At 25.7% G+C, this 115,343-nt stretch carries 68 protein-coding genes and 2 pseudogenes (2 of these 70 cut by a window edge); 42 read left to right on the forward strand and 28 right to left on the reverse strand.

Annotated features, from left to right (window positions below; genetic code table 4):
- From DA803_RS01515 to DA803_RS06210, 3 genes are all read right to left on the reverse strand, one after another.
- A protein-coding gene (locus DA803_RS01515) for a hypothetical protein (protein ID WP_114190874.1) crosses the window boundary here: on the reverse strand, positions 1-64 show its 5' end (the start). 836 nt of this gene lie to the left of the window's left edge; the window shows 64 of its 900 coding nt (coding positions 1-64); the start codon lies at positions 62-64; its stop codon lies beyond the left edge, outside the window.
- Positions 65-181: 117 nt separating this feature from the next.
- Positions 182-745, reverse strand: a complete 564-nt coding sequence (locus DA803_RS06205) for a hypothetical protein (protein ID WP_145960819.1) — start codon at positions 743-745, stop codon at positions 182-184.
- A gap of 79 nt (positions 746-824) precedes the next feature.
- A complete protein-coding gene (locus DA803_RS06210; RefSeq protein WP_114190876.1) occupies positions 825-1,532 on the reverse strand; it encodes a M48 family metallopeptidase in 708 nt (235 codons plus the stop codon).
- A gap of 134 nt (positions 1,533-1,666) precedes the next feature.
- On the opposite strand from DA803_RS06210, the gene rpsT reads away from it, so the two are divergent.
- The gene (gene rpsT / locus DA803_RS01530; protein WP_114191194.1) at positions 1,667-1,927 is read left to right on the forward strand and encodes a 30S ribosomal protein S20; all 261 of its coding nucleotides are present in this window, start codon (positions 1,667-1,669) and stop codon (positions 1,925-1,927) included.
- A gap of 64 nt (positions 1,928-1,991) precedes the next feature.
- Here the strand turns inward: rpsT and rsmI are convergent, their stop codons facing one another.
- Genes rsmI through dnaX form a run of 6 tightly spaced genes read right to left on the reverse strand, consistent with a single transcriptional unit; the run spans position 1,992 to position 7,055 of the window.
- On the reverse strand, positions 1,992-2,699 hold the full coding sequence (gene rsmI / locus DA803_RS01535; RefSeq protein ID WP_114190877.1) for a 16S rRNA (cytidine(1402)-2'-O)-methyltransferase: 708 nt from the start codon (positions 2,697-2,699) through the stop codon (positions 1,992-1,994).
- Positions 2,689-3,567 carry a DNA polymerase III delta subunit-related protein gene (locus DA803_RS01540; protein ID WP_114190878.1) on the reverse strand — a complete coding sequence of 293 codons (879 nt, stop codon included), beginning with the start codon at positions 3,565-3,567 and terminating at the stop codon, positions 2,689-2,691. The genes rsmI and DA803_RS01540 overlap by 11 nt, the downstream gene beginning before the upstream one ends.
- Positions 3,567-4,211: a dTMP kinase gene (gene tmk, locus DA803_RS01545; protein WP_114190879.1), complete on the reverse strand. Its 645-nt coding sequence runs from the start codon at positions 4,209-4,211 to the stop codon at positions 3,567-3,569. Before tmk ends, DA803_RS01540 begins: the two co-directional genes overlap by 1 nt.
- Before the next feature lie 11 nt (positions 4,212-4,222).
- The gene (locus DA803_RS01550; protein WP_170120259.1) at positions 4,223-4,807 is read right to left on the reverse strand and encodes a toprim domain-containing protein; all 585 of its coding nucleotides are present in this window, start codon (positions 4,805-4,807) and stop codon (positions 4,223-4,225) included.
- A 1-nt stretch (position 4,808) separates the two neighbouring features.
- On the reverse strand, positions 4,809-5,105 hold the full coding sequence (locus DA803_RS01555) for a YbaB/EbfC family nucleoid-associated protein (protein ID WP_114190881.1): 297 nt from the start codon (positions 5,103-5,105) through the stop codon (positions 4,809-4,811).
- Positions 5,106-5,117: 12 nt separating this feature from the next.
- On the reverse strand, positions 5,118-7,055 hold the full coding sequence (dnaX, locus tag DA803_RS01560; protein WP_114190882.1) for a DNA polymerase III subunit gamma/tau: 1,938 nt from the start codon (positions 7,053-7,055) through the stop codon (positions 5,118-5,120).
- Between the two features lie 92 nt (positions 7,056-7,147).
- Here dnaX and DA803_RS06215 point away from each other — a divergent pair, with 92 nt between their 5' ends.
- The gene (locus DA803_RS06215; protein WP_114190883.1) at positions 7,148-7,666 is read left to right on the forward strand and encodes a hypothetical protein; all 519 of its coding nucleotides are present in this window, start codon (positions 7,148-7,150) and stop codon (positions 7,664-7,666) included.
- Positions 7,667-7,669: 3 nt separating this feature from the next.
- Entirely contained in the window at positions 7,670-8,077 is a 408-nt protein-coding gene (locus DA803_RS01570; RefSeq protein ID WP_114190884.1) for a bis(5'-nucleosyl)-tetraphosphatase, read from the forward strand.
- 45 nt (positions 8,078-8,122) lie between these two features.
- Here the strand turns inward: DA803_RS01570 and secA are convergent, their stop codons facing one another.
- The 3 genes from secA to DA803_RS01585 all read right to left on the reverse strand — a co-directional run bounded on the left by secA (position 8,123) and on the right by DA803_RS01585 (position 13,091).
- Complete coding sequence (gene secA, locus DA803_RS01575; RefSeq protein ID WP_114190885.1) at positions 8,123-10,738, reverse strand: preprotein translocase subunit SecA; 2,616 nt, start codon at positions 10,736-10,738, stop codon at positions 8,123-8,125.
- Positions 10,739-10,832: 94 nt separating this feature from the next.
- A complete protein-coding gene (gene tig, locus DA803_RS01580; RefSeq protein ID WP_114190886.1) occupies positions 10,833-12,260 on the reverse strand; it encodes a trigger factor in 1,428 nt (475 codons plus the stop codon).
- A gap of 105 nt (positions 12,261-12,365) precedes the next feature.
- A complete protein-coding gene (locus DA803_RS01585) occupies positions 12,366-13,091 on the reverse strand; it encodes a hypothetical protein (protein WP_114190887.1) in 726 nt (241 codons plus the stop codon).
- A 786-nt stretch (positions 13,092-13,877) separates the two neighbouring features.
- Between DA803_RS01585 and DA803_RS06220 the strand changes: the two genes are divergently transcribed.
- The 5 genes from DA803_RS06220 (at position 13,878) to DA803_RS06235 (ending at position 32,882) form a co-directional block, all read left to right on the forward strand.
- Positions 13,878-15,293, forward strand: coding sequence for a hypothetical protein (locus DA803_RS06220; RefSeq protein ID WP_114190888.1), 1,416 nt, complete (start codon positions 13,878-13,880; stop codon positions 15,291-15,293).
- Positions 15,294-17,882: 2,589 nt separating this feature from the next.
- Positions 17,883-18,044, forward strand: a complete 162-nt coding sequence (locus DA803_RS06225) for a hypothetical protein (protein ID WP_170120260.1) — start codon at positions 17,883-17,885, stop codon at positions 18,042-18,044.
- Between the two features lie 1,133 nt (positions 18,045-19,177).
- Positions 19,178-26,695 carry a BspA family leucine-rich repeat surface protein gene (locus tag DA803_RS06230; protein WP_114190889.1) on the forward strand — a complete coding sequence of 2,506 codons (7,518 nt, stop codon included), beginning with the start codon at positions 19,178-19,180 and terminating at the stop codon, positions 26,693-26,695.
- Positions 26,696-28,625: 1,930 nt separating this feature from the next.
- Positions 28,626-30,518 (forward strand): hypothetical protein, encoded by a 1,893-nt coding sequence (locus DA803_RS01600; protein WP_114190890.1) that lies wholly within the window; start codon positions 28,626-28,628, stop codon positions 30,516-30,518.
- Between the two features lie 300 nt (positions 30,519-30,818).
- Positions 30,819-32,882, forward strand: coding sequence for a lipoprotein 17-related variable surface protein (locus DA803_RS06235; RefSeq protein ID WP_371845395.1), 2,064 nt, complete (start codon positions 30,819-30,821; stop codon positions 32,880-32,882).
- Positions 32,883-32,926: 44 nt separating this feature from the next.
- Here DA803_RS06235 and DA803_RS06240 read toward each other — a convergent pair whose 3' ends face one another.
- The 8 genes and pseudogenes from DA803_RS06240 to DA803_RS06780 all read right to left on the reverse strand — a co-directional run.
- Positions 32,927-33,730 carry a DDE-type integrase/transposase/recombinase gene (locus DA803_RS06240; RefSeq protein WP_145960820.1) on the reverse strand — a complete coding sequence of 268 codons (804 nt, stop codon included), beginning with the start codon at positions 33,728-33,730 and terminating at the stop codon, positions 32,927-32,929.
- A gap of 159 nt (positions 33,731-33,889) precedes the next feature.
- A complete protein-coding gene (locus DA803_RS06245; RefSeq protein WP_277869744.1) occupies positions 33,890-34,015 on the reverse strand; it encodes a hypothetical protein in 126 nt (41 codons plus the stop codon).
- A 292-nt stretch (positions 34,016-34,307) separates the two neighbouring features.
- Positions 34,308-35,774: a variable surface lipoprotein gene (locus tag DA803_RS01615; protein WP_170120251.1), complete on the reverse strand. Its 1,467-nt coding sequence runs from the start codon at positions 35,772-35,774 to the stop codon at positions 34,308-34,310.
- Positions 35,775-36,372: 598 nt separating this feature from the next.
- The gene (locus DA803_RS06250) at positions 36,373-38,025 is read right to left on the reverse strand and encodes a hypothetical protein (RefSeq protein ID WP_277869745.1); all 1,653 of its coding nucleotides are present in this window, start codon (positions 38,023-38,025) and stop codon (positions 36,373-36,375) included.
- Positions 38,026-38,187: 162 nt separating this feature from the next.
- A pseudogene (locus DA803_RS06775) lies at positions 38,188-38,457 on the reverse strand (lipoprotein 17-related variable surface protein); the annotation flags it as partial.
- Positions 38,458-38,595: 138 nt separating this feature from the next.
- Positions 38,596-39,657, reverse strand: a complete 1,062-nt coding sequence (locus DA803_RS03370) for a variable surface lipoprotein (protein ID WP_211305582.1) — start codon at positions 39,655-39,657, stop codon at positions 38,596-38,598.
- 191 nt (positions 39,658-39,848) lie between these two features.
- The gene (locus tag DA803_RS06255) at positions 39,849-40,541 is read right to left on the reverse strand and encodes a hypothetical protein (RefSeq protein WP_277869746.1); all 693 of its coding nucleotides are present in this window, start codon (positions 40,539-40,541) and stop codon (positions 39,849-39,851) included.
- Positions 40,542-40,862: 321 nt separating this feature from the next.
- A pseudogene (locus tag DA803_RS06780) lies at positions 40,863-41,135 on the reverse strand (variable surface lipoprotein); the annotation flags it as partial.
- Positions 41,136-42,184: 1,049 nt separating this feature from the next.
- Between DA803_RS06780 and DA803_RS03375 the strand changes: the two are divergent.
- A complete protein-coding gene (locus DA803_RS03375) occupies positions 42,185-43,900 on the forward strand; it encodes a variable surface lipoprotein (RefSeq protein WP_211305583.1) in 1,716 nt (571 codons plus the stop codon).
- A gap of 121 nt (positions 43,901-44,021) precedes the next feature.
- Positions 44,022-45,335, forward strand: a complete 1,314-nt coding sequence (locus DA803_RS06260; protein ID WP_114190896.1) for a variable surface lipoprotein — start codon at positions 44,022-44,024, stop codon at positions 45,333-45,335.
- Positions 45,336-46,014: 679 nt separating this feature from the next.
- On the opposite strand, the gene DA803_RS03320 is transcribed toward DA803_RS06260, so the two are convergent.
- Entirely contained in the window at positions 46,015-47,052 is a 1,038-nt protein-coding gene (locus tag DA803_RS03320) for a variable surface lipoprotein (RefSeq protein WP_170120261.1), read from the reverse strand.
- A gap of 342 nt (positions 47,053-47,394) precedes the next feature.
- Between DA803_RS03320 and DA803_RS06265 the strand changes: the two genes are divergently transcribed.
- Positions 47,395-49,473 carry an SGNH/GDSL hydrolase family protein gene (locus DA803_RS06265; RefSeq protein WP_170120262.1) on the forward strand — a complete coding sequence of 693 codons (2,079 nt, stop codon included), beginning with the start codon at positions 47,395-47,397 and terminating at the stop codon, positions 49,471-49,473.
- Positions 49,474-49,594: 121 nt separating this feature from the next.
- On the opposite strand, the gene DA803_RS01670 is transcribed toward DA803_RS06265, so the two are convergent.
- On the reverse strand, positions 49,595-52,918 hold the full coding sequence (locus DA803_RS01670) for an SGNH/GDSL hydrolase family protein (RefSeq protein WP_114190900.1): 3,324 nt from the start codon (positions 52,916-52,918) through the stop codon (positions 49,595-49,597).
- 303 nt (positions 52,919-53,221) lie between these two features.
- Between DA803_RS01670 and DA803_RS06270 the strand changes: the two genes are divergently transcribed.
- Both DA803_RS06270 and DA803_RS01680 read left to right on the forward strand, forming a co-directional pair.
- The gene (locus DA803_RS06270; RefSeq protein ID WP_145960821.1) at positions 53,222-54,280 is read left to right on the forward strand and encodes a variable surface lipoprotein; all 1,059 of its coding nucleotides are present in this window, start codon (positions 53,222-53,224) and stop codon (positions 54,278-54,280) included.
- Positions 54,237-54,578 (forward strand): hypothetical protein, encoded by a 342-nt coding sequence (locus DA803_RS01680; RefSeq protein WP_145960822.1) that lies wholly within the window; start codon positions 54,237-54,239, stop codon positions 54,576-54,578. Before DA803_RS06270 ends, DA803_RS01680 begins: the two co-directional genes overlap by 44 nt.
- Positions 54,579-54,694: 116 nt before the next feature.
- On the opposite strand, the gene DA803_RS06275 is transcribed toward DA803_RS01680, so the two are convergent.
- On the reverse strand, positions 54,695-54,826 hold the full coding sequence (locus tag DA803_RS06275) for a hypothetical protein (RefSeq protein ID WP_277869748.1): 132 nt from the start codon (positions 54,824-54,826) through the stop codon (positions 54,695-54,697).
- Here DA803_RS06275 and DA803_RS01685 point away from each other — a divergent pair.
- Both DA803_RS01685 and DA803_RS01690 read left to right on the forward strand, forming a co-directional pair.
- Positions 54,771-55,955: a lipoprotein 17-related variable surface protein gene (locus tag DA803_RS01685; protein WP_371845396.1), complete on the forward strand. Its 1,185-nt coding sequence runs from the start codon at positions 54,771-54,773 to the stop codon at positions 55,953-55,955. The genes DA803_RS06275 and DA803_RS01685 overlap by 56 nt on opposite strands.
- A gap of 203 nt (positions 55,956-56,158) precedes the next feature.
- Entirely contained in the window at positions 56,159-57,448 is a 1,290-nt protein-coding gene (locus DA803_RS01690) for a lipoprotein 17-related variable surface protein (RefSeq protein WP_170120263.1), read from the forward strand.
- Between the two features lie 353 nt (positions 57,449-57,801).
- Here DA803_RS01690 and DA803_RS01695 read toward each other — a convergent pair whose 3' ends face one another.
- Complete coding sequence (locus DA803_RS01695; RefSeq protein ID WP_114190905.1) at positions 57,802-59,427, reverse strand: lipoprotein 17-related variable surface protein; 1,626 nt, start codon at positions 59,425-59,427, stop codon at positions 57,802-57,804.
- Between the two features lie 641 nt (positions 59,428-60,068).
- Here DA803_RS01695 and DA803_RS01700 point away from each other — a divergent pair.
- The 6 genes from DA803_RS01700 to DA803_RS01725 all read left to right on the forward strand — a co-directional run bounded on the left by DA803_RS01700 (position 60,069) and on the right by DA803_RS01725 (position 67,568).
- Positions 60,069-60,284: a hypothetical protein gene (locus DA803_RS01700; protein WP_277869751.1), complete on the forward strand. Its 216-nt coding sequence runs from the start codon at positions 60,069-60,071 to the stop codon at positions 60,282-60,284.
- A gap of 29 nt (positions 60,285-60,313) precedes the next feature.
- Positions 60,314-61,162, forward strand: coding sequence for a hypothetical protein (locus tag DA803_RS01705; protein WP_114190907.1), 849 nt, complete (start codon positions 60,314-60,316; stop codon positions 61,160-61,162).
- 374 nt (positions 61,163-61,536) lie between these two features.
- Entirely contained in the window at positions 61,537-62,943 is a 1,407-nt protein-coding gene (locus DA803_RS01710; protein WP_114190908.1) for a lipoprotein 17-related variable surface protein, read from the forward strand.
- Positions 62,944-62,999: 56 nt separating this feature from the next.
- Positions 63,000-63,977 (forward strand): hypothetical protein, encoded by a 978-nt coding sequence (locus tag DA803_RS01715; protein WP_114190909.1) that lies wholly within the window; start codon positions 63,000-63,002, stop codon positions 63,975-63,977.
- Positions 63,978-64,371: 394 nt separating this feature from the next.
- On the forward strand, positions 64,372-65,682 hold the full coding sequence (locus DA803_RS01720) for an aldehyde dehydrogenase family protein (protein WP_114190910.1): 1,311 nt from the start codon (positions 64,372-64,374) through the stop codon (positions 65,680-65,682).
- A 419-nt stretch (positions 65,683-66,101) separates the two neighbouring features.
- Positions 66,102-67,568, forward strand: a complete 1,467-nt coding sequence (locus tag DA803_RS01725; protein WP_114190911.1) for a variable surface lipoprotein — start codon at positions 66,102-66,104, stop codon at positions 67,566-67,568.
- A 351-nt stretch (positions 67,569-67,919) separates the two neighbouring features.
- Here the strand turns inward: DA803_RS01725 and DA803_RS06280 are convergent, their stop codons facing one another.
- The 4 genes from DA803_RS06280 to DA803_RS01745 all read right to left on the reverse strand — a co-directional run bounded on the left by DA803_RS06280 (position 67,920) and on the right by DA803_RS01745 (position 87,782).
- On the reverse strand, positions 67,920-74,369 hold the full coding sequence (locus tag DA803_RS06280; protein ID WP_114190912.1) for a hypothetical protein: 6,450 nt from the start codon (positions 74,367-74,369) through the stop codon (positions 67,920-67,922).
- A gap of 431 nt (positions 74,370-74,800) precedes the next feature.
- Positions 74,801-81,259 carry a GDSL-type esterase/lipase family protein gene (locus DA803_RS06285; RefSeq protein ID WP_114190913.1) on the reverse strand — a complete coding sequence of 2,153 codons (6,459 nt, stop codon included), beginning with the start codon at positions 81,257-81,259 and terminating at the stop codon, positions 74,801-74,803.
- A gap of 233 nt (positions 81,260-81,492) precedes the next feature.
- Entirely contained in the window at positions 81,493-86,226 is a 4,734-nt protein-coding gene (locus DA803_RS06290; RefSeq protein WP_114190914.1) for an SGNH/GDSL hydrolase family protein, read from the reverse strand.
- Positions 86,227-86,234: 8 nt separating this feature from the next.
- On the reverse strand, positions 86,235-87,782 hold the full coding sequence (locus tag DA803_RS01745; protein WP_114190915.1) for a TrkH family potassium uptake protein: 1,548 nt from the start codon (positions 87,780-87,782) through the stop codon (positions 86,235-86,237).
- Positions 87,783-87,999: 217 nt separating this feature from the next.
- Between DA803_RS01745 and DA803_RS01750 the strand changes: the two genes are divergently transcribed.
- The 21 genes from DA803_RS01750 to DA803_RS01850 all read left to right on the forward strand — a co-directional run.
- Positions 88,000-88,713 (forward strand): potassium channel family protein, encoded by a 714-nt coding sequence (locus tag DA803_RS01750; RefSeq protein WP_114190916.1) that lies wholly within the window; start codon positions 88,000-88,002, stop codon positions 88,711-88,713.
- A 1-nt stretch (position 88,714) separates the two neighbouring features.
- Entirely contained in the window at positions 88,715-90,037 is a 1,323-nt protein-coding gene (locus tag DA803_RS01755; RefSeq protein WP_114190917.1) for a C1 family peptidase, read from the forward strand.
- Positions 90,038-90,164: 127 nt separating this feature from the next.
- Positions 90,165-90,491, forward strand: coding sequence for a 4'-phosphopantetheinyl transferase superfamily protein (locus DA803_RS06295; protein ID WP_114190918.1), 327 nt, complete (start codon positions 90,165-90,167; stop codon positions 90,489-90,491).
- A complete protein-coding gene (locus DA803_RS06300) occupies positions 90,475-91,269 on the forward strand; it encodes a lysophospholipid acyltransferase family protein (RefSeq protein ID WP_114190919.1) in 795 nt (264 codons plus the stop codon). Before DA803_RS06295 ends, DA803_RS06300 begins: the two co-directional genes overlap by 17 nt.
- 13 nt (positions 91,270-91,282) lie before the next feature.
- Positions 91,283-92,098 (forward strand): segregation/condensation protein A, encoded by an 816-nt coding sequence (locus DA803_RS01770; protein ID WP_114190920.1) that lies wholly within the window; start codon positions 91,283-91,285, stop codon positions 92,096-92,098.
- Positions 92,088-92,702, forward strand: coding sequence for an SMC-Scp complex subunit ScpB (gene scpB, locus DA803_RS01775; protein WP_114190921.1), 615 nt, complete (start codon positions 92,088-92,090; stop codon positions 92,700-92,702). The genes DA803_RS01770 and scpB overlap by 11 nt, the downstream gene beginning before the upstream one ends.
- Before the next feature lies 1 nt (position 92,703).
- The gene (locus tag DA803_RS06305) at positions 92,704-93,537 is read left to right on the forward strand and encodes an RluA family pseudouridine synthase (protein ID WP_114190922.1); all 834 of its coding nucleotides are present in this window, start codon (positions 92,704-92,706) and stop codon (positions 93,535-93,537) included.
- A 9-nt stretch (positions 93,538-93,546) separates the two neighbouring features.
- Positions 93,547-93,849, forward strand: coding sequence for an Asp-tRNA(Asn)/Glu-tRNA(Gln) amidotransferase subunit GatC (locus DA803_RS01785; protein ID WP_114190923.1), 303 nt, complete (start codon positions 93,547-93,549; stop codon positions 93,847-93,849).
- Positions 93,839-95,158, forward strand: a complete 1,320-nt coding sequence (locus tag DA803_RS01790) for an amidase family protein (protein WP_114190924.1) — start codon at positions 93,839-93,841, stop codon at positions 95,156-95,158. Before DA803_RS01785 ends, DA803_RS01790 begins: the two co-directional genes overlap by 11 nt.
- Complete coding sequence (gene gatB, locus DA803_RS01795) at positions 95,151-96,563, forward strand: Asp-tRNA(Asn)/Glu-tRNA(Gln) amidotransferase subunit GatB (protein ID WP_114190925.1); 1,413 nt, start codon at positions 95,151-95,153, stop codon at positions 96,561-96,563. Before DA803_RS01790 ends, gatB begins: the two co-directional genes overlap by 8 nt.
- Positions 96,563-97,681 (forward strand): YihY/virulence factor BrkB family protein, encoded by a 1,119-nt coding sequence (locus tag DA803_RS06310; protein ID WP_114190926.1) that lies wholly within the window; start codon positions 96,563-96,565, stop codon positions 97,679-97,681. The genes gatB and DA803_RS06310 overlap by 1 nt, the downstream gene beginning before the upstream one ends.
- Positions 97,682-97,778: 97 nt before the next feature.
- Positions 97,779-98,786 carry an ECF transporter S component gene (locus DA803_RS01805; RefSeq protein ID WP_114190927.1) on the forward strand — a complete coding sequence of 336 codons (1,008 nt, stop codon included), beginning with the start codon at positions 97,779-97,781 and terminating at the stop codon, positions 98,784-98,786.
- Complete coding sequence (locus DA803_RS06315; RefSeq protein ID WP_277869717.1) at positions 98,786-103,654, forward strand: valine--tRNA ligase; 4,869 nt, start codon at positions 98,786-98,788, stop codon at positions 103,652-103,654. The genes DA803_RS01805 and DA803_RS06315 overlap by 1 nt, the downstream gene beginning before the upstream one ends.
- A 90-nt stretch (positions 103,655-103,744) precedes the next feature.
- Positions 103,745-105,661, forward strand: a complete 1,917-nt coding sequence (locus DA803_RS01815) for a DNA gyrase/topoisomerase IV subunit B (RefSeq protein WP_114190928.1) — start codon at positions 103,745-103,747, stop codon at positions 105,659-105,661.
- A gap of 9 nt (positions 105,662-105,670) precedes the next feature.
- Positions 105,671-108,457: a DNA topoisomerase (ATP-hydrolyzing) gene (locus DA803_RS06320; RefSeq protein ID WP_114190929.1), complete on the forward strand. Its 2,787-nt coding sequence runs from the start codon at positions 105,671-105,673 to the stop codon at positions 108,455-108,457.
- Between the two features lie 48 nt (positions 108,458-108,505).
- Positions 108,506-108,628 carry a hypothetical protein gene (locus tag DA803_RS06325; protein WP_277869718.1) on the forward strand — a complete coding sequence of 41 codons (123 nt, stop codon included), beginning with the start codon at positions 108,506-108,508 and terminating at the stop codon, positions 108,626-108,628.
- A gap of 209 nt (positions 108,629-108,837) precedes the next feature.
- Entirely contained in the window at positions 108,838-109,977 is a 1,140-nt protein-coding gene (locus tag DA803_RS01825; RefSeq protein ID WP_114190930.1) for an ABC transporter B family protein, read from the forward strand.
- Between the two features lie 5 nt (positions 109,978-109,982).
- Positions 109,983-111,578 carry an endonuclease gene (locus DA803_RS01830; RefSeq protein ID WP_277869719.1) on the forward strand — a complete coding sequence of 532 codons (1,596 nt, stop codon included), beginning with the start codon at positions 109,983-109,985 and terminating at the stop codon, positions 111,576-111,578.
- Positions 111,579-111,650: 72 nt separating this feature from the next.
- Entirely contained in the window at positions 111,651-112,523 is an 873-nt protein-coding gene (locus tag DA803_RS01835) for a diacylglycerol/lipid kinase family protein (RefSeq protein ID WP_114190931.1), read from the forward strand.
- A 1,216-nt stretch (positions 112,524-113,739) separates the two neighbouring features.
- Positions 113,740-114,576: an MAG0920 family protein gene (locus tag DA803_RS06330; protein WP_114190933.1), complete on the forward strand. Its 837-nt coding sequence runs from the start codon at positions 113,740-113,742 to the stop codon at positions 114,574-114,576.
- 167 nt (positions 114,577-114,743) lie between these two features.
- On the forward strand, positions 114,744-115,343 hold the 5' portion of the coding sequence (locus DA803_RS01850) for a nicotinate phosphoribosyltransferase (protein ID WP_114190934.1). The gene runs 399 nt beyond the window's last position; 600 of the gene's 999 nt are visible here — the first part of the coding sequence; its start codon is at positions 114,744-114,746; its stop codon lies off the right edge, out of view.

The following is a 115,343-nucleotide window of genomic DNA, read 5'->3' on the forward strand; positions in this document are numbered from 1 at the left end:
TATTTTTATCGAAAGCTTCCGAAATGTAATATTTGTCCAATAATTTTTTTTGTTTTTTCTTCATTTTTTCTCCATTAAATTTATATATAGAATAATATTATTTTAACAAAAAAATAGTCAACAAAAAAAATAACATGGTTTTTTGTACTAACATTCATGTTATTTAGTAGTCAATGTTAATTTATTGTTTACATTCGATTAAAAGATTCACAATGTTTTCAATATCTTTTGAATCTAAAATTGCTGGTAAATTTTTAATAATTTTATTCATTTCATAATCAAGATTATCAATAGTTACATAAGACATATAAGGCTTAAGATTCACAATTAATGGTGTTGTTTCTTTATAGAAAACCATAATTCCGATTATTGGGGTATTTGGTGGTAAAATTGCCGCTAGTTTTTCCATATCTTCGCCCAATTCAATTGTAGCATTTGGAAATATATAATCTCTTTTACTGCCTTTAATATGTCATTCACGTTGAAGAGCATCTCCATCAATATGGCCATCTTCAATATAATTGGCTTTAAATAAGACAACCGAACCGGGACTAATTAAAATATTTCCCAATTGAAATTTTTCTTTAGTTTTGAGATTTTTATATAATGAGGGTTTAACTCATTTAGTATTAAAATTTTCGTTTAATGTTTTCAGTATTTCAACGCCGATTTCTTCTTCAAATTTCTGATTTTTTTTCGATTTACTTAAATTACCTTTATGAATAAAAAAACCAATTATAAACATTATTATTACAAATCCAATAAATAAAAATAACCCCAAAATAATTCCGATGATATAAATTCCGTCCATTTTAATCCTACCTTTATGTAAATTTGTGTGCGTTCATTGTTTTTCTAATATGTTTATAATCGGGAAATTCTTTGCTAACAATTTTCCAAAACCGAGCAGAGTGATTTGCCTCAAGAAAATGAGCGATTTCATGCGCTGCCACATATCTAATACACTTTATATTATAGAATATTAAATATTTAGAAACTGAAATTATATTTTTTAATAAATAATTTGTTGCTCAAGCAGATGATTTGGTTGATATTTTTATTTTTGATGACAAACTTCTATTAAGAAATTTCTCTGAATAGTAGTTAGCTCAATAACTAAAAATTTTTTCAAGTTTTTCTGATAAATTATTTCAAATTGTTTTTTTAATGTAGTTTTCATCGTGTTTGGTAATTGGAATAATTTCAATTTCATCATTAAAATATATTTGAAGATAATTATTAATAATTTTAAAATAAGATAACTTTCCAAGATAATAAAAACTTTGATCAGTTCAATTAATGTCAAGCAGTGGTCTAACATCTTGTTTTTTAGTGGATTGAGTTAATTTTAAAATAGCGGTGTTAAGAAAATTATTTAATTGTTCAGTATTTAAATAATGAATTGGTGTAGAGAGAATTAATTTATTATCGCGTAGAGATAAATAAATATTTTTATTATTTGTAAATCTCACATAAATGTTAAATTCCTTATCATTAATTTTATATGCTAAAACATCATCAATTTTTTTCATAATATAATTTTAGTAAAAAATGAAAACTATTTATGATTTAGCTAATTTGTTTGCTTTTGAATAAAAAGAATAAAAAAATGATTTTTTATTATAAAATATTAATTGCTAATTATTATTGCAAGAAAGGCAAACCAATGGCAAATATTAAATCAAAACAAAAAGCAATATTATCTAACGAAAAAGCGCGTGTTCGCAACTCAGCTATCAAATCTTCAGTTAAAACTGCAATTAAAAAGGCAAAATTAGCCGCACAGTCAAAAGATCCTAAGGCAAATGATTTATTTGCTAAAGCACATCATGAAATTGATAAAGCTGTTTCTAAAGGTGTTTTACACCAAAACAATGGTGCTAGAAAAGCAAGCCGTTTAGATGCGTTTATTGCGAAAAATAGATAATTGAAATTTGTATAATTACTAAAAATTAATAAAAGCCCGCTTATGGGCTTTTTTTCATATCTTGCTATTTTTTAGGATATTTATTAATTTTGATATGAGTAGGTTTATTGATTTTAAACACTAAACTATATTCCCCTTTTTGACTATCCAAACGAATTTGTTTAAGGACATCAGCCGGGTTACCTTCATAGGTTTTTTCATAAAGTTTAGTCATCTCCTTAATTAAAAATAACCTAACTTTATCGCCAAAAACTAAATCAAAATCAGCAATCGTTGCTTCAAGTTTATGTGGTGAAACATAACAAACATATGTGCCGAAATCAAGTGATTTTAAATAATTTTGTCTAGCCTGAGTTTTGTCTTTTAAAAAACCAATAAAGCTAAATTCTGAACTAAAATTAGCTTTGATAACAGCATGAATTAAAGCTGTTGGTCCGCCTATGACTTCAACTTCAATATTATTTATTTTGGCTAAATTAATAATCTCAAATCCTGGATCAGAAATACATGGCATCCCTGCATCTGAAATGAGCGAAACTTTTTGATGATCTAAAATCATATTAATAATTTTTGGAGCCAAAGTTTTTTCATTATAGTTGTGATATGAAATTAATTTTTTATTAATAATGTCATAATGTCGTAGTAGCTTTTGACTCACTCTCGTATCTTCACATAAGATAATGTCAGATGCTTTTAAAGTATTCAGCGCCCTTATACTAATATCTTCTAAATTTCCAATTGGAGTGCCAACAATAAAGATTTTATTTGCCATAAATTTTCTCGATTTTAATTAAAAAATTAGATTTTTGTAGAGGGAAATTCACATTAGTTTTTAGGGTTTTATACATAGCTTTTAAACATTCTATGATTTCGTCAATTTTTGAACTGTTATTGATAGTTTTAGCGTCTTTTAAAGATAAAATGGTTAAATTTGTTGTTAAATTATTGCTAATCTTAGCTAAATCTTCGTAAATAAAAATCATAAAAACTAAAAGAAAATTTGCGAGATCTTTATCAAAATGTTTTAATAAAAAATATAGAAATGATTCAGGCTTTGAAAATGATGATATTATAGCTGATTTCAAATTTTTTAGCAATGTATTTAATTTTTCATGATCATCTAAATTATATTTATTCGCATATACTAAAATAAAATCCTTAATTGAATTAATTTTAGTCAAATTAGTTTTAATATTAATAATAAAAGCTCGTGATCTAATTGTTTTTAGCACTTTATTCATTTGATTAGTGGTCATGATTACAATCGTGTGTGTTGGAGGATTTTCTAAAAATTTTAGTAAACTATTAAGACTTTGAGGAGTTCCATTTTCAATATTTTTGATAATTAAAATCTTAAATTTGTGATGGTTTGACAAATTGCTTTTAAATGCTCAAAGCATTGCCTCAGCAATAGCTTCCTTTGTTATTAATTGATTACTTTCATTGACACATAAATATAAATCCTTAAATTTAAGTTCAGAAAATTGATTAAATTTTTCACCATTAATTGTATTGATAAATGAAATAATATATTCATCGAAATCATTGGTAACTAATTGTGAAAATAAATAAACCTGCTGAAGTTTATTTTCTTTGATTGAATTATTAATAATTTTTAAAAATTCATTACTTACAATCATTAGATAATTTTTTGATCCGACAAAACAGCAATAAATCTTTCAAATAATTCATCAATTGAACAATTAGCGTCAATAATGCAATATTTCTTAGCATCCTTACTAACTGTTTTTAAATAAGCTTCACGCAGATTTGTATAATAATTAAGATCAAGATTTTCCAATCTATCCATTGACTTTCCACTTTCTTTTAATCTTTGAATTGAAATTTCCGGTAACAGATCAAAGAAAATTATAAAATCCGGATGTGTATTATCGGTAGCTATTTCATTAATCATTTTTACCTTTGATACTCCAATATTTCCTAATATTCCTTGATAAACATATGATGATGTTCAATAACGATCTGAAATAACATTTTTGCCCGATTCCAATGCTGGTCATATACCTTTTTCTAAGTTAATTCTCCGACTTGTAGCAAAAAGTAAGGCGTCAACCATTGGACTAAATTCATTACCATTTTCTAAAATTAAGTCACGTATTTTTTCAGCTTCTTTTGAAAAACTACTTCCTGGTTCTCTTGTAAAGACAAAATCTTTTTGTTTTTTATTTTTTTTCAAATATTCTTCAAATTTTTTCAGAATAGTTGTTTTTCCAGCTCCATCCATTCCTTCTATAGCTATAAATTTTCCACGATTTGTTTTCATATTTCCTTCTTTTATATTTTAGTTTTATTAATCAAAGATTGTTTTAATGTAACTGGATCAACATATTCAACTTGAACTCCAAGCGGAATTCCCATTGAAAGCTGATATGCGTTATCAAAATTAATTTTATCCTTAAGAATTTTTTTAATAAATTGTGTTGTGAATTGCCCTTCGACTGTAGCAGATAAAGCAATCACAATTTCTGAAACATTTTTAGCAACAATTAATAATTTCTCTAGATTGCGATTAAATTTTTCATTGCTTTTTTTTAAATCATACAACTCTTCAATAACGAAGTATCTTCCTTTATAAATTTCTAATGCTTCAAATTTTTTTAAATCTTCTTGACTTAGAACTACCATCAATTTTTTTTCGCGAAATTTATCATCGCAAATGTCACAAGTATCTTTCTCTGAATATGCATTACAATTTTGACATTTTTTGATTTTACTTTTTAGGCTTTTAATTAATTGATAAATATGCTCTAATTTTTCAATGTCATTTTCCAAGAAATAGCCAATAATTTTTTGAGATTGACGTTTTGTAATTCCGGGAATTGCTTTCAGTAGCAATTCGATCTCTTCTTCAGTTTTCATTTTAGAATGGAAGTCCACCACCAGCGTATTTAGCATTTATTTGTTCATATTCTTCTTCAATTGCATCAATCGCTTCATTAACCGCAATTAAAACTAAATCTTGTAGTAATTCTGGATCTTCTGGGTCGATTAACGCTGGGTTGATTTCTACTTTAGTAATTTTTCTTGTTCCCAACATGGTAATTTTTATTCCTTGTTTTTCAATAACAAATTCTTTTTTAGCAATCAATTGTTCTTCTTTTTCTAATTCGCCTTGAATTCTTTTTGCTTTTTTTAGCATTTCGTTAATATTGTTCATGTTTTCTCCTAATTATTTTTTAATTTTAAATTTTTCACCGAATGTTTCCATAGCTCAATCAATATTTGATGATGTTTCATCATAACGCTTAGATAAATCTTCTAATTCTTTAACCTCACGTCTTTTCAATTCTTCTTTATTGTTAACTCAATAATTTTTAGCTTCTTCAATTTGCTTCTCAGTTATCGCAAATAGGTGAACATAACGGTTAAAAATTTTATATGAAGCCTTAATTAAATTATCATGATAAGCATGTCGATTTAAATCAAAAACCTTATCGTCAAGTGATGAATTAAATAATATAAAATCATTTGATGAAAAAATAATTTTAAAATTGCTCAAAATATCTTTTGCTTGTTTATCATCATCGGAATTTGAGAGCTTAGAATCAATTAAACTATACTCAATTGTATCATTATATGTTAAATTAGCATTCTCATATCCAGGTTTTTTCATTTTACAATATTGCTTAATTAATAAACAGTCAATAATTTGATCCAAACTAATTCTATCAGCTCCCATAATTTCATTATTTTTAACTATATTCTTATTCTCAAAGTTGTCTACATCATAATTATCAGATACAATTGCGTCATTAATTTGAGCATTTTCCAATTCAATTGTTGTATCAGAAAGTAAAATTTCAGCTGTTTTTTCCAAAATATCATCAACATTGACTTCTTCTATTTTTAAGTCATCATAATTTTTTTTATCGTTATAAGTATTGGCAATCGATGATAAATTAAATTTGGAATTTAGTTCTTCTTGTTCTAATGAAGTTTTTTTGATAATTTTTTCAGTAGTTTTTTTTAACTCCTCGCGAAAATAATCAATTGGTTTTTTATCTAAATTAATATTTGATTGTTGAGATTCTGATTTCACCATTTTCATTAAACACAACTCAAATGTTTGTTTAGGAAAATCAGAATATTTTATTTCTTTTAATGAAACTAGAATAATATCGAGAAATTCATAAGCACGACTTATATTACTAATTTTTATTTCATTAATTTTATCTTCACTAAGCTCCTCAACCAAACGCATACTATTAGTCTTTTTATAAAGAATGAAATCCTTTAAGATATCGACAATTTGATTTAAAAGTCGAGAAATATCAATTCCCTGTTCTAATAAAGAATTAGCAAATGTTAACAATTCTTCTAAATTATTAGTAGCCGCCAAATTAATTAATTGAATTACATTGTCAGAATTAGAAATTGCGAATAAATCCTCAACTGCGGCTTTAGTAATTTTTTCATTTGCACAATAAATTGAAATCTGATCAGCTAAACTTAGTGTATCTCTAAAACTACCATTACCAAGTTTACAAATCAATTCAATTGCATCCAAATCAGCAACAATATTCTCTTTATCGAAAATATTTTTAATTTCACTAATTAAAACGTTTAACTCCATTTTTTTAAAGTTAAATCTTTGTACTCTACTTAAAATTGTTAGCGGAATTTTTTGGGGATCAGTTGTTGCCAAAATAAAAATAATATGCTCAGGGGGCTCTTCTAATGTTTTAAGTAGGGCATTAAATGCTCCCTTCGAAAGCATATGCACTTCATCAATAATATAAATTTTATATTTACTATTGGTTGGCATATGTTTAACTTTTTCACGTAGTTCCCGAATATCATCAATTCCTGTATTTGAAGCGGCATCAATTTCAATGATATCCAAATTACGATCAATATTAACAATACATTCCTGACATGGAATTAAAATTTCGTCGTTATGCATACAATTAATAGTATTAGCAAAAACCTTAGCGGTGCTAGTCTTACCATTACCATGTGGGCCACAAAAAAGATAAGCATGGCCAATTTTATGATTTAATATAATATTTTTTAATGTTTTAACAATGTGTTCTTGACCCTTAATTTCGTCAAATTTTTGTGGACGATATTGGCGATATAGGGCTAAATATTTATCGGATAGAGACATCTATAAATCCTTCCTAACTAACTAGTTATATTTTATCAAAACTAAATTTTGGTTTTGTAATTATTAATTATAATAATATAAATAGGATTATTATGAAAGATATTAAGAAAAAAAGACGAATAAAAATGGATTATGGACATTTAAATTACCTCATAGCAACATGAGTTAGTTTATTTTTTGCGCTAATCGCTTTATTAGCAGCTAGTTTATATGGCATAAAATTAAGTCCTGTCAGTTTGATTTTAATTTCGATTACTCAAGTGTTAGTAACATTTTCCACAGTTTATATTGCAGTATGTTTTTTTCCACTTCGAAGAATATTTAACGAAAAGTTACCGAAGAGAATTAAAAAATATCAACTTATTTCCATTTTTGTAATTTTATCTTTAGCAATATTTTTTATTGTTAATGCTTTTCTAGCCAAACCAATATGAAGTAATTATTTTAGTTCTAGTAATGATTTAGAACAACAAAAAATTGCTTTAAGTTATATCAACCTTTTAAAAACTGAAATGATTGTACTAATGAGTGTTTATTCAATTATTGTTTTAATTAATGGAATTATGTTTACAAGTTATTTTACCAGAGCAAAATATTGAGAAAGTGAGTAAAAAATGAGAAAAGAAAAATCTTGCGGAGCAATAATTTTTAAAAAAATAAGCAATGAATTATATGTTCTTCTAATTCAACAAATTGGTGGCCATTGGGGTTTTCCGAAAGGCCATGTCGAAGAGAATGAAAATGAGCATCAAACGGCTATTCGCGAAGTAAAAGAAGAAACCAACTTAGATGTTAAGATAGTAACTAATTTTCGCGCAGTTAACACCTATTCACCACTTGAAGGTGTGATTAAGGATGTAATTTATTTTATTGCCATTCCAATTAACGATGAAATAAAAAAACAAGCCTCTGAAATTAAATTAGCGATGTGATATCCAATCCGAGAAGCCACTAAAAAAATTACTTTTCCGAATGATGCAACAATATTAAAATTAGCTGTTGATTATTTTACTGAAAAATAGCTATTTTAAAAGAAAAAATCTCAAGTGAGAAATTAACTTGAGATTTTATTTTTTGACATCAACTAATTCATGAGCTTCAACAATATGATTTTCAAGATTGTTATCAAGTTTTAACTCTTTTATAATTCGATTTTCTAGTTCAGTAATTCTTTGAACAATCTCTTCTTCTGGAACGCCTTCTCTTTCAAGTTTTTGTCTTTCAGAATCAACTAAATATTTTATAAAATCCTGAACTTGTAGATTAGGTTGTTGTGCAGAAATTTGACCATCAAAACTATTAGGAGCAATAATTCATGGGAAATTAATCTGACTATTTGATGATGGCAAGGCATCATAGTTATTCATTAAGTTAGTAATACATTCTAAAGCAATTCGTTTAGTTAATTGATTGAATTTTTTTGAACCTAATTGAGTATAAATTTGATATGGATTTTTTTGTGAATATTGTACTAAGTTAGTGCTTCTCCGCAATTTGTCCATGGTGTTAATATGATCCTGTCATGCACTATCAAAAACGTTTAGGATAATGTTTCTTTCTGATGATGCTAGTGATGAAATTCCATATTTATCAATAATATTTTGACGTAGAACATCATATTCTTTTTGTCATATCTGAATAATGTGTTGAACTAATTCTTCACGGTCATATTTAACAATTTCATTAGCATCAAATTTATGATTAGTTAAATTCATAAAATTTGAATTAACATAATTTGAAAATCCTTCAAGATCAAGTGTATTATTTTTTTTCATAAAATATGGATTGTTAACTGTTTGTTCGGCAGCCACAGTAATCATTTTTCTTATAATACTTCCAAGATCATCTCGATTTAAAATTAAATCACGTTGTTCATAAATTAAATCACGTTGTTGACGAATAACATCATCGTAATTTAGAACACTTTTCCGACTATCGTAGTTGAAACCTTCAATTTTTTTCTGAGCACGAATAAAAGCTTTTCTTATTCCTTCACCTTCAATTGGATCTTCACCGTATGATTTAAACATTTCTTTTCATTGATCTTGAATTGAAAAACGTAAAATTAATTGGTCATCTAATGATAAAAAGAATTTAGTGTATCCGACATCACCTTGACGGCCAGAACGACCTTTTAGCTGATTATCAATTCTACGTGATTCAGCCTTTTCAGTTCCTAGTACATAAAGTCCACCAACTTCTAAAGCTTCTTTTGATGGTTTAATGTCAGTTCCACGACCAGCCATGTTGGTAGCAATGGTTACTGCTCCTAATTGACCTGCGTTAGATATAATTTCAGCTTCTGAGGCATCTTGCTTGGCGTTCAGAACAGTATGTGGGATGCCTTCTTCTAGTAAATATTCATGTAGTACTTCTGAATCTTCAACTTGCGCTGTACCAATTAAAATTGGTTGTTTTTTCTCATAAACACGTTTAACTTCTTTGACAACAGCTTTTCATTTTGAATGCATATCAACATAAATTTCATCTTTATCATCAAATCTAATAACTGGTTTATTAGTTGGAACTTCATTTACTCGCATATTATAAATATCAATAAATTCTTTTTCTTCAGTTTTTGCCGTTCCGGTCATTCCACTAATTTTTTTAAATAATCTAAAAAAGTTTTGATAAGTAATAGTTGCTAAAGTTTTAGTTTCATTTTCAATTTCAACACGTTCTTTTGCTTGAATGGCTTGTTGTAAACCTTCTGAGTATGATCTTCCTTCCATAATCCGACCAGTGAAAGAATCAACTAATTCAATTTTGTCATTTCTTACAATATATTCCACATCAAGCTTCATAACCTTATGTGCTCTTAGTGCGTTTTGAATACGGTGAACAAGCTCTGAATTTTGAATATCATAAAGATTCTCAAAATTAAAATATTTGTTAGCTTTTTCAATTCCTTCATCAGTTAAATAAACTGATTTAGTTTCTTCATCAATGAAAAAATCATCTTTACTTAAAGTTCTAACGAATAAATCAGCAATATTGTAAAGATTACTTTCATCATTATCACCACCAGAAATAATTAATGGAGTTTTTGCTTCATCAATTAAAATTGAATCAACCTCATCTAAAAGAATAAAATCTAATCCTCGTTGGACTTTTTCTTCTTTAGTCATAACCATATTATCACGAAGATAATCAAAACCAAGCTCTGAGTGAATTGAATAAACAACATCACATGCATAGGCTTGTCTTTTAAGATCTGGTGCCATTTGGGCTTTATTAATTCCGACTGATAATCCGAGAAAATTAAAAACCTGTCCCATTTCTTCGGCATCCCGTTCTGCTAGATATTCATTGACTGTTGAAACAATAACACTATTGCCAGTTAGCGCATTTAAATAAACTGGAGCGATTGAGGTAATAGTTTTACCTTCACCAGTTTTCATTTCAGCAACAGATCCTAAGTCTAGAATTAATCCTCCAATCATTTGAACATCATAAGGGCGTTTACCTAAAATTCTTTTTGTTGCTTCTCTCGAAACAGCAAAAACTTCTGGACGAATATCGTCTGATGTTTCTCCTAATTTTAGGCGCTCTTTAAATTCGATAGTTTTAGCCTTTAACTGTTCATCACTTAGCTTAGAAATTTCTTTTTCTAAATGATTAATTTTTCTTAGTGTTGCTTCTGCAATACGCATTTCTGTGGATTTAAAATTAAATAACTTCATAAATATATATTTTATATGAAATTAATAAATAATGTATATTAATAAGAATTTAAAAAGTTTAATAAAAAACTTAGCAAGCTAAGTTCTTAAAAAATTATTTTTTTGATTGAGAAGATGCTTCTTCAGCTTTAGCTTTTGCAGCGGCTTCAGTATCGGCTTTAGCTTTTGCAACAATTTTTTCAGTTTGTTTTTCGTCGAATGATTGAATTTGTTTTTTGATTTCTTCTAATTTAGCAAAATGTTTTGGATCATTTTTTTTCATTAAGGTTTCAATAACTTGTTCAGTAATAAATTTATTTTCGAAATTTTCAAATCTTAAAATACCTTTAACACTTTCGATACCAATTTTGTAAAGATCAGCAAATTTTTGACATTCAGCAGTGTAAGCTTCTTCAGTAGCTTTAATGCCTTCTGCGCTAGCAATGGCACCAAAAATAAAACTTTTCTTTAGATTTTCAATAGCTGATTCATTAAAGATTTTAAAAATATCATCTTTTGTATTCTTTGTAAATTCTAAATATTCTTTTTCTGAAATACCTTGTTGTTTTAGGTTGTTTAATAAATTATCGTAGTATTTCTTAGATTCAGATTTTAGTAGTGAATCAGAAATAGCAATTTCTGAACTTTCAATTAGTTTTTTAGTAATGTCTTCAACAAATTTTGTTTCTAGATCTGCTATTTTATTTTTATAGGTTTGCATTTCAAGAAATTCTTGATATTCTGGTAAAGTATTTATTCCAGTAATGTTAATTTCTTTTAAAAATTGTTCGTCAATTTTTGGTAAATTTGGTGTTTTAATTCCGTTAATTTTTACCTTGAAAACAACTTTTTTACCAGCTAAATGTTTAACGTGGTAATTTTCAGGGAATGCTAAATCAAGGTCAGCTTGTTCACCTTTTTTTAGTCCTATCATTTTATCTTCAAAACCTGGAATAAATTGTTTTGATCCAATTTTTAACTCGTAGCCATCAGCATCGCCACCATCAAATGGTTCGCCTTCAACAAAACCTTTAAAGTCAAAGTTAACTTCATCACCTAATTTTATTGGTTCTTCACTATCTAACATAACAGTGTATTTTTCAATGATTTTCATTTCGGTTTCAGCAAGTTCTTCTTTTGAAAGTTCTAATGAACCAATTTTTCCACCAAGTTTTGCATAATCACCTAATTTTACTTCAGGGATAATTGGGAAGATAAATTCTACAACAACTTTTGATTCTGTAAATTCTGGAATGTTAAGTTCTTCTCTTCCAACAATTTGATCGGTTGGTTGAATCTCTTTTGCAATGTGCTCAGTGTAAATGTTATCAAGTTTTGATCTTAGTGCTTTTTCTAGCACTTCTCCTAAGCTAATGTGCTTATCAGCTTCACGAGCAGGAACTTTTCCTTTTCTAAATCCTGGAATTTGTACATTTAATCTAAGCTTTTCTCTTGCTTTTTCTATGGCTTCTTGTCATTCTTGACCTTCTAAAACGTATGAAATTCTTAGTTCTGTCTTTTCTTTATTAATTATTCGTGACATAATTCTCCTTAAATAATATCTTGTTATATTATATTTTATTTGCTAAATAAATTACAAAAAAATTGCTTATCAATTATAAGCTCTGCAATTTATTTTTATCTAATTTTATTTGCTAAATATTTGATAAATGGCTTTTTCTTCGTTATTTAACTCATTTTCATCTTTTTCACCATATAAAACATTTACGACATTAATTATTTGCTCATAATCGTGGGTTGTTTTTTTTAGTAAAATATCAACTCAATTTTTGAATAAATAGGCAGAAAAAACTTGTCTAGCAACTTTATTTTTAGCAACGTCTTTATCAAAGGTAGCGAATATTTCGGATTGCATTTTACTAATTCCGGGATTTTCTAGAAATGATCCTAGTTTTTTAGGGTTAATAATTTGACCATTAACTAAATAATCGAAGTCAATTTCTTTATTTTGCAAAAGATCATAAATTAACGTTTGAAACCCGCCACTATCAAAATCACTTTGATTGAAAAAATGCTGAAATTCGGCAGCATGTTTATGAAAATCATCGCGCCCTTTTAACTCGTTGTAATTTAGCATAAAAACATAATCCATTTTCTTATTTTTAAGTGAATTAATTAAACTTAGGGTATCAAGATTAGTTTTCACAATTAAATTATCTTTTTTGATTTGAAAAATAATGTTTTGGCGCAGTGATTCTAAATCTGCAATGTCATCTGATAAAACAGCATTTTTCAAATATTCATCAACTTTGTAAATTGCCTTAATTGGGTCATCTTTTCGAATTAATGTAATTTCTTCTAAAATTTTGTCGAAATCTAAAGCATTATTGTTTTTATTATTATTTGTTTCCATACTAATTATTTTACCTTAATTAAGCAAAATCTAAATTATTCACTAATATCAATAAACTAAATAATAAATTGTAAAATTAATCTAATTAATCTACCATTTTAAGTAAAAGACAAAAGTAAAATTTTAATATTAGATCAAAGTTAATATTGATTAATATGAGAAATTGGGTTTTAAATTAATGAAACTTGTTAAATATAAATAGCTGTAGATATTTGATAAATTAGAAAATTAATTTAGTAATTTTTTTTAATTAGGTATAAATTGGTCATTTAATTAATTAGCTTGTGTTTTTTTTGATTTCTTATTTTAATCGATTTTATTATTGCAACTTACAACGACAAGTGGAGCAGTTATTAAGGATATTAATAAAATTATTAACGATTTAAAATATTTTTGTTTATTTTGCCTCTTATTTTTTGTTTGTTTGAATAAAAATAGCTAATTTAATTTTAATTGCCTTCCAAAATCTTTACAATGACATTTTTATACTATAATCTTAATTATTTTTATAAGTAACATAATAATTACTTAAAATTTTCATCATATTTTGATGACATTTGTGATTTATAATGGAAAAAGTATCGTAAATGCAATTTAGGACTAATAAACTAATTTTATTTAAATTTTAAAATAATTTTTTATTGAAAAATTCAATGAATTAATTCAAACTATGGAACTATATTAGATTTTTAATAAATTTTTCATAATTTCTATTTTTTAAAAAATTTTAAATTTTATAAAATATTGAATGGTAACTATTTTAATACACTAGGAGAAACAAGAAAAATGAAAAAACTGAAAAGAATGATCATATCAATTGGAGCAATTTCTTTAATTTTACCAATGTTACTTGTCACATCTGCTTGTAAAACTGAAGTTAATAGAAATAAAGGTGATAATAATACCACAACCGTAATTGATAATAAGAAAACTGAAAATTCAAATAATAAAAAAAGTAAAAATTTGATGTCTCCAATAAATAAGCTAAAAAATAAAATATTAAATTTAGCTATTACAAAATTTCCATATACAGACATAAAATCTTTCAGATCAGAATTAAAAGAAGCAAATTCCGTTGATAATGTTAATAAAATATGAACCAATTTTTCCCGAAAAATAATTTTGGAAAATGTAAATAAGAGATTATTTGACAGGCCGATTATTTCTCAAAAATTAAAATCTAATAAAAAGTTAGATGATTTTTACAAAGAAATTATGGATTTAAGGGCTAAACGAGAAAAATTAAAAAAAGATAATCAAGGTTTATTATTTTCATATGGAGAAATGCGCCGGAAAATTATTAATAAATATTTTGAATTTAGCAGAATTTCACACCCACCTTTGATCGACACTACTCTACCAAAAATAAAAACCTCATCCAATGCAAATGAAATTTGATTTTGAAATAAATATTTAGCAGAAGATTTTAGTCTAATGATGGATAATTTAATTAACAAAAGAAAGAAATTATTTGAAAAATCCAATAAATTTATTGAAATTTCCAAAGAAAACCTACTAATACTAAAAAATGAAGAAATTAATACTGAAATTATTAACAAAGCACTTAAGAATTTATTATTAATTAAAAATAGTAGCATGGATAAGACTAGTAATATTGTCATCAAAGAAGAAATTATTTATAAATTAAAACGTAATTTAATTGCGCAATTTGAAAATAAAATGCGATTCTATGAAGCGATTAGAAAATTAATTCTAAAAAATGTAGAATTTGAAAAAATTAATCCATTTTTAGCAATGCTTGATTTAGAAACTATATTACAAATTGAAGAAGTGCCAATTTTAAAAATGTTATTTGATAATCATAATTTGATTTTAAAATTAAAGAAAATAGCTGATAAAGTCTCAAATAAATTAAATCACAAATCATTTAAAAAATTAGCTAAAGAAATTAACAAATATTTATCAATAAATAAAATATATCTTCATAATCTAAGAAAATCTCAAATAGATATTAATAACAATCTTAGCATTATCACAAACGATGGCGAAATTAAAAAGTGAATCGATAAGACAAAAAATGACCAATTAGATAAATGGGAGAAAATTTTAAACGAGATTTTAAATCAGTATAAACAAACAGCTAATATAAATACCAATGACAAATTACTTATCGCAATTAGAGAATTTATTACAATTCCTCTTGAAAAAATTGATCATTTTATTCCTTCAATTTTAGAATAAAAAAGACACAATCAAACATGATTGTGTTTTTGAAAACATTTGAATAACTTTATTAATACATAAAGGAGATTAAATGATTATAAATCAACAATAATATAGGATATTTATTTACTTATTTAATAATAATAACAAGTTGAAGCAATTTTATAATTGCTTTTATATGTTTTATAATTCGGTGATTTTTTTATTAATGTTGTAGTTTTTTGCTAATCTTTAGTAATTTAATTTTTTTATGTCCATTCAAAAAATTAAATTTTAACTATTAATTAATGATTTTTAAAATTTATCTAGAATAAAATCATCATCTAAATAGATTTTAATATTTCTTATCATCCATTTCGAAATATTAAAATCTAAATTTACTATTAATAGCTTTTTTAAAATTAATTTGCAAAATATTAACTATAATATTTCCAATTTATAAAACCAGAGAAATAATATGAAATTAAAAAATATAGCAACATTAACATATTTTTTTGAATTTTAGTCTTTTTATGGAACTACCCATCCATTTATATTTCCCGTGATATTAGAATTTTCATTATTTACTGAGATTTTTGTTAGCTATAATTACTTAATTTCTAATTTATTGCTAGATTTCATATTTATTATATGCGATGTTAAAAATAATATGTAGCCTTTTATTTGCTTAAATAATTAATCGCTTGTGACTTTTCTTTCTTACTTTTTTATTTATGCCAGTATTTGCACACTATTCAAAATATATTTACGTATAAGGTTAGAATTCATTAAATTTTTAGTTTAACAAGTTAGTTTTATCATCAATAGTCAAATTAAAATTTAGCATATAATTCTGATATTTAATCTTATTCTAATTAAACATAGTATTATTAGGGTTTTATTTGCTAATTATTTTGTTTACAAAGGTGATGCTAGGTTAAATATTTTATTATTTAATTAACCAAAAGCGGAGACTATTATTAATTCTTAATACAACCTTTTTTTGATAAAGGAATTACCCACTAACAAATTTATAATTCTTGGATTTTTTTCTATTTAATTTATCTACTTAGAGAAGTTAAATTTAAAGTTAAATAAGTTAACCTATTACAATCTATTTCCCTGTATTCATCATGATTTATAAAAATATCGTCACGTAATATTTTTTTAGTTTGCCTTTTATTTTAAATTTTGTTATAACTCATCCATTGTTTTATTTTTTTATAACTTAATTAATTAAAATATAAACTATGACTGATATTTTTATTCTATTTATATATTAGAATAGTCAATACTATTTTTACTTTTATTTCGCATGGTGTACGTTAAATTATGAAATTACAACCATCAAGGGGAAGGTAAATTTATTAGCAAAAAACTTCCTTTTTTTTGCTCAATACCTTCAAAAAAAATTATACCATAATTTGACATTTGATTATTCAACAATATTGAACTGAAAAAACAGTAAAAAATCACTAGATTTTAAGTAAAAATTAATGATTCATTTTAGAAAAAAATTCGGCAAAAAAGCATTATAATACACACGACAAAAATTTGTTATTTTTTATTGAAAAACCAATAAAAATTCAAGGAATTCGCCATTTGATAAAAAAATATTTATTAAACTTATATTTTTTTATCTGTCTTTGAAATTTATTGCTAAATAGCAATGAATTAAACATTTTTATTACAGCTAAAAATACTAGTGAAAAATAGACCATTTTTAGGCAAAAAAACACTCAATTTTGAGTTAAAAAATTTAGTGCTTTTAATCGAAAAAATTGCAAATTATTTTTTTTTTTTTTGCAAAAAAATTTGAATACTCAAATTGTAGATATAAAAATTAAAATATGGTTTTAATTAATAATTGCGTTTCATTAATAATTAAAATGAAGTTTTATATAAAATGAAGATCTCAAAAATTTTATAAAAATTATTTAACTATCTTAATTACTAAATCATAAATTCTATTAATTAAAAATACCATTTATATAGCCTGCGAAAAATAAAAAATTAAAAGATAAAGTACCGCTAAATAATTAATTAAAAAATAATCAAATTTTTAAAAAGTTAACTATTTTAGTTTGATAAAAATTTCTATTTTAATATTTAAAAATAAAATCATAATTAAACAAATAAAATTCTGATTAGCCCTCACTTTTAAAAATAAATTAATTGAATATTATTTGTCATATTAAATTCAAATATAAATAATAGATAAATTAGGATCTATATCATATTATTATTTTCTATAGTAATATGCAATTATACGCTTGTGACTATATTTATAATTATTTATATATTTCATGTGGCAAAAAAATAATCAAAATAACAAAATTAAATTTAAATAAAAATTATTAGATAATACATGAAAAATAGATTAAGATTACTAGATATAATCTCAATTTTGCAAACCGTAATTTTATCTTTTATTCTTATCGCACTAAAAGCATCAAAAGGAACCAATATTGTTAAAACAATGTAAAAATAAAATAAATTAAAATTGAACATTTCTAAAAAATGTAACTAGAGTTCCAACCGATCTATCATTTCAAATACTGTCACCTAAGAAACAATTTCTGAAAAGTGTAAATTTTAATCACAATATCCTAAAATGAAATTTTTCAAATGTTGAAAGCTATAGTAAATTTTATTCAAATTCATAACTTTAAGAATTATCAAAGAAAAATTTTCAGTAAATTAATAATAAATCTTACAATGTTTATTTCTAGGATAAATTTTGAAACTGAAATTGATAAAATTAAGTCAGCTGATAATCCAATAAAATAAAATTAATGAAATTATCAAATTAAATAACAATAATTCAAAAGTTAAATGAAATGCGTTAACTTTTAATTTAGTATTAAATAAAAAATTTGTTGAAATATCAATTCAAGATAAATAAAAATCTTATATCGATAAAATTCAAATTAAATTATTGTTTAAATTAAAAGACATAAAAACAGTATGATAATTTCTTATAAAGTTTAATACTTTAGTAAATAAGAATGTTAATAGCACTAATCATAAGATCGAAATTGATTGAAGTTAATCGGAAATTGCAACATAAAACAACTACTGTATCTAATAATAGTGCTAATTATTTAAAAAAATAACTGAGAATATTTTAGAAGATAATATAATGTTCTTAATTAATAGCAAAAAAATGAAACCATTTGATTAACATATAGTATGAAAAAATCAATAAATTTATTGAAAAATGTTATTTAGAACTTAGTTTTATTAAAATTGATTTAATTTATCAAAGACTAGTAAAAAATAATTAAATAAAAATAAAAGAAAACCATGACTAAAAAATTTTCGATAACTAATATTAATGAATTAGAATTTGATAATAATATAGCAATAATAAAAATAATAAATTTTTTATTAATTATGATCACAGTTAAAGTTATTATGGAAAACTAGATTTCAATTTCTGCGCTAATAGAGAAGATAATAAATTACCATTGTTATTTTCAATAATAACTCTTAGAATAATAACAGTTAATATATTTGGTTTTAATAAACCAACTAAAAAATTAAAAGTAATATCAACTTATTTAACTTTAAAACATGCCACTATAGGTATGTTTTTAAAATTTAAATTCGTTTTTATAAGTAGTAAATAAATTGCTATATATATTTTACATGTTTGACAATTGAAGTTATATAAAGTTCATAGATAATACAACGAAGTAATTTATTGAAACATAAATAATATCTATTTTTAGTATTACTCTATTATATGGTCGAAATAATTACATATTATATAAATATATAATATGATATAATAAATGTGTTATTGTTGCCTAACATAACATATGCTAGGACAAAAATTGACCAACCTTATCTTTATACAACAGTAATAATTAATATAAAGAAAAATAAATAATTGGAATTTATTAGGAGTTATTAAATACATGAAAAACAAATTAAAATTGTTGAGCATAATTTCTGCTTTATCAAGTGTTTCATTACCTTTTAGCATTATTTCAACTAAAACTAATCAAAATACTCCAGAAGATAATCTGGAAGATAATTCTATAACAGCGGAAACGCAAGTACAATCCGTTTATAACGGCACTGAGTGTATTAAAATTGGATATTTTAAAAACTTTAAAGGTGAATATCAAATTGAACAATTTCATAAGGATGTAACTGCAGTTCCAAAAGATTTACCAAAGGAAATAACGTTACTTAAAAATGCGTTTAAGGATTGTATCAATTTTAACCAAGACCTCTCTAGTTGAGATATTTCAAATGTTAAAGATATGAGCTCTATGTTTGAAGGAGCATTAGCTTTCAATAATGGAGAAAAAACACTAACATGAAAAGGAAATGCAAAAAACAATACAGCGACAACGTTTATGTTTAAAAACGCGAAAAAATTCAATCAAGATATTTCTAGTTGAGATGTTTCAAACGTTAAGAGTATGTGGTCGATGTTTGAGGGTGCAGAATCTTTTAATAATGGCAATAAACCGCTAATTTGAAAAAATGGATGAACAAATAAAAGAACCACGATGTTGTCAATGTTTAAAAATGCTAAGTCATTTAATCAGGATATTTCTAGTTGAGATGTTTCAAATGTTTGAAATATGGAATCAATGTTTGAAGGTACAAAACTTTTTAATCAAGATCTTTCAAATTGGAAAGTTTCAAATGTTTGGAATACGGGATCAATGTTTGAAGGAACGGAGGCTTATAATAATGCCGGAAAACCTTTAAGTTGGGGAGATTCGGCAAAGAGTATTACATCAACAGTATCAATGTTTAAAAATGCAAAAAAATTTAATCAAGATATTTCAGGTTGAAACCTTTCAAAAATTGTAAACATGGTATCAATGTTTGAAGGTGCTGAAAATTTTAATAATGGTGGTAATGTTCTAAATTGAGAAAACCTAAAAGTTAAATATGTATCTAAACTTTTCAAGAATGCAAAATCATTTAATCAAGATCTTTCGAATTGAGATATTTCAAACTTATCTGAAATGAGTTCAATGTTCGAAGGCGCAGATGCCTTTAATAATGGAGGTCAACCACTAACTTGAATAAATTTAAGCAAAGCTAAAAAATTTGATAATATGTTTAAAAATGCAAAAATCTTCAATCAAAATATTGCGGGGTGAGATGTTTCGAGTGCTGAGGATATGAGTTCAATGTTTGAAGGTGCCGATGCCTTCAATAATGGAGGTCAACCACTAACTTGAACAAATTTAAGCAAAGTTAAAAAATTTAATAATATGTTTAAAAATGCAAAAATCTTTAATCAAAATATTTCTACTTGAGATGTTTCAAATGCTGAGGATATGAGTTCAATGTTTTGTGGAGCACAGACATTTAATCAATCTATTGCAGATTGAAATGTTTCGAATGTAAAAGAGATGGCATTAATGTTTCAGGATGCAAAATTTTTTAACCAAAATCTTTCAAAATGAAATGTTTCAAACGTTTGAAATATGCTATCGATGTTCGAAGGAGCAGAAGCATATAATAATGCTGGAGAATCTTTAAATTGAGGTGATTCAACAAAGAATCTTGTTTCAACAGCATCGATGTTTAAAAATGCTAAGTCATTTAATCAGGATATTTCTAGTTGAGATGTTTCAAATGTTTGAAAGATGAATGCAATGTTTGAAAATGCAGTATTGTTTAACAATGGTGGTAAGCCTTTAAATTGAAAAAATGCGATAAAAGGTAATATCTCAACAGCGTTTATGTTTAAAAATGCTAAATCATTTAATCAGGATATTTCTAGCTGAGATGTTTCTAAGGTTGAAAGTATGGAATCAATGTTTGAAGGTGCGTCATCGTTTAATAATGGTGGTCAGCCCTTTAATTGAAATAGTTCATCAAACATTGTGACTAATGTTTCAAAAATGTTTAAAGATGCTACCTCCTTTAACCAGAATGTTACTAATTTTGACGTTAGAAATGTTAATGATATGTCTTCAATGTTTGAGGGTGCATCATCATTTAATAATGGTGATCAAGAACTGCGGTGATTTTCTTGAACTAGTAATGTAAAAGATATGTCATCTATGTTTAAAAACGCTACCAACTTTAATCAAGATTTATCAAATTTTTGAGCTTATAATGTTAAAACAATGGAATCAATGTTCGAAGGTGCATCATCATTTAATAACGGAGGAAAATCATTTAAGTGAAATAGTTTAACAATCATTGTGACTAATGTTTCAAAAATGTTTAAAAATGCCACTTCCTTTAACCAGAATGTTACTAATTTTGACGTTAGAAATGTTAATGATATGTCTTCAATGTTTGAGGGTGCATCATCATTTAATAATGGCGACGCAATGGAATTAAATTGAAATACCTGAACTGAAAATGTTAAAAATATGTCAAAAATGTTTAAAGATGCCACATCTTTTAACAAAAAAATTATTATGAAGACTAAAAATGTTGAAAATATGACTTCAATGTTTGAAAACACCAAGGCTTTTAACCAAAATATTTCAAATTGGAATGTTGACAAAGTCGTTAATTACGATAATTTTTATAACAAATCAAAACTTATCAGTAATCCCAAGAATATTCCACAAAAATTATTAAAAGAACTTAAATACTTGATTACTGTACAAAATTTTACTGATAGAATTGAAAAAATTGATCTTAAAAAGAATAAAAATATTATTATTGATCTTATTAAGGCAAGAAATAATAATCCAGAAATTTTTTGAGACGTTTTGAGTTTTGATTTAATTTCTTCTAATGATGATTATTTAGAAATTCTAATTTCCGATAAAAGTAAAAAGCGTTATTTAGATAAATTAAAACTTAAATTTCCATATAAAAAGGACATTAAAAAGGAAATTAAAGTTGATAATCTTGCTAAGGTTGAAGATTTCACAGAAGAAGAAATTAAAAGAGTAATTAACGCAGCTAATGGCAGCGGCACAATTGATTGAAGTCAACTAAAAATTACAATCAATCAAGATAAGATAATCATTACTGTTTCGGATAATAGTGCTGATTATTTAAAAGGTGGAACTATTAGCTTCACTGTTGTGAAGAAATTAGATATTGCCACTGTGATTTCTGAAACTAAGAAATTAGCTAAAGTTGAAGATTTCACAGAAGAAGAAATTAAAAGAGTAATTAACGCAGCTAATGGCAGCGGCACAATTGATTGAAGCCAACTAAAAATTACAATTAATCAAGAGAAAATAATGATTTCAGTTGCGGATAATAGTGCTGATTATCTAAAAGGTGGAACTATTAGCTTCACTGTTGTGAAGAAATTAGATATTGCTACTGTGATTTCTGAAACTAAGAAATTAGCTAAAGTTGAAGATTTCACAGAAGAAGAAATTAAAAGAGTAATTAACGCAGCTAATGGCAGCGGCACAATTGATTGAAGCCAACTAAAAATTACAATTAATCAAGAGAAAATAATGATTTCAGTTGCGGATAATAGTGCTGATTATCTAAAAGGTGGAACTATTAGCTTCACCGTAACTAAAAAAATCGCAATTAGTACAATTATTAGCAAAACAACTAATTTAGCCAAAGTTGAAGATTTCACAGAAGAAGAAATTAAAAGAGTAATTAACGCAGCTAATGGCAGCGGCACAATTGATTGAAGTCAACTAAAAATTACAATCAATCAAGATAAGATAATCATTACTGTTTCGGATAATAGTGCTGATTATTTAAAAGGTGGAACTATTAGCTTCACTGTTGTGAAGAAATTAGATATTGCCACTGTGATTTCTGAAACTAAGAAATTAGCTAAAGTTGAAGATTTCACAGAAGAAGAAATTAAAAGAGTAATTAACGCAGCTAATAGTAATGTTTCAATTGATTGAAGCCAACTAAAAATTACAATTAATCAAGAGAAAATAATGATTTCAGTTGCGGATAATAGTGCTGATTATCTAAAAGGTGGAACTATTAGCTTCACCGTAACTAAAAAAATCGCAATTAGTACAATTATTAGCAAAACAACTAATTTAGCCAAAGTTGAAGATTTCACAGAAGAAGAAATTAAAAGAGTAATTAACGCAGCTAATGGCAGCGGCACAATTGATTGAAGCCAACTAAAAATTACAATTAATCAAGAGAAAATAATGATTTCAGTTGCGGATAATAGTGCTGATTATTTAAAAGGTGGAACTATTAGCTTCACTGTTGTGAAGAAATTAGATATTGCTACTGTGATTTCTGAAACTAAGAAATTAGCTAAAGTTGAAGATTTCACAGAAGAAGAAATTAAAAGAGTAATTAACGCAGCTAATAGTAATGTTTCAATTGATTGAAGTCAACTAAAAATTACAATTAATCAAGAGAAAATAATGATTTCAGTTGCGGATAATAGTGCTGATTATCTAAAAGGTGGAACTATTAGCTTCACTGTTGTGAAGAAATTAGATATTGCTACTGTGATTTCTGAAACTAAGAAATTAGCTAAAGTTGAAGATTTCACAGAAGAAGAAATTAAAAGAGTAATTAACGCAGCTAATGGCAGCGGCACAATTGATTGAAGCCAACTAAAAATTACAATTAATCAAGAGAAAATAATGATTTCAGTTGCGGATAATAGTGCTGATTATCTAAAAGGTGGAACTATTAGCTTCACCGTAACTAAAAAAATCGCAATTAGTACAATTATTAGCAAAACAACTAATTTAGCCAAAGTTGAAGATTTCACAGAAGAAGAAATTAAAAGAGTAATTAACGCAGCTAATGGCAGCGGCACAATTGATTGAAGTCAACTAAAAATTACAATTAATCAAGAGAAAATAATGATTTCAGTTGCGGATAATAGTGCTGATTATCTAAAAGGTGGAACTATTAGCTTCACCGTAACTAAAAAAATCGCAATTAGTACAATTATTAGCAAAACAACTAATTTAGCCAAAGTTGAAGATTTCACAGAAGAAGAAATTAAAAGAGTAATTAACGCAGCTAATGGCAGCGGCACAATTGATTGAAGCCAACTAAAAATTACAATTAATCAAGAGAAAATAATGATTTCAGTTGCGGATAATAGTGCTGATTATCTAAAAGGTGGAACTATTAGCTTCACCGTAACTAAAAAAATCGCAATTAGTACAATTATTAGCAAAACAACTAATTTAGCCAAAGTTGAAGATTTCACAGAAGAAGAAATTAAAAGAGTAATTAACGCAGCTAATAGTAATGTTTCAATTGATTGAAGTCAACTAAAAATTACAATTAATCAAGAGAAAATAATGATTTCAGTTGCGGATAATAGTGCTGATTATCTAAAAGGTGGAACTATTAGCTTCACCGTAACTAAAAAAATCGCAATTAGTACAATTATTAGCAAAACAACTAATTTAGCCAAAGTTGAAGATTTCACAGAAGAAGAAATTAAAAGAGTAATTAACGCAGCTAATGGCAGCGGCACAATTGATTGAAGCCAACTAAAAATTACAATTAATCAAGAGAAAATAATGATTTCAGTTGCGGATAATAGTGCTGATTATCTAAAAGGTGGAACTATTAGCTTCACCGTAACTAAAAAAATCGCAATTAGTACAATTATTAGCAAAACAACTAATTTAGCCAAAGTTGAAGATTTCACAGAAGAAGAAATTAAAAGAGTAATTAACGCAGCTAATGGCAGCGGCACAATTGATTGAAGCCAACTAAAAATTACAATTAATCAAGAGAAAATAATGATTTCAGTTGCGGATAATAGTGCTGATTATCTAAAAGGTGGAACTATTAGCTTCACCGTAACTAAAAAAATCGCAATTAGTACAATTATTAGCAAAACAACTAATTTAGCCAAAGTTGAAGATTTCACAGAAGAAGAAATTAAAAGAGTAATTAACGCAGCTAATGGCAGCGGCACAATTGATTGAAGCCAACTAAAAATTACAATTAATCAAGAGAAAATAATGATTTCAGTTGCGGATAATAGTGCTGATTATCTAAAAGGTGGAACTATTAGCTTCACCGTAACTAAAAAAATCGCAATTAGTACAATTATTAGCAAAACAACTAATTTAGCCAAAGTTGAAGATTTCACAGAAGAAGAAATTAAAAGAGTAATTAACGCAGCTAATAGTAATGTTTCAATTGATTGAAGTCAACTAAAAATTACAATTAATCAAGAGAAAATAATGATTTCAGTTGCGGATAATAGTGCTGATTATTTAAAAGGTGGAACTATTAGCTTCACTGTTGTGAAGAAATTAGATATTGCTACTGTGATTTCTGAAACTAAGAAATTAGCTAAAGTTGAAGATTTCACAGAAGAAGAAATTAAAAGAGTAATTAACGCAGCTAATGGCAGCGGCACAATTGATTGAAGCCAACTAAAAATTACAATTAATCAAGAGAAAATAATGATTTCAGTTGCGGATAATAGTGCTGATTATCTAAAAGGTGGAACTATTAGCTTCACCGTAACTAAAAAAATCGCAATTAGTACAATTATTAGCAAAACAACTAATTTAGCCAAAGTTGAAGATTTCACAGAAGAAGAAATTAAAAGAGTAATTAACGCAGCTAATGGCAGCGGCACAATTGATTGAAGCCAACTAAAAATTACAATTAATCAAGAGAAAATAATGATTTCAGTTGCGGATAATAGTGCTGATTATCTAAAAGGTGAAACTATTAGCTTCACCGTAACTAAAAAATCGGCAATTGCGACAGTAATTTCTAAAACTAGTGGCTTAGCGAAAGTTGAGAATTTCACAAAAGATGAAATTAAAAGAGTAATTAACGAAGCTAATAAAGGCAAAGACATTCAATGAGAGCAATTAGAAATTACTATTACTGGAGCAAATGTCATTATTAAAGTCTTAGCTAATTCCGCTGATTATCAAAAAGGTGGCACCATTAGCTTCACTGTTGTAAAAAAATTAGATATTGCTAAACTAATCGGTAAGATGGTTTGAAATGCACAATCAACAATTACGATCGAAGAACTTGCCAAATTTATTAAAAAACAATATCCAGAAATTGATTTTAGCCAAATTGATTTAATAATTGCAAATGACAAAAGTCACGCAATAATTAGATCAAAAGTTAACAGTAAAGATTATTTTGGAGAGGCATCATTACCTATCAAAAAGAACATTAATGAAGCTATTAAAGATAAAGAAATTAATTTTGAACTAGGTAAAGTTGACAAAAAAGATATTAATAAAAAGAATTTTAAATCAATGATTTCAAGGATATTAAGAGAAGTTGATTTGATTAATCTCGATTTTGATGTTACTATTGATAAAAAAAATAATAAGGTTAATGCCGATTTTAGCCATGATGCTAAATTTTATGGAGAATTGAATTTTAACTATGAGGCTAAAAGCCAAAATAATAAATTACCAATAATATTAGCAATTACTTCTCTACTAGGTATTATCGGCATCATTATAGTGATAACACTACTAGTATTAAAGAAAAAAGGAAAAATTTTTAATAAAAATAAAAAATAAGAAAATAATACAATAAATAAAATTTCATTAAATTAATCACTTAAATAAATAATTTATAAAATCTTTTAGGCTATAAATAAAATAAGCATAAAAAACATAAATTTCATTTAATTCTAAAATATTAATAAATATAAGAGCATACTAAACTGGTATGCTTTTTTCATTAAAATAAAATTTTGACTTCTTATATAAAAAACACTAGCAAAAAATAATAAAAAATTACAGTTTTAATTTGCGAATAAGGCAAATTAATACATTGAACTTTGCAAAAGATTAATAATTAGCAAAATTTATGCAAATAAAAAAACCAATCCTATTGAGGGGGGGATATGGCTAGGTTTGGTTTTAATTATATTATTAAATGTAAATTTGTATATAAATGGATGTAGTTATATAAGTAAATAAAATAGATAAAAAATTAAAAACTAAGAAAGGAGTATATAAAATATATAAAATTATCAGAAAATAAAAACATGAAATCTAACTCAAACTATGTACAAATTAAAAAATAACTGAAATTGAAAATACAATAGAAAATAATTAATTGTTAATAAACTAGAGAATATATAAAAATATCAATGCTATAAATAAATGTTAATAATAAATAATAAGGATTTTGAAAAAAGTAGCATACACAATTTTATTGATTTTATTGAAAGTTATAATGATTATTATGATAATAGCGTGGTATTTTACTACCACATACTTAATTATATAACTCCTAGAAATAAAAAAACAAACTTTCAATAAACATTTCAAATTTATTCATAAAAAAAGAAAAAAACGATAAAAAAAACAAAAAATTGCAACATATTTATAAATGTTTGTTTAAAAAAATATCGTAATCATCATTTAAAAAATATTAATTAACTTTATAAAAAATTTTATGCCTTAGTTTTTAATAAAAAAATTATTAAAATAAAAATACTATGGCAAATGATTTGCTAATATCAAGGATTTTTTGCTTCTATTAAATTATCCTTAGCATGCTCATTTTAGCATTAATAAGATAGTTAATAATGGCAAAAATAACATTAGATAAATTCTAAAACAATATTAATTCTTATTTTTTATTATTCGCTAATAAAAATGCCAAAATAACTAACAATAAAATTTAGTTATTAAATAATAAATTTATTTTAATAGTAAGACTAAAAATTAAAAGCTGGAGATAAATTACAAAATAAAAACCAAAATAATGTAGAAAATTAGCGATGGTATGAAACTAAATTTATAAGTCAAAATTTAAATAAAAAACAAATTAATAAAATACTATTTTTAAAATATTTAATTTAATATAACAAAACTATTTATATTAATAAAATTAAAAAATTTACTTAATTTAATTTTGTAAATTTAAATTTTATTTTTTTTATAAAGTCAGTATTTTTTAATTAAATGTCTAAAAAAGGATTTGTAAGAATAAATTTTAGTTAATCAAAAATTCTAAAATATAATAAAAAGGCAAATGTTTAGTCTAATTATAGTAGATGTTATAGTAGATGTTATAGTAGCAAATGCTACTAAATTATGTAAGGCAAACATGCTATAAATTAGAAAATTAATTTTGATGGCATTACAACAATGTAGGGCATTTTAAATTTAGATCTAGTAGCGATTAACTAAATCAGTAGTTTATTAGTCAACGAATTATAATAACTTTTTATATAAACTTTATATTTATAGATTAAAGAAGCAAATGTAATATTTTTTATATATTTGCTTTTTTGTTAAGTAATAGATAAAATGAAAAAAATTGTCTGTCTATATTAAGACTGTTTTAGCTTTTAGTTTATAAATTATCCCTTGCCGCAGTTTTTTTATTTAGCATATTTAATTTAATAAATATCTGAATATATATTATAATATATATCAATTTATTTTAGCATTAATCATATTAATGCCATAAAGAAAGGAAATAGATATATTTATGAAGAAAAAAATATCAATTATTTTAGGAACTTTGAGCTTAGCGGCGATTAGCGGGATTGGTGTGATTAGTGCTGTTGCTTGATGGTCAAATAAGCTTAATAAAGTGATTCTTGATAATTATTTAGAAATTGCCAAACAAGCAACTCAGGCGAGGCATTTAACAATTGATGAAGCAATTAGGCAAATTCAAGAAATTTCAATGCCTAAAGGAGTTTCTAAAGTTTTAGTTTCTAATGTAGATAATAAAATTGAGCTAAAATTTGAAGTTTCAAGAGGCCATGCTTTAGTTGATGATATAACTCTACCATTTACACCGATTAAAAAAGTAAATATCGATGAGTTTAGCAGCAAAGTTAAAAATTTAGTTGAGTATAAATTTAAATTAATAGATAACACTAAAAAAGAAATTCATAAGCTAGTAACACCAGAAGGAGTTGCTAGTTTCGAAGTTATCACTAATAACCATGAAATTACAATTTTTTTTAAATCTAAACCAGGTTATATGGAAATTTCTAATCTAGTATTTACTTTTTTGCCAATTCAGGAAGCAAATATTACAGAGTTTGAAAATAAAGTTAAGGGAATTGTTGATCGTAAATACAGAACTGTTAATGATGCAATTAATGAGATTAAAAAAATTGGGTTGCCGACAGGAATAAAGGCCATTAAATCAACAGCTTCTAATAATAAAATTAATATAACGTTTGAGATGGATTTCGGCTATGTACAAATTGAAAATAAAACTTACGATTTTAGTTCAATTAAAGATGTTAACATTACAGAGTTTGAAAATAAAGTTAAGGGAATTGTTGATCGTAAATACAGAACTGTTAATGATGCAATTAATGAGATTAAAAAAATTGGGTTGCCGACAGGAATAAAGGCCATTAAATCAACAGCTTCTAATAATAAAATTAATATAACGTTTGAGATGGATTTCGGCTATGTACAAATTGAAAATAAAACTTACGATTTTAGTTCAATTAAAGATGTTAACATTACAGAGTTTGAAAATAAAGTTAAGGGAATTGTTGATCGTAAATACAGAACTGTTAATGATGCAATTAATGAGATTAAAAAAATTGGGTTGCCGACAGGAATAAAGGCCATTAAATCAACAGCTTCTAATAATAAAATTAATATAACGTTTGAGATGGATTTCGGCTATGTACAAATTGAAAATAAAACTTACGATTTTAGTTCAATTAAAGATGTTAACATTACAGAGTTTGAAAATAAAGTTAAGGGAATTGTTGATCGTAAATACAGAACTGTTAATGATGCAATTAATGAGATTAAAAAAATTGGGTTGCCGACAGGAATAAAGGCCATTAAATCAACAGCTTCTAATAATAAAATTAATATAACGTTTGAGATGGATTTCGGCTATGTACAAATTGAAAATAAAACTTACGATTTTAGTTCAATTAAAGATGTTAACATTACAGAGTTTGAAAATAAAGTTAAGCAAATTCTTAATCGCAAACACAAGACGATTTATCCAGCAATTACTGAAATTAAAAGGCTGATATTACCGGTTGGAATAAAATCCATTGATGTAAGAACTTCTAACTCAAAAATCAACATTACATTTAAGATGGATATAGATTATGCACAAATTGAAAATAAAACTTACGATTTTAGTCCAATTCAAGAAGTTGATTTATCAAATTTTAGAACCAATGTTACTAAACTTGCTAAAAATGAATGCTATTCTATTGAAGAATATAATAGAAAAGTTAAAGAGTTAACACTACCGGTTGGAGTAAAAGAAATAAAAGTAAACATTTCAAAAGATGAAAGAAATGTTGAATTTCATGTCATATTTCAAGATGGTTACACCGGAATAGAAAAATTTAATGTTAACCTTGAAATCGCATGATCTATTTAAGAAATGTTTACTATTAGCTATTAATAAACAAAAATTTAAGTTTATCAATTGAGATAATAAAAATTAATTGTGTAACTTGAATTTTTTATATATTTTGTACAATAAACTCTATTGAATGTTTATCAATTGAAATTGATTTTAATATTTAATTAAAAAAATAAATAATTAATGTTAGATAGTATTACAAAAAATACTAAAAAGCAACAATACTATGACTAAAATCGATATAAAATTCTTGGTATTCAATTTATTTAAAAATTTCTAATAGTTTTACCTACTTTAGGGTCAATCGCTAGTGTCATCACTTTACCGCTTGTTGCGGCGGCATGTAATAATACAAAAACAGAACCAAAACCCAACACAGATCAAGAAGCTGTTAATAAAAGCTTAGATAATATTGCTATTACCGTTGATAATAAGGATAAAACCCTTCCAAGTGCTGTTACACAAGCAAATTTAAAAGTAACTGGACAAGTGGAAGGATTTAATTACACATATACATTAACTGCTGATGATAAGACTGGAACTTTAAAAGTTCAAGTAAAATCAGAAAAAGGCGGACTAAGTGCTACAAAAGATATAATAATTTCTGAATTTAAAAAAGAAACTTCAACTCCTAACCTAGAAGAAGAAAAATTAAGAAATAAAATTGTATTTAAGCATACAGGCAAAATTAGTGGGGCAAATAATTTTGATTTAAAAAATATCAAATTAGAAAATAATGATGATTTTGCTATCGACATGATGATAAAAAAAGAATTTGGAATTAAAATCAAAGCAAATTCATCTATATTTATTCAAAGCTTCAGAAAATATGTGATTGCTAAATTGACTTTAAAAAATTCTAATAAATCATATGATTTTTATGTTAAATTTGAAATTGGAAAAACCAATTCTACGGGAGCTAAAGTTTCAGAAGAAGAATTTAACGAAACTAGAAAACAACAAAAAGAAATTAAAGAGCAAGAATTGAAAAATAAAATTGTATTTAAATATGAAGGCAAAATTAGTGAAGATAACAAGGGTTTTGATTTTAAAAACATTAAATTAGCAAATAATGATGATTTTGAAATTGTAAATAATAAGCCAATAATTAAAAATCAAATTAAATTAGAAGGTATGGATGATTTACAATTCAATAAGAAATATGCAGCTATTAAATTAGATATCAAAAAAGAAAATAGGCAAATACCATTTTATTTAAAATTTGAAACAAATGTAGAAAATCCAATTGGTTATAAAATAACAAAAGAAGAATTTGATGGAATTGTTGATAATCTTGATGTTTCTTCTTTAAAATACAAATATAAAAATGAAATAACAGAAGATTCAAATAGCTTTGATTTAGACAATATCGAGATAGTGGGTGAACAAGCAAACAATTTAAAAATTGAAGAAGAGACCATAATATCTATACATATAACAAATAAAAATTATTGATTAGCAAGAATAACATTAAAGAATAATTCTCGTCAAAAATCACAATACATTTATTTAAAAATTAAAATTCAAAAAGCTGAACAAGATATAGAAATAATTAAACCCGAGATATTTAATGGTGAATTTGCTCCATTATTAAGTTCTAAATTAATGGAAAAAATTTCAGAAATTTATAAAAACAGTAATTCAGAAAAAAACAAATATAAAAAAATGGTTAACAATACATCTAACGTTGATGAATTATTAAGGATAGCAAACAATATTGAATTAGTAGAAAAAGAATTAGGGGAACTGAAAAAAAATATTGAATTTGAATATACCGGAAAAATTGAAAATAAAAAAGATACTCTCAGTGAAGATAACATTACTGTAAAAGGTGATAAAACCGAAGGATATACAAAGAAATTAGTAGAACAGTTAATTAATGAAAAGAATAAACTAGTTATTGCTAGAATTGCCCTAGCAAAAGGTAAATTAGTAGTTAATTTTTATGTTGAATTCAATTTTAACTCAAAAAATACTAAATCTATTGGTAAAATCATCGAATCAAAAGATGTGTTTGAAAAATTAATTTCTGATAAAAATAAAAAATTATTAGAAGAATTAAAAATGCTTCAATTTAAATATGAAGGTAAAGTTAATGAAAATATTAGTCCTGAAGATTTAACTAATATTATCTCGATAAGCAACCCAGAATTTAAAGCTGAAGTTAAAAAAGTGGTACCTGCAAACCACAACCAAAATAAATTAATTATTACTAAAATTAATGTAAAAAGAAATAATGAATTATTAACTACTTTCTTCGTAGAATTTTTAATTAGTCCCTCAACTTCAAAACAAATAACTGGAAGAAAAATCGATTCAAACATAATTATAAGCAAATATTTGGATAAAAGTATTTTAGATAAACTGCTAGGTAATTAATTATAAATAAATAAGAATTTTTTGGATAAGTTAGATAAAATAATTTAAACATTCACCCGACATTGTGTAAAAAACATAATGTGGGGTTTTATAATATTTTTTTGTAATATTTCTAAATTATAGTACTTTATGTATTTGCTGATTTCGTTATTTACTATTTCGAAATCTAAGTTGTTGTATTTTATAAGATCGATGTTTTCTCGCTGCAAATTTGCGAAGAAATACTCCGATCCCCTATTTTCTAATGAACATCCTTTTGCTGACATTGATTGCTGACAATTATGCTTTTCAAGAAAGTTTTTTACATAATTATTTGCATATTCAATTCCGTGGTCAGTGTGAAAAATTTTGGGAAATATTTTGAATTTTGTTATGGCTTTTTTAATCAAATTTGTTGTGTCTTCAGCGGTTCGTTTATCGCTAAGACTTCAGGATAAAATTAGATTTGTGAAATGGTCACGAATTACATGCAGATATTTTCATTTATTTAGACATTTAATGTACCTAATATCTGTTGTTCAAACTTGCCCGAATTGGTAAACATCAAGATCTTTAATTTTATTATTTGTTCATACTCGATTGTATTTCGCTTCTTTTGGAGGATGTTGATATCTCTTGATATATGCTTTTGATTTATATTCAGAATTTTCATAACATTTACGGAATTTATATTCAGTGAAATTTAGAGAAATGTGCTTAAATTTAGCCCTAAATTGAGCATTGTTTTTTAGTTTACTCATAAAAATGTTGTATAGTTTAGTTCTTCCTTGAATATAACCTTCAGAGATTCCGATGCTATTTATTCATTCAATGATTTTAAGATCAATTGTATCTTTTTTCTCGCACAAACATAGTGATAATAAATATTAGTTCTTCTAACAGGCAAATAATTCGCAATCGATGTGATCCGAATATTACTTTTCCCTTCTAGATTTTGTTTCTTATTTCTTTCTTCTAGTTTTTTCTAAATAATTTAATTCATTTGATATTAAATAAACTATTAGCTTTTAGAAATCAATAATAATCTCAAAAAATAAAGTTATTTCTTCTTTATTTAGACCACTAAATTTGCGATTTTCGGGGCGACCCAATTTACCTTTTGAAAATTTTCCCGTTTTTGGCTTTAAATTCATAAAATTAGAATTATATAATATATCATTTTGAAATAACTTTCTTCCATATCTAACCTGCCTATAAAGGGATACCTATATCTCTAATGCTGATATTCATTACCGATAATAAACTAAATTAAAACAATTTAAAATCCGCTTTTGCAATTATTTATAATATTTTATTTTTTCATCAGGATAAAAATTGTTTTAGCATAAAAACACTCCTAATCTTGGAGTGTTAAATTATATAACCTTATTTACACAATTAATTTAATGGTGATTACAACGCACTCTATTTAAAATTAAATAATTTCTATGGAAGTAATTTTCCTTGTTCAAATTCTGATTGAGTAATTTTTATGCCTTCATATTTATTATTACTATTTTTTGAAAACTCTAAATAAATTATAAATTCCTTGCCATCATTTTTAGTAACAAGTTTCACCAAAATGCTTTTACCATCAAAAGCAAGTATTTTTTTTGATTTATTTTGATCTACTATAAATGAATTATTTGAAATATTTATCATATTTAAATTAAAGTTATTAATGTTATTTAAAATTTCTTTATATTCAAATTTAGAAGATTCTAATTCTAATTGTTTTTTTTCTATATCATCTTGAATTTTTTCTTGTTCTTTTTTTATTTTTTTATTTATTTCGTTAAACGTTTTTCATGTAATCATTTCGCTTAATACTTTTCCATTGTTACTAATTGTGAATTTAACATAAACTATAAATCTATATTTCTTATTCTTATTTTGTGTAATTATTTTAGATACAATTTCTTTATCATTAACATAAACTACAACTGCTTCTCTAAGAACGAAATCTTTGTCTGAAATTTCAACTTTGTTCAAGTTAAAATCTGATGCCTTTTTTAATGTACCAGTATATTCAAATTTTGCGGATTCTAATTTTGTTTGTAACGCGTTTTTTTCTTTTCTTTCATTTTTATCTAAACCTAACTTATCGAATATTTCTTTGGTATTTAATTTTATTCCCATTACTTTTGATGAGTTTTGATTATTAAATGCAAATTCAACATAAAAAGATTTTACAAATTTATCTTTTGTTAAAGTAATTCTAGTAAAAACTAACTTTTTATTTTTATCAACTATTTTTTCTATTACTTTTTTTACAAAAATATTTGTACCCTTGCCTGTAACAATGATATTTTTGTTTAAATCATCAATTGTGGTCTTATCGTTAAGTTCTCCTATATATTCAAAATTAGCATTTTTTAAAATTTCAGTTAATTCTTTATTTTTATTAGCAATTAATTTTTTGTATTCATCTTCAGTTGTAAATGTAGCTTTTATTCCAGCAAATTTAACATAAACTTCAAATTTTTTCTCATTTCCCTTTTTTATCTCAATTTTAGCAATAAAGAATTTTTCATTTGTAATATCAATTCCTTGTATTGAATCAACTATATTAGGTATAAATCCAGAAACTCCATTCAATATAAGTCTATCTTTATCAAATGTTCCATTTAAAACTCCTGAATAACTAAATTTTGCTATTTTTTCGAATTCTTCTTTGGTTTCTGGTGTTGGAACAGGCTCTGGTTTTGGCTCAGGTTTTGGAGTAGGAGCTGGCTCTGGATTAGGCTTTGGCGTTGGTGCTGGCTCAGGTTTAGGTTCTGGTTTTGGTGTAGGAGCAGGGTCAGGTTGTGGATTAGGTTTTGGCTCTGTTTTTGTATTATTACATGCCGCTGCAACTAGCGGTAAAGTGATGACACTAGCGATTGACCCTAGAGTGGGTAATTTTTTAATCATTAATATCAAATGAATAAATTCAATTATGTATATATTGACTTCAAAATAGAATTTTTTTAATAGTTTATAATTGACTAATCCAATTTTATAAGAAAAAATACAAAAGAACAAATTTACCAATTTAGTAAATCAAAAATTTATGAAAGAAGAAATGTGAATATTTATTCGGCAAATTGCCATGTTATTTTCAAAAAAACTTTTTAATTCTTTAAATAATGCAAAATTCAATATTAGTTATTCTATAATATATGTTTTTCCTAATTTATAACATTTGCAACATCCTGTATGTAAATAGTTGAAACGTTAAATCATATAATAAAATATACAATTAAAATCAATTATAAATAATTTTAAAATTAAAATTACGGCATTTTAATAATAGATTTATTTTATTTTATCTAAATTCAATTAAGTATGTTTTTAGTTGATATTTAAATTAAAATAAATTTAAAGAATTAAAAAAATATAAATAAATTTTAATTAAAAACTTCACACTATGTATTTACACAATGTGGAGTTAATATTTTAATTCAATAACCGTTTTTATTAAATCAATATTAGTTTTTTATTTTAATTAGAAAAAAGTATTTAGTTTGCATTATTTTTTAGAAATTTTAGCAATTACATCATTTCCTAAGTCAAAAGTAGCAACAACGGTATAGCTAGTTTTGTCGTTTTTTGATGATAATTTAACATCAACAACTCATTTATTGTTTACATTTTTAGCATTATCTAAAACAACAAATTTTCAATCCTTAGGCAATTTTACCATTGAAACTTTATTCTTTTCAAACGCATTAGCTTTTAATTCACCTGTGTATTTTAGCGAAGTTTGAGCAATTGCATTTTCTTCAGTTAATTCTGGATCTTGTGCTGCTTTTTTAGAAATTTTAGCAATTACATCATTTCCTAAGTCAAAAGTAGCAACAACGGTATAGCTAGTTTTGTCGTCTTTTGATGATAATTTAACATCAACAACTCATTTATTGTTTACATTTTTAGCATTATCTAAAACAACAAATTTTCAATCCTTAGGCAATTTTACCATTGAAACTTTATTCTTTTCAAACGCATTAGCTTTTAATTCACCTGTGTATTTTAGCGAAGTTTGAGCAATTGCATTTTCTTCAGTTAATTCTGGATCTTGTGCTGCTTTTTTAGAAATTTTAGCAATTACATCATTTCCTAAGTCAAAAGTAGCAACAACGGTATAGCTAGTTTTGTCGTCTTTTGATGATAATTTAACATCAACAACTCATTTATTGTTTACATTTTTAGCATTATCTAAAACAACAAATTTTCAATCCTTAGGCAATTTTACCATTGAAACTTTATTCTTTTCAAACGCATTAGCTTTTAATTCACCTGTGTATTTTAGCGAAGTTTGAGCAATTGCATTTTCTTCAGTTAATTCTGGATCTTGTGCTGCTTTTTTAGAAATTTTAGCAATTACATCATTTCCTAAGTCAAAAGTAGCAACAACGGTATAGCTAGTTTTGTCGTCTTTTGATGATAATTTAACATCAACAACTCATTTATTGTTTACATTTTTAGCATTATCTAAAACAACAAATTTTCAATCCTTAGGCAATTTTACCATTGAAACTTTATTCTTTTCAAACGCATTAGCTTTTAATTCACCTGTGTATTTTAGCGAAGTTTGAGCAATTGCATTTTCTTCAGTTAATTCTGGATCTTGTGCTGCTTTTTTAGAAATTTTAGCAATTACATCATTTCCTAAGTCAAAAGTAGCAACAACGGTATAGCTAGTTTTGTCGTCTTTTGATGATAATTTAACATCAACAACTCATTTATTGTTTACATTTTTAGCATTATCTAAAACAACAAATTTTCAATCCTTAGGCAATTTTACCATTGAAACTTTATTCTTTTCAAACGCATTAGCTTTTAATTCACCTGTGTATTTTAGCGAAGTTTGAGCAATTACTTCATTTTCTGTGAGAATATTTGGGGTAGGTGGTGTTTGTTCTTCTTTTAAATCATCAAAAGATTTTTTGTTAACATAATCAAATTTAACTCCTGTTGAAGAATTTCTAAATTTTACATAAACATCAAAAACTTTTTTGTTTTCTTTTTTAATTTCTACTTCAACTATAAAAAAGCTTTCACCAGAAAAATCAAATCCTTTTTTAGCTTTTTTTGGAAATGAGCTATACCCAGGAATTTCTTCGATTAATTTTACTTTTGAAATTTCAAGACCTTTAGCACTATTTAAATCTCCAGAATACATAAATTTAGCTTTAGTTTGAAATTCCTTTAATTCTTTATTTAAATCTGGTTTTGGAGTAGGTTTTGGAGTAGGAGCTGGCTCTGGTGTTGGAGCTGGAGTTTCTTTTTTTAGTCCTTCAAGTGTAAAGTCTTTTGATGCACTAAATTTACCTTTTTCTGATTTTACCTTAACAACTAATTTTCCGTCTTTATCATTTGGAGTAAGTGTAGTTGTATATGTAAATCCATCGACCTTTCCAGTAATTTTTAGATTAGACTCAGTTACCTTGCTAGGAATTAAGGTTTCTTTATTGTCTAGTTCAACTTTAATATTATTTAAGCTACTAGTAACAGCTTCCTGTTCTTTTTTTTCATCAGTACATGCCGCAGCAACTAGCGGTAAAGTGATGACACTAGCGATTGACCCTGGAGTGGGCTTGTATTTTATTCCTATAAATTTTAGAGTAAATTAACACTAAAAAAGTTAAACATAAATTTTGTAAAATTAATCGTAGATATAATTGTTATTATAATGTAAAAAAGAACAAGCGCTTCTGCGCCTGAACTTATGATTTAAAATTTTATTTTACTATTATGGTAATAAATTTTGAAATTCTGATTTTGTAATCATAGTTAATTTTTTGTCATTAATAGAAAATTTTAAGTAGGTTATAATTTGTTTTTGATTTTCTGCAATAAAAAATAATTTTATAATGATATCGTTTTTAATGCGAATCCATGCAGATTTTTCTTCGTCTATTTTAAAATTTTTTAATGAAGAATTGATTTTATTTATTTCAAATTTTCATGAAGGACCAATTATATTGTTACCATTGTAAACAAATTCAGATCCTTTTAATAACAAATTGTTATATTCTTCTTCAGAAACAAATTTACCTTTTTTACTAGTAAATTTTACATAAACATCAAATAATTTTGTATTATCTTTTTTAATTAAAATTTTTACTATGTGATATTTTATTTCGCCTGAGGCATCAATACTATTTTTTGATTCTAATACTTCCGATGTATATTCATTGGCATTTGTAAATTTTAGTGCCTTTACATCAAATACATTACTGATTGGTTTTTCATATGAAAATTCAGCTTTTTCTTTAAATTCAATTTTCAACAAATTGGTATATTCTTCTTCAGAAACAAATTTACCTTTTTTACTAGTAAATTTTACATAAACATCAAATGATTTTGTATTATCTTTTTTAATTAAGATTTTTACTATGTGATATTTTATTTCGCCTGAGGCATCAGTACTATTTTTTGATTCTAATACTTCCGATGTATATTCATTGGCATTTGTAAATTTTAGTGCCTTTACATCAAATACATTACTGATTGGTTTTTCATATAAAAATTCAGCTTTTTTCTTAAATTCATCAATATATTTTGGTTTGGGATTTGGCTTTGGATCTGGAATAGGTGCAGGTTTTGTGTCTGGTTTAGGGTCTGGAGCGGGTTTTGGTTCTGGTTTTGGAGTCGGTGTAGGCGTAGGATTTTGATCTGGTTTAGGAGCTGGTGATGGCGCAGGTTTTGTGTCTGGTTTAGGAGCTGGAGCGGGCTCTGTTTTAGTATTATTACATGCCGCTGCAACTAGCGGTAAAGTGATGACACTAGCGATTGACCCTAGAGTAGGCAAAAAACTTGGTGATTTTAATAATAACTTAATGTTAAAATACACAAATTTTAATTTTAATTAAAAAAACAAGTGTTAAGCACTTAATCTTGCTTTACTTGTTTTTGAATATTTAAATTAATTCGTCAATTTATTAATTATATAGTTTAAAAATAAATATGAATCGTTAATTAGAAAATTATTTATTTTTTTATTTAAGGCAATAAATTATCAAATTCTGATTTTGTAATCATAGTAAATTTGTTTTCAATAATAGAAAATTTTAGGTAAGTTATAAACTCCTGTTTTTCTGCAGCAAGAACTAATTTCACAAAGATTTCATTCTTAGGATTATTGTAAAATATTGTAGATTTATCTGTATCTAATTTTAAATATTTTAATAAAGGGGAATTAATTTTATTTATTTCAAATTGCGCTGGAGAATTTACTTTTCCATCGTGAATAAATTGTTGTTTATAGTTTAATAATTTATTTGGAGCAATAAATAAAAACTCTTGATCTTTAATATCTTCAACTATATCATCATATTTTTTGCTTTTTACAACATATTTGATTGTTATTTTTTTTGACAAATTATCTCGACTTGTTATTAAAATGTTAGATATAATTCATTTTTCATTATTTTCAGTTAATTCAATGTCAGAACTAGTTATTTGATTTATTTCTGTTGGCATAAAATTAGAATTTTTAATTTTAAATTCAAAAGGATTAGTTTTTTGAACTTTAAATAAATTTAATTCTTTTTTAAGGTTATTTTTTTCTTCATTTATCTTATTAATTATTAGTTTTTGCTCTTCCAATTCTTTTTGTTGTCTGCCGGCCTCGATGAATTCAGATTTATCCACTTGAAGACCTTTAGAATTAGTTTTTTCAACTTCAAATTTCACATAGAAATCAAACGATTTAGTACCTTTAGTTAGTGTTAATTTGGCAATAGCATAATTTTTAATATTTGGGAAAATTGATGATATAGCTTCGCTTTTAATGTTTACCTCACTTTTGCTATGATCAATACTAAATCCATCATTTTTTTCTAATTTGATTTTTTCTGATTTAAAATTAACTGCCTTAGCGCTAATTAAATCCTGATATGTAAATGTAATATTTTTTCTTAATTTTTCTTCTTCTGGATCGGGAATAGAAGTTTCTTTTTTAAAATCAGAAATTGTTATATCTTTTGTAGCACTTAGTCCGTCTTTTTCTGATTTTACTTGAATTTTTAGAGTTCCCTTTTTATCGTCAGGTGTTAGTGTATATGTATAAGTAAATCCTTCAACTTTTCCGGTTACTTTTAAATTTGTTTGTGTAATAGCGCTTGGAAGAATTTGAGTTTTATTATCAATGGTAATAGCAATATTATCTAAGCTTTTATTAACAGCTTCTTGATCTGTGTTAGGTTTTGGATCTGTTTTTGTATTATTACATGCTGCTGCAACTAGCGGTAAAGTGATGACACTAGCGATTGACCCTAGATAGATAATTTATTAATAAAATTTTCAAATTTGTACATTTTATATATTTTATTTTTTCAAGTATTTTAAAAGTAGTTATTAATATTTTAAGAACAAAAAATGCTAATTTTTGACCTCAAAAAAGTGGCCAAAAAAGTATTACTCTACAATTTAGCAGCGAATATTTTTTATTTTATACACAAAAAAATTCGCATAAAAATAAAATTACAAAAAATCGGTTAAAAATTGACTAAAAATAAATAAGTTTTTTAAAAGATAAAAATATAAAAAATATTTTCTAATGAAAAGCAGGAATTATTTTAATTTTTTTAAAAATGCAAAAATTGGATAAATGTGATTAAAAGAATCAAAAAAATTAGCTTTTTTATTAATAAAATAGAGACCATATTCAACAATTTTAAGTTAAATTTATTTATAAATAAGGTATTTTTATTTAAAAAAATTTATGACCAAAATAATAGACTTTCACTCATTTTAGAGTATTTGCGTTTTTTTGAGTCAAAAAAAATGGCAATTATATTAGAGTTTTAGCTGAAAAAAATGTGTTAAAGTGACATTTACTAATCTATTCAACCATATTTTCAACAATTACAAAGAAAAGCAATCAAATTTTTAAAAAAATAAGATCTAAAGCAAAAATTTAATAAAAAATAAATTAAATATCCTAATTTTTACGTTATTTTTAGCTGTTTTTTTATATTTTTTAATTGCAATATATAAATAAATATAGTAAATAGTAATTAGAATATTATTTTTTAAATTATATTTAAAATCTATATTATTCATATAATGAAATATCTATTAATTGCATTTTTTTATAACTAATTTATTAAATATGGCATTTTATTTTGACTTTTATTTTAATTTTTTTGGCAATTTATAGATAGAAATAATAAAAAAATGCTAAAAAATTGATTTTATGCTATTATATGTGTGCATTATTTTTTTAAAAGCAAATATCAAGGCATAACAAATAAATAAAATAAATGTTAAATGCTTTTAAGCAAAATTTTGTGCACAAAATAAAAAATAAATATAAAGGAGATTTTAAAAATAAAATGAAAAAATCTACAAAATTAATGATTTCACTAGGGTCAATCGCTAGTGTCATCACTTTACCGCTAGTTGCAGCGGCATGTAATAATACTAAACCAGAACCCACTCCGGCACCAAAGCCAGAGCCAAAACCTGAGCCTGCTCCAACGCCAAAGCCAGAACCTAAACCTGAGCCAGCTCCAACACCAAAGCCGGAACCCAAACCAGAGCCAAAACCTAAACCTGCTCCAACGCCAGAAACCAAAGAAGAATTCGAAAAAATAGCAAAATTTAGCTATATAGGATCTTTAAGTGACAAATTTGAGACTGAAAAAGTTAAACTAAATAACGTTTCAGGATATAAATTTGAAGTAAAAGATACAAAAAATGATACTAAACTAACTGGAGAAAAATTCTATGTATCAAAAATTCAAATTAAAAAAGAAAATAGTGCGTTAACGTTTGATGCATATGTAGAATTTATTGGATTATCTGCAAATAATGTACAAGCAAAATTTGTTGATAAGGCGATGTATGATAATTTGGTTAAAGCAGAATTGGCTACTGAATTAGCTAAGGCCGAATTTAGCTACAAGGGTACAATTGCTAAATTAGCTGATTTTAACAAAGCAAATTTACAAATTGCAAAAGTAAATGGTTTCACTTTAGATTCTAATAGCATTGTTTCAAAAAATAAAACCTCGCAACCAAACGAAGTTCTTGTAAAAATTGTAGTAAAACATGGTGATATTACTTTTGATGATATCTATGTTAAATTTGCAGTAGGACCAACAGCAAATCCTAAAGCTACAAAAATTGAAAAAACAGAATTTGATGGATTAGAAAAAGCTGAATTAGCTACCGAATTAGCTAAGGCCGAATTTAGCTACAAGGGTACAATTGCTAAATTAGCTGATTTTAACAAAGCAAATTTACAAATTACAAAAGTAAATGGTTTCACTTTAGATTCTAATAGCATTGTTTCAAAAAATAAAACCTCGCAACCAAACGAAGTTCTTGTAAAAATTGTAGTAAAACATGGTGATATTACTTTTGATGATATCTATGTTAAATTTGCAGTAGGACCAACAGCAAATCCTAAAGCTACAAAAATTGAAAAAACAGAATTTGATGGATTAGAAAAAGCTGAATTAGCTACCGAATTAGCTAAGGCCGAATTTAGCTACAAGGGTACAATTGCTAAATTAGCTGATTTTAACAAAGCAAATTTACAAATTACAAAAGTAAATGGTTTCACTTTAGATTCTAATAGCATTGTTTCAAAAAATAAAACCTCGCAACCAAACGAAGTTCTTGTAAAAATTGTAGTAAAACATGGTGATATTACTTTTGATGATATCTATGTTAAATTTGCAGTAGGACCAACAGCAAATCCTAAAGCTACAAAAATTGAAAAAACAGAATTTGATGGATTAGAAAAAGCTGAATTAGCTACCGAATTAGCTAAGGCCGAATTTAGCTACAAGGGTACAATTGCTAAATTAGCTGATTTTAACAAAGCAAATTTACAAATTACAAAAGTAAATGGTTTCACTTTAGATTCTAATAGCATTGTTTCAAAAAATAAAACCTCGCAACCAAACGAAGTTCTTGTAAAAATTGTAGTAAAACATGGTGATATTACTTTTGATGATATCTATGTTAAATTTGCAGTAGGACCAACAGCAAATCCTAAAGCTACAAAAATTGAAAAAACAGAATTTGAAAAAAATAATTAAATCTTTTTAATCTGTTAGATCACAAACAATAAATAAAACATAATATTTTAATAAACTTTTAAATAAACAAAAAAATCAGAATAAAATTTCTGATTTTTTGATTTACAAATTTAGTTAAATTTTGCCTACTCCAGGGTCAATCGCTAGTGTCATCACTTTACCGCTAGTTGCAGCGGCATGTAATAATACCAATAATGATAAAAAAGACGATGGTAATAAAAAACCAGATAGTGATAAAAAGCCTGATGGAGAAAAGACACCAGACAACAATAATAAAAATGATGATAAAAAGAATGATGACAAAAAGGAAACAGAGGAACAAAAATTAAGAAAAGAAATTACATTTAAATACATAGGAACTATTGATGACAAAAATAATTTAAATTTAGATAATATAAAATTAGATAAAAATAATAATTTTGAAATTGAAAAATCTAATTCAGAAGTAAAAATTAAAATTGAAGCAACATTATTTCCACCTACAGTTAGAAAATATTCAATTGCTAAATTAACTCTTAAAAAAGATGATAAATCATATGATTTTTATGTTAAATTTAAACTTGACGAAAAAGATCCTAATGGAACAAAAACTATAAAGAGTGAATTTGATGAAGCAAAATCATTGCCGACTCCTACACCTCAACCTAAACCCGATGTTAAAGACCCTAAAAATTTTAATGATGAAGAATTAAATAATGAAACAATCGTTAAATACAAAGGTAAATTTGAAAATAACTTTAATTTTGAATTAGACAAACACTTAGAAGTAAAAGTTCCTAAAGGTTGAACATATAAAGTAATTACTTCTAAAATTGGAAGAAAAATAAATGATAATGAGGCACATTTTACATTAATACTAAACAATGGCGAAAGAGATGTAACTATATTTAGAAAATTTTTATCAGAAAAAGGACAATTAAAAGATAAACAAAATATAAATGGCATATTAAAAATGAAATATATTGGTGATTTTAAGGAAAACTCATTTAATGAATCAGAAATATTATTTACAAAACCATCTGGCTGAAATTATAAAATAAAGGAAAAGAAATTCGAAAAAAATAAAGTTACTTTTAAATTTTTATTTCAAAATCAACAAGATAAAAGAGAGATATCAATAGTTAAAATATTCGAATTAAAAGAATTAGTTCGTAATAATAATCAATTAAAATTTAAAAATCCAAAGGCTATTGAAATAAACAAAAAACTTGTTGTTGAATATAATGGGTCTATTTATAAAAATAAATATGATGAGTCAAAATTAAAAATTTCATTAAACGACAATGATTGAAAGGCAAAATTATTTAGAGTTGATTTTTCAGATAATAATAAAGTTACATTTTTAATAAATTTAATTCCTAACGATGTAAAAGAAAATGGGCCAAGTGTTATTGTTTATAGAACTTTTGAAGTAATAATTTCTTCTAGTATTTAAGTTATATAATTAAATAAAATCAAATTACTAAAAATTATAGTCTATATCAATAATTTAGACACTTACTCCATATTGTGTAAAAACATGGTGTGGAGTTTTATAATTTAAATTTGTTTTTTACTATTTCTAAAATTATATATTTGCTGATTGACATTTATTATCTTAAAATTTGAAATTTTGGAAATTCATATGATCAATATTTTATTACTAAAGATTTAAAAAAAATACTCTAATCCACTATTTTCTAATCAATAATCCCTAGTTTACATAAATGATTTTAAAGAATTAATAAGAATCTCAAAAATAAAGCTAATTCACTATTTATTTAAATCATTAAATTTTTGATTTTTAAGAAAATCTATTTACTTTTTAATAATTTCCGTATTTTTGATTTTAAATCCACAAATATTGGAATTATATATAAATAATGATTTTGCAATGGTTTTTTTCGCATCTAACCGATTATTATATACCTATATTTCTCATAGCAATATTAATTATCAATAATGAACTAAATTGAAGTTCTTTCAAGTCTATTTTTTGTGATTAGTTTTCAGGGTTTTAGTTTTCCATCAATTGAAAATTGTTTTAACATAAAAAGCACTCCTTATATTGGAGTGTCTAAATTATGTAACATAACTTAAAATTTTATCTTTGTTTTATTTTAGTTTTTTGTAAATTATGATAATTTATTAGTTATTTTTGCTTTTTCTTTAATGATTTGAGCTTCAACTTTTTCTTTTAAATTGTAAATATCTTTATACGATATTGCTTTATTAAGTTCTTCTGTAAATTTTTTTACTAAATCTATAGTCTCTATTTCATTAATAAGATTTTTAACCATTAAAATTGCATTTCTTAGTTTTTGATTTTCTAATTCCTTTTGTTGTTTTTTGGCTTCAATAAATTCAGATTTATCCACTTGAAGACCTTTAGAATTAGTTTTTTCAACTTCAAATTTGACATAGAAATCAAACGATTTAGTACCTTTAGTTAGTGTTAATTTGGCAATAGCATAATTTTTAATATTTGGGAAAATTGATGATATAGCTTCGCTTTTAATGTTTACCTCACTTTTGCTATGATCAATACTAAATCCATCATTTTTTTCTAATTTGATTTGTTTGGAATCGTAGTTACTTGCCTTTGCATCAATTGAATTTTGGTATGTAAAAATAATTGTATTTCTTAGTTTTTGTTCTTCTAATTCTTTTTGTTGTCTTCCGGCCTCGATGAATTCAGATTTATCCACTTGAAGACCTTTAGAATTAGTTTTTTCAACTTCAAATTTGACATAGAAATCAAACGATTTGGTACCTTTAGTTAGTGTTAATTTGGCAATAGCATAATTTTTAATATTTGGGAAAATTGATGATATAGCTTCGCTTTTAATGTTTACCTCACTTTTGCTATGATCAATACTAAATCCATCATTTTTTTCTAATTTGATTTTTTCTGATTTAAAATTAACTGCCTTAGCACTAATTAAGTCTTGATATGTAAATATAATATTTTTTCTTAATTTATCTTCCTCTAAACTTGGATCAGGTTTGGGTTGCGGTTCTGGATTAGGTTTTGGTGTAGGATCAGGAGCAGGTTTTGGTGTAGGAGTTGGGTCAGGTTGGGGATTAGGTTTTGGATCTGTTTTTGTATTATTACATGCTGCTGCAACTAGCGGTAAAGTGATGACACTAGCGATTGACCCTGGAGTATGCAAAATTTTGGTCTTTTAGAATTTAATTTTAACAAGATTAATTGTTAATTATAAATAGTTTTAATTTAGCAAAAAGCTTCAAATAAAATCAAAATTTACAATAAATTTCTTAGAAATTTCACCCTAGAAATGTGAAATTAACGAATATTTTTAAAAAAATATAAAAATAAATAGTATTGTGATATTGTTTTCAAAAATAAATATTTAATTTAAAACATAACAATAAAAATATTTAATATTCAAATATTTGACTAAAAAAACAAATGTACAAAATTCATTTATTATTGTATTATTTAGTAGTCTATGTTTATATATTAAATATCTTTTAATTGAAAGGAATATATGATGAAGAGAATTATTAAAATTGGATTTCTAGCGTTAACTTCGTTAATTCCAATATCAGTAGTTGCCGCATCTTGTACTGTGAATACAAATAGTTTAAATCTAAAAAAATCAGTTGATAGCAATGGATTTCTTAGTGAAAATATTAATATTTTAGCATTAGGAGATTCAATTACTGCTGGGTTTAATAGTGAATATAGTTTTGAACTTCCCGGAAGCTTCAAAAATTCTGAAAATGCAAAAGTTGAAGGGCTATCATATCCTAGCTTTTTTGTTGAACTTCTTCAAAAAATAAAACCTAATTTTGTAAATAAATATGAAAATATTGCTCTCTCAGGAACTAAAATTGTTGATTGACTATATCTTCTAAATACTCCAAATTTTGAATATGATATTAATGCTAAAGGATCAGTTTTTAAATTTCTAAGCAAATTAGATATAGATGCTAATAATCCATTTAGAAATCGAATAAAAGAACATTTTGGTGATTTTAGTAAAAATAGTTTAGTCAAGGTCGGTAAACAAGTGGCAGATGCTAATTTTATTAGTTTATCACTTGGAGCAAATGACCTTTTTCAGAGTTTAGATTTTGATTTAATACAAAAAATTTTCCAAAATCCAAGTGAAGAGAATGTTAATTCATTTAAAAAATCCTTAGAGGAAACATATCAAAATATTGCTAAAAATTTTGATATGCTACTAAAGAGAATTAAATCACTAAATTCTGAAGCCAAAATTGCCGTTGTTGGTTATCCATTTATTCTTTTAAGAGCTAAACCCTTAGTTGATGAATTATTTCGGGGAACTAATATTCCATTTAAAGTTTTTGAAAAGTTAAATCAAATCAACAAACAAGTAGCACAAGCTAATAATGTTGCATATGTTGAAACTTATGATGAAAAAACTTGACTAGTTAATTCCAAAACCTTAGCCCATTCAATTTTCGATATTCATCCAACTGAAGAAGGCTATAAAAAAATGGCAATTGAATTATTTAGAAAATTAGCATTTAATTATAGTAATCCAAGCGAAATTAATGCGGGGCAAGATCAAAAATATATCGAAAAAGACCAAGATAGCATTCATAAAATTTTTGAAACTAATCAAAGTAATGAAAAACTTCAAGAAATTTTAGATAAATTTGTCAATGAAAAAACCAACTACCAAACAAAAATTAATCGCCAGAAGGATAAATTCCTTTCAATACAGAGCAATATTGTCAAAGGTTGAATTTCATCGAATAAATTAGCAATTAAACCAATTTTAGAAAAAATCTTTGCTAATGACGAAGATCTTAAGAGAATTTTTAGTCGTGAGCAATTTATTAATAAAATAATTTCTACTATAGAAAAAGATAAATTAATTGATGATATAGTCATTGAAATGCATAAATATTTTGATGAAAATGATCTTTTAATTAATAGAGAAAACTTATTAAAATTTCTATTCACTCAAAAAATTCTATTTAGAGCATTTAAAACAATTATTAAAATTGATTTTAGTGAAGAAGAAAAAAAGGCCATCGCTAAAGGATTCTCAAAACTTTTAGATAAAATTGATCTAATTGACCCAAAATTATCAGGCATTAAAAATAACACGGATATTAAATTATTCATTGAAAATATCATTTTAAATGTTTTAAATAATAAAAATCAATACCTTGAAACAAAAAATCTAGAAGATATACTAAGCGTATATTTCAAAAATAATTCCAATCAAGATTTTAAACCTTTAATTAAAGCAATTGTTTCAAATGATTTTGTTTTTGAAAAGTTATTTGCAAAATTAAAAGAATTAGTACCACAATTATCACAAAATAAAAATCTAATAAAAAGCATTTTTCAAAATATAACTGAATTTAGTATTTATAATAAGGTGAAAAATTATTTTATCCAAAAAATAATAAACAAAGAAATTAATTTAAGTGATTTAAGTAATAACAACTTTAACGATCTTAATATTGGAATAGGTGATTTTTTAGGTATTTATACTGATTTTCAAAAATTACCAAATAACAGTGAACTAAAAAAAGAATTAAATGATCTTATCAGTTCCATCACTGAAAATTTATTTGGTAAATAATCTTTGAATATAATAGGCATTGAATATGTCTATTTTTATTTACAATAAATTTTTGATAAAAAAAGTATGAAAAAAAACTTGCTAAATTACAATTAACAAGTTTCCAAATTAATAAATAGTGTTAGTTATCGACTTTACCTTTTTTAATAAATTCAAAAAGTTTTTGTCTTCACAAAATCCCATCTTTATTATTTTCATTGTTATAATAAACTATTTTAACAAGATCTTTTGCCGAAATATTTGCTTCATATTCGCCAATATGCGAATATATATCTCCAAAAATCTCTTTTAGGATATTTTCACTATTTTTATCATTTAGTGCGTTAAATACTAAGGTAGAAACGGTTGGAAGTAGTGAATAACGGGAATTATAAAAAATTGTGTTTTTAATGAATGAAGAAGCATTTTTAAAATATCCTTCGTATGCTGAATATAGAATAATAGCACTCAAACGATATAAAAACTTCTTGTTTTCTTCAACATTTTCATTATTGGCAATTTTTTCCAAAACTGGCTTAGAGAATAGTTTTAATTTTGAAATAAGTGATAAATTAGAAAGTGTTGAAATACCAATTGTTAATGATGAATTTACATTAAATTTTTCTAAGTTATTTAAAGTATAGAATAGCGGAGTTTTAGTTATAGTTAAATCTTGAATTTTTTCTAATGGTGATTTTTCGACAATCAAATTTAAGAAATCAACAACATGCTCAGATTTAATTTTATTATTTTCAAAGATATCTAGCAGACTAGAAACTTGCGAAAGATCTTTAACTATAAAAGAAAGATCAATACTATTTGCAAGTTCATCTAAAGAACCTAATTTAATTGTTCCTGCTTTTAATTGACTCAAAATACTATCTAAAACCTTATTAAATAATGGTGTTTGTTCAATATTTTCCATGACACTTTTAACTAAATTTTTAATTTTGTAGTCATCTTTTTCATCATAGTTTTCTAGTTGAAGAGTTTTTTGAATTCCAAAGGCAACGGCATTTAATAACTTATCATTCTCTGAAACATTTTTCATTAAGCTACTGATTATCTTTTTCACTATGCCACTATTTTCCTCAATTCGTAAATATGCTTTTATTAGTGCTTCTATTCCGGAAGTGATTTTTTGATTTGCGACTGCTTGAAGCTCTTTTTCATACTCATCACTATGGTCAATAAAATCATCTATTATCGAATTTTTAAAAGCTAAAAAGTTTGCATCACTAAAAATGCTATATTTAGATAAAAAAGTATTAACAATAATACTAATTGTATTTTTTAAATCATCTTTAAGTGAGTTATTTTTTGCTAATTTAGCAAGATCTTTAACCAAATCAAGTAAATCCATACTATTAATATCTAAGTCATTAAAAATATCTAAATTTAGCGTTAAATTTTTTAAATTTAATTGGTCTAAACTTGGTTTATTTATATTTAATTTATCTAAATTTAATCAATTAAAATTAATTTGTTTATTAGTGAATTTTTTAATTATAAATTTTTCGATCTTATCAAAGATTTTGAAATCAATTGACGTTTGAAAAATAGTTTTTATAAAATTTTTACTTTTTGCAATTTTTGGAACAATCTTCGTTAATTGTTCAAATAATTTTTCAAAAACAAAATCATTCGAAACAAAGCTTTTGATAATTGATTTAAAGCTTATGTTAGGATTATTTTTAAAATAAATACTTATCACATCCAAGAAACTATCTGCTTTTAGATACTCATCTTTATTGCTAAGAACTTGAAAAACTGTTTTTTCGACAAAATTTGAAATTTCTTTATTTTCTTTAATTGAAGTTAAGGCAGGGTCAATTAAATCAATTTTGTTTGCTAAATTAGCAACAATTTTTGCAAGCGCAATTTTTTCATTATCCGTAAAATTTGTATTTATAAATTCTTTAAATCCATCTAAGAAAATTTTTGGATTAACTAAAAATTTAACAAATTTATTTATCAAATTTTCTTTATTAACAGGTAAATTAGTTTCATCAAAATATTTTTGAATTTCTAAATCGATTTTGTCAACTAAATTAGCTCTTGTTATCGCTGAAATTATTTTTTCTTTAAATTCATTGCTTTCAAGAAGTTGACTAACTGTTTCATCTTTGCCAAAGATTTTTTCTAAAACTGATCCTACAAGGGCATCGCCTGAAAGAATTACGTTTTTAATAAAATGTTTTTCTACTGAGAAAAGTGAACTTTTTTGACTATTAATTTCTTTTTGATAAATTGTTTTTTCGCTTGCAAACTTATTTAATATTTCTTGAAGTTTTTCATTATCTTGGCTGGTTTCGAAAAGTTTGCGAATACTATCATAATCTTTTTCTAAATATTTTTGATTTTGTTCATTATTAATTTCACTTGGATCATTGTAATTAAATGCTAATTTTCTAAATAGCTCAATTGCCATTTTTTTATAGCCTTCTTCAGTTGGATGAATATCAAAAATTGAATTAGCTAAAGTTTTAGCATTAGGTAGTCAAGTTTTTTCATCGTAAGTTTCCACATAGACAACTTTGTTAGCTTTTGCAACCTGTTTATTTACACTGTTAAGTTTATCAAATATTTTAAGGGCAACATCAGAACCATTCAATAGTTCATCAACTATTGGTCTAGCTCTAAGAAAGATAAAAGGATAACCAACAACGACAATTTTGACATCATTATTTAATTGTTTAATTCTTTTTAGGAGTAAATCAAGATTATTGGCGTTATCTTGATATATTTGAGTTATAGAATTTTTAAACAATTCAATATTCTCTTCACTCGGATTTTGAAAAACCTTCTTCAATAAATCAATATTTAAATTTTGAAAAAGATCGTTTGCTCCTAGAGATAATGTAATGAAATTGGCTGCTTTTATTTTATTTTGAAGCTTTAAAAGGTTTGGTTTGCTAAAATCATCAAATTGTTCTTTTATACGGTGTCTAAATGGATTATTAGGTTCACCATCTAATCCCAATAAAAACTTAAATGGGGCTTTATCTATTCCGTCACCATATTCAAAATTAGGTGCATCTAGTAAATAAAGTCAGTCAACTATTTTCGAACCTGATAGAGCAAAATTATCATAACTTTTCACGAAATTTGATTTTACTCTTTGCAATAAATCAACAAGAAAACTTGGATATGATAAACCCCTAACTCTAGTATCTTTGCTACTGTCAAAATTACCTGCAAGTTCGAATGTATATTCGCTATTAAATCCAGCAGTAATTGAATCTCCTAATGCCAAAACATTAAGATTTTCTTCTAAAAATTGACTAGGTTTTGTATCATCTTTTTTAGAATCTGAGTTATCTTTTTTATCATCTTTTTTTATTTCATCTTCTTTTTTCGGCTCTTTTTTTGTATCTTTTTTTTGCGTTGTACAAGATGATGAAATTATCGGTATCGAAGCTAGCGATGTTAATGCCAATATCCAAATTTTAGTATTTCTTTTCATGAAATTTTATCCTTCCATTTTTTAGTTAAAAAATTGTATATCCCTTGCAATTTTAGTAAATAAAATTTCACTTTAGATATGCAACCATTCTATTTAAGAATATAAGTAAATTATTAGATTTTATTAATTATTATCCTTACATTCAAAATTATTACATTATTATTTAGTTTTTTGTACTTTTTTTGAAAATAATTGGCAATTATAAATTTTGAGTGCTAATTTCATCTATAAAATTTGAACTATTTGGTGAACTACATTTTTTCTTTTTTTAAATTAAATGGTCTTTATTTATTTTACATAATTTTGCATACTCCAGGGTCAATAGCTAGTGTCATCACTTTACCGCTTGTTGCAGCGGCATGTAATAATACAAAAACAGAACCAAAACCTACTCCACAACCTGAGCCAGCTCCTACTCCAAAACCTAATCCAGATGAAAAACCTGCACCAGCTCCTACACCAAAGCCTAATCCAGAACCTCAACCAAAACCAGCTCCACAACCTGAGCCAGCTCCAACACCAAAAGATATAAAAGAATTTAAAGAAAAGGCTGAATTTTTATATACAGAAAATTTAAGAAATAAATTTGACAGTAAAAAACTTAACTTAAATAAAGCGCCAGGATTTAATTATGTTGTGGAAAAAGCATTAAAGGGAACTTTCTCTTCTAATGGTGACCAATACTATATTGTTAAATTAAACATTAAAAAAGAGGGTTTAAAAAATTTTGATGTTTATGTAAGATTTAATAGTGAAAAAGGTGAAATTGTTTCTAAGGATGCATATGAAAATTTACTAAAAAATAATTTAAAAAATGAATTAGACAAAATAACTTTCAAATATCCTAATAAACTTAAAGAACGTGTTGAATTTAGAGATTTTGATATTAAAAAAATTAATTTATCAAATGTTGAAAATTTAGAATTGGATTTGAAAAAATCAAAATCAGTAATTATGCCTTACAAAGAAATAATTACTAAACTAGTATTTAGTTATAACAAACTAGAATTTGGCGAAATTTATGTAAAATTTGTATCTAGCGACAAAGAACAATTTGGTACAAAGGCTAAAAAAACTGATTTTTATAAAGTTAAATTAGATGCTTTGGCATTTTCATATTCAGGTAAAATTGATAAACTTAATGATTTTGATAAAAATAAAATTAATTTACTTCTTGGTAAGGATTTCGAACTAGATTTAGATAATTCAGAATCAATTATAGATAATAATAAGAAAGAAATAATTGCAAAATTAGCTATTAATTTTAATAAAGAAAAAATTGCTGATATATATGTTAAATTTTCACAAAATAAAAATAATGTTCAATTCGGAAAAAGATCAACAAAAAAAAGATTTTGATAAATTATTTGAAGAATTAAAAGAAAAATTGAGAGAGGCTAATTTTGTTTATAATAATGGAACTAAAATTAACTCTTTTAAAGATTTTAGAATAGATAAAATTAATTCTTTATCAATAAAAAACTTCAAAGTAATTAACGATAAGTCTATATCAATTCGTATTAATGATGAAGATGTAATTGTAAAATTATTTTTTACAGAAGAAAATAAAAATGAATTTATAACATATTTAAGATTTTCAATTAAAGAAAATAAATTTACTATAATTTCAGAATCAGAATTTGAAAATTTATTACCTTAACATTAAAATTAAATTTTAAATTATAAGTTCAAGTGCGAAGGCGCTTGATCTTTTTATTTTATAAAAATAGGTATTTTTTAAATAAATTTATAGTTTAGGACAATAAATTTTTAGGGTTAATTTATTCTAAAAGTTGCAACAAAAAAACCAATATTTTTACCCACTCCAGGGTCAATCGCTAGTGTCATCACTTTACCGCTAGTTGCAGCGGCATGTAATAATACCAAACCAGAACCAAAACCTAACACAGATCAAGAGGCTGTTAATAAAAGTTTAGATAATATTGCTATTACCGTTGATAATAAGGATAAAACTCTTCCAAGTGCTGTTACACAAGCAAATTTAAAAGTAACTGGACAAGTGGAAGGATTTAATTACACATATACATTAACTGCTGATGATAAAGCAGGAACTTTAGTAGTTGAAGTTAAATCTACTAAAGACAATTTAAGTGCTACAAAAAAAATAACAATTTCCGAATTTAAAAAAGATACTAAAACTGATGATAAAAGTAAAGATAGCAAAAAACAAGAAGTTATAAATAGTTTAGCCGAAATTAGCATTTCACCAAGTGGTAAATTCTTACCTTCAAGAGTTGCTGAAACAGGACAAGTTGAAATCCTAGGAACTAAAGAAGGTTTTAATTACTCAATTAAGATGTTTAAAAATATTAATGATGATGCAGGAACATTGACTGGCGTTGTTCTATCTGAAAAAGATGGTGTTGAGGCAGAAAAAGAAATTAATATCACTGGATTATTAACCTCTGAAGAAAATAAAAAAATTATTGAAAAAGATGAAAAAAATAGCATCGAAAAAGATTTGGATTTATATAACAATCACTATGAAGATATTCCATTTAGATTTCAATTAAAGAAAAATATTAATGTAAAAACAGTAGCGGATATTAAAAAAGAAAATGTTGAATTAGTAAAAAGCTCATATTTATTGAGTAAATGAAATATAGAAATATTAGATGTTAAACCAACAAAAAATAGTGCTAATAATACCGTATTAATAAGTTACTCTATTAAAAGTAGAAAATACACTGATATAAGTATAAATATTAAAGATCAAGAATTTTTATTTATTGCTCCAAATAAATTATTAAATTTTGTTTATAATGGTAATAGTAGAATTGATTCTAAGTGAGAGTTTAAAATAAGTGATATTAAACCTTCATTAAAAAATTTTAAAATAGACCAAATTAAATCTGGATGAATTAACATCAATAATGAAGAAATCTTCGTAAAATTAGTTTTTACTGCGGAAGATCCAAAAGAATTTATGGCATACTTAAAATTTTCTATTAATGAAAACAAATTTACCATAATTTCTCAATCAGAATTTGACAATTTAATATCTTTGCCTCAGTAATAAAGCGAATAATTCTTTAATTTTGACATATTTATTTATTCGAAATATGATTAATGGCTAAATAAATTAGCTATATTGATTTAAATATTTAAATACTGTAAGTTCAAGTGCAAAAGCACTTGTATTTTTTGTTTGAATATCGATTTAATATTAAGATCTTTTAATTAATTTATTCTAAAAGTTACAATAAAAAAACAATATTTTTGCCCACTCCAGGGTCAATCGCTAGTGTCATCACTTTACCGCTTGTCGCAGCGGCATGTAATAATACAAAACCAGAACCAAAACCTAACACAGATCAAGAAGCTGTTAATAAAAGCTTAGATAATATTAAAGTAGAAGTAGCTGATAAAAATAAACTTCCAAAAGAAGTTAAAAAGACCGATATAACTATTAGTGACCAAGTGTCAGGCTTTACCTACTCAGTTGAAAGTTTAAGCCCAAATGATAAAACCGGAGAGCTTACTGTCAAGGTTAAATCTACTAAAGGTAGTTTAGGTGCTACAAAAGATTTTAAAATTGATAACTTTAAAAAAGAAACTAAAAATGACGATAAAAAAAATGATTTAGATAAGAATAAATTAGATCTTAAAAAGGAATTAAAAGAATTTAAGGATAATGCAAAATTTAATTATAGTATGAATGTAATTAATCCTTTTAATGCTTTCGCTCTAAAATTAACATATAAACCTGGTTATATCCATGAAGTAATAGATGCAAAAAGTAAAACTAATGTAGCCGGAGAAATTCAATATCATATTGTTAAAATATCAATTAAAAAGGAAACTACAAAATTATTTGATGTTTATATAAAATTAAATGCTAATGGCAGCACATTTGTTGACGAAAAAGAATTTATTAGAATAACAGAAGAAAAAAAAGCAAATGAATTAAAGACCAAAACTATTATTGCCACAAAAGATTTTAAATCAAAAGCTGAATATAAATATAATGGTAAACTTGATGATACCGATGCTAATTTGTTCAAACAAACAAATGTAATATTGACAAAAAACGATGGTTATAAATCAACATTTGAAGTATCTAAAGTTGACTTAATAGGCAAAGCAGTAATTGCCAAATTTAATATAGTAAGTATTACTGATGTCAATGTTAAATTTAGTGTATATGTAAAATTTAATTACACAACTTCAGCTAATAAAGCTGAATTTGTAGAAAAGAATTTTTTCGAACAATTACCAACAAAAGAAGAACAAGATAAATTTAAAAATGCCGAATTTACTTATAATGGAAATTTAAATGAATTTAATTTAAATATGATAGATATTTCAAATAAATCATTTAAAATAAACCGAATAGAGAAAATAGACGATCCTTCTCAACAAATTCTTTTGGTAAAAATTTTTGCCACAAAAGACGATAAAGAATTTATAACTTATTTAAAATTCCTAAAAAACAGTAATAATAAAAATACGGGTCTTAAAATTTCGCAATTGGAATTTGAACAATTAGTAGAAAAATTATTACCATAAAAATTATTTAATTTAAATAAAATTCAAGAACATTGAAATTAACTAGAATTAAATCGTGCTCTTTAAATTTTTTAAATATAAAAATTATCCATTAATATAAACATAAATTAAAAAAATTAAGTTATATACCTTTTTTAAAAATAGTTATTCCTTAATTAATAAAGACAAAAAAATTCTTAGTTTCCATCTTTGATTTAAAGATTCAATTTTGTAAATAATATAAGCGAATGACTATAGATAAAAAAATAGAGAATTAGAATGAATTTAAAAACTTTATTATAAATTTTATATGCTAAAAAGCAAGCACATAGGACTTGCTTTTTATTTAATAATTTTAATATTTTTATTCATTTTTATCTTTTTGCTAGTAGTTTAGATAAATTTTCTTTACTTATATATTTATTTGCAATTTTATTTGAATCAATTTTTCTTCCCGCTGTTTTTGAATCATTAAGGTTAAAATTAAATTCAACAAAGAAGATAGCAGCCGATTTATTATCTTTTGTTGTCAATCTAATTCTAGTAATAATTATTTTTTTTGTATTTTTTTCATAAGAAGCAAATACAAATTTTTCCACATTAACCTTGAAGGCATTAGAACTATCTCCATTTATAGTAATATTTTTTTTCAAATCTTCGAGAGTAATCTTATTATCTATTTTTCCTTTATATTCAAATGTAATTTTATCCAACTCCATTTTTTCATTTGTTATAGTAGCATTTATAACATCTGATGAATTAATAAAAATACCAGCAACATCTGTTCCTTCTTTAAATTCTACAAGAAATAAATAATTATTTGAGTTTTTGGAAGCGCTTATTTGAACTATAATTTTATTATTTTTTTTATCTTTTATAACTCTTTCTTTTACATTAATTTTTAAATCCTTTATACCATCATCTAATTTTATTTTCGCAATGTTAAATGTATCAATTGTTACTTTGCCTTCATATTTAATTTTATCTTTTAATTCTATCTTAATGGCTAGTTTATCATATTCTTCTTTTGTTGTAAAATCAGCTTTTTTATTCATCATATTGTAGGTGAATTTTACATAAACATCAAATGTTACATTTTGCTCATCACTTTTGAAAATTTTAAATTTAGCAAGTACTGAATCTCCCAATTTAGTCTTAGAACTAACAAATGTCGAAGTATAACCATCGGCTTTGAAAGCAACATTTGTACTTTTAAAAATATAAGGGGCACTATCTGTTATTTGTCCATTGTATTTATACTCTGCTTTTGTTTTGAAATCAGCAACTGCTTCGGTAATTTTTTTGGATAATTCTTGGTCAATTAATTCTTGCAATGCTTCTTTATTGACGAATTCAATTTTATCCGCAGAAAATTTTACGTATACATCATATTGTTTTTTATTTTCTTTTTGAATTTCTAATTTTGAAACATAAAATTTCTCGCCTGTAAGTCTTAATCCACTTCTAAAATCTAATACTTTAAATGTATAACCATCAGCGTCTTTTAATTCTATTTTTGACTTGTCAAAATTAGTATTTAAATTTCCTGAATAAGTAAATTTGGCTTTTGCTTTAAATTCTGCTTCTGTTAGTACCTTTGGAGCAGGAGGAGTAGGCATATCATCCTTATCCTTTTTATCATCTTCTTTTGTTTCTTTTTTAAATCCTTCAATCTTAATATCTTTTGTAGCACTTAGATTGTTCTTAGTAGATTTAACCTTGACAGTAAGCTCTCCGGTTTTATCATTTGGGCTTAAACTTTCAACTGAGTAGGTAAAGCCTGACACTTGGTCACTAATAGTTATATCGGTCTTTTTAACTTCTTTTGGAAGTTTATTTTTATTAGCTACTTCTATCTTAATATTATTTAAACTATCAGTAACTGCTTTTTGATCTAAGTTAGGATCAGGCGCTGGAGCGGGCTCTGTTTTTGTATTATTACATGCCGCTGCAACTAGCGGTAAAGTGATAACGCTAGCGATTGACCCTGGAGTTATTATTCAGTGCTAATCACACCAACAATTATTCATTGAATACTTTTAATTTTAAAATTGCTGTAATACTAGATTACTAAAAATTTAAATAAAATAAAATGCTTTACCGTGAATAAACCTAATTAATTTAATTTTTATAAAGAGAATAGTTATTATTTTTTTCTTCATTTACTGCTATTTGATACATTAAATTAAAACATATTTATTTAACTAAATAGCTCAGATCACTAATTTATTTATAAATTAATATAAAAATTTTTATAAATTTATTAATTTTGTATTTAGAAAATATTATTTGCATTTGTTATTCTTTTCTGATTTTGTTTGTTATATAGACATTTAGAAGATGATGTGTGTAAATAGTTTTATATGAATATAAATCAATTAGTTTTTTAAGCTAATAAATTTATAGTAATATTTAATTTTTTTATAAGTTATTTAGCTTTTTACTTAAAAGTGTTAAATGAACAATTTTTAATTAAAAAGCACAATTTTATAATAATTTGATAAAAATTTGCGGATATTTAAGGCTTGAAAATTTATAAATTAAAAGAAAATAAGATTATCATCTATAATTTTGACTATAGAATATACAAATTTATAATAAATAAATATTAGTAATTTCACTAGGATCAATAAGCACAATAATAGCTATGCCTTTAATAGCGGCGGCATGTAATAGTAATAATAGCAGTCCAAAACCACAACCAAAACCTAACACAGATCAAGAAGCTGTTAATAAAAGCTTGGATAATATTAAAGTAAAAGTAATTAATAAAGACAAACTTCCCGCCGAAGTTAAAAATGATGATGTAGTTATAAGTGGCAAGTTGCCGGCTTTACCTACACAGTTGAAAGTCTAAGCTCTAATAACCAAAGCAGTGAATTGACTGTGAAAATTAAATCAGAAAAAAGTGGATTAATTGTTAGCAAAGATATAACAATTTTTGGATTCAAAAATCAAAGCGCTCCTTATCCTAATCCAGAATCAAATCCTACTCCTCCAAAACCAGATCCAGGACCACAACCTAGACCTGCACCAAAGGCAGTTCCTCCAACACCAGGCCCACAACCCCAACCTGAGCCTATACCTCCAACACAAAATCCACAACCGCAACCAATGCCAGAACCGGAACCTATGCCGGAAATAGATTATGAAAAATTAAAAACTGAGTTTGATGAAAAAGTAACATATAAAGGAACAATTAGTAATAATAATTATGATCCTAGAAACTTAGTTTTTGACCCTAAAATTGAACAAAAATATGAAATTTCAATTGAACAAAAAATAACAGGCGAAAATGTAATATTTATTGAATTTAGATTTAATCCTAAAACTAATGGTTCTACTCCTATTACACTTTATTTTGAATTTGAATTAAATAAAGAAAATCCAAAGGGTAAACTTTTAGATAAAGATAGAACCGAATCATTAAAAAAACAAATTATGTACATGACAGAATTTAAAGATAAAATTACATATAATGGAATAATTAATAAACAAAATTCTTATGATCCTAGCAAATTAGAATATGATTCAACAATTACTAAAAGTTATGAATTCAAAATCCTGGGAAACACTGGAAACAAAAAGCCAAATTCAATAATTGTTGAGTTGGTAGTTAAATCTTTAGAAACAAAAATGGAATTAATTACTTTCTATTTAGAATTTAAGGAAAATGAAACCAACCCCATTGCAACATTTTCAAATAAAGCAACATTTGATAGATTTAAAAAATAATAAACAATAGTTTAAGTAAAAATAAATACTCAAGAATATAAATAATTATGTCTTAAGTTTTTATTTTATGCTTTTAATAGATTAATATAAAAAAGAAATTATTGATAGTAATATATAAATATCGGAATTTAAAATTATTTATAAATATATGTAAAATAGCTTAATTAAGAAATAAATAGCACATATAGTTTTTTTATATCTTTGTAATTTATTTAATAAATTATTTTTAAAATAATAAAATTTTGTTTTTCAAAATTAATTAAAATAAGAGACTCAAGATGCCCATGGTAGTGGCCCGGGGCTGGGTCTGGACTTAAATTATGGTATAATTTATTCAAATAAAAATTAAAATTAATAAGAAAGTAGTGAGAAAAATGAAAAAAAATCACCTTAAATGGTTAATAATCTTACCGACAACAATAGCAACTATTCCGCTTGTTGCTGCGGCATGTAATAATAGCAAACCGGAGCCCGCTCCGGCACCAGATCCTAACCTAGATCAAAAAGCAGTTACTGATAGTTTAAATAATATTAAAGTTGAAGTAGCTGATAAAAATAAACTTCCTAGCAAAGTTGAAAAAACTAACATAACTATAAGCGAACAGGTTCAGGGATTTACTTACACAGTTGAATCTTTAACTTCAGATGATAAAACCGGAGAGCTTACTGTTAGAGTTAAATCTACTAAGAACAATCTAAGCGCAACAAAAGATTTTAAAATTAATGGATTTACAAAAGAAACTCCTGCTCCAACGCCAGAAACTGACGAACAAAAATTTGCTAAAATTACCTTTACTTACAATGGAACAATTGAAAGTACATTAAATAAATTTGAATTTTCAAAAGTTACTTTGACTAACAATGATGGATTTAGTTTAAATGATAAAAAATCAAATGCTAAAATCAAAGACGAAACTAATCCTTCAATATTTCCAATTCCTAAAAGGTATGTAATTGCTAAATTAGTTTTCAATAGAAATGAAAAAACATTTGAGACTTATGTAAAGTTTGAAACAGCTAAAAATAATTCAGTTGGAATTAAATCAACCAAAGATGAATATGATAAGGCTTCAACATTGCCACAACCAATGCCAAAACCAGATGATGATTCACAAAAAATGGATATGGGCAAATTAGAGTACTCAAATGACATATTGTATCTGGATTTACAAGCCTTAAATGTTGATGAAATATTAAAATTAGGAAAGGGTGATAATCCTTTTGAAGGATATAAATATATTAGTGAATCGCTAGATATTTTAAATGAATTGAAGAAAAAGGACACAATCAACCAAAAAGTAATCGATAATGGTATTTTATTAGTTAATGACTACAAAAATTATTTAAAAAATCCTAATGACAATAGTAATTCATTTGATATAAATTATATTGAATCAGAAGGAGAAAACACAAAACCAAACGGTAAAGAACCAAAATACAAAGAATATTTGCTATTTTTAAAAAATAAGAAGAAAGAATACCTAAAAATACCCAATGAGAATGTAAATCTAGACCAACGTTCAGCAGCAAAAAAATATTGAAACAAAATTTATGATGAAAACAAAAATAAAAAAGAATTTGATTACCGGATTTTATTCTTTGTATTTACAAATTTAGAAAGTTTTAAGAACAACAATAGTAATGCAGCTATTTTAAGTGGTAAAGAAGAACAAATTATTCAAAAATTAAAAACTGCAATAGAAGAAAAAAAGTCAATTTTTGAAAATGATATAAAAGAAATTAATGATTTATTTACTAATATTACTGAAAAAAACAATTAACAAAACTAACACAATTATTTAAAAATGAACTGTAAGAAAGAAAGAGAAACAAATTTATGAAAAAGAAAAATTTTAAGTGATGAATTGCTTTACCAACCGTGATTGCTACTTTACCTTTAATTGCTGCTGCGTGTGGAAATACCAAAGGCAAAGAAATGGAAAAAGATAAAGATCAAATGGGTGAAAATAAAAAACCTAATGATATGATGAAAAAACCAGATGGTAGCATGGGTAAGAATGAAAATAAACCTGATGACATGATGAAAAAACCAGATGGTGGCATGGGTAAAAATGATATGAACGAAAATAAGCCTGATGACATGACAAAAAAACCTGACAGTGACAATCAAGAACAAGGCAATATGGGTGAAAAGAAACCTGATAAAAATGAAATGAAACCAGAAATTCTTACTCCTGAACAAAAAATTAAACAATATCATAAAGATTTATTATATTTTAATCTTTATTATTTAACGGAGTTTATAATACAAAATCCAATGACGTTTAAAATAGTATTGCCTGATTACCCTTATTTTGAAGAATTAAATTTTAATATCAATGAAATACCAAAATACGATAATAAAAATAATAATTTAGTTTCTAAAGGAAAAGAATTGGTGAGCGATATTGAAAAAATAAAAATTAAGCACAATAATAATGATTTAGAAAATTTGACGCCATTAATTATTGGCCTAAAAGGAGACGACGGCAAACATAGAATGTTTTTGAATACCATTAAAGAAGAATATGGTAATTTTATTAAAAACATTAAAGAAAAAGATAAATCTGAACTTATAATTTTTAAAAAAATGCTCGAAAAAATTAAGGAACTTATAAAAGAGGAAAAAGTAGACTTTGATTATAAAAATGAAATAGGATTATTTATTCTAATCGGTTCTATAACAAATATCGAAAATTCCAACAATATCTTAACTATATCATCAATATTGAATAATAGTATTGATAAAATGAAAGCATTAACCGAAGAACAAATTCAAGAAATTGAAGCAATATTAAATGTTATCACTATATAATCAGTAAAAACAATAATTAAGTAATGTAAATTTTAATTACATGGCTTAATTTTTTTATTTCGCAATTAAGTTTAATTTTGACCTTTATTAAGGATTTAGCACATTTTAATTTCAAAATTAAATAAATAACAGCTTTTAACTTAATTAAAATATAAAAATTTGCTAGTTAATTCAACTAATCTATTAAATATTCTCAGCACATAGTAATTGAAAATAATTTACACTAATTATTAAGCTAATAGACTAATATTATTAAATACTAAATCAGGAAAATAATCCTAGTCATATATTTATTAAATAATTCTGACAAAAAGAAAAGCTAATAGTCATAATTGTATAGTTTATATACTTTTAATTATTTATAACTAAGATAATTTTTTGTACAATTAAAGTTATGCAAAAAATATATTTAAAACAAAAACAATTAAGCCGAAGCGAAAATATTGATATCAAGACAAGAATACAAATGCTTAAAAAATTAAAAACCATTATTAAAGAAAATGAAGAAGCATTTTTTTTAGCACTAAAAAAAGATCTAAATAAGCATAAAAATGAAACATATTTAAGTGAACTCGCTATTACATATGAAGAGCTTAATTTAGCAATTAAAAAAACAAATAAATGAGCAAAAGCTAAGAGAATAAAAAGTCCATTTTATTTAATTGGCTCGAGCTCAAAAACTATTTTTAGACCCCGTGGTCATGTGCTAATAATTAGCCCATGAAATTTTCCGATTTATTTAACGCTAAGTCCACTAATTTCAGCTATCAGTGCCGGTAATCGAATAATGATTAAAAGCTCAGAACACACAAAGCACACAAGTGAACTGCTCATTAAATTACTAAATGAAAACTTTGACGCAAATTTAATTTATTGTGCTGATACATCGCTTGAAAGTGCAAAATGACTTTTAGATCAAAAATTTGATTTAATATTTTTCACCGGAAGCACAACTGTTGGTCGCATTGTTTATGAAAAAGCAGCTAAGCATTTAACACCGGTTGTTTTAGAGCTTGGGGGAAAATGTCCTGTAATTGTTGATGAAAGTAGTAACTTAAAACTCATGGTTGATAACATTTTTAACGCAAAAATTCTAAACTTAGGACAAACATGTATTGCTCCTGATTATCTAGTTGTTAAAAAGACTCAAATAAATGACATTATTAATCTCTTTAAAGGAAAAATGCAAGAATTTAAAAATCATAGTGAAATGGCCAAAATTATTAATGAATCTCATATTAATAGGCTAAGAGATTTAAGCGATAATACTTTTAGCGAGCATGAAATAATTTTTAAAGAAGTTAATTTCGATGATAAAAGTATGTCACAAGAAATTTTTGGGCCATTTCTTCCGTTTATTAGTTATGAAACAGAAGAAGATCTTAAAAAGATATTAATCGAAATGGAAAGTCCTTTAGCTATCTATGTCTTTTCAAAAAATAAAAAATTCATTGATAATATTTTTAGTTATGCCAAAAGTGGTTCATTTGTAGTAAATGATAGTGTTGGTTATGTTGCCAATTATAATTTACCATTTGGCGGCGTTGGCAATTCAGGTATAGGCAGAAGTCACGGGTATGCCGGATTTAAATGCTTTAGCTATGAACAAGGCTACTTCAAACGTAATTTTCTACATAACCTTAAATTGCAATCTCATCCATACACAGATAAAAAATTGAACTTAATTAGAAAATTAATGAAATAGATTTTCTCACCAAACTTATTCCATTATAATGGAATAATTTTTTAATGCTTTAAGATATATATTTACTTAAAGTAACCAAATTTTAAAAAATAAATAATCTTTTTTATTCTTTTATTTTCATTATGTTATATTTATTATGTAGATAATGTGACTAATTAGGCAGCAGTACACTTAAATTAATTATTATTTAAGATGCTAAATAATAGCTAATATTATCTAACTAAAAAACGAAAAAATATGTTATTAATGTAAATATTTCTTATTTTCTTGTAAATGTATAATTTTGAAAAAGTTTTCAATTCCCTAAAATTATAATCTCAGTAAAAACATAATTAAAAGAAACGGTGAATCGTTACTTACTTAATGAGAGTTTAGATTGATTAAAACATAATACTGTTAAAAGTAATTGAGGAGAATATATGAAAAAAACATCAAAATTAATGATAATGCTAGGTTCGGTTTCTAGCATAATTGTTTTACCACTAGTTGCAGCGGCGTGTAATAATACTAATATAGAACCCGCTCCAAGTCCAGACGAGCAAAAATTAAAAAAAGAAATTACATTTAAATACACTGGAACAATTAACGATAATGGTTCTAATTTCGATTTAGATAAAATAAATTTAGATAAAAATAATGGTTTTGAAATTGATAAAAATAATTCAGAAGTAAAAATTAAAATTGAAGCAAAATCTTCAGTAATTCCCTTCTTTAAAAAATATGCAATTGCCAAATTAACTCTTAAAAAGGGCAATACATCATATGAGTTTTATGTTAAATTTGAAATCGAAAAAACCAACCCTATGGGAGATAAGGTTTCAAAAGAAGAATTTAACGAAGCTAAAAAACAACAAAAAGAAATTAAAGAGCAAGAACTGAAAAATAAAATCGTATTTAAATATGATGGCAAAATTAGTGAAGATGCCAAGGATTTTGATTTAAAAAACATTAAATTAGAACAAAATGATGATTTTCAAATTGTAAGTAATAGTCTCATAGTTAAAAAACAAATTAAATTAGAGGGCGCAATTACCAAAATTAACAAAAAATATGCAGCTCTTAAATTAGACATCAAAAAAGGAAATACACAAATACCATTTTATTTAGCATTTAAAACAAATGTAGAAAATCCAATTGGTTATGTAATAACAAAAGAGGAATTTGAAAAAATTACTGATAACATCGATGCTTCTTCTTTAAAATTCAAATACAATAAACTAGAAGACTTAAAAAATTTTAATTTAAGTAACATCGAGATAATAGGCGATCAAACAAAAGATTTAAAAATCGAAAAAGAGACAGCATTATATAATCCTTTTAAAGATCAAAATTATTTATTAATCAGAATAACTTTAGAAAATAGTTTTCACCAAAAATCACAATACATTTATCTAAAAATTTACAATAATAAACGAGATATAGAAATAACTGATTCTAATACATTTAATGAAGAATTTTCTCAACTTGCAAAAACTGAATTAATGGAAAAAATCTCAGAATTGTATAAAGACAATCAACCTGAAAAAGAAAAACTTGAAAAAATGGTTAATCAAACATCTAACATTGATGAATTACTAGTAATAGTAGATAATATTAAAGTAGTAGAAACCAAATCATACTTTTTTAAATTAATTGAAATTTTAAAAACTAAAAATCCTGGAAAATATCAAGAATTTTTTAACATCATTAAAAATTTAAAAAGTAATAATGATTTGGCTCCTATTACATCATTTTATAAATCAGAAGTTAAAAGAGTAGAAGAATTAATTAATTCTTTAAAAGATGATAAAACTAAAACAACTTATAAAAATGAATTGAAATCAATTCAATCTTTTGATAGTTTATATAAATTAGAAAATAAAATAAAATCTCAAAGTAATTCATAAAAAGATAAAAATACTAATTTTTAAAAAATAAGACACATATCACTTAAGATAAGCAATAGATCAAATAGAATCTACTACCTTAAACGGATATGTGTTTTATTATTTTTTTAAAATGAAAGAAATTATAGTCGCTAATAAATTAAAAGAAATAGCTGAATAACTTTTAAAGCATCTAATAATGGTTTTCTTTGATTTTTTCATTGAATATATAGAAAATATATCATTTTAATAATTATTTTACTGCCCTCTAATATCTAATATAACATTAACCTTAAATCAACTTTTAGTAAAAAATAAAAAAGTCCAAACCTTTAATTTGAACTTTTTTACTAATAGATTATAAAAGTATATTTAGTTTAATTTTGAGAAATCGATTTTGTCTGAGCCACTTCAAGAAGATGAACCTTTACTTTTATTATTTAGTTTCATAAATTTCGAATAACCACCTTCTTTAATTGTCATTAAAATATATTCTTTTTTGCTAATTCTTTTACCTTGATTATTAGCATCAACAATAAAATTGAACTCTTTTAATTTATCTTTTTCTGATTCATTATATCCACTTGTATTAATAATGTATTCAATCGAACCTGGATCATAATCTTCTTCTTTGTAGTATGTATATGTAGCACCAATTCCGAATAATCCGCGTGAATAGCTTTTTAAATAATTAGTAAATTCTCTCCTAATATTTTCATTTGTAAAATAATATTGCATTCCGCTAAATTTACCGGCTAAGAAAGGAATAAATTTAATATTGGTGCCTTCTTGAATTTCTCATAATATCGATCTTGTACCACTATATAAATTTATTAGTGAATTACTATCTCTTTTATTTTCCGATGTTTCACGTCCAAATAATTCGAAAATTGCTAATTTTAATGTTACTAATAAACGATAGGTTGCTTGATAAGCTGGTTTATTATATCTAATTTCATAATTTTCATTATATCCATTATTAGCGGCTGCTTCTTTATTAACTTCTTTTGCTAGTAATTTAAAAATAGTATCAAGCACCACCAATGGATCTATACTAAATTTAACATCATTTGGATCTTCAACTTCTTTTTTCTCTTCTTTTTTAGATGAAGAAATAAATGAATATAAATCGTTCATATTTGTTTTATTTTCACCGGTGTTTATATTTGAAAGTAATTTATAAAATACTGAATCTGGATTGTTTGATTTTCCTAAAATTAAATTAATTAACTTAACAATTCTTTCACCATTTATAATATTGTTTTCACCAATAAGATCACCTAAGGCAACCAAATCATTAAGAGATATAATCGAAATAAATTGATTTATACTTTCTTTAATTCATTGACCTGGATTTAATATATCAAATGATATCGCGTTTTTAATTAATTTGTCAAATAAATTATTGATTATTTTCTTTTTGTAAAAATCATGGTTTTGAAGTTTTACTATAAAGTCTTTAATTAACTCACTAATAAATTGCTTATCATCATTATTTGTGTTTTCAAGTTTTAAGTATTTAAATAATGCGTCAATTAGCAGAGACTTAATGCTTTCATCTTTTGATATTTTAGAAATTAATGATGTAAAGTTTTTAGTAATGTTTTCTCTTGATGAGTTAAGCAACGATGAAATGATCTCTCCTAAATTATTTTTATCACCGCTATATTTTGTAAAATCTTCAATTAAATCATTGAAAAATTGTTTTATTTCATCATATTCGGAAATTTTCACAAAAATGCTTTTAATATTATCATTTGATATAAATTCATTATTAAAAGTATTGAAATCAACTCTCTTCACTTGATCTTTAATTATTTCTACTATTACTTCTGTTATGGTATGTTTAGCAGAATTATCCTTATTATTTTTCAGAACTTCATTTAGAGCATTAACGAAATTAATGATGATATTTTCAATTTTTTCCTTTGATAAAATCTCATTTTTTGCCTGTTGCTCTTCTACTTCAACCGCTGAATTTTTTGATGATGAAATATTTAGTTTTGGGATAATCTCCATTAGGTATTGATAAAACGCGATTAATTGTTTTGATCCAATGTTATTTTCAGTTTTTAGGATAGATTCTAATAATGATTTTATTTTATCTTTTGATAGAAACTTGGTAATATCAATTACTTTTAATTGTTCTTTTATTTGACTAATCACTTTATTTTGATCAAAAACATCATTTTCGAATAAATTAATGTTTTTAAAGATCTCAAATAATTTATCAAATACATCATTAATAATATTTTCGCTAGTAATTCCTTTTAAAATTCCAGATAAAACTAATTTAATGTCACTATCTTGAATATTAGTTGTAGAAATGTCATATTGATTAGAAATAAGTTTTAAAATGAAATCAGATAAATCATCAACTTTAGAATCATTACTAATTTGGTCATTAATAATATTTTTTAATGTCTTGATTACTATTGCTTGATTAGAATTTAAAAATTGTTTTATTAGATCATCAAATGAATTAATATTTTTTAAGGTGTCTTCATTAAGATCAATAAATCAGTTGCCAACGCTAATAATTAATTCTTTATTTTCATTATTATCTAAAAAATTATTAATTGAAATTTCAAGAATTTTTCCAATTATTTTATTGCTTAAACTACTATTTTGATTTATTTTATTTATCAGCGGATTTAATTTTGATTTAATAAATGATTTAACATTTGCATTTTCAAAAAGTTCAGTAATTGATTCTTTTAGTGTTTGTTTAACTTCATCTTTATCTTTCTCCTCAGATATAGCACTAAAGGCCGATTTAAAGATTTCTAGTCACTTACTTAGCGAAATATTTATTTTACCGGTAGTGTCAAATTTAATTTTACTATCAAGATTATTCACTAATTTTGAATTTAAATTAGATGATAATTCATTATTAGATAATTTCAAAATATTCTTTAAATTTTTCAATATTACTATTGCAATATTTTTAGCATCATGTGATGATATGCCTTTGATAAATTTAACTAAAACATCATAATCAATTTTATTAATTACTTCAATAACATCAATTTTAAATTTATATTTATTAATGTCAAAATGATTACTATCTAAGTTTTCTTCTAAATTACTAAAAATATTATCTAAAACAATATTACTCAAATTGAAATTAGGAAATTCCTTAATTAACTTAGCAATCACATTTTCAACGCTAGCTCTTGCCTTAGATCATTCAAATTTAGCAATATTTTCACTAATAAAGGTCGATATTAGCTTAGCAGAACTTAGACTTAAGTCACCGTTTTCATCTGCTGTTAATAAATCTTTTAGTAGATTGTTAATCTCTGATTTTAGCATTGTTTTATTTTGTGAAATAAAATCTTTTAAAATTTCATCTAATGAGTTATAAACTTTTTTATTATTAAGTTCAAAAAAGCTTTTTAAAGATCTTTTTATAATTGGAAGAATTGCTGCGTCAAATTTATCCTTTATGAAAACATTAAAACTTTTAAAAATTTTTAAAATGTTAGTTTTGATATCTTCACTTAAATTATTAGGTAATTTAGCGGTAGTTAATAAATTACTAATAATGACCTTTAAATTAGACTTTTGAATAACAAAATCAATGATTTTATCATTGTCAAGAATAATAGAAAATGCTTTAATAATTTCGCTAAATGGCATTTTTGTTTGTCCATTGCCATCTTTTATAAAAAGAACATCAATAATTTCTTGTAGAAATGAATTGTTTTGTAAACTTAAAAGTTCTTGCATCTGAAGTTTAATATAATTATTTAAATCTTCAAAATTTGTTTGTTTTTTAATATCAATATTTTCTAAAACATTTTCTAATTTGGCTTTAGTAAAGGCATATAGCTTAGATTGTGGGATATTTGCTAATAGATTAGTAAAATATGAAGAAATTAATTGCTTTTGCTCTTTATTAAATTTAATTTCAACACCTTGTTCTAATAGTGAAAGTGACCCATTAATTATGTTTTCAGAAACATCTTTTGAATTAATAATATTTTTGAAAAACTTATCTACTAAGCTAATAATTCCATTATTTTTGCTATCTTTTAAAGCTGAGGCCACAAACGCGTATATTGAATCGGTATTATATTCATTACTTCTCACAAGTAGCAATGATATTAAATTTTTAATGCTTTCAATATTTTCTTTGCTTTTAATTTTTACTCACAGCTTATCCCATGTTTTTCTAACAAAATTTTCAATGCTTTCATTGCTAATTTTAGCATTATCACCAAAAGCAGTTTTTAACCCTGCAGCAATTGGATTCACAATAAAGATTTCACCTAATTGCTTTAATAAGGCATTTAAATTAGAATCTGGATTTTGAATTTCATTTTCAAATAATACAGTTATAATATTAGCAATAAAATGTTTACCTTTTTCACTTAATTCCTGATTTTCATTTTTTATTAAATTAATTAGTAGTGATAGAACATTTTTGCGATTTTTTTCACTTATTAATTTACCTAGATTTTTTGAATCAAATAAATTTCTCTGTTTTAAATATGCTAAGCTAAAAATCTCAAACCCTTTTCTAAAATCTTCTTGCTCTTCGTTTGTTTGTCCTAGATTAGCTGAGATAAGTGAAAATAGTAGGTCATGTTTTTTATTCAAATCATATTGATCAATCAAAATTGAAATAAAGAAATTATCAAAGAATTTATCAATAGTTCGCTTTTCAGGACTTTCATTTTGTAAATCAATTAGATTTTGCAAAACAAAATTTACTAATTTATCAGTATGTTTGAAATCATTTAGGTTTAGCAAGAAAATGCGAATAAATTTTTTAACTTGCTTTTGCTGTGCGGCATCTAATTTATAAGTTATTTGAATTTTTTCTGAGATTTTAGAAATTAGAATATTAGATAATTTTTCATTATTTTTTAAACCGCTAATAATTGTGGTAATGAATTTTTTAATTTCGCTGCTACTATTTTTTAGTAGCAAATTAATAAATTCAACGTAATTTTTGGCAGAATTGTATTTGTTAGGCTCACTAATTAAATTTTTAACAAAAGAATTTAAAAGGTCTTTTACAGAATTTTGAAATTCTTTATTATCAAAAATAGCTTCGAAATTTTCCAAAATTTCTGTCGGTAAAAATGATTTAAGTAAATTTGAAGCAAATAGGTCCTCTATTACAGTTTGAACGTAAACTCCAAATTTTTCTTTAATAATTGGGTTTTGAATAAAGCTAGTTTGCGATAATTCTTGAAAAAATGCATAAATGCTATTTGAAGATAGAAATATTTCTTTAAATGTATTTGTAATATCTTGAGCATCAAGATTTTCATATGATTTCTTTTCAATAAGTTCATTAATTTTTCTTTTTACTTCACTAATATTTTTTTGCAATGTTTTACTTGATAAAATTTGATTGATAAAATCAGTAAAAATTTGGCGATTCTCTTCATTTTCTAAATCTTTTTTTAGTTCGGTAAATGATGATTTTAATTCAGAAAGATCAATTCCTAACAATTTAATTGCTAATTCAAAATATGAAATAGTTTTTTCAGCATTAAGTCCCTTCCCATTATTAAATTTAGCTTTTAAAATTACAAATGGATTGGCATTCCGTTCACTAAATTGACTTTTTAGAACATCAACATTCTGACTTTCTTCTTCAAAACGATATTTTTTGGTAATAAAATTATCAACATTATCACCAGTTACACCCAAAATGGTTTGTTTGATTTCTTCGGCATTTTTGTTGAATAATATAGTTTGATTGTAGCTTGAGCTATCACTATCTTTGGTTATTTTTCCAATTAGTTCGTTATATTTAAACGAATCTAATGCTAATTTCATGAAGATATCCTGAGCTAATTTTTTATAAGCTATAAGTGATGGTAGCATATCAAAAATATCTAAAGAAAACTTATCAGGGTTACTAATAATTGACTCTTCATCACGGAATGATGTAAAGTTAATTTGATTATTTTTTGCTACTTTTTTAATTAAGCTATTTAATTGTTTAACAGCTTCATAAATATAATCTTTGCCATTGAATTGTTTTTTTAGAATATTAGCCAACTTTAAATAAGGGCTAATATAACCTACTAAACTAATATGTATATTAGGATTAATATTAAGAATTTCTTTAATTAATTGATCATACTTTTGCGAAATTGATGATGCTTTAACTGCTAGATTTTCTGATCATGATTTTAATTTCTGCTCTAGATTTTCATAATTATTTGCGCCATTAGTAATTTCAAATAAATTATTAAATAGTGTAACATCATTGAAAAAATCATTGAAACCAATTGAAATAGTTAAAAGATTAGCCTCTTTAATACTATTTTTAATTTTGTTAAATGCTTGTTCATCAAAGTCACCAAATTGCTCATGAAAACGCGACGAATTAGCACCGTTCATTAAGTTACGGTTATAATCTAAGTTATTTTCAATTTCGCTATTAATTGGATATTTAGAAGCGTTTAAAATATGAAGTCAATCGTCTAGTTTTGAGCCCGAAAGACCATAATTGTAGTATGAAGTTAGTGATGTTTTTTTATCATTTAAATCTTTAATAGCATTAGCTAAATAAGATGCATATGATAGCCCATTAATTTGATTATTAATTTCATCTAAGCCATTAATAACAAAATTATTTTTACTGTAATTATTTCCAGCGGCATAATCATCACCAATAGCAAGATATTTGATTTCACCCGAAAGAATTTTTTGGCTTTCATTTTTATTGCTATCAATTTGATTGTTAATTTTTTTGCTATTATTACATGAAGCTGCAATAATGCCAGATGATCCTAAAACAATAAAAGCACTAATACCGATTATTGTCTTATTTAATTTACTGTTCTTTTTCATAGTTTACTCCTCACTAACCATTACATCTTTAAGATATATTGATTTTGTTTTGGTGTTATTTGGTATTTTAAAAGATTTTAAGCTCTAAAATATCAAATTAAAAGCTATTAACAATTTTAATTATAAATTTCGAATTGTTAGAGCTAAAAAGTATTTTAATAAGATTATTTGTATTGTGAATTTTTATTATGTATATTTTGCGAGTTTATGAACTATTAACAAACATTATTAGAACAATTTTACTACTATAATAAAAAAATAATAAAAACTTTAATAGCTTTTAGTATTTTCATCCAATTTAATACTTAAATTGGTTAGTAGTTTTTATAATAAATTTATTATCATTGCAAATACAATATTTTTATTGAATTTTTTAATGAAAATATGTTTTGAAACCTAATAGTTTCACCTTTTCGCATTTATAAATAATTTTAATCCTCTAAACTTTGAAAATCAAATTTATTTAGTTCACTTCATTTTGAACCTGATTTCGCATTATTTATTTTCATAAATTTAGCAAAACCACCTTCTTTAATGGTTAGTAAAATGTAATCTTTTTTAGAAATAGTTTTTTCTTTACCATCTTTAGTAACTTTATATTTAAATGGAGTTAGTTTTTCTTGTTCAGAACTGTGATATCCACTAGTTACAATTAAATAATCAATTGAACTAGGATCATAATTACTTTCATCGAAGTATGTATAACCAAAAATTGAAGATGATTTTGCGTAATTGGTAAATTCTCTTCTAATATTTTCATCCTTAAAATAATTTTGCATGCCTACATTTTTATTTGGTAAAAATATTTGAGCAAAACCAGGGAGACCTTCCTGCAATACTCATAATATTGCGACTGTTGATGAATATAAACCAATTTTAAATCCTGCATCGCGATTTGATTCTAATGTTTCACGACCAAACATTTCAAATATTGCTAATTTTAAGGTAACAATAAAACGATATGTGGCTTTATATGCGTTCTTGTTATATCTAACCTTATAATTTGTTTTATAGTCAGGATTATCTTTTGCTTCTTTTTCAATTTCTTTACTCAATAATTCAAATATTTTATTCAAAAGATCAAGAGGGTCTAATTTTTTTGTAGAATTCTCCGCAACAAATTTAGGAGCTGATTTTTTTTGTTTATTAGCCCCTCCTATAACAAAATTATTTAGTGTTTCTAAATTAGTTCTAGCATTTGGATCGGAATTCATATTTATATTTGATAGACTATTATAAACAAATGAATCAGGATTATTAGATTTTCCTAAAATTAAATTAATTAATTTAACGATATCTGAACCATTTATTTTATCATTATCTTCACCTATTAAATCATCTAGCGCCGCCAAGTCATTTAATGATATAATTGAGCCTATATTTTTCACTGCCTGATTAATTCATAAGCTAGGATTAAAAATATCGAATAAATTTGAATTTTGTTCTAAATTATTAAAAATATTTTCAATAATCCTCGTCTTAAATGAACTACCATTTAATTTATTAACAATTTTTTTAATTAAATTCTGAATGAAAATTACATCATTATCATCACCATTAATTGATAAATAATTAAATAAATCCTTAATTAATATTTTCATAAGTTCGCTATCATTTACAATTTTTGATATTATAGAATCTAAAATTGTTGTTATATCATTTTTCGAGTAATTTATTATTGATGAGATAATTTTTCCTAAATCATTTTCTTTTCCATCATATTTATCAACAAAATCCTTTATTAAATTTTTAAACAAATTATTAACATCTTCATATTTAGAAATCTTTAAAATTAAGGTTTTAATACTTTTTGTACTAATAAATTTATTCGCTAATTTTGAGTAGTCAAAATTTTCAGTTTGATCAACAATGACTTTATTTAGTGTATTGGTAATTGTTTTCTTGAAATTTTCTACTTTTGTGTCGTTACCTTTTAATGTTTTATTTAACGCATTAATCAAATTAACAATAATTTTTTCTATTTTTGATTTAAATTCACTTATTAATGAAGATTTATTTAAAGATTGAACATTAGCAATTTCGTCATCTGCAACAGCTTTAACCTTTAGTGGTGATTTTAATTTTGGTAAATTTTCTTTTAAATATTCATATATTGAAAAAAGTTGTTGAGTAGTAATTTCTTCATCATTGGTAATGATGCTAGATAATAATTGTTCAATTTTCTCCTCTGAAAAAATTTCTTCTAATTTAATTTTTTCAACATTTTTCTTGACTTTTTCAAGTAATTTGTCTTTGTTTCATTTATTTTCATTAAATATATTAATTTCTTTAATGACATCAAATAATTTAGAAACCGCATCCGAAAGAATTTTTGTATCACTAAATTTAGTAATAAACTTACTTAATAATGATTTAATATTATTTTCTTGTGTATTGGTAGCTGTAAAACCATATTCTTCCGTTAGTACATTTAGTCCAAAAGATATTAATTCTTTTACATTATCTCTATTACCAATTTGTTTTTCAAAAATATCATTTAATGAATCAACAATTTCTTTTTGATTATCTGATAAAAACATTTTAGTAATATCGTTAATTGATTTAAAAGTATTCAATTTTGTTTCATCTAGCTTAATAAATCATTCACTAACATGTTTAATCAATGTTTTTTGTTTATCACCTTCAAAAACACCATTAACAAATGTCTCAAATAATTTACCTAAGACCTTGTTAGTAAATGTGCCTTTTTTAACTATTCGATCGATAATTGATGATAATTTAACTTTTAGAAATGCTTTTGCTTCTTCATTATTAAATAAATCATCAACTTCTTTTTCTAATTCGTTTTTAACTTCTTCTTTGTCATTGCCTTTTAAAATAGAAAATGTCTTTTTAAAAATATCTAATCATTTTTCTAATGAAACGGTAATATCACCTTTAAAGCTAAGTTTGAATTTTTTGGTTACATTACCTATTGTTGATCTACTTGTCTCTACTTTTGCTGGTAAGGCACGAGATTTTAAAATATGTTTTAAATTCTTTAATGCTAATAGAGCAATATTTTTTATTTCTGATGAATTTAATTTAGTAATAAAACTAATTAAATTACTATAATTCAAACCATTAATTATATCGGCAAATTTAATTGAGAAAGTATACTTATCTACATCAAATTGATGTTCTACTAAATTAGTTTCTAGATTGTCGAATACAAAGTTTAGAATAATGTTAGTTAATCCTAAATTTGGCAACACATCTATTAATTTAACAATAGTTCCTTCTAGTATTTCTTTTCCATTATTTCAATTAAATCCTTCAACGTTATCACTAATAAGAGTTGTTATTAGTTTGGCAATATCTAATTTTAGGGTTCCGCCTTCACTTTCAACTAATGATTTTATTAATTTAGCAGTTTCTGTTTTCAATTTATCTTTATTTTTTGAAATAAATTCTTTTAGAATCTTATCTAGAGAATTAAATTCTTTGCCATTTTTATTAAGTGTAAAAAAATCTTTTATCGATGATTTTAAAAAAGCTAAAATTTCAGATTCAAATTTATCATTTATAAAAGTATTTAGAACTCCAAGAATTTTTTTAATGTGACCTTTAGCCTCTTCACTTAAATTATTAGATAGTTTGGCATTGGTAAGAAGATTGCTAATAACATTTTTAAAATTAAATTTATTAATAGCAAAGTCAATTACCTTTTCATTATCAAAAACTAAAGCAAATGATTTAATTACATCATTAAATGACATCTTAGCTTCACCGGCTTGATTTTTAACAAAGATAATATCAATAATTTCTTGAGTAATTGCGCTGTTTTGGAAACTCAATAATTCCTTCATTTGTCCTTTAATATAATTACCTAATTCACTAAAGTTTTTTTGTTTACTGCTGTCAATACCTTCTAAAGTGTTTTCTAATTTAGCTTTGGCAAAGGTATATAGTTTTGATTGTGGAATATTTGCTAATAGATTAGTAAAATATGAAGAAGCTAATTTTTTTTGCTCTTCTGTAAAAGTGGTTTTGGCACCTTGTTCAATTAATGACAGTGCTCCATTAACGGTATTATTAATTAATTCATTTGAACCCAAAATCTTTTTGAATAAAGAATCAATTAAACTAATAATGCCATTATTCTTTGCATCTTTGATAATTGATGCCACAAAACTATGTGTTGACTTAGTATCATAATGACTATTTCTATTTAGAATTGATGATATTACAGTTTTAAGATTATCAATAATTTCTTGGCTTTTAATTTGTGATCATAAATCGTCTCAAATTTTCTCAACAAAATTTTCAACACTTTCATTATTTATTTTGATATCTTCGCCAAAAATAGTTTTTAGACTCAAGCTAACTGGATTAACAATAAAGTAGTTACTTAATTGTTTTAATAAAACATTTAAATTAGAATTTGAATTTTGAATTTCATTTTCAATTAATGTGGTTGTAAAATTAGCTATGAATTGTTTACCATTTTCGTTTAATTCTTGATTTTCATTTTTTACTAAGTTAAGTAATAGTAGTAAAATATCATCACGATTCTTTTCATTCACTAATTTACCTAAATTATTTAGATCAAATAAATTTTGTTGAGATAAATATGAAAGACCAAAAACCTCAAAACCCTTCTTAAAATCTTCTTGCTCTTGTTGATTTTTACCAAGGTTAGCTGAAATTAGTGAAAATAGTAAAGTATGCTTTTTATTTGAATCATATTTATCAACTAAAATCGATGAGAAAAAATTATCGAAAAACTTTTCAATAGTTCGTTTTTCCGCACTTTCATTTTGTAAATCAATTAAAGTTTGCAACGCAAAATCAACTAATTTATCTGTGTATTTAAAATCAGTTAGATTTAGCATGAAAATTTTGATAAATTTTTGAACTTGTTGAAGTTTTTCCTCATCTAATTTATATGCGCTTTGAATTTTTCGTGAAATTTTTGCAAGTAAAGTTTCTACTAAATCGGGATTATTTTTTAAAATACTAATGAATGCGGCAATTAATTTCTTAATTTCAGCGCTGCTATCTTTTAATAGAAGATTAATAAATTCAGTGTAATTTTTAGTAGAACTGTATTTATCAGGTTCGGCAATTAAGTGGCTAACAAATGAGTTTACAACATTTTTTAAAGAATTACGGAATTCATCACTTCTAAAGATGGTTTCAAAATTTTCAGAAACATCAGTTGGTAAAAATGTTTTAATTAAATTTGATGCAAATAGATCTTTTATTATTAGCTCAGTATATGTCTCAAATTTATTTTTAATAATAGAATTTTTAATAAAAGCAGTTTGTGATAATTCCTTAAAAAATGTATAAATACTATTTGGAGATAAAAATGCTTCTTTAAATATGCTAGTTATATCCTTAATTTTAAGATTTTCATATGATTTTTTCTCAATAACTTCATTGCTCCTAGTTTTTATTTGATTAATATTTTTATGTACTATTTCACTTGATAAAATTTGGTCAATGAAATTCGCAAAAACTTGACGGTTTTCTTCATCTGCTAAATCGTTTTTTAGTTCGGCAAATGATAATTTTAATTCAGAAAGGTCAATTCCCAATAAATTAATTGTTAGTTCAAAATATGAAATAGTTTTTTCAACATCAAGACCTTTACCATTATTGAATTTAGCTTTTAAAGTTGTTAGTGGATTAGCATTTTGATCGCTATTTTGACTTTCTAAAATTTCAGAATTTTGGCTTTCATTTTCAAAAGGATATTTCTTATTAATGAAATTGTCAGTATTATCGCCGGTTATACCTAAAATGGTTTGTTTGATATCTTCAGCTTTTTTCTCAAATAAAATTGCTTGACTAAAACCAGAGACATCACTATCACCATTAACATTATTAATTAGTTCATCATATTTAAATGGATCTAATGCCAATTTCATGAAAATATCTTGTGCTAATTTTTTATAGGCTGCAAGTGATGGCAGCATTTCAAAAACATCTAATGAGAATTTATTTGGATTGCTAATAATTGATTCTTCATCATGAAATGAGACAAAATTAATTTGATTATTTTTAGCAACTTTTTTAATTAAGTCATTTAGTTCTTTAACAGCTTCATAAATATAATCTTTGCCGTTGAATTGCTTTTTTAGAATATTAGCTAATTTTAAATAAGGACTGATATATCCTACTAAATTTATATGAGCATTCGGATTAATTGAAAGAATTTCCTTAATCAAAGCATTGTATTTTTGTGAAATAGGAGATGCTTTTGCAATTAATTTTTCAGATCAAGATTTTAATTTAGCTTCTAAATCTTCATAATTAGTTGTGCCATTAGTAATTTCGAATAAATTGTTAAATAAATTAACATCACTAAAAAAATCATTGAAACCAACTGAAATTGTTAGAAGATTAGCATCTTTAATTTTATTTCTAATTTTATTAAATGCTTCTTCATCAAAATTGCCAAATTGTTCTTGAAGGCGTGATGAATTAGCATCATTCATTAAATTTTTGTTATAGTCAATGTTATTTTGAATATCAGTATTAATTGGATATTTTGATGAATTAAGAATATGAAGTCAATCATCTAGTTTTGAGCCTGAAAGACCATAATTGTAATATGAATCTAATGATGTTTTTTTATCATTTAAATCTTTGATAGCATTAGCTAAATAAGAAGCATATGATAGACCTGTGATTTGACTCGTTTGTTCATTGAAACCATTGACAACATAGTTATTTTTACTATAGTTATTGCCGGCAGTATAATCATCACCGATGGCCAAATATTTAATTTTGCCTGAAAGAATTTTTTGATTATTTTCGACTCTAATTTGTTCATCATTATTTTTTTTGCTATTACATGCTGCTGCAATAATACCGGATGATCCTAAAACAATAAAGGCACCAATGCCGATAATTGTTTTATTTAATTTATTTTTTTTCATTATATCTCCTAAATCTTAAACATACCTTCATTGATATGTAAAAAATTTCTTACTTTTAATTTATTTTCTATGCAATTATAAAAATAATTGACTTATTATCGCAAAAAATCAGTGATAACTTGTCAATTATTTTTATATTATTAACGTATTAGTAATATCTTTTTATTAAAAATTTGTTGAAAATTATCAGCACCTAGAATTTTTTTACACTATTTTGAAATAATAACTATTTTTTAGCTTTTTTTCATATTCATAAAATCTACTTTATCTAATCCACTTCATGACGACCCAGAATTCTTATTGTTTAATTTCATAAATTTGGCAAATCCACCCTCTTTAATGGTTAGTAAAATGTAATCTTTTTTAGAAATTGAATATTCTTTACTATCTTCAGATATTTTATATTTGAATTTTGTTAGGTTATGATTATTTTGTTCTGATAATTTAGGATCTTTTGAATTATATCCGCTAGTTACAATTAAATAGTCAATTGAACTAGGGTCATAATCACCTTCATTGAAGTAAGTATAGGTTGTACCAATTATAAAATATGACTCCGATGATTTAACATAATTAGTAAATTCTCTTCTAATATTGTCATTCTTAAAATAGTTTTGCATTCCAATTTTTTTACCAGATAAAAAGGCATTTGCAATTATTGAAGATCCAGCTGGAAGTCCTTCTTGTAGCATTCATAATATTGCTGCCGTTGATGAATATAAACCTATTTCTAAACCACCTTTATCACGGTTTGATTCTAAAGTTTCACGTCCAAACATTTCAAATATTACTAATTTTAAGGTAACGATAAAACGATATGTCGCTTTGTATGCTTCTTTGTTATATCTGGTATTGTAATTTGTTTTATAATCAGAATTTTCATTTGCCTCTTTTTCAATTTCTTTATTCAATAATTCAAATATTTTATTTAGAAAATCAAGTGGATCGAAGTTTTTTGTCAATTTAACAGGAGTAATTTTTGAATTAGGAGCACTTTTCTTTTTTGGAAATATTACTTCATTTAATGTGTTTAAATTTCATCTCTTTTCTAAATTTTCGTTCATATTTATATTAGCCAAACTCTTGTAAATAATCGAATCGGGATTGTTTGATTTTCCAAGAAATAGATTTATTAATTTAACAATATCTGAACCATTTATTTGATTCTCATCTTCACCTAACAAGTCTGATAAAAAACCAAAATCATTTAGAGATACAACTGATGTTAAATTTTCTAATAATTGACTAATCAATAGGCTTGGATTTAAAACGTCAAATGATTTTGCTTTTTCAGCAATTGAATCGAAAACTTTTGTGAAAAAATTAGTTTTAGATTCGTTATCTTTCAATCGGTTTATTATTTTTTTTAACAATTCACTAATAAATTTCTTATCTTCTTCATCACCATTTATTGATAAATATTTAAATAAATCATCAATTAATAATTTTTTTATTGTTTCATCATTAGCAATTTTTATTAATACCGTGTCAAATAAATTTGCCAGATTATCTTTTGATGAAGTAATTAGTAGTGAAATAATTTCACCTAAATTATTTTTTTTATCATCAGTAATTTCTATTTTTGTTAAATCGTCAATTACATTTTTAAAAGCTGTTTTTATTTCGGGATATTTTACGGTCTCTTGGATAATTAATTTAAGTCTATCAGCAGATGTAAATTTATCTTTTGCTTTTTCATTAGTATTTTTAAAATTTAATTTACTAATAATGAATTCAATTACTTTATCATTTTCAAAAATTAAGGAGAATGCTTGAATTGCTTTACTAAATGAAGATTTATCTTTGTTTTCGCCATTATTTACAAGAACAATATCGAGAACTTCTTTAACAATTGATTCATTTTGAGAACCAAATAATTCTTCCATTTGATCTTTAACATAAGTACTTAATTCTTTAAAGTTTTTTTGTTTACTAATGTCAATATTTGCTAAAGTGGTTTCTAATTTAGCTTTAGCAAAATCATATAGTTTTGACTTTGGAATATTTGTCAGTAAACTAGTAAAATATGAAGATGCTAATTGTTTCTTCTCTTTTGTAAAAGTGGTCTTTGCCCCTTGTTCTAAAAGTGACAGTGTGCCATCAACAACATTACCAACAATTTCATTTGATCCTAAAATCTTTTTGAATAGCGAATCAACTAACCCAATAATGCCATTACTTTTAGCATTTTTTAAAATTGATGTTATGAAGTTATATGTTGAATTAGTATCATAATGGCTGTCTTTATTTAGAGTTGATAGTATAAATTTTTTAAGGTTATCAACAATTTCCTTGCTTTTAATTTGTGACCATAATTTGTCTCAAATTCCTTCAACAAAATTTTCAACACTTTCATTGCTTATTTTGATATCTTCACCAAAAATAGTTTTCAGCCCTAAACTTACTGGATTAACAATAAAGTAGCTACTTAATTGTTTTAACAAAATATTTAAATTAGAATTTGGATTATCAATTTCATTTTCAAGTACTAAAGTTGTAAAATTAGTTATAAATTTTTTACCATCTTCAGTTAATTCTTGATTTTCATTTTTTACTAAATTAATTAATAATCTTAAAATATCCTCACGGTTTTTTTCATCGACTAATTTACCTAATTTATTTAGGTCAAATAAATTTTGCTTGGCCAAATATGATAGACTAAAAATTTCAAACCCCTTTTGAAATTCTTCTCGCTCCTTTGGATCTTTACCAAGGTTAGATGAAATTAGTGAAAATAATAAAATATGTTTTTTATCCGAATCATATTTATCAACTAAAATCGATGAGAAAAAACTACTAAAAAATTTGTCAATAGTCTTATTTTCAGGATTTTCATTTTGTAAATCAATTAAGGTTTGCAAAACAAAATCAGTTAATTTATCTGTGTATTTAAAATCATTTAAATTTAGCATAAAAATTTTGATGAATTTCTTAACTTGTTGAAGTTGATTTTCATCTAATTTATATAAAATTTGAATTTTTTGTGAGATTTCTGAAAGTATAGTTTCTACTAATTCAGGATTGCTTTTTAAACTACTAATAATTGTTGCAATAAATTCTTTAATTTCAGTGTGGCTATCCTTCAATAGAAGATTAATAAATTCAGTGTAATTTTTAGCAGAACTGTATTTATCTGGCTCATCAATTAAGTGACTAGCAAATGAGTTTACAACATTTTTTAAAGAATTATGGAATTCATCACTGTTGAAGATGGTCTCAAAATTATTAGACACTTCAGTTGGTAAAAATGATTTAATTAAATTTGAAGCAAATAAATCTTTTGTGATTAATTCGGTGTATGATTCAAATTTATTTTTAATAATTGGATTTTTAGCAAAATCAGTTTGTGATAATTCCTTAAAAAATGTATAAATACTATTTGGAGATAAAAATACTTTTTTAAATACAGATGCTATATCTTTAATTTCGAGATTCGCATATGATTTTTTCTCAATAACTTCATTACTCTTAGTTTTTGTTTCATTAATATTTTCATATAGTGTTTCGCTTGATAGAATTTGGTCAATAAAATTTGCAAAAATTTGGCGATTTTTTTCATCTGCTAAATCTTTTTTTAGCTTGGCAAATGATAATTTTAATTTAGAAACATTAAGCCCTAAAAATTTAGTTGTTAGTTCAAAATATGAAGCAGTTTTCTCGGCATTAAGCCCTTTACCATTATTGAATTTGGCTTTCAAAAGAGCTAGTGGATTAGCATTCTGGTCGCTATTCTGACTTTCTAAAATTTCAGAATTTTGGCTTTCATTTTCAAAAGAATATTTCTTATTAATGAAATTGTCAGTATTATCACCAGTTATACCTAAAATGGTTTGTTTGATATCTTCGGCTTTTTTCTCAAATAAAATTGCTTGACTAAAACCTGAGACATCACTATCACCATTAGCATTACTAATTAGTTCATCATATTTAAATGGATCTAATGCCAATTTTATAAAAATATCTTGTGCTAATTTTTTATAAGCCGCAAGCGATGGCAGCATTTCAAAAATGTCTAATGAAAATTTATCTGGATTTCTAATAATTGACTCTTCATCATGAAATGAGACAAAATTAATTTGATTATTTTTAGCAACTTTTTTAATTAAATTATTCAATTCTTTAACAGCCTCATAAATATAATCTTTGCCGTTGAATTGTCTTTTTAGAATATTAGCTAATTTTAAATAAGGACCAATATATCCCACTAAATTTATATGAGCATTCGGATTAACTGAAAGAATTTCTTTAATCAAAGCATTGTATTTTTGTGAAATAGCTGATGCTTTTGCAACTAGTTTTTCAGATCAAGATTTTAACTTGGTTTCTAAATCTTCATAATTAGTTGTGCTATTAGTAATTTCGAATAAATTATTAAATAAATCAACATCACTAAAAAAATCATTAAAACCAACTGAGATTGTTAGAAGATTAGCCTCTTTAATTTTATTTCTAATTTTATTAAATGCTTCTTCATCAAAATTGCCAAATTGCTCTTGAAGGCGTGATGAATTATCATCATTCATTAAATTTTTGTTATAGTCAATGTTATTTTGAATATCAGTATTAATTGGATATTTTGATGGATTAAGAATATGAAGTCAATCATCTAGTTTTGAGCCCGAAAGACCATAATTGTAATATGAAGTTAATGATGTTTTTTTATCATTTAAATCTTTAATAGCATTAGCTAGATAAGAAGCATATGATAGACCTGTGATTTGACTCGTTTGTTCATCGAAACCATTGACAACATAGTTATTTTTACTATAGTTATTGCCGGCAGTATAATCATCACCGATGGCCAAATATTTGATTTTGCCTGAAAGAATTTTTTGATTATTTTCGACTCTAATTTGTTCATCATTATTTTTTTTGCTATTACATGCTGCCGCAATAATGCCAGATGATCCTAAAACAATAAAGGCACCAATGCCGATAATTGTTTTATTTAATTTATTTTTTTTCATTATATCTCCTAGCCAATAGATACATCTTCGTAGATGTATTGATATTGTTCTGGTGTTGATTTGTTTCTTCCTCAAATTTTAATAACTTGTGGAATTCCAAATTGACCCATTATCATGACAAAAATCAATGATAATTTTCCAACAATTGAAATGCTATTAGTAATTCCAATTGAAAGTCCTGAGTTACCAAAAGCTGAACATATTTCAAAAAATACCATTAACATTGTGTAATTTTCATTATGGGCAGTTTTAGCAACATTAGGAATAGTTGCAAACACAACTATTGTAAATATTGCTGCTAAAAATAAAGCGATGGTAAAAACGTTAATTGCTTTAATCAATGTTTCTTTCCCGATTTGACGTCTAAAGGCATGCACATTTCTCTTACCGCGAATTGTTGTCAAGATACTTAAAAATATAACGGCAATGGTAGTGTTACGAATTCCACCAGCTGTTGAAACTGGTGAGAATCCCACAAACATTAGAATTGCGTGAACTAAAACCGTTGGTTGGGTAAAGTTAAAATAATTAACCGTAGAAAAACCAGCTGATCGTGTTGATTTGGTTTGGAAGAAAATTGCAAATAATTTGCTTCAAGTACTTCCATATTCGCTTTGATTTCAAAAGGCATCTTTATCTTTAGCTGTTGTTTCGAAGATAACTGTTAAAGTTAATCCAACAACCGTTGTTACCACATATGCTATTAGAGTAAATTTGGTAAATAAACTAAAGCGATGACGTGGTGAATTTTTATTAGTTGAAATAATTTTTTTTCAAATGTCATATATAACCGGAAAACCAATACCACCAATTAAGAAAATTATTATAGTTACGATTTGTAGTCCAAAATCATGGTAGTATGGTTGTAAACTTTTATCTCCAATAATATCAAATCCAGCATTGTTAATTGAAGAAATCGCATGGAAGATGCCATATCTTAGTGAAAGAGAAAAATTTTGATATGGATTATAAGCTGATTTAACATAAGGATTAAAAATGTGATTATTTGTGACACTAGCTTTGGCATCGTTGAAATATGGACTTGGGTTGTAATAGAACATAAAAGTAAAAATCAATGAAGACATCAATGTTACAATGATTAAAAAACTAATTGAAATTTTAATCATTTTTTTTGTTTCAGAAACATTGCTTGCTCCACGCTCAGTTAACGATACTTGATTATTAAAAATACTAGATTTAAATCCTAAAATTGATTGAAATAGATAAACTTTAAAAGTAAAAATTCCAATTCCACCGACGACAATGCAAAAAGCAATAATAGCCTGTCCAAACTCATTGAAGGTTTCAGAAATTGTTACTGTTGTTAGTCCAGTGTCACTAAAAGCTGATGAGGCTACAAATAGCGCATCTAAATAATTAATTTTAATTCTATTGCCATTTTCATCAAAATTATGTGACATATTCCAATAAAGTAAAATCGACATAAAAAGGGTAAATAAAACATAAATTAGAAAGATATATCTAATTGTTCCGATTTTTCTTAAAAATCTAAAAATGATATTTCCATGTCTTATTTTCGATTTTTTTCTAGTCATAGTTAAAAATTTTACCACTTTCCATTAATTTTCTAAATTTCTAGCTTTTTGGCGATATTTTTACACTTTTTTTACCTTTGTTAGCACATTTTTTTGCCATTTTTTTAATTAGAAAGTAATTTTTAGCAATTTTATATATTAAATTTGCGGAAATGATAACATTTATAAATATTGTTTTTTGAATAAAAAAATTGCAAATATATAGGGAGATAATCTTATGAAATTATTTAAAAAAGTGCGTGAAGTTTGCATTATCGGAATTGGACGCTATGGTTCTGCTATTGCCGATCAATTACTAAAGGATCGAGAAAATAATGTTCGGGTAGTATTAGTTGATGGTGATGAAAAACACTTAATTCCGTATAAAGATGAAGTGGAAATGATCTATGTTGCCGATTGTGCAGAACAAAAAACCTTAGAGGCCTTGAATGTTACTGATTTTGATGTTGTTATTGTTAGTGCATCAAATAATATTGAAATCGTGGCAGCCTTGGCAGAAATGGGAGTTAAATCCATTATTGCTAGAGCAACATCACCGCGGCACGCTCAGGTGCTAAGACAAATTGGAGTTACTTCAATTGTCTCACCAGAAGAAGAGGCCGGTAAGAGAACTGCTTTAATAGTTGCTAACCCAAATCTTACCCTTTATTCAAAGAATATGGTTGAGTTACAAGACGGGTTTGTTAGTGCCTCAATTCACATTAAAAATGTTGATATGTTTAATAAAAAAATTAGCGAATTAGGTTTTCGAAATAAATACAATGTTTCAGTAACAATGATTAATCGAAATAATATGACATATCTACCCGAAGGTGATTTTGAAATTTTAGAAAATGACTTACTAACATTTATCGGTAAGACTGAAGATATTGTTGACGCCCTTGAATTCTGTGCCAACTCAAAAAATAATAGAAATACAAAAGAGAGATAATATGAAAAACATTAATAATAAATTATTAGAAAAATTTGAACAAGAATATGATAAAAATTTAGCAAACAAAGTAATTGAAAATGCTATTTTTAAAAATGGTATTAAACAAAGCTCAATTAATAATGAAACTACCAAAAAACATAATTTTGAATTTTCAGTTGAAATTAAAGCCGGAAATATCACTAATCAAAAACAAAGTGGTCGCTGCTGGATTTTCGCTGCTTTAAATGCTGTAAGATTAAAAATTATGGATGAACTAAAAATTGAATCATTAGAACTATCACAGAATTTCATTCATTTCTATGATAAATTAGAAAAAGCCAATGTTTATCTATCATGAGTTATGTCAGAGGGATTAGAAGTAGACAATGAAGATCACCTATTTCGTTTGTTTAATAAAGAACCGGTTAGTGATGGGGGATATTGAGAATTCTTTACTAACATTATAGAAAAATATGGAGTTTGTCCAAAGCAAGCAATGAATGAATCATTTCATAGTGAAGCCACCGCGGAGATGGTAACTCAAATTAATTGAAGATTGAAAGCTTACACCGCTAAAATGCGCTCAGAGTATGCTTTATCAAAAAATTTAGCTAAAGTTCAAATCTTAAAAGAACAAGCCTTGTCAGATGTATATAACATATTGATTAAGTCACTTGGCAGACCACCAAAACAATTTACTTTTGAATTCCGCAATAAAGATAAAGAATTTCAAAGAATTGAAAATATTAGTCCATTAGATTTTTACAATAAATATGCTAAAAACTTTTTAGATAATAAAGTTGACTTAGTTGCTGATCCTCGTCAAAAATATGCGCAAAATCAACTACTAGTTTCAAAATACATCAAAAACGTAGAAGAAGGTAAACCACTAACAATGCTAAATATTGACCTTCAAATCATGAAAAAAGCAATGATTGAACAACTAAAAAATAACGAAAGCGTTTGATTTGGTTGCGATGTTGGTAGTTTCTCATCACGTGATGGAATTATGGATGTTGATTTATATGATTTTGATCTTACTCTAACTAAAACTCCAGAATTTAGTAAGCAAGAGCGCTTTGAATCACGAGCATCAACAATTAGTCATGCTATGAATATGCTTGGAGTGAATTTAGATAATAATGGCAATGTCATTAGCTGAAAGGTTGAAAATAGTTGAGGCGATAACAGCGGCAGAAAAGGTTATTTTTCAATGAGTGATAAATGATTTGATGAATATAATTTTATGGCAATTATTGACAAAAAATACCTTCCTGCAGAAGTCATAAAAGCCTTAGAAAAGCAACCAATTGAAATTTCACCTTTTGACCCATTAAGTTAAAAATAAGAAAAGAAATCTCAAATAATTTTGGGATTTTTCTTTTATTTTATTTATTTCAACATTCAATATTTATTATACCTTTATCATATTAATGTATAATCTATAAATATTAAGGATTATCTATAATATGATTGGCATTGACTTGGTTAAAATTAGCAGATTTAAAAAAATTAGAAAACACCATATTGCTAAATTTTTGCACCCTTGTGAAATTGTGGAATGAGAAAAATTAAACAAAAGAAATCAAACTCGATATTTAGCAAGCCGTTGGGCAATAAAAGAAGCAATTTATAAAGCTGATAATAAATATTGAAATTTTCCCAAAATTTTAATTCGTAAATCAAAAAATGGGAAATACGAATTTGAAGATTTTGAAATATCAACAACAAATGAAGACAATCATGTAATAGCCATGATATTTAAATTAGGAGGAACAAATGAAATTAAAAACTAGAGTTTTTTGAAGAGCTCTACCAATTGGAATTAATATTCTAAAACTGTCAGGAAAGGCCAGTCGCAATCTTAAAATGCCTGAATATTATCGAACTGATGAAAAAAATTACTTTTTACAGAAGCACCTTTCAAAAATTTTAGATCATCTAAATGTTAAGTTAAAAGTTAATGGATTTGATAATGTTCCGAATGGCCCTTGTTTATTGATTCCCAACCATTCAACTTATCTTGATCCACTTATTATGTTTTCAGCTTTGTGAAATCATGGCGACGGCAAAAAGCAGAGTAAATTAGTAAATTTTATTGCTAAAAAAGAAACACAAGGAAAAAAGAGAATTAAAAAAATTGCTGAATTAGCAAATACCCATTTTATTGATACTAAAAAACCAAGAGAAGCACTTGAGGTTCTTAACAATTTTGGTAAATTTGTAAAGAAAAATAAATCATGTGGAGTTATTTTTGCTGAAGGGACAAGAACAAGAGATGGTAAATTAGGAAATTTTAACAGTGGAGCATTTCGGGTAGCCCAATCAAATTATCTGCCAATTATTCCTGTCACCATTAATAATGCTGCTAATGCCCTAGATTGAAAAAGAAATAAACCATTGGAAGTAGAAGTAACTTTCCATCATCAAATTAAACCAATTCAATTTCAAACAATTGATTCAAAAGCATTAGCTGAAAGCGTGAAAAAAATTATTGCATCAAATTATATTGATCAAACAATCACCTCAAAAGAAACAATTAAAAACATTTATTCAAAAAGAAATAAAAAGTAAGTAAGAAGAAAATATGAATGAAATTTTAAAACCTGAAATTAGAGAGATTTCTCTAAACGAAAATGAAAATAATGAATCTGAAAAACAAGAATTAATAAAAGATAAAAGAGTTTTTAAATTAGGTAATTTTGATGGACCACTTGATTTATTAGTCACTTTAATTAAGGAAAAAAATATTAGTATTTTTGATGTCGATTTATTAGAGTTGGCTAATCAATATTTAGAAATTATTAAAAATTTACAAGATTATGAAGTTGATATTGCTTCTGAGTATTTAGTAATGGCTGCGACTTTGTTACAACTAAAAGCAAGAATGGTTTTACAAGATCCAGCTGCCGAAGAAGAAATTAAAGAAGAGAAAAAACGATTACTTGAACAAATTGCTGAATATGAAAAGTTCAAAGAAATCTCTTTACTACTAAGAGAACAAGAAGAGAAAAGAAAAGATTTATATTCAAAAGAACCAGAAGATACTGAAGAATTTGAAAAAGATTATGACACAAGCATTTTAGATGGCCATTCAAACAGTTCTAAACTTGTCATAACATTAAGAAAAATGTTTGAAAGAACATATGCCGAAATCATAAGAAATATTACGATTGAAACAATTGCTGTCAGTCCTGAAGAGCAAAAAAAGCGAATTATTGCTTTATTTAAAAATAAAAATATATTAACATTTGAAGAAATTTTCAATGTTCCAAGTGTCGGTCATTTTGTTATCACACTTTTAGCAGTTTTAGATTTAGCAAGACAACAAATCGTTGTTTTAGAACAAGAAAACAATGAAGGAATAATTATTTTCAAAAAGGGGATAGAATATGAAGAATAAAATTATTGAAGCATTGCTATTTATTCAAGGTAGTGAAGGAATTAGCTCTGAGCAAATTAAAGAAGTGTTTAAACTAAACACCATTCAAGAAGGTCGAAAACTTCTAAGAGATTTTAAGGACAATTTTAATAAACAAGATCGTGGAATTAAAGTTTATGAATTTAATGATGTTTTTAAATTTTTAACTGTTGAATCTGTCAAAGAATACATCACCACATTGGTAACCATTACAAGAAAACAAAGACTATCAAATGCGGCAATTGAAGTTGCTGGAATTGTAGCTTATAAGCAACCCGTTACACGTTCAATGATTTCAAACATTCGGGGAGTAATCAGCGACGGAATTGTGGCTAGTTTACTAGAAAAAAATATAATTGAAGAAGTTGGTTTTGCTTCAACACCTGGAAATCCTATTTTATATGGAATTACTAATAAATTCTATGACTACTTTAAAATTAAGACATTAGCAGAATTGCCTAATTTCCCAGAATTTAGCCGTTATTCAAGTGAAGATGAAGAAATGTTAGATAAAGACTTTAACTTATTCGATTCACAAAGACAAGATAATAACGAAAACGTACTAATGTCATCTGAGGACGAATAATATGATGAAATTTATTGCAAAAAAAGACGATGTTAATCGAATTCTTTTTAAATATGTTGTAAAAATGTGTAATAACGTTCCGATATCAAAAATTGAAAAAATCTTCCGAGAAAAAGATATCAAAGTTAATGGGCAAAGAACAAAAGATAAACAATATAAACTTCAATTAGGTGACACAATTGAAATTTATGGAATTTTTGATGCATTTAAGGCTCAAGAAGAGAACCTTGCAAAAATTAATTTTAAAGTGATTTTTGAAGATAGCAATTTATTAATCGTTGATAAAGCAACAAACATTGCTATGCACTCAGAAGAAAATTCACTTGACAAACAAATTCTTAAATATTTAAATTATCGAAAAACATCTTCATTCCAACCAGCATCAATCGGAAGATTAGATAAAAAAACTAGTGGAATAGTAATTTATGCTAAAAACTATAAAACATTGGTTGAATTTGAAGCTAAACAAAATAATTTTGAAAAAGTTTATCAATTTGTTTCCGATTTCGATGAAGACATCTTAGATATTACCGTGCGACTAAAAAAAGATATCAAAAATGAAAAAATGGTGGTTGATCCAAAATTTGGAGTTAAAGCGCGGACAATTTTTTACAAGGAAAACAAACGTAAATACGCAAGAATTCTAACTGGAAAAACTCATCAAATTAGAGCAACATTAGCTTCACTAAATTGCCCAATTTTAGGTGATTTAAAATATGGTGGTAGATTTGCTAAAAGATTATTTTTACACTCATATTCAATAAAATTAAAAAACCTAAGCGAAGAATTTAGTGATTATAATGGACAAATATTTATTTCATTACCAAAATGATAGGAGCTAAAAATGGATAATAAAGAATTAAAAACTTTAGCGAATTATCTACTATTTGATCCAAGTGATGAAGTTCTATCATTGACAAAAAATTTGCTTCAGCAGATTGACGATGGTTTAAAAGAACTTCATGCCCTTGATTTACAGAATTTAAAACCACTGTCACACATTAATGAAAAACCTATCTCTTTTAAAGACCTTCGTAGTGATGAAATTGACGAAGATATTTATTTAAATAAAAGTAATGTTCTATCAAATGCCACTAACCACGATAAAGAATTTGTAATTATTAAGAAGGTAATCAATGAAGAATAAAAATATTCAAGAAATTATTAAAAAATTACAAAACAATGACAATAATGCAATTGCTCATGTTTTTGAACATGCCAGCTTAAAAAATAGTGGTGTCTTAGCAAATACTGTTTTTAGTATTAAAGATAATTATGCAGATAAAGAAGTAGTTTGTGGTGCTTCTTCAAAGATATTAAGTAATTTTAAACCTGCTTATAAAGCGACAGTCATTAAGTTGCTTGAAGAAGCCGGCGCGACATGCGTTGCGAGAACTAATTTAGATGAATTCGGAATGGGTGGTTCAGGTGAATATTCAGCTTATGGAATTATTAAAAATCCACTTAACAAAAATTATTTAGTAGGAGGCTCATCATCAGGGGCAGCAGCAACATTTTTTACTGAACTTGATTTTGCCATCGGATCTGATACTGGAGATTCAGTTAGAAAACCAGCCTCAAACATTGGAAAAGTCGGGTTTAAGCCAAGTTACGGCGCAATAAGTCGCTATGGACTTTTTGCCTTTGCTACTTCGCTTGATACTGTGGCATTTTTTACTCATAATGTTCAAATGACTGCATTATTAAGTAGTGTTCTATACAAACAGGACTTAAAACATGATTTAACCTCAATTGATTTAAGTTTTAAATATGATGAAATTCAAAAAAACAAACCACAAAAAGTTGCCTATTTAGATTGTTTTGATAAATTAAGTGATGCTACTAAAAAAGCATATGAAAATGTAATTAATAAATTAAAAGCAAACAATGTTGAACTTATTAAAATCAGCATTGATGAAAAATTATTTAAATCAATTGACACAATTTATAAAATTATTGCTTTTTCAGAAGCAGCATCAAATTTAGCTAATTTAACCGGCATTCAATTTGGTAAGCGAATTGAAGGTGAAAATTGAAGAGATAGCTTTATTAAAACTCGCTCACAAGGTTTAGGAAAAATGGTGCAATCGAGACTAATTTTGGGATCTTATTTTCTAAAATCAGAAAACCAAATTAAATATTTTGTCAAAGCTAAACAAATGCGAAGATATTTAAGTAATTATTTTACAAAAATTCATCAACAAGCCGATTGTTTTATCTATCCCGCTTCAAATGATTCCGCTCCTTTGATTAATAAGAAATATCAATCTTCATACATGGACTACATTTTAACTTATGCAAATTTAGTTGGTAATCCTTCATTAACTTTAAAAATGGGAGAAGATGATAATAAAATGCCATTTAATTTAGCAATTGATACTGAAATTTATACCGATAAAAAATTGTTAAATTTTGCTTTATACTTTGAAGAGCTATTAGGAGAGAAATATGAATAGTGATTGAGAAATGGTGATTGGCATTGAGATTCATTTAGAACTTAATACCAAAACCAAAATGTTTTCACCGGTGGAAAATTCATTTGGCAAAGAAGCTAACCAATTAGTTTCTAACATTGACTTAGCTTATCCTGGTAGTTTACCACTTCTAAATTCGCAAGCAATAGTTAAAGGTATAAAATTGGCTAAAGCTTTAAATATGGAAATTGATAAATTAGTTAGATTTGACCGAAAAAATTATTTCTATCCTGATTTAACAAAGGGTTATCAAATTACCCAACAATTCAATCCAATCGGAAAAAATGGAGAAATTAAAATCAAAGTTGCTGGGCAATGAAAAGATATCGCCATTGAAAGAATTCATTTAGAAGAGGACACTGCTAAATCAATTCATGAAGGCGAATTGACTAAAATAAATTACAATCGGGCAGGAGTTCCTTTAATTGAAATTGTTTCAAAACCGGTAATACATTCTGCAAAAGAAGCTGTCGCATATGTTGAAGCTATCCGTCAAACCGCTTTAGCTTTAAATATTAGTGATGCTAAAATGAATGAAGGTAGTTTAAGAACTGATGTAAATATTTCAGTTCGCCCAAAAAATAGTGGCGAACTACGAACAAGAGTGGAAATTAAAAATTTAAATTCACTATCAAATGTTGAAAAAGCAATAGAATATGAAGTTGAACAGCAAATAAATAATTATTTATTAAATAATTTAGTTGAACAATGTACAAAAAGATTTGATGAAAATAGTGAAAAAACTATTATGATGCGATCAAAAAGTGATGCTATTGATTATAAATACTTTCCTGATCCAAATCTTCCTTATATTGCCTTAGAAGATGATTTTATTAACGACATTAAAATTGAAGAAACACCATTTCAACGAGAAATGCGTTACATTGCAACTGGATTAAATCAAGTACAAATTGGTCAATTGTTGAATAACTTTGAGTATGCTAATTATTTAGATGCAATTAAAGCCAAAGATAGTAAAAAAGCTGCAAATTTATTCTTTTCAGAGATTATTAGCTATCTAAATTTAAATAAAAAAACTATAGCCGAATTTAACATGACAGTAAATGAAGCTACTCAACTAATTAATTTGGTAATTGATGGCAAAGTTAATAAAGCTAATGTAAAAAAAATTATTGAAATTAAAGATCATGAAAACCTTGATATTTTAAAAATTATTAATGACAATGATCTAATGGTCAAAGAAATAAACATATCACTTGACCAAATAATTGACATCATTCTAGAAGAAAATCCTGAACTTGAAAGTACCTTTACTAAAAATTTAGATAAAGCAAGTAAATTTTTAGCAGGGCAAATCATGAAAAAAACTATGGGAAAAGCAAAAATTGATGAAATTAATCAAAAAATCAAGGAAAGGTTTAAATAGTGTTTAATAAAAAACCAAATAAAATTAAAACCGGATGACAGAAAAAAGATGATAAAGAAAATTCTTCTGGAAATAAAGTATTAGTTAATTCATCACAAATTGTTGCCAACCGCAAAAAGAAAACTTTCATAGAAAAAATAATGAAATGAATAATTTATGGCATTTTATTTGTAGCAATTCCGCGATATATTCGTTCATCACGAAGTAAAGGAAAAGAAATTGTTAATACGACATATGACAAAATCAATTCAAATGAGTTTGCCTTTGTTCCGGCTGGATATGCTCTATATTTATTCGTTTCATTCATTCCGATTATTAGCCTTTTATTAGGGACAATTGGTTCAATTAGTGAGCGATATGAACTTGTTTTGAGATCAGTTATTCTAGGGGATATTATTCCTGGGATTTCTGATGTTATTCCGGTTATTTCTTCACTTTGAAAAAGTGGAGCTGGAGCTGCGCTAGGATTTGCAGTGTTCGCTTTATCGGTTATCTGACTAGCATCAAAAGGATATTCAAAATTCATTTTTTCAATTGATGCTCTATACCGTCACAATTCATCACATCGAATGATTAAAACTCGAGTTAAGGGATTTGCCGTTAGCTTAACAATTTCAATTATGCTAACTATTTTCTTACTTTGTTTAACCGCATTTGTTACTTTTTTAATTGATTTACTATACCCAGATGCTCTAAATAACATTATTAACTCAAAAGAACCAACACAAACAAAATTAAATTTAGATTGACAATTTAAGTTAGTCTATTGAATTACCGTTATTATTTTCTTACCAATAGTAACTTATCTATCATTTTTATCCTACTTTAAATTTGCACCAAACTTCAAATTAAAATTTTCACAAGCTCACCCTGGCGCATTAATTGCCTCAATACCAATTGCTGTGTTTATCTTACTATTTGGATCAATTTCATCAGCGATAGATTATAAAAAATTTGGAGTCGTGGCAACGTTTATGTATGTTATTTTACTTCTTAGTGTAACAGCATATTTCATTTATACAGGTGTTATTATTAATTCAAGTTTTTATCATACTTTTATTAATCAACCAACGATTGAAAAATCAAGTTTATGAAGAAGGAGAAAATTTCACATTTAAACATTTAAATTTATATAAAGTTTATTATAAATAACTAATATAGATTTATTCAAAAGTTTATCTGTTATATAATTTTAATGTAAAAGAAAGGAAACTAATGGAATCAAGAATACCAGGGGGAATTAAGCATTACCTAAAATGAGTACGATCTCAAACCAATATTTCATACCGCAAATGAAATTCAAAAAGAATTGCATTTGTTGGGGTTTTGATTGCGGTTTCAGTTGTGTTTTTCATCATTTCAGTTAGAATTCTTCCGATAAGTGCCTTACCAAGTTTTAAATTTAGTTTTATTGGTCTTCCAATTAAAATAACTGGATTTATTTTTGGGCCAGTTGTGGGACTTATTACCGGAATATTAGCAGATTTAATCTCCTTTGCCCTCATTCCAACTTATTACAACTTTTTATACACCTTAGCGGTGGCAACAGCTGGTTTTGTTCCGGGTTTAATTGCTTATTATTTCTTTAACATTAATGAAATTTTCTTCTCTCGTAACTATCGGATTTATAAATTTAAGGAAATTGTTGAATATTTTAAGGTTCAATACTCTGAAGCCTTAATGCGTGGAAACTCAGAAGATCTACAATATTTTTCGGAAAAAATTGCTTTCTACGAAGTCAAAATTATCTTACTTGAAAATAAGAAAAAACCAACTGCGATGATTAATTTTAGCTTTGTTTCAACTCTAATTATGTTGGGATTGCAAATCTTAATTATATTAATCATTTTTGCCAAACTAGATAATTCTATATTTGAACATAACCGTCTTATTAAAAATAAACAGTTTTATATTTTTCTAACATCATCAGGTTTTATTCTAATGGGATTATTTGTTATTTTATATCGTATATTTTTAAAAAAGAAATATCAAACCTTTATTGAAGTAATGGCAATTATCTCATTTTGTGCTATTTTAGAATTTATCAACGTTATTCTGCTTTCATTAGCTGATGCTCAAACTCTAAAAACAGATTTCTGAGTTAATATGACCGCTCAAACTTTACTTAGTCCAATTAAGATCTTCTTTAATTTAGGAATTATTCTTGCTACTTATAAAATCGTTGCTCCACTTGTTAGATCAAAAGAAGGTGACCGTTTCTAATGGACGCAAAAAAAATTACCGCCCTAAAAATTATTAACCTAAAAATCGTTGAAGAAAACAATAATAATTTCAAAACATTAATTAATAATTTAAGTTTTTTAGTAAATTCAAATAATGTTTTAGGAATTCTAAGTGATGATGAAAAAATTAGTAGCAAAATATTTAACACTATTACAAACAGTAATATTAAATTAAGTAAGTATCAAGGTTTTATTGAATTCGAATTAGACCAAAAAGAGTTTTATTTCACCCATAAACATTCTGAATTCCAAAGAAATATTGGATTTGGTTTTAATGAAGATATCACTAACAGTGCCAAAAATAATGTCACTGTTTTTAGTTATTTAAAGAAATACATTACTGAAAATAAAATTGTCAAAGGATTCTCATCACAGTTTATTCATAAATGAAATAAAGCTTATCAAGACTATCGGATCTTAATTAAAAACAAATATGCCGCAATTACTTTAAATTTACAAAAAGACATTAGTAAAGATATTAAGACTTTAGCAAGCTATCTCATTGAGGCTAGAAACAATAATGTGAATTCCAATAATTTAATTGAATTAAACCAAATTCTTGATTATGCCAGTGAAAATTATTTGAAAATTATCAGTACATTTCGCGTACAAGAATTAATGTTGCATAATTTTACTCGGACAATTCTTAAAAAATACACTGACGGAGTTTCTTATTTTAATAAACTTGAATATCTTAGAGCAAAAGCTGAATATGAAGAACTTAATCGAAAATATCTCAACCTAGCTCCAAAGAAAAATTATTTAATTGAAAAAGTAAAAAAAATAAAAAATACTGTGCTCTCAGTCATTGAAAAATGATTACGAGGTTTTAAACATTTAAGAAAAATCATGATTGATTTAAAAAATGACAATCGCCAAATTATCAATCAAATTCGAAAAAATGCTAGTGGTAGTCAATATTTATATTTATACAAAAACTTTTGTTTTAATAAAATGATTTTAAAATTTATTAGCCGATATAAATACAAAATTATGCGATTAAAACATGAAGATATTAATCAATTAATAGAAGATATTTTAATCTTAAAACCCACAATTACTTCAGAAGCTAATATTCTCTCTTCGCGCGATTCTAGAAATAAAAACCGCCCACTAATTCGTCAAATTGTCGCAAGAAATTTCTTGCTTAATACCAAAGTTTTTGTTGATCGTTTCAGAACTAAAATTGCCAAAAATAAAATTAATATTGAAAATAATGCCAGTGGCAAAGATGCAACAACATTACTATTTGATAGTAATAATGTCAACATCGAAAAGCTTAAATTAGCAGAAAGTAAATATCGTGAAGCCAAAAACGAATATTTATGAAATTTAGAAACTATTGGGAATAACCTTCAAAAACAAACTAAAAAACAAAACCGGGAAGCCGATGGACTTCGCAAGGCTAATATAAAAAATTATAATTTAATTCAAAAACTACTAAATTCTCTAATTAAAAAGAATAACAATAATATAACTAGTTCTAATGAAAATAATAGCGCGATGATTCATAAAAAAATTCAGTCATTGCAAACCTATGAGTTAATTTTAAATAAAATGTTTGCTGATTTCAAAGATTATAATCACGTTATTAACTTTCATAAATTCTCTGCGGCAAGAACAAAAGCTGTCAATACGCTAATTACCAAAATGATAATCTATGACATTCTAATTAATGCTAATATCATTGTCGATGATGCCGTTAAAGATATGGCATCATTAACTGAAGAGCAAATTATTAAACTTGAAATTCAAAAGATTTTAATTAATAGTCCGAACATTGTTATTGTCGGTCAAGGAATTTCAAAATTACGTAGTGGTAGTCAATTTGAAATTCTTGCCAAGCTTAATAAATATATTTATGATCATCACAATATTGGTGTGTATTTTTTAAATGATATCAAACTGGCTGCCAAAGTTACTTCATCGCTAAACATTATTAGCCGCAATAAAGTTGTTGAGGAAGGTAGCACAAGTCAAATTATTAAAAATCCAATTAATCCATACGTTAAAAAAATGCTATTATTTGATGATGAACAAACAATTAGTAGTTATGAAGACTTTATTGCTAAAAATGACATCTATGAAGATATCATTCAATTCAAAATAGAAGACAATCATTATATTCGCAGCACATGAACACAAATCGCTAAATGAGTTAATAAAGATAATTTGAAAAATGAAGAATTGAAAAAATTATTTTTCTATGAGACACAAGAAATTGGAAATAGTGAGGCTAGTGTTGATGATAAAATTGATTTTGAAGAAACCAAAATTATTGACTTAACAAACTTATTTGATATAAAAAAATATAAGGGAAACAATATGAATAAAACATTTAACCATAAAGTGGTTGAAGAAGGGCGAAATGATAAGTGAAAATCATTAAAATCCTTCTCAACTCATGATAAAAGTAAACCACCATTTACCATAATTCTACCGCCGCCGAATGTCACTGGTAAACTTCACATTGGCCACGCACTTGATACATATCTTCAAGACACTATTATTCGTCATAAAAAAATTAATGGATATGATGTAATGTGAGTACCAGGAAAAGATCATGCCGGAATTGCCACCCAGGCTGCCGTTGAGAAACAATTAGCAATGAATAAAGTTAATAAATACGACTTGGGAAGAGAAGCTTTTATTAATGAAATTTGAAAATGAAAAGAAGTTTACTCAAAAAATATTTCAAATCAATGAGCTAAATTAGGTTTAGCCCTAGATTATGATATAGAACGTTTCACCTTTGACAAAGATGCTAATGAAGCCGTTATGAAAGTTTTTGTAAAATTATTTAATGATGGACTAATTTATCGTGATCGAAAACCAATTAATTGAGATCCAAAACTTCAAACTGCGCTTTCAAATATTGAAGTCGTAAATGTGGAAACTAAACAAAAACTTTACTATATTAAATATCCAATTAAAAACAGCGAAGAAGCAATTATTGTGGCTACCACAAGAACAGAAACCTTGCCATCTGATGTAGCTTTAGCGATTAGCCCACACGACTCAAAATACAGCACTTTAATTAATAAAACTATAATTCATCCTTTAACCAAAAAAGAGATTCCAATTGTTGGATCAGATTTAATTGATCCAAAATTTGGAAGCGGAATTATGAAAGTTTCAGCTCATGCAATTGATGATATTACTATTATTAAAGAAAACAATTTAGAAATTAATGAGTGTATTGATAAGTATGGAAAAATGACAGCTGTGGCTCATGAATTTGAAGGTTTAGATCGTTTTGAAGCAAGGGAATTGATTGCTAAAAAATTAGAAAGAGAAGGCTACATTTATAAAGTTGAAGATATCATCTCAAACGTTGGTCGTAGTGAAAGAAGTCAGAGCGTGATTGAAATATTAGTTCAACCCCAATGATTTGTTAAAATGAATTCCCTAGCTAAATTACTGCTAAAAAATCTGAGTGATGAAGATGGTGTAAAATTTATTCCAAAAAAATTCGAACAAAACCTAATTCAATGAATGGAAAATGTTCACGATTGAACAATTAGCCGACAAATCTGATGAGGACACCGTATTCCTGCTTGATATAACAAAGATAAAATACTAGTTCAAGTTGAAAAACCAATTGGAGCAGGATGAGTTCAAGATGAAGATGTTCTTGATACATGATTTAGTTCCGCTTTAAGCCCTTTTGTCTTTTTGGGATGACCACAAGACAAAACTAAATTAAAACGCTATTTCCCAACTACACTTCTAGTTACTGGTTATGATATTATTTTCTTTTGAGTTGCGCGAATGTATTTCCAAAGTTTATATTTTATGGAACAAAAGCCATTTAATGAAGTTTTAATTCATGGTTTAGTTAGAGATGCCCAAGGAAGAAAAATGTCAAAATCATTAGGCAACGGAATTGATCCCATTGGAGTAATTGATCAATATGGATCTGACGTGCTAAAAATGTCATTAATTTTTCACTCAACTCCTGGACAAGATATTAATTACGGTGATGAAAAAATTCAAGTAGCACGATTATTTTTAAATAAATTCTGAAATATTGCAAGATATATCGCAAATATCAAAATAACTTTATCTGAAGTGATAAATTATGAAAAATTAGATAATTACGATTTTTGAATTTTAAATAAATTTTTAGAATTTAAAAACCGTGTTAATCAAAGTATGGATAAATATGAATTCACTATTGTTTTCAAATTATTACAAGAATTTATTATTAATGATTTTTCAAGTTGATATTTAGAATTTAATAAATTTAAGGATAATAATTACTTTATTCACTATTTATTTAGAGAAATACTAATTGTTCTTCATCCTTTTATGTCATTTACCACTGATTACTTATTTGAAAGTATTTATAAAGAAGAACTACTAGAAACTGAATTGTCAAATTTTTATGAGATAAGTGACTATTCAACGAATATTGCTGAAGTTGAATCACTAATTCAGTTAATTGCAACATTAAGAAAATATCGTGAAGATAAGAAAATTTCTAAATCAAAAACACTATTCTTTGCTGCTAATAAGCAAATATTTGACGAAAAAGCCATGCTAATTATCGAGAAGTTAAGTAACTTTAAATGAGAAGAAAATAATGATTTATTAATTAAGTTAAATGATATGCAAATATATATCAAACTAAGCGAAAATGACAAAAAAAATGAAATTGCTGAGCTTAATAAACTAATTGAACATGCTCAAAAAGAGATTGAATTTAATCAAAAATTCATTTTAAATCCAAAATTCATGGAAAAGGCTAATAAGCAAACAATCCAAGAAAAAGAGCAAAAAGTTAAGGAATTTCAAGAAAAATTAGCATTCTATAAAAAAGAATTAAGCGAAAAAATCACAAAATAAGCAGGAAACTGTTTATTTTTATTTTGTTTAAAAAAATTAACTTTTAATTAAATACTTTAAATAATTTTTAACTAATTTATAATTAATGTTATGAGTATAAATAATTATGATGCAAAAGATTTAAAAGTTTTAAAGGGTCTTGATGCAGTTCGAAAGAGACCAGGAATGTATATCGGGTCAACTGATTCTAATGGTCTTCACCACCTAATATGAGAAATTTTAGATAATTCTATTGATGAAGCTTTAGCGGGATTTGCTACCAAAATTAAGATTATTTTAAAAGCTGATGGTTCAGTTATTGTTGAAGATAATGGTAGAGGAATTCCTATTAATAAACATGAACTTGGTAAAACCGGAGTGGAATTAGTATTCACTGAACTTCACGCCGGTGGTAAATTTGGCGAAGGAGCATATAAAACAAGTGGCGGACTTCACGGAGTTGGATCATCTGTTGTTAATGCCTTAAGCTCAAAACTTGAAGTTTATGTTTATCGTGATAAAAAAGAGTATTTCACCGCCTTTGTTCAAGATAAAATCACTGAAAAAACTAGATGTATTGGACCTACTGTCAAACAAGGAACAAAAGTTCAATTCTGGCCAGATTATGAATTATTTAAAAAAGCTAAATTTTCAAGCGATGTTGTTAAAGAAAAATTGCGAGAATCAAGTTTTTTAATTCCAAATCTAAAAATTCATTACATTAATGAACTAAAAGAAGAAAATATAGTTTTTGAAACTGAAGAAGGGATTAAAGAGTACATCAAATTTATTGGCGAAGGCAAAAATTTTGTCGGCGATGTTTTTTATGCGCGGGGAATGGCAAATAATGGCATCGAAGTTGATGTTGCCCTAGTATACACTGACAATTACAATGAAACCATCTACAGTTTTGTCAATAATGTAAAGACGCGAGATGGTGGAACACATGAAACTGCCTTTAAAACCGCACTAACAAAAACAATTAATGAATTCGCTACTAAAAATAATTTAATTAAAAAAATATCGTTTGAAGGAAGTGATGTCCGGGAAGGTATCATTGCCGTAATATCACTAAAAGTCCCTGAAAGCATTCTTGAGTTTGTTGGACAAACAAAAGATAAATTAGGTACCCCTGAAGCAAGAGAGGCAGTTGAATATTTTGTTAGTGAAAAAATTAGTTTCTTTCTTAATGAAAACAAACAAATTGCGGAAAAAATTATCCACAAAATTAAAAAGTCTTATGATGCTAAAATTGCGGCAAGAAATGCGCGAAATGAAATTAGAAAAGCAAAAACTAAATTAGACAATAAAAAAATTCTTTCAGGAAAGCTCACTCCCGCTCAATCTAAGGACCCAAAAATTAAAGAACTTTTCCTAGTCGAAGGTGACTCAGCCGGAGGATCAGCTAAGCTTGGACGTAATCGGGTAACACAAGCAATCCTACCACTTCGTGGAAAAGTAATTAACACAGATAAAGCTAAATTAACTGATGTCTTAGCTAATGAAGAAATTGCGACAATTATTAATACAATTGGAGCAGGAATTGGTGAGGATTTTAATATTAAAAACTCACAATATAGCAAAATAATTATTATGACAGATGCTGATACAGATGGTGCACATATTCAGGTGCTTTTATTAACTTTTTTCTGACGTTACATGAAAAAATTAATTGAAGCGGGAATGATTTATATTGCACTTCCACCTTTATATAAAATTTCAATTAAGGGCACAAGTAAAAAAGAATTTTATGCCTGAGATGAAGATGAATTACGTGAAATCACTAACAAGTATAACAATTACGAAATTCAAAGATATAAAGGATTAGGTGAAATGAATGCTGACCAACTATGAGATACAACTATGAATCCCGCAAGTCGATCAATTATTCAAATCGCAATTGAAGATGAAGCTTTAGTTGAAAGAAATGTAACTACTTTAATGAGTGAAGATGTTACTAAAAGAAAAGCTTGAATTAATTCTTATGTTGATTTTTCAAATGAAGATGATTTTAAGATTAGAAAGTAGGTTATTTATATGAACAAGAATAAAAAAGAACAAATTGATCAAATAACTGAAAATATCATCGAGAGAAATATGGTTGACATTATGAATGAAAGATTTGGAAGATATTCTAAATATATCATTCAACAACGGGCTATTCCTGATTCACGCGATGGCCTTAAACCAGTTCAAAGAAGAATTCTATATTCAATGTGAAATTTAAAACTGCGCAACAAAGAGCCTTTTAAAAAATCGGCTAGAATTGTTGGCGATGTTATCGGTAGATATCACCCCCATGGAGATTCATCAATTTATGAAGCTTTAGTTAGAATGGCTCAAGAGTGAAAAAGTAATTATCCACTAATTGAAATGCATGGAAATAAAGGATCAATTGATGATGATCCCGCTGCTGCGATGCGGTACACTGAATCAAGACTTGAAAAAATTTCTGAATTAATGCTAAAAGATTTAGATCGAAAAGTTGTAGCTATGGCACCAAACTTTGACGACTCTGAATATGAACCTGTTGTTCTGCCAACACTATTCCCCAATCTACTAATAAACGGAGCTAAAGGAATTGCTGCGGGTTTTGCCACAGAAATTCCACCACATAATCTTGGAGAAGTAATTGACGCTACTATTGCCATGATTAAAAACCCAATCATTTCAATACCATCACTACTAAAAATTGTAAAAGGCCCTGATTTTCCAACCGGTGGAATTATTAATGGCACTGACGGCATTGAAAAGGCTCTTGAAACTGGACAAGGTAAAATTATGTTATCTTCACAGTATCAGTATGTCAAAAATAAGAAGGATGAAATTATTGGCATCGAAATTAAAGAAATACCATTTGGAGTTGTGAAATCAAAATTAGTAGCCGATATTGATTCAATTGCAATTGATAAAATCATTAGTGGTATTAAAGAAGTAAGAGATGAATCTGACCGAAGCGGAATTTCAATATACCTCGACCTTGAAGAAGATTCAAGCCCTGAAGCCATTATGACTTATTTAATGAACAAAACTGATTTGAGAATTAGTTATAACTATAATATGGTAGCAATCGATAATAATGCGCCATGTTTACTTAATTTACAAACCGCACTTTTTTCATATTTAACACACTTAAAAGAAATCAATACTAATGGTATTAAATTTGATTTACAAAAATATAAACTTCGACTTGAAATTGTCGAAGGATTTATCAAAGTAGCAGAAATCTCAGATGAAGTAATTAAAGTTATTAAAAATAGTGATAATTCAAAACGAGGCGTTATTGAAGCGTTAATTAGAGTCTTTAATTTTACCGAACTTCAAGCCACCGCTATTGCCGAACTTAGATTATATAAACTTTCACGAATGGATCAAATTGAATTTCAAAATGAAAAAACCATTTTAGAAGAAAATATTCAAAAATGTAATTTACTATTAAATGATCAATACGAATTTAACAAATTTCTGATAAAACAGCTACTAGAAATCAAAAAAGAATATGCAAAACCACGGAAAACTCAAATCACAGAAGAGAAAATTAAAACTGATGTTGATCATAAACTTCTTGCTAAAAATGAAGATTTCTATTTCTTCATTAGTAAAGAAGGGTACATCAAGAAAATTAATTTAAAAATCTTTAATGCTAATCAAATAAGTAATTACAAACTAAAAGAAAATGATATATTACAGTACTATGACAAAATTAATTCACTTTCAAAAATCATTTTCTTCACTAATTTAGGAAACTTCTTTATTCTTGAAGCACATATTTTAAAAGACAATGGTTGAAAAGAACTAGGAACTCACATTTCTACTTTTGTCTCGCTTGAATCAAATGAGCATGTTATTAGGGTAATGGAAATTGTTTCTTTTGATAGTTATATCGAGATTATCTTAATTTCAAAATATGGTTTTGCCAAAAAAGTAAAAATTAATGATTTTGACAGTAAATTAAGTGCAAAAAAACGCCGTTGTATGAGTTTCAAAAATAATGATGATGAACTTGTTGACGCAAAAATTGCCAATAATGAAAAAAGTATTTTTATTATTCTAAATAATGGTGGCTATTACTTTATTGATGAATCGGTATTTAATTCAACACTTGATCTAAAAGCCCAAGGCATTAAATTATTTTCAAAATTGCAAACTAAGGATAAAATATTTATTTCGGCATTTGCGATGTGTTCACCTTTTAATTCATTACTAATGATTACGGCTGATGGATATGGTAAAAAATGAAGAATTCAGGATATTGAATCAGTTCAAAGATGGGGACGAGGATCAAGGCTTTATAATGTTTTAAATAAAGTTGATTGCAAACCAATGCATCTAGAGGTTATTAGTGATAGCTTAGAATTTCTTTACACTAATTCTAATAATGAAATTTGCCACTTTGATTTAAATAAATTTGACCATGATAGCAGCAGAATTGACAAATTAATTAAACTAAATTATGATTTTCAAAATCCTGGAGCTTTAATTCAACCTATTAAGATTAATGAATTAAAAGATCTAAACTTTTATGAACAAGAGAATAGCAAAGTAAAATTTCTCGAAATTGAAAATGCAAGTAAAAATAATAAAAATTTCATTTTCGATACTCAAACAACTTTATGCCAAAGATATTATATTAATAATTTTGGCAGCAGTGAAGATCAAAGCCAACAATCAGAGTCACCTGATGACGAAGATGAAATTGCGTTATTTGCTGAAAATGAGATTAAATTAGAGCCCAAACGTTCATTTGAAGAAAAGATGGAAGCGATGAATCACATTAATGTTGACTCATTAATCGAAAAAGTTAAAGAAATTAAGAAAAAATAGATATAATAAAATAATTATTTTCATTTAATTATTTACCAAGGAGAAAAAATGCGTAAAGACGTTCGACTAGCTAATAAAGTTAGAGCTGAAAAAAGAGCTCATAAATTAGCATTAGAAAAAGCAAGAGCTCAAAGAAGAGCTGCTAAAAAAGCCCAAATGGCAGAAAAATAAGCAAATTATACAACTGCTTTTTTATTATTTTAATAATAAATTAATTTTTAAAAACCACTTAAAAGATTTAGTGGTTTTTTTAATTTACTAAAAAAATGTAGGTCTAAGTTAAAAAAATATGTAATTACCATTTATATGTAAAAACAAATTTATTTTTGGTATTTTTGTGAAATAATTGAAGGTATATGTAAGTAAGGAGAAGACAATTTATGAAAAAGAAAATATTTTTAAGCACAATGATACTTTCAATTATTCCGATAACTACACTTGTTGCAGCTGCGTGTGATAATAATGATAGTAAAACAGAAAAACCAAAGGATATAACTCCACCTGCAAATGGCGGCGAAAATACAATGAAAACCCCAGGTGAAAACGAAAGAAAAGAAAATCAAGCTGGCGGAGAAGATAATAAAAATACAGACAAAAAAGAAATAATGAGCAACCAACCTGATAATAGTGGAAACACAACCAACCAAATGGGTGAAAAAACTGAAAATGATCAAGTCAAAAAAGAAATGATGGGCGACCAACCTGATAAAGGCAAGAACCAAAAAGATCAGACGAATGGGAAAACCGATACCGGTAAAGGCAAAAACAACCAAAAGGGCGAGCAATCAGACACTGGCAAAGAAAAAGGAAAAGACAAAACAATGAGTAAAAAACCTAATGCTAGCAAAGATACAAGTAAGCAAATGGGCGCAAAACCCGACACTAGTGATAAAATGAATGGGAAAACTCAGAATGATGACAAAAACAAACAAATGGGCGATGAAAAGGATCAATCCGACAAAGGAAATAATGTAAACCAAGATAAAGATTCTAGTATACAAAAAAATCCATCAGAAAATAATCAAAAACCAGAATCCCCTAATAAAAAACCAAAAGAACCCAAACCTGATAAATTAAACGAAGAAAAGGATACAGAAATTGATAATTCATTTTTAAACTTTAAAAATATGGCAAATAACATTTTAATTATTGTTGAGGAAAATAAAGATACTTTAATAAAAAAATTAAATGATGATAAAAATAAACTATTTTATAATTATAAATACAAAAAATTTTATTTTGCGCCAAAACGTCTTAAAAATGACCTTGTAAAAAACATGTTCAAAATGAGCAAAAATGACAATAAAGAACTTATAAAGACCAAAATTGATATTCCTAATCAAACAAGATTTGTTTCAAGTAATCAAAAGGAAAACACAAAACCTGAGGAAGAATTAGCTTTTAAATATGAAAATGAAAAGTTAACAATTAAATATAAATTGGCAAAACAAAATGGTCAAAATGTTAAGGATGTATCTGAAGAATTTACCACTACTATAGAATTAAAAAATAAGGAATAATAACTATGAAAAAGAAAACAATATTAAGCATTTTAACATTAACAACATTACCAATTTTGCCTTTAGTGGCAGCTTCTTGCTCACAAGGTGGAGACAAAAAACAGAACCCTGAAAATGGCCAAAACCAAGCTGGAAAAATCCAAGATGGAAATCAAAGTGGTGGTAACAATAATCAAGGTGGTAATAGCCAAGGTGGAAATGGTGATAATAGCGCAAATCAAATGAAAAACGATGCTACTAAATCACTTCCTAAAGAAATTAAAACTCTTGAAGAATTTGAAAAATACGGTGATAATATACTAAATATTTTAGTAAAAGATCAAGACGAGGTTATAAATCGTATTAATGCTAAAGATAAATTATTTTTTTCATTTAGTAGCAACAAACTAGCATTTAATAATAAGAAACCTTCATCAAAAGATGAATGAAATAATCTTAATTATATTATTAATTTAAAAACAAAGGTGAAAAGAGGATTACAACTAGCATCAAGTAAAAAATCACTTAATGGCAAAAGAATTAATTCTGAGTTAGATTATGAATACGACGCAACAAATAAATTGCTTACAATTAAATATAAATTGGCAAAATATAATGGACAAAACAATAACCCTGATATTTCAGAAAAATCATATCAAAGTCAAATAAGACTTGATAGAACAAAAGACGACGTTATTAATATCAGTGACGACAAGGAGTCTGGGCAGAGTAGCCAACGTATAACTAAGAGAAAAATTAGCAGTTCCAGTCCAATTTTAGATTCAAAACATCAACTTCAATATGATTCAAAAAATGAATTTTATAAAAATCTTGATGGCTTAAGCGGCGAACAATTAAGATCGGCACTTTTCCAAGTCCAAAAAAGCCATAGAGAAGCAAATCATGATTATAATGGTCTTTTTAAAATATATAAAGATGTATTTGTTGATAAATATTATGAAAATGATGGCACTGTATTAGATATATATGGTGAAAATCCAAAAGGAGATGACCCATTTGTATTTAGACATGGCGAATTTAGAGATGTTGGAAATTCTGAAGGTCAAGGAATGAATCGTGAGCATTTAATACCACAAAGTTGATGGAATAGAGAAAATCCAATGAGAGTAGATGCTCATCACGTTTGACCAACTGACAAAACAGTTAATGCTAAACATGGAAATTTACCATATGGAACTGTCAGGACACCAAAATATACATCAAAAAACGGAACTTTAGTTGGAATATCAGAAGAAGATGGCCAAGAAGTTACTGAAGTAATTGATGAATTCAAAGGAGATGTTGCAAGAGCTCATTTATATTTTGTTCTAACATATCGTGATAAAAATTTAGAAGCCAATGGCAACGGAAAAAGATTTTTTGAAAAGATAAACAATGAAGAGCATATTAGAAATAATTTCTTAGGAACAATGCTTAATTGAGCTTATAAAGATAATATTTCACAATTTGACCTAGACCGTAACAACGGTATTTATAAACATCAAAAAAATCGTAATCCATTTATTGACTACCCAGAACTTATTAAAGTTTATTTTGAAAACGACAATAATTTTGTTTTCAAAAATAAGGGTGTTGCAATTAATTTACAAGAAATCAATTAAAATGGGAGGATTTTTCCCATTTTTTTATCAAATAATTAAGGAGAAGATAGCTTATCACTATAATTAATAACTATGATTTACATATTTTATAATTCACTTTCAAAAGTGGCTAAACAAACCAAAAGATTCAATGAAATAATTACTAAATGCATTGAAGCTTTTAATGATTATGATATCGAAAAACATGATGTCGCAAAAGTTAATAATTTAAAAGAAATTATGCACAAATGCACAGAAAATGATAAGGTTGTATTAATTGGCGATGATATGACCTTTTCAAACATTGTCAATCTTATATACCAAATTCCACATCTACCAGATATTTATGCTTATAAATATGGAGATAAATGTGATTTTCTAAGGGAAATTTCACGACTTGAAAAAGTAAATATTGTTAATGAAAGATTTTTTAAAATTAATGATTATATTAAAAATTTACCAGTAGCCAATTATGATATAAATAAAAGAATTTTTTTAAATAGCATTGGTATTTCATCAGATCAATCAATTTGGCATTTTTTAAGGGCAACACAGCAAGATTTTAAAGTGCTTGATTATCTTTCTAATCTATTTCATCAAATTGATGATTTTAGAATATTAAACAAGTGCAAAATCTTTGTTGACGGTGAAGAGTATTACTTTAATGATGTACTATTTATAATGGTAATGAACGGTAAATATTGTGAATCAGGAGTAAGAATTGCACCACATGCCAATCGCAAGGCTGACTATGTCAATCTTATTGTTGTCCACAATGTCACAAAAGTTACTTTAAATATGCTACTATTTGCTATTTATTTTGGTGAACATCTTAGATATAGAAGATATATCACTGAATTTAAAGCAAAAGAGATCAAAATTGAATGTCCAACCATTCGGGAAATAATAATTGATGGCGAAAGATGCGAATCTGGAAAGATAATTAAAATTAAAAAACATAAATAAATAATTTATTAAATAAACTTTTTAACCAAAAAAACAAATAATCAAAATCATATACCTAATAACTTAAAAACACAATTACTGTGAAGGATATCTAAATTATGAATTTAAATCAGATAAATATTCTAGAGTTTACTATCTATCCAATTCCTATTATTTTCTTAATAGATTTTATATTATATTTAATTTATGTTACTTTATATGTTCAAAAATATTATCAAATTATCTTAAAAAAAGATACGCCGCAATTATTTCTAAAAAATAATATTGCAGTTAACAGTCAATTTTTCTCTACGTTTCGTAAAAAAATTAGTGGCACATTTAACTTTTTAGTGGCATTTGCTACTGTTATAATACTTATGTTTTTAGCTAATTTACTAATATTCATTGCATTAACTTTTTATTTAGATATTAAAGTATATTTGTATTTATCCTTTATTTTGCTATTAACTTTATTTATTCGTTATTTCCGATATTTCACTTAATAAAACTTTCGAAATGTAAAAGAAATATTAAAATTTGAGAAACAAAAAATAATAATCTTCAAAATGCCACCCTTTTCGAAGATTTAACTACTAAAGTCAACGATGAAATTTTTAAAATTTTCAGTAATGATGATTTAATCATAAGTTCTGATGATCAATTATCAGGATTTAGATATCGCGGCGCAATAAAGATAAGGAACTGAAAAGAATCGCTGCTAAAAAATAAGGACAATTTAGATAGTGAGTTTTATTACTTTTTAATATTTAATTACAATAGTGTTTCTATCTATAATAAGTTTTTTGAAATTCAAGATTATGCCTATATTTATCAAAATCGTGAATTGCTATTTAATAAAAAATAAACAACCAAATCTTAATCTAATTGATAATGACACTCCTAGTTTGGAGTGTTTTTTGATAAACGGTAAATAGAAGTTAAAATCTCACTGATTTTTATTAGCTATTAGTAAGCTTAAAATAGTTAATAAAAATCAAATATAAGTTAATTTAATGCTAAATGTACTTTTGATCTCAATTAATTAAATAACATTATTAAATGTGACAATAAACAAAGTAATATAATTTATAAAAGCACTAAAATTAAATTTAAATTTAACATTATTTATTTACTAGTGTAATGATTTTAATTTACATTAATTATCTAAATTAAAATAAACACAATGTAGAGAATCAAAATATTAAATTAATAAAGGCAATCATAGGAGGAAAGTGTTATGAATTTAGGTTTAAATGAAGCTGCCAAATATGCTCTATCTTTAGACGGAGTTACTTTAGCGGTGTTTTTAGTATTTATCTTTACCCTGATTCTTTATTATGCAAAGAAATATAGGGCAATAAATATCAAAGCAGGAGCTTCAAAGCTATTTTTAAAAGCTAGTGTGTCAGTTAATAGCACTTTTTTTAACATATTTCGCAAAAAGAGTAAAAATGCTACTATTTTCCCTTTACTATTTCTCCTAATCGGAGTTATAATGCTGATATTTAACATAACATTTCTAGTAATTTTGCAAAATAAAACATCAATTCTATCAGATTCTGAAATTCGTGGTTTATTTGATTTTGATTCTAAGATTAGAGTGTGAAATATTCCTATTGGAGCAATAAACCTTATATCTATTTTCACTTTGTCTTCTAGTGTTTGCATATGACTAATATCTTTAATACTTCTAATAGAAATTTTAAAAATAAGAAAAGAATATAAAATTTGAGAAACAAAAAATAACAATCTCCAAGGTGCGTCGGCTTTTGAAAATTTAACTAGTGAAGAGAACCAAAGATTTCTTAATGTTTTTTGTGATGAAAATCTAACAATCATTTTTTATGTCCAATATTGAAATTCAATTCAAATACCATATAAAATTAAATTCAAAAATTGAAAAAAATCACTGCTAAAAAACAAAGACAATTTAGACAATGAATTTTATTATTTTCTAATATTAAATTACAAAAACATTTCTATTAAAAATAATTTTTACGAAATTAAAGATTATGCTTATATTTATCAAAATCGTAAAGCTGTGTTTAATGAAGAAAATAATTTAATTTTCTAATCTATTTTATTAAACATAAAAAGTGAGATTTGTTATCGTAGAGAGATATTAGAATAATTTATTTTCATGTTATTCTTTTTACATAAAAACATTGTGGTATATTCGGATTTTTTATTCGTTTATTCAGCAAAATTAGAATAAAATTATATTACATAGGAAGATATGATATGAAACTAAAAGATCTAATTTCAATTTACTTTTTTAAAACTGAAAAAATTGCCAAAAAACTTCGGAAAAATAATATTGTGACATTACAATTTTTTCAAAGAAATAATGATGTTAAATTATGTGGTATGAATGAAGTTCTAGAATTACTTGCTAAAAATACCAATACTGAAAAATACACAATTCGCTACCTACCAGAAGGTAGTATTATTAATGACCGAGAAGTTGTTCTTGAACTTGAAGGTCCTTACTATGAATTTGGCATATGGGAAGGAATGATTGATGGCATCTTAGCTAGACAAAGTTCAATTGCTACCAATGCCTATCATATTATTAAAGCCGCCAAAAATAAATTTGTGATAAGCATGGCTGATCGTGCCGATCATTATCGCAATCAGGTTAATGATGGTTATGCCATTAGAGTTGGTGGTATTAAAAATCATTCAACAATGGTTAGTTCAAATTATGATTCGCAACATACCTTTGGAAGTATGCCACATGCATTAATTCAAATGTTTGAAGGTGATATTGTTAAGGCATGTCGCGCTTATAAAAAAACATTTCCTGAAGCCAATTTATTTGCACTTGTAGATTTTAATAAT

Origin of the sequence: [Mycoplasma] phocae (genome assembly GCF_003332325.1) — a bacterium.
Taxonomy (GTDB): Bacteria; Bacillota_I; Bacilli_A; order Mycoplasmatales; family Metamycoplasmataceae; genus Metamycoplasma; species Metamycoplasma phocae.